This window comes from Methylobacterium cerastii, from assembly GCF_022179125.1.
In the GTDB taxonomy this organism is placed as follows: Bacteria; Pseudomonadota; Alphaproteobacteria; order Rhizobiales; family Beijerinckiaceae; genus Methylobacterium; species Methylobacterium cerastii.
In genome coordinates this window covers 1-99,040 of the sequence record NZ_BPQG01000001.1, presented here as the reverse complement: position 1 = coordinate 99,040, position 99,040 = coordinate 1, and the positions used below count along the sequence as shown (strand labels likewise).

Here is a 99,040-nt window from a genome sequence, read left to right as displayed (position 1 = left end):
TCGATCAACGGGGTTTGGTATAAGTCCAGACTTGCGCCAGCTCGTCTTGTTTGATCGGGCGACAACTGCGCGCGACATGGGCGTTATGATCGTGCTGAACGAGCGAGGCGACATCATCGCCGATCTCGATGCAGTCCCGCCGCGTAAGGGAAACTACGTCGATCGAGACTACTTTCGTGTTCACAGAACCCGCGCCGATCTAGGTCTGTTCATTGGGCAGCCGCTCGTCTCACGCCTGACAGGCGTGCGAATGCTGCCCTTCAGCCGCCGCATCAACAAGCCAGACGGCAGCTTCGGGGGCGTGGTGCTCGGCAGCGTGAAGTTGTCCTACTTTACCCACCTCTTCGACCAGATCAGCTTGGGTCGGGACGGCGCGATCAACCTGTATCTCCGTGATGGCACGCGGATCATGCGGCAGCCTTACGCCGAGGCCGATATCGGAAAAAGCATTGCAGGTGCTTCAACCTTTGAGCGAATGGCGCGCGGAATTAGTGGCGCCTTCGTGGATACCTCGGTGCGAGATGGTATTAAGCGGCATTATACGTTTGCGCGGGTGGGTGACTTGCCGCTGATTTTGAACGTAGCCCTCTCTGTGAATGAGATCGAGTCCGAGTGGCGTCTGAAGGCGCTCGTCATCGGCGGTATGGTGATGCTGCTGTGCAGCCTGACCATCTTGCTGTCGCTCTTGTTTGGTCGGGAATTGCGCCGCCGTGCAGCGATGCAGGTCGAACTGGCCAAGCAGTCTCAAACGGACAGCCTGACCGGTCTGCCGAACCGACGTGCTTTCGAGGAGAGCTTCGCTCAGGCATCATCCAGCATCGGCCTCGGCCGGTCACTCTCTCTGCTAATCGTCGATGCTGATCATTTCAAGCGTTACAACGACCGCTACGGCCATCCGATCGGTGACGAAGTACTGCGTGGCTTGGCGCGCTCCCTGTCCGCCAGTGTGCACCGGCCGCAAGACCTCGTTTGCCGCGTCGGTGGTGAGGAATTTACGTTCCTTCTGCCAGACACCGATGAGGTCGGCGCCCATCGTGTCGCAGAGAAGGTCCATGCTGAGGTATCAAACCTTGCGGTCGTCTCAGCGGGAATCTGCGCAGGCACGGTGACGGTGAGCATCGGGCTAGCGAGTACCGTGCAGAGAACTCATGCAGATGATACCCTCACGGACCTCTACAGACTTGCGGACGCAGCACTCTATCGAGCCAAGGCAGCAGGTCGTAATCGGACCTGCTGCGCCGAGCCGGAGAACACACCAGCAGGTCTTCAGACGCGCTTGCTCCAGTTGGTCAGTGTTACGACATAAGGTGTTGCGAGCCATGGATTTTGAGAACAGAACATCGGGCAGAATAATTTTCAATATTCGCTCCATATAAATAGCCATCTTGCTTGAAGAGCATACTTCAATTTCGGGCGATATATCGATTATCGTTTTTGCAGCTATCGGTCACCGAAACGGAAGGCGACCTCTCGCCTGAGACAGGTGTACGGAGCTAGCTCATTTAACGTCCGCTTCCGAGCATCCTAACGAGTAATCTAAACGACTGGGTTGGGTCGGGACCCGTCCGTCCGCTCTACGACCGGGTAGGGTGGTTTAGAGAAGGGCCGCTTTTGGGAATTTGAACTGCGGAAGCAGACGCTCGACATTCGACCGATGTCGGCGATACAGCAACCCATGCGTGTTCATGCACGATCAGCATTCCGATGGGCGCTGGAGTGCGCCGAATTTCGACATCCTGATACGGACGGATGAGCATCGGCATGTGGCTAAAATATCTCTTTCCACAAATCTGCGTCGAGATTCTATGTGTTTCGACTGATTTAGAATAAATATCGATTATCTGAAATCGTGTTGTATTTTAACAATTTAGATAAACTTCGAAAATTATAAGAATCCGATTATATCTAAAATTTAGACTAGTTCTAAATCACTGTAGTTGCAGATGGAAATGCTCTTGCCTTAGCCAAATGTTTAAGCTGCTGACGCGGCAAATCGGAACGGGGCGGCGGTCGTGGTTAGATTTGAAGCTGACATCAACGCATTCCGATGCATTCGTCGGTCCCTGCTGGTCGGGGTCGCGTCGGCTGCTCTGATCGCCGGCATCGGTGCTGCCCAGGCCCAGGCGTCGAAGCCACCAGGTACCTCGAATACGCCCAGCGCTGGCAGCGGCAATACCAACGTCACCCTGGACGAACTTACTGTCGAGAGCCAAAACCCGACGTTCGGGACCGCCGGCTTCGTGGCAACGCGTTCAACGGCCGGCATGAAGGGCAACGACTCGATCCTCGAGACGCCGGCTACGGTCAGCGTCATTACTCGCGAGGAACTCGACGTCCGCGGCGTGCAGGACATCAACACCGCGGTGGCCTACACACCGAACGTCCAGGCGGTAGATTATCCCGGCGGCCAGGGCGGCCCGACCTTTACACTACGCGGCTTCAACGCCAACAACTTCGACAGCGTCTACCAGGACGGCCTGCGCTACGGCTTCAACTCGTTCGACCAGAATATCGAGCCTTACGCCTACGAGCGCATCGACGTGATCAAGGGCCCCATCTCGGTGCTCTACGGCGCCGGCCAGCCCGGCGGCATCATCAACCTTGTCTCAAAGCGGCCGAGCTTCACCCCGTTCAACGAGGTCTTCCTCCAGGGCGGCAACCGTAATCGCATCCAGGCCGGCTTCGACCTCACTGGCCCGGTCGAGGGCGCACCGCAATTCGCCTACCGCATCACCGGCCTCGTGCGAAATTCCGACAGCCAGGTGAAGTACACGCCCGACGACCGCACCTTCATCGCGCCGTCGGTGACGTGGCGGCCCGACTCCGACACCTCGCTCACCGTGCTCGCCAAGTATGCCGAGTATCGCGGTGGCGGCTCCGAGCAGAGCCTGCCGATCGTCGGCTCGATCATCCCGAGCACCAAGGGATTTTATCAGCGCGACATCTTCGTCGGGCAGCCAAATTTCAACACCGGCCTCCTCGAGAACAAGGAGATCGGCTACATCCTCGACCACACCTTCGCGCCGGGCTGGCTGCTGCACTCGGCCTTCCGAGCCTACGAGACCACATCGAAGTATGATGCGGTCGGCGCGTCGCCTGCCGCTACCCCAACGAGCTTCCTCGCCGTCTCGGTGTTTCCCTATCTCCGCGACCAGTCGAGCCAGGGACTGCTTGCCGACAACCACGTCGAGGGCCAGTTCGCGACGCTGGACGTGCAGCACAACGTCGTCTTCGGCGTCGACTTCCAGAACTATTATCGCCGCGACTCGCGGACCTACCCGAACGGCTATCCGCTGGCTGCGGCCAACCGATCGATCAACCTCTACGATCCGGTCTACAACCTCGCCATCGCCTTCCCGCAACGCACGAATTTTTCCGCACGCGCCGCGCAGCAGCAGACCGGTCTCTACTTTCAGGACCAGATGAAGTGGAACGGCTTTATCCTGACGGGCAGCGTGCGTAACGACTGGGTCGACCAGCGGATCACTAGCACCTTCAACTTCCCCAACCTGCCGGTGGCCACGCTCAACCGGACGACGGTAGATCAGCAGAGCTTCTCCGCGCTGAGCTACCGCGCTGCACTCGGCTACGAGTTGCCCTACGGCATCGTGCCCTACGCCTCGTATTCGACCTCGTTCAACCCGCAGATCGCGGGGCAGCGGGCGGACGGCTCGGCGCTGAGCCCGCGCGACGCGACCCAGGTGGAAGGCGGCGTGAAGTGGCAACCTCCAGGCAGCAACGCGCTATACACCGCCTCGTATTTCGAGATCACCCAGACCAACATCCCGCTGGCCGACGTCGCAAATCCCGGCTTCTTCGTCGAGACCGGCGAAGCGCAGTCGAAGGGCTTCGAACTGGAGGGCAAAGCGAACCTGTTCGAGGGCTTCAATTTCATCTTCGGCTTCGCCCATCTCGAGACGCGAGTGACGAAGAACGCCGCTAACCCTGCGCTGGTCGGCAACCGGCTGCCCAACGCGCCGAACAACACGGTCTCGCTATTTGCGGATTACGCGTTCCCGTTGGGCTCGCCATTCGGCGGCTTCCGGGCCGGCGCTGGCGTGCGCTACGTCGGCCAGCGGACGGATGCCAACAACGTCGACAACATCCCGTCCTACGCGTTGGTCGACGCCTCGATCAGCTACGACCTCGCCCGACTCGACCCGGCCTGGAAGGGCGCCGTGCTCTCGGTGAACGCCACCAACCTGTTCGATCAGCGCTACTTCAATGCGGGCTTCTACACGGGCTACGTTTTCGAAGGCTTCCGCCGGAGCGTTTTCGGCACTCTGACGTATCGCTGGTAGGCGAGATCACTGTAGCCCTTCCACCAGGGATCGCGCCGATGACGACCGAAACCCTGACAGCGCGCGGACGCGTTCATGCTTCCCGCTTTGCTGTCTCGCGGACCTTTCGCGTCGGCCTGTGGTTGCATCGCTGGTGCGGGCTCGTCGCAACGCCGTTCTTTCTTGTTCTATGCCTCACCGGCACCATCCTCATCTTCCACGAGGAGATCGACGAGTGGACCGGTGTCGACCTGCCGGTCGAGGCATCGGAAAGGCCGGTCAGACCCCTCGCCGATCTCGTCGCGGCCGCCCACTCCGCCGAACCCGGCAAGCGCGTGATCGCGATCAATCTCGATGGCGACCACCCTGAGCGCGTGACCGTGAACCTCGGCTCGCCCGGTGCTCGCACGTTCGCGGGCGCAATCCCGGTCACCCTGGATGCACGGTACGGCACGCGCCTGTCGCGGCCGGACCCACGCTCCACCGTGACCGGATTCATGCTCACCCTGCATGCGAACTGGTTTCTCGGCCTTCCGGGACAGCTCGCCGGCGGGATCGTCGCCTTATTGGTGGTCGTCTGCCTCCTGTCGGGCGTCGTGATCTACGGCCCCTACGTCAGAGGTCTGGCCTTCGGCGCGATCCGACGAATGCGCGGGGAGCCTCTGCGTCAGCGCGATTTGCACACGCTGATTGGCGTCGCCACCCTCGGCTGGACGCTTCTCGTCTCGGTAACGGGTATCGCCCTGGCTCTCGGCGGCCTTGCCCTCATGACGTGGCAGACGACGGAATTGCGCAGGCTCGCGACCACCTACGAGTCAGCCGTGCCGGGCAGCACGTCGACGTCGGCCTCTATAGATACCGTCAGGGCATCGGCCGAGGCGGCACGCGCGGGGTGGCGGGCCACGCTGCTGATATATCCGGGCACAGCATTCTCGACAGATACGCATTTCACCGTGCTTCTCGCCGGCCCTACGGGGTTGCAGAAGCGCCTGTTCGAGATCGCGCTGGTCGATGCCCGTGATGCGCACGTATCCGAAGTTGCCACGCTGCCCTGGTACCTCACAGCCGTTCGGATCTCACAGCCCCTGCACTTCGGTGATTACGGGTCCTGGCCACTCAAACTCCTATGGAGCCTTCTCGCTTGGTCCACCCTGTTCATCACCGGAAACGGGGCATGGCTCTGGTGGACCCGAAAGCGGCCAAGACGCGTCCGCGCGACGCCCAAGAGTGTCGTATGATGCCGCCCTTCAAGATGTGGCAGCAGCACCCGATCCTGTTCGCGACAGGTTTGTGGGTGCTGACCACGTTCGGGCTGGTCCTGATGCTCGGGGACGAGGGCATCTGGAAAGGCGTCGGCTTCCTCTGCACGACGGCGCCTTTCGTGCAGGCAGTTGTCGGTTACATTAACGGCCGTAAGACATACCGATAACTCCTGGCCAAACATTTTGCACGGCGATTTTCAAACATGACGTAAATCATCTACTAGGTCGAATTTTAGTGGAAAATCTTACGTTTGCTTTATAAATAGATTAATATTCTTTCCGGTAGTCCGCTCTGGGGCAACGGGCCGAGCTACGTCGCCAGCGACCTGGCTGACTGGCTCGGCATTCGGGGCATGACCCACATCCGCGGCGCGCCATGCCATCCTCAAACGCAGGGTAAGATCGAGCGTTGGCATCAGACGCTCAAAAACCGCATCCTGCTCGAACACGCCTACTTGCCCGGCGAGCTGGAGGCGCAGGTTGCCGACTTCGTCGAACACTACAACCATGCCCGAGCCCATGAGAGCCTGAGCAACCTCACGCCCGCTGACGTCTACTTCGGACGCGGCGAAGGGATCCTGGCCGAGCGGGAACGCATCAAGCGCCAGACCCTGATGGATCGCCGCTTGCGCCACCACGCGCAGGCCGCCTAACCTCCTACCCCAGATGGACCAGAGCCTCTGTCCCTGAACACCGCTGAATGTCCCAAATCATCTGACGACGGACAGGCAGGTCTCCTGGCTCGCGGGTCACCGCCCTCTCATCGTCTTCCCAGGCCCGAGGCCCCAGTGACGTGTTGATGATGGGCTCGCCGCTTACAGTTGCGGGGGCAGCCACGGCCTCGGGCGAGAGCCCTCACCGCGTTCCCTTTTGATCCCCAGGGGGAACCGTCGCTGTCACCATCGGATGCTATGACAAGCCTCGTCAACGCCATGAACAAGATCGGCGGCCTTGTGTGGCCTCGCTGTAACAGATGGGATCCGTGGCCTTGCTGTCATCGAATGGCCACTTCCGGGAATTGAGCCAACTGCCGCCACTTACCCTTCGAAGCTTTTCTGACAGTCGATTTTCGGTCTAAGGTTCTCTATCTTACCAACGATAGATAAGGCTGCCAATAACGGTCGCTGGCTGGTTGAAGTTGCAGAAGCCGAACGAGCAGGTCGTGTAGCTCCGGTTGAAGATGTTGTAGCCGTTGATCTGCGCGCGAAAGCCCTTGTACTTCGGATCGAGCGCAGCGAAGTCGTAGGCAACGAGGGCGTCGTAGAGCGTCACGGCGGTATTGCGTACGGTGTTCTGATCATCCGCGTAACTGGATCCGATGTAGCGAATGCCGCCTCCGATCTGCAGCCCGCGCAGGGCTGAAGATAGCGGGAAGGCATAAGTCAGGAACGACGCGTAGGTATCGCTGGGGATGCCGGAGACGCGGTTCCCGTTGAGGGAGTCGCCGGTAAACGTGGTTGATTTCACGAACCGGATGTCGACGTGCGTGTAGGCGATGGTCAGGTTCGTACCGGGCGCGAGATTAGCGGTCGCCTCGGCCTCGAAGCCCTTCGAGCGCACGGCGCCCCCAGCGGTCTGGAACGCGATGTTGCTCGCGTCGGGGATCAGGATGCTCGACTGGTTGATGTCGAACCCAGCGAACGCCGTCTGGATGTTGGTGCCGGGGATCAGGTACTTCACGCCCGCCTCGATCTGGTCGCCGGTGGCCGGCTTAAACGCCTGGCCGTTTCGATCGAGACCAACCTGCGGCGTGAAAGTGGTGGCGTAGCTGGCATACGGCACCAAGCCCGGCGCCAGGACGTACCCGAGGCCGACGCGGCCGGTGAAGGCGCTGTTGTCCTGGCGCGAGACCGCGCTGTCGGGCGTGGCGTAGTTGTCCTGGAAGACCCAGTCGTGGCGCCCGTTCACGGTCAGGATGAAGTCGCCGAACTTGGCTTGGTCCTGCAGGTAGACGCCGACCTGATCCTGGGTCTGGCGTGAGGCGGACCCGAGGGGCGGCGTCGCGATGAACTGCTGGCCGTAGTTGCGCGTGACGAGGTTGAGATCCGGGGCCAGGCCGAAGCCGAGGCGCTCGCTCAGGCTGTACCGGGCATAGTCAACGCCCCCGACCACGGTGTGGGCGACCGGGCCGGTGGCGAAACGCGCCTCCAACTGGTTGTCCAGCGTCTGCTGCACCAAGCCTTCGCGGATGTAGCCGGTGTCGCGCGTGCCGATCGTTCGTGCGTCGTTGATGTTGTTGATGTCGACGTACTTCCCGCTCAGGAACAGTCCGTAGTGGCGAAAATTCTGGCGGAAGACGAGGTCGGGCGTGAAGAAGTGCTCGAAGGCGTAACCGACACGGTACTGAGTCTGGTCGAGGCCGATGAAGCGCGGGTCACCCTGGTAGAACTTGGATACCCGAAAACCAGGGTCATTGTAGAAGAACGTCGCCGCAGGCGTGTTGGTGACTTGCAACTCACTAAGGAACGTGAACGTGGTGTCGGCCGACGGCTTCCAGGTGAAGGCGGGCGCGATATTGAGCTGGTCGTCGTTCGTACCGAGGCCGATGAAGGTCCCTGCTTCGCGGCGCACGCCGGTGAGGCGGTAGGCCATCGTGCCGCCCGAACCCTCGATTGGACCGCCGACGTCGAAGTTGCCCTGGACGCGGCCGAAGCTGCCGGCCTGGAACTGCACCTCGCCGAACGGCACGAAGACGGGCCGCTTGCTCGTGATATCGAGGATGCCGCCTGGCGAGCCGAGGCCATAGAGGCCGGAGGCAGGGCCCCGCAGGATGGTGAGCGCCTCCGCGCCGTAAGGCTCGCTCTTCGGGTAGGCGAAGCCGCTGCCGATCACGCGCAGGCCGTCGCGGTAGATGCCCTGGTTGGTGAGCACGTCGAAGCCGCGGATGAAAACCTGGTCGAACCGTGGATCGAAGCCTGATCGAGAAGATATGGCGCCCGGGACGTAGTTGACCGCGTCGGTGAAGCTCTGAACGTTGCGGTCGTTGAGCTGCTCTCGGGTTACCACCGAGACCGACTGCGGGGCCTCGATCAGCGGGGTGTTGGTCTTGGTGGCGGCTGTGGAGACACGGGCCGTGTAGCCGGTGATCCCAGAAGGGCCGCCACCGCCGCCACTGGTGGCGGCCGTGCCAGCGTCACCAGCGCTGACGTTGAGGCCGCCGGAGCCGGCCGGGCCCGGGGCGGAAGCGCTCGGCCCCACTGCATCGACCGAGATCTCGTTGAGTTGAACCGTGCCATCTTGTGCCACCACGGGACCGACAAGGACGGTGGTGGTGAGAAGGACGGGAAGGAGCGAGAAGCGGTGGGACATGGATCACGCTGGCGCGCGCTCGGACTAGCGCAATACCAGTGTCATCGGCGGTCACGGATCTTAGAGCAAGCCGGAAATGCGTTATAGATCACACACTTACAACGGTTCAAATCTGAAGAAATTCTAAGCTACGGTTTATTGAGCGCTCCATTTGCCATAGCAAAACGCATTTGTGCTCGGGCGATCAGCATTACCTGGTCGTCGGACCGGGCCTGTCTGCCGAAACGGCCGGCAGCGGCCACGAGAGGGCATGGCTGCCGTTTCGTTGCTCCCGCTGGTGCCGGCAACGAAGAAGGCCAGCCTCGCGGCTGGCCCTGATCGTTAGGTGAAGAAGCCCGACCTTACTCGGCCGCGGTCATCTCGGCTGTGAAATGGCCGCACCAGTCGTTGGCGCCAACCACCGGCCACAGGCCTTTGGACTCCGGCGCTGGCTGGCTGACCGGCGGGTTGAACCGGCACAGGCCGGCATCCGCAGCCGCCGGGGCGTTGTTGCCCTTGTGCTCATCGAAGAACTTGCAGCTGTCGCAGTGGGCGTTCGCCATGGTCGTCATCCTCACGGAGCCGGCAGCCAACGGCCGCCCTCAGTTGCGAATTAGAACAGATATAATCTGGGGGTCAACTGGCCGAGCTGGGCATGGTTCCCGGAAGCCTGTTGCAGACTGTGTGCGGCTTTTAAATAGGTTGAAAGCAACCTGAACGATGTATCTGAATTCCGACCGTTTTCACGGCGATCGATTAAACCGCGGTTCCGCCTACGAAAAATGGCTGCAGCTCTGTCGGTAAACCGTGTCGGCTATTTAAACGTCGGGCAAACGTGCGCCTCTGACGGTTTAGCGGCGATGCTTGCGTGTCCGGTTTGGCACATCGCGCTACCGAAACCAGTTATACGACTTTCGGCCAACTCCAGCCATACGGAGCTGGCCCGCTCAATGTCCGCTTCCGGGCATCGCCTTAGGGACCCGGAATGACTGGGTTGGGTCGAATGCGGAACGTCCGCTTCCTGGCGGGCGCCCAACTTCCGCTATTGGCGCAAAGGAGGCATCCCGAATCGACCACGAGGCCCGTCTCCAGCGTTTGCCCTGCCTCTAAACCCCTCCGTAGCCCCCTGCCAACCAGGCCCGCGGCTCGATGCCGGGGGCCTTTTTCGTGGCCGGATCGCCGCGCAAGGAAACGATACCATCGAGCGATTGGCTTCCTCCGCCTAGGGGACAGGCTGAATTTTCAGCCGACCTTGAAGCCGGTGTCGGCCTCGTCCTCGGGGGCCGGCGCGTCGATGGGGCGGCCCTTCCCGCGGCGTCCGGAGAGGATCGCGGAGCGGGCCTCGGGCTCCGGGCTGGGCGACCCGAGTAGGTACACCTTGCCGCTCTCGACGATCGCGTAGCCCGGGCCCTGCTGGACGATGACGCTCGTCTTCAGGATCGTATCGCCGTGTAGAGGATGACCCCAACAGTAGGCATCGATGCACGGCCTGTCGGTCCCTGGGTAGTTCCGAACGCTCCAGTCATCGAGGAAGGGCGCCTCATCGATCGCGGCGGCGTCCGGGCGCCACGCGGGGTCCACCCCGGCGAGGGCGGCGCGCACCTCGGCCCGGCGCTCCTCGACGGCGCGGCGTTCGGCGGGTGTCAGGTCTCGCAGGCGCATCAGTCCCTCCCTCTACGGACACTGTCGATCGCCTGGATGCCATCCACAACGGCATCGCGGAGGAATTCTGCCCTCTGCGTGCAGCCCGGGATGTTGCTCCCCCACGTGCCGATCCTGCCCCTGAGCGTCATCGTGAAGGTGCGGTCGGGGAGTTGCAGCACGTCCTCGCTGCCCTCGACGATGCCGGTGACGACGTCGCCGGCGATCGAGGCCGTGCCCCATGCGGATGTGCGCGAATCCGTGCGCGCGGCCGGTCCGGAGACGACGCAGTCCAGCGTGAAGCGGACGCGGTCGTCCATCCGCCTGACGGTGAGCACGCTCTGCACGGACATCCTGTCGAGGATGTCGTCCTGCACGGTGACGGACCACGTCTCCGCCGTCGGGAACGTGCCGGCGAGGCAGGGGGCCGACCCGAGCAGGGCGGCGGCGAGGATGAGGGGGCGCATCAGCGGGGTTCCGTGTTGTGGGTGTGGCACAGGGTTTCGATCCAGGGCCTGAAGCGCGTCCGGCCGGGGGCTCCGCAGGCCTCGCAGATCCCGTCGGAGATCGTCTCGATCGCCTCGACGACGTCGGCGACGTCGTCGGACCAGTCGTCTGCGTGGTGGTGCCACCGCAGGGTGCCGAACTTGGCCTTGGCGTCGTCGGTCGCGAACCCGGGCGGGACCCCGACCTCCTCGATCCACTCGGCGCCGGCGGCCCAGAGCGAGGCCCATCCCGGGCAGGTGTAGGGACCGCCCGACGTGAACACGGCCGGATGCCGGGCGGCGAGGACCTCGCTCCAGTTCGTTGGCACCGTCGGCGTCCGCTCCCGCCACCGGACGGCCAGGTAGCGTGAGATCCCTTCGAGCAGGACCTGGGGACCGACGCCGCCGCGCCACCGCGTGCCGTCCTCCGTCGCGACGACGCGGGGCCCGTACGGTCCCCCTGTCCACCGGACGCGGGGACCGGCTGGCGTGGGCTCGACGGCTTCGACGCGGATCGACGGGACCCGGCGCTGGTCCTTCAGGACGGTGCCGGCGATCGAGTAGAATTCCTGGACGATGCTCATCGGGCCGGCTCCGCCGGGAGGGGCGCGAAGCACATGGCCGCGCCCTCGGCCTCCATGGCGAGGCGCAGGGCCCGATCTGCATCGATCCGCCCGGCGTCGAGCAGTCGAGCGATCCGGACGATCCGCGCCCTGCACCCCCGGCCGACGAGGGAGCAGATCCGCCCATTCTCCCAGGCGTCCTGGATCCGGTCCGCGAGGGCGGACAGCTGAGCTTGCGACATCGGTCCCTCCCTCAATGACGCGGAGCGAGGGCTTCACGCCCGGAGAGCAGCGTCTCGACGATCCGGCGCAGGGGGCGGATGCTGCCGCCCTTGCCCCACGCCTCGGCGACGATCGCGACTTCCTCCGGATCGAGGTCGGGGCACCAGGCCTCGTCCTGCCCACGGTCCGCGCGGATCTCCGGGAGCAGCGTCGCCAGGATCGCCGCCAGGTCCTGAGGCCTGGGATCGGGCACCGCCACGACCCGAAGCCGGTCGAGCAGCGGCGCCGCGACGCCGGCCGTCGTGTTGGCCGTCGCGAGGTACTGGACAGCCGACAGGTCAACCTCGGTCTCGATGTACGGGTCGAAGAAGGCGCTGGATCCCTCCGGCTCCATCAGCGCCGTCAGGGTGTCGATGAGGGATCCGTTGTCCCGCCTCGTGCCGGCCTTCTCCAACTCGTCGACGATGACGCACGGATTGGCCGTGCGCGTCCGCTGGATCAGCTGGACGGGCACGCAGGCGCGGCCCGTCGACCACTGGCGGGACGTGCCGCCGAACGCAGAGTCAGCGACGCCGGCCGCGCTGTAGACCAGCGACGGGATCCGGCACAGCGCGGTGAGCCTGCGCAAAAACCGGGTCTTGCCCGAGCCGGGCTTCCCGACGAGCAGCGTCCGCTGGAACCGCGCGAACCGGCCGCCGACGAGGTCGCCGAGGAGCTTGCCGGTCAGGTCGGAGAGCCAGGGGTACTCCCGATCGAGGACGGCCCGCACGGCGGCGACGTCGATCCCGTGGACGAGAGGCAGCGCCACGCCGGCGAGCGGCTGGAACTCGGCCCGCGGGGTGCTGCCGCGCGAGGCGTTCGACGAGCCCGAGCTCGCGCTGCCGGGCAGGTGGTCGAGGGCATGCTGGTCGATGACGACGAGCGTCGGCGCCGCCGTCGGCTTGGTCTTCCAGATGAGCCGGTCGAGGAACGCGACGTCCTCCGGATCCACGGTCCCGTCGGCGCCGACGCCGCCGTCGAGCACGGCGCGGTCGACCTCGACGAGCTCCTGCGCCTCGGTCCCGATCGAGAGCTCGCTCGACAGGTTCGAGACCCGCGCGTTGAGCATCGCCAGCCGGGGGTAGCGCGGCTCCGGGACGTGCCGCAGCGCCTCGATCTCCTCGCTGGCGTCCTCGGCGAACATCATCGCGCTGCGCAGCGCCAGCCACACGGGCGCGGCGCGGCCTTCCCGCAGCAGCCGGCCTGTGTAGTTGAATGCCATCGCCGCCATGCGGGCGTTGGCCACGGCGGATCCGAACGCCGCTTGGTGGCAGATGAGCAGGTCCGCGACCCGCGACATCTCGATCGCCTGATAATCGGCGAGGTCGTCGCGGTCGAGCTCGCGACGCAGCGCCCGCTCAAGCGCGGCCGCGGTCTTGGCCGACGGGGCATCGGCGGCCTTCCGGGCGGCGAGGCGGACCCGGCTCGGGTACGTCGACCCCACCTCGGTCAGCGACACGATCGTGATGGCCAGGTCGAGCCCCGGCAGCCCCTTGGCCATCTCGCCGCCGAGCAGGCGCTCCTGCAGCGTCAGGGGGACCTGCGGCTCGATCGGGCCGCAATACTGGGAGGGATCCTGGAGGGACAGGCGCGTGGCGGCGACGCGGCGACCGCGCGTGGGATGGGGCTTCGACATGGGGACGGCCTCTTGAAACGATAGACGCAGGCGCGCCGAGCCGGGGGCTCAGGCGGCGGTGGCGGCTATCCGTTTCGAGAGTGCGCGGGTCATCGAGGTCATCCCAGGTCTAGGGGGGCACCGTACCCTGCGGGATTCCGACGATGCAATGGTCGCCCCGGCTTGCCCCTGGGGAAATCGTCTCGACGCGGTACGGGATCGCAGGACTGGTCAACGGAACCTTAGCGCCCGAGCGGCCGGGTCCCGGAGTTGCTGCCGGAGCCGCTCGTTCTCCTCCGACAACTCGTCCAGGTCCGGCACGCCTCCGTGCCACTCCCGGACCCTGAGATCCAAGTCGAGCCCGTTCAGGACCCGGGCCACCTTCGCGATGCTGGGGTCGGCGATCTCGCCCTTCTCCAGCGCGGCGAGCCAGGCCGGGCTCACCCCGGCCACCACGGCGAGCCGTCGCACGGGCATCCGGCGGGCCTTGCGGTTCGTGGCGATCTGCTCGCCGAGGTCTCTGAGCTCTTGCATGCTCGCATCGTAGCCGGCCCGGATGAAAGTCAGCCTACCGACTCAGCGGCTGCGCGAAATCCCGGTCGCAGTCCAGTGCGAATCGACGATCGGTGGCAGACTGCGGATCTGTCCGGATTCGCAGGGGGAAATGGGATGTCGAACGACGTTGAAGGCCGCTTCTATCTGACGAAGTGGAGGTCGGACGGCGATGGCGAGACCTGTCGGCTCATGGAGCGCGAGGGTGCGGACGACGGCGAGGATGCCATCGTCGCCGAGTTCTCCCGGTACCCCTTTCCGCTGGGGGATCATCTCGCCGAGACCGCGTTGACGGCCGCGCTCGCCTACGCCTTCGAGGAGGCGGCATGACCTACCCCCGCGAGGTCATCCCCGAGCACATCCGCGTCGGCATGCACAAGCGGTTCCCCAAGCACCCTCGCTGGTTCCCGCCCGTGCCCGAGACGCCCTGGAGCCTCATCGAGGACGTCCTCGCGCAGGGACGCCGCGACGGGCTCAACAACCGCCAGCTCGCCGGGGGCGTCTACACGCTGCTAGTCGCCCGCGGCCTGCTCTCGGAGGGCCGGGCGTGACGGCTCTCCACCACCACCAGGTCCGCCGGGCCCGTCGGCTGCCCGTCCCGTTGCCGCCCAAGCCGAAGCGGCCGCTCGGGCCGCCGGTCGTCTGCTGGTTCCGAGGCGTCTCGATCCGGGTTCGCGCCGACGTCGAGAAGGCCGGCGTGACGTGGGACGAGTTCCTCGACGAGCTCGCGGGCGAGGAACGCCTGCCACCGCTCCACCTGGTCACCACCCTCGTCCCCGGCCATGAGCGGCATGCGTTGGCGAAGGAGATCGTGCGGCGACGGCGTGCGATCCAGAAGGCCCGCCGCGAAGGTGCGGTGCAGGCGAGCGAGACCCTCCAGGCATTCTGGGATGCCCGGGCTGCGGAGAGGGGCGCTCCCCTTTCGATCCTGGAGCGCCTGTTCGGAAGGCCGGCATCATGAGCGGGCGCAGCTGGGCCTGCCTCACCCTCACCAACGGGGCATCCATCGACATCGACGCCCTCCGCTCAGGCCGTCCCCTCGCCGGCGCGGGCCCGCGCCGCCAGGGCCTCAGCGACGAGCTCGGCGACGCGCTGCCCGACGGCGGCCGCCCTCTTCGCGGGGATCGCCACGATGCGGGTCGGCGGAGACCCAGGGGCCTCCACGAACAGGCGGCCGTCCTCGGCGAGGATGACCTGCGAGACGAGGCGCGCTCCATCCATGCGGGGACGCCCGGCGGCATCACGGCGACGGTCGGAGATAGCCTGAACGGCGGTGGCGTAGGCCGGGTGTGCCATCGGGTCGAACGTGGCCAGCCCCTCCGGATTGGCCTCCCTCTGCATAACGTCCGCCCGATCCTCCGGGGACAGGGCAAGCCATGCCGGGTCCGGGACGTCCTCGACGTGGCCGGTCGGCCTGCGAGGGAGGGGCCCCAGTTCAGCGAGCACGCGGATGGAGGCGGGGTCGTAGGCGTCGTCACTGAGCCCCGGGTCCCGGATCCGGGCCCGGCGCAGCGCGGCGTCGAATGCAGCCTCGCGCCGACGGATCTCGGCGAGCCGCTCCTCGCCGGGGGCAGCCAGGGAGGCGAGGAGCGAGGCGGCGTCGGGATGGGGGCGCTCCACGTCGCAGCTGTCGCACCAGGTCAGGAGCTCGCCGACGCTCTCAGCGCCCGTCAGGGCGTAGGCCCGCTCCAGGGAAATGCGGCCCTCGCTCCAGGCATCCAGGGCGTCGTGCACGGACATCGTCATGCGCGGGAGTCTGAGGCCGGCCCTGCGACGAGGCAAGCCTGGACGGATGCGGAGAAGGCCCCGGCGGGCGGTCTGCCGGCGGTGTGGTCGGCCTGGTGATGGAGACGACGATGCAGATCAAGGACCTGGGCGACGAGGCGATCCGCGAGATCCTGGCGGAGGCGCTCGACGGCATGAACCGCCGGACGGGGAAGGCGTGGATGCTGAGCCTCGACTACGAGCACGGCGACCTTCGCCTCCTGTGCGACCACAAGCACGTCACGACGGCGAACGTCCGGCCGCACATGGTGCCGCTGCGGGACGACGAGCCCCGCGTTCCCGACGCCATCCGCTTCCGCAGCGCCCTGCGCCGGCTGGTGCTGCAGGCGACCCAGGCGGTAACGCCGGTCCCGGGCGCGGCCGACATCCCCGCCGCGCTGGCCCGGACCTTCAGCGCGATCGCGGCGCTCGACGCCCTCAAGGAGAAGGTCGGCCCCAACGAGGTCTTCCCCCTCGGCCACGACCTCTACCGGATCCTCGACCACCTGACGGGGAACGACCACTCCGGCTGTTCGAGCGCGCCGTCGGTCGCGGACTACGGCAGGGTGGCCTGACCATGCGCATCTACACCGAGACGCCCTTCCGCATGACGCCGCCCCGCATGGCCGTGGTGATCCCTGAGGAACAGCGGTCCCTGCCGCATTCCCTATGGGTAGGCCAAGCCCCCGGCCGGATCGCGATGGAGGCTCTCGAAGCCATCGGCCTGCCTTCGGAGGGCGACGAGATCCGGATCGAGGCCCGGGGCGACGTCGTCACCGTCAACGGCGCGAGGGCGACGCGGGGCGACGCCGTGATCGTCTACTGCGCCTGGCACTGCACCCCGAACGATTTTCGCGAGGACCCGTCCGAGGAATTCGTCCGCCAGGTGCGGCATGCGATCGCCGTCCGCCTCGGCATCGAGAGGCAGCTTCAGGGGTTGAGGGCATGAGCGAGAGCATCGACGTCTCCGGTCGCCGGATCCCCTTGAGGCGCATGGCCTTGCCTGAGGTGGTCCAGCGCATGGCGCGGGGCATCGAGCTCACCACGGAGGTCGAGGTGACCTACCGGAGCATGAGCCCACTCGTCTCGATGCTGGCCGGGCTCCAGGAGGCCGTCCCCAACCGCAAGGCGCACCGGGCAGCCGAGGCCAAGGCACGGAGGCGAGCATGATCGAGCAGCGACCGTTGGAGTGGTGGGCCAAGCGGGCCGAGGTCGCTAATGACGGGTTCGTCACCGCTGGCGTGCCAGGGCGAGGCCCGAACCTGTGGGATCGCCTGCAACACGGCGTGTCGACCCTGAAGGAATCGGCACCGGATCCCGCGGCGGTCGACGCCATGTCGCCGGGCGCCGTGTTCGCGGCGATGGTCGACCTGGCCCTAGCGCGGCAGCAGGAGCTTCGATCGGCCGAGCTCCGACGCATGCTCGGGTGCTGGGTCTCGGAGCTGGAGCCGTCGTTCGTCATCCGCCACGACGGCCACCTCGCCGGCCTCACGATCGACGGCGCCCGAAACCCGGACGGGACCACGCCCCTCTACGTGCTGTCCCAGTACGTCGACCCGGCGGACCCGTACGGATCGCGGGAAGCCGGGCATGGTGTCGAGGCGACCTGGTACGTCCCGGGCAACAAGGTCGAACTGGATCTCAGGCCATGAAGCAGGCCACGATCGACGAGCTCGCCCGCGGGGCGACGTGGACCGTCGAGCGCATCATCGCCGCGGATCCCGGGGACGGCCCGGCCGAGCGGGAGTCCAAATTCGGGACGCGCTCGCCCTGTGGATCGAGCACGCCGTGAAGCGCGAGGTCCACAACGACCGGCGCCGCGTGGGGAGGAAGCCATGATCCACGGGTCGCTGCAGGTCCTGGTCATCTGGCTGGCGTTCGGCCTGCCGCTGGGGACCGCCGTCGGCCTGGCGATCGCGTGGGGCGACAGCTGAGGCGGAGGCCGTTTGGGGCTGCAGCAAAGGGCTGAGCTCGGATTTCGCTTTGTTGAGGGCCATAACAAAGCGAAATCGAGCGGAGCCCTTTGTTAGAACCCCGTTTTCGGGCCTAAAACTCCGGAAAACACGTCTTACGATGCTTTGTAGCGGCACTAAGTCGACTTAAGGCACCGAAAACACCGCTTTGCCGCTGTTTTGGCGGTCTAACAAAGCGAAAACCCGGATTTCACTTTGTTTTTGGCCTTAACAAAGCGAAATCCGGCCTGAGCCCTTTGTTCTGAGGGCTGAAACCTTGTGAATGGCCCCTCAAAGCCTTTGTGGAGGCTCCGTCGAGGTCGTTTGCTCGCTTTGTCGGGCCTTCCCGGGCCTTGGACCGCCCAAAGGGGCCTTCCGACAAAGCGAAAGTTACCGAAGCCCCTTCCCGCGGCACGGATCGCCTGGATAACGACCGATAAGGTCGATCCCTCAAATTCGAGCGATCATCTTCAAGATCAGTCAAGGTGAAGCAAATATTGCGAAGATCGATAAAGAAATAAGGTGGGGTCCGCTAAGGTTCTGGAAGGTTTTTCGGTACATCTAAGGTGCCTCTTCAACGAAGGAGGCACATCATTGCATTCCACCCCGACGATATCTCGGAAGACGAGACCGACCCCGACCTGCTCGTGGAGCTCATCGAGCTCGCGGACCAGTCCGGACGGGACCTGCTGCCCATCGCGCAGAGCGGTGGCGATGTCGACGCGTGGGTCGAGCGCTTCGTCAAGGCTCACGACCTGGTCTACTGCGTCTACCAGGATGCAAAGCGCCGGCATGGCCACGAGGCGTGGATCCTGAGCGGCGGACACGAACTGCTCGCGAGAGGCGCGGGCTGGAACCCGAAGATAGGCGCGATCCGCGTGGCCTCGCAGGAGGCCGCCGAGATGATGGCGGCCCATCACGGCGATTTCCGCAACTCCCCGTTCGTCACGGTCCCGCGCCTCACGCACATCGTGCTGATGAACGGAGGCGAAACGCTGAACGTGTTCTCCACGGGCAGTCCGGAGCCGCGACCGCTCCACCGGCGCGTGAAGGACGGCACGCTGGACAAGGCCGCGGTGAACGTCGCGGAGCGCCTGCGCCGCGAGAGGGCCCGGAAGCGCCGCGACCGGAAGCGGAACGGCTGACCCGACCTCGCGTGCGGCAGCGCACGCGATGGTGGCGGGCGTGACCTGGAACAGGACACGCGAGGGGTGGCAGCCTCCCCTCGCGACGTCACAGCCGGACCGGGCAAGCCACCCGCGGGTCATGAAATCCGCCGGGTGCATCAACTGGTAGGCGCTGTCGCCTTCACCCTGCCGGGGGTCTCCCGGGCGGGGTTTTCACACGTTTCGGCCCCAGTTACGGCCCCACAGCAAAAAGCCGCCCGGAGGCGGCTTTGCTAAGTCGTTCTATTTGCCTGGAAAATTTGGAGCGGGCGAAGGGATTCGAACCCTCGACCCCAACCTTGGCAAGGTTGTGCTCTACCCCTGAGCTACACCCGCTCACAATGCTGGTCCGCTGGAAACTCTCGTGCCCGGCGGCCCCGGCGGCGCTCTCTAAACACCATTCCAACCGGCGTTGCAAGCGCCCTCCGCGAGGATTTTTCGCGCCGCCGGTTCTCACCAGAGGTCGGCGGGCGGAAGGCCGTCGCGGATCTCGCGCAGGCGCGCCACCGTCGCGCGGGTGGTCGCGTCGGGGAGCGCGTCGAGGGCGAAGAAGGCGCAGGCCGCGATCTCGCGGTCGGGCCGCTTCTCGCCGAGCACCGTGAAGGCCGGGGCGACGTAGAGGGCGACGTGGTCGCGCGGCGACGCCGCGCGGTTGCGATAGAAGCCGTGCAGGCGCAGCGCCGCCCCCGGGGCGAGGGCGATCTCGGCCTCCTCGCGAAACTCGCGCGCCATCGCCTCCGGCGCGGTCTCGCCGCGCTCGACGCCGCCGCCGGGCAGCTGCCAGCCGGTGACGTAGGTGTGGCGCACGAGGCAGACGCGGCCTTGCGGGTCGAAGGCCGCGCCGCGGACGCCGAGCGTCATCCCGCGGGTCGCCAGCGCGCCGAGGTGGAACAGGCGGCGCGCCAGCGGCCGGTCGAGGAGCTTCGTCATCGGCGGGGCCCGGCCGCTCAGGCCACGTCCAGGACGATCTCGCCGAGGCCCGCGACGGCGCCGACCATGCGCTCGCCCCGGCGCACCGGGCTGACGCCGGCCGGCGTGCCGGTGAAGATCAGGTCGCCGGGCTGAAGCTCGAAATAGGCCGAGAGGTAGGCGATCTGCTCGGGCAACGACCAGATCATGTCGGCGAGGTCGCCGCGCTGTCGCTCTGCGCCGTCGACCGAGAGGGTGATCGGCCCCCGCGCCGGATGCCCGATCGCGGCGGCCGGGTGGATCGGGCCGATCGGCGCGGAAAAATCGGCGGCCTTGCCGAGGTCCCAGGGGCGGGCGAGCGCCTTGGCCTCGTCCTGAAGGTCGCGCCGGGTCATGTCGAGGCCGATGGCGTAGCCGTAGACGTGATCGAGGGCGGTCTCGACCGGGATGTCGCGCCCGCCGGTGGCGAGCGCGGCCACCAGCTCGATCTCGAAATGGTAGTTCTCGGTGCGCGGCGGATAGGGGTGGTGCGTCGGCTCGGATCCGCAGGCCTGGAGCGCGTCGGCGGGTTTCATGAAGAAGAACGGCGGCTCGCGGTCGGGGTCCTTCCCCATCTCGCGGGCATGCGCCGCGTAGTTGCGCCCGACGCAGTAGACCCGGCGTACCGGGAAGAGGTCTTCGCTGCCGGCGACCGGCAGGGCGATGCGGGGCGGGTTCGGGATGACGGACAGCATGGCGTGCCTCGTGAGACAGGGGCGGGTCGTCGTTCGGGCATTCGGTAGACCGCGCGCCCGCTGCGGCTAGAGCCACGCCGCATCGCGTTGCGACGAGCCATGGCTCTAGGCCTTTGTTACAACGTGCTTTCTTTCGCCGAACCGGTGTCCACTTCGGCGGAAAGCACTCTAGTCTTAGGCCAGCGACCGGTCCATGCCAGCCCGCAGCGTTTGCATCGCGGCCGCGTCCGCTCGAGAATCCCTGCCGAAGAATCGCCCATGACCGAACCCGCCCTCGCCCCGGCTCCTTCCGCCGACACCCTCCTCGAAGCCCTGCGCGCGCGCCTCGGAGCGGCCCACGTGCTGACCGCCCCGTCCGACCTCGACCCGTATCTCGTGGAGTCGCGAAAACTCTATCGCGGCTCGGCGCTCGCTGCCGTGCGACCGGGCTCGACAGAGGAGGTCGCCTTCGTGGTCGAGGCCTGCGCGGCCGCCGGCGTCGCGGTGGTGGCGCAGGGGGGCAACACCGGGCTCGTCGGCGGCGGCGTGCCGCATGGCGGCGTGGTGCTGTCGCTGGCGCGGATGAACCGCATCGTGTCGCTCGATCCCGTGAACGCGAGCATCGTGGTCGAGGCCGGCGCGATCCTCGCCGACGTGCAGGACGCGGCCGACGCCGCCGGGCTGCTGTTCCCGCTCTCCTATGCCTCGCGCGGGTCCGCGCGCATCGGCGGGGCGCTGGCCTGCAATTCCGGCGGCATCGCCGTGCTGGCCTACGGCAACGCCCGCGACCTCGTCCTCGGGCTCGAGGTGGTGCTCGCCGACGGCCGGGTGTGGAACGGCCTGAAGGCCTTGCGCAAGAACAACGCCGGCTACGACCTCAAGCACTTGTTCGTCGGCTCCGAGGGCACGCTCGGCATCATCACGATGGCGGTGCTCAAGCTGTTCCCGAAGCCAGCCTCGCGCACGGTCGGCTTCGTCGGGCTGCCCTCGGTGCGGGTCGCGCTCGACCTGTTCGCGCGCCTGCGCAAGCGCGCCGACCGGGATCTCACCGCCTTCGAGTTCATCCCGCCGGTCGGGCTCGACATGGTGCTGCGGCACATGCCCGGCACGGTGCGGCCGCTGGCCGGCGCGCACGGCGCCTACGCGCTGATCGAGCTCGCCTCCGCCCGGCCCGACGCCGACACCCGGGCCGAGCTCGAGGCGGCGCTCTCGGACGCAATCGAGGACGGGCTCGTCGAGGACGCGACCCTCGGGGCGAGCGAGGCGCAGAACCTCGGGCTCTGGGCGTTGCGCGAGCACCTCTCGGATGCGCAGGGCTACGAGGGCGGCTCGATCAAGCACGACGTGTCGGTGCCGCTGTCGCGGCTCGCCGACTTCGTCGAGCAGGCGAGCGCGGCCTGCGAGGCGGCGATGCCGGGCCTTCGCGTCTGCGCCTTCGGCCATGTCGGCGACGGCAACATGCACTTCAACCTCAGCCAGCCGGTCGGCATGGACAAGGCCGCGTTCCTCGGCGCCTGGGCCGACTTCAACCGCATCGTCCACGACATCGTGACCGCGATGGACGGCTCGATCGCCGCCGAGCACGGCGTCGGCCTGATCAAGCGCGACGAGCTGCAGCATTACGGCGACCCGGTCGCCCTCGACCTGATGCGGGCGATCAAGGCCGGCCTCGACCCGCAGGATCGCCTCAATCCCGGCAAGGTCGTCGCCCTGTCGTCCGACCCGCAGCCCGCCCTGCCCTGACGTTCCGCGTCGCGGACTGCCGAGGCGGGTGGAATTCCATTGTGCGACGCACCATCTGTTGCCATGATGCATGACGCATCGCGCCATAAATCGGCTCATCGGCCGGTCCAAGGTGCGACTCGCGACCGGCCGGAGTCAGGCCGGGAGCGTGCGGGTTTCCCTGCGTTAGCCGGGCGTTAACGGCTGAGGTTGCGTTTGGAACGTGGACCTCGGTCGCGCGGCCGGCAGCAGGGTCCGGCACTTGCTTGGGCCAGCGGCGGGTCTTCGCAGACGCGAAGACGGCGGCCGGCCCGCGATGTGACGTTTCAAGGAGACGATCGAGATGCCCACCTCTCAGGCCCGCGTGCAGACCGCCGAGGCGAGCCGCTACCTGCAGCAGCTCTGCCGCCACTGGAGCCACAAGTTCCCGGTGTCCGCGACCCCCGAGCACGGCACCGTGCCGTTCGGCGAGGACCGGGTCTGCACCTTCGACGCCGAGCCCGACGCCCTGTTGATGCGGATCGCCACCTCCGATCCCGCCGGGCTGACCCGCCTGGAGAACGTCGTCTCCGATCACCTGATGCGCTTCGCCTTCCGCGAGAGCCTCGGCGAGATCACGTGGTCGCGCGCCGCCTGAACCGGTCGCGCGCCGCCTGATCTGGTCGCGCACCGCCTGATCCGTTAGACCCCGCACCGATCTTGCAGGGCTCGATCCTGCACGACAGGATCGGACGTCACGGGAGAGGGTCGCGATGAACGCGCATGCTGAGCCGCCGGTCGTGGGATCGACGCAAGGGGAGCGGCTCGACCGGCTCGCCACCGTGGCCGTCCGGGTCGGCCTCAACCTACAGCCCGGGCAGGAACTGGTCCTGACCGCGCCGCTCGAGGCGCTGCCGCTGGCCCGCGCCATCACGGCGGAGGCCTACCGGGCCGGCGCCTCCCTGGTGACCACGCTCCTCGGCGACGACGTCGCGACGCTCGCGCGCTTCGCGCATGCCCCCGACGCCGCCTTCGACAAAGCCGCCGGCTGGCTCTATTCGGGCATGGCGGAGGCCTACCGCAACGGGGCCGCCCGCCTCGCGATCAGCGGCGACGACCCGTCGCTGCTCTCGGCCCAGGACCCGGAGAAGGTCGCCCGCGCCAACAGGTCGCGCTCCAAGGCCTACGTGCCGGCGCTGGAACTGATCGCCAACTTCGCCACCAACTGGACCATCGTCTCGGCGGCGACCCCGGCCTGGGCGCGCACCGTGTTCCCCGACCTCCCCGAGGCGGAGGCCGTCGCCCGGCTCTGGGACGCGGTGTTTTCCGCCTCCCGCGTCGACGGCCCGGACCCGGTCGCCGCCTGGAGCGCGCACAACGCCCACCTCCACGCGCGCAAGGACCTGCTGAACGGCCACCGCTTCTCGGCGATCCGCTTCCGCGGGCCGGGCACCGACCTCACCGTCGGCCTTGCCGACGACCACGAATGGTGCGGCGGCGCGGCGACCTCGCGCAGCGGCATCACCTGCAACGCCAACATCCCGACGGAAGAGGTCTTCACCACGCCGCACCGGGCGCGGGTCGAGGGCCACGTCACCAGCACCAAGCCGCTCTCGTACCAGGGCACGCTGATCGAGGGCATCCAGGTGCGGTTCGCCGAAGGCCGCATCGTCGAGTCGGCGGCGAGCCGCGGCGGCGACGTGCTTGCCCGGGTGCTGGACACTGACGAGGGCGCCCGCCGCCTCGGCGAGGTCGCGCTGGTGCCGGCCTCCTCGGCGATCTCGGCCTCCGGGCTCTTGTTCTACAACACGCTCTACGACGAGAACGCCGCGAGCCACATCGCGCTCGGCCAGGCCTACTCGAAGTGCTTCGTGGGCGGCGGCGCGGACTTCTCCGAGGACGACCTTGCGGCCCGCGGCGCCAACCGCAGCCTGATCCACATCGACTGGATGATCGGCTCGGGCGAGGTCGACGTGGACGGCGTCGGCGCCGACGGGCAGTCGGTGCCGGTGATGCGCCGGGGCGAGTGGGCCTGACGGCCAAGTCCGATCCGTCACGGCGCGGGATGCACGGCCGAAAAAAACCGATTAAGACGGCGCCATGGCAGCACATTCCCCGGCCGGACACCCCCATCGCGACGCAAGCGGCCGCCCGCTCGTCGCCGTCACCGGGCTCGGCATCGTCTCCTCCCTCGGGCACGGCCAGGACGCGACCTGGACCGCCCTGACGCAGGGGCGATCCGGCATCCACGCGATCGCGCGCTTCCCCACCGACGGCCTGCGCACCCGCATCGCCGGCACGGTCGACTTCCTCGACACCGACCCGCTGGTCGCCCCCGCCCTGTCCGAGCGCTTCGCCCGCGTGGCGGCCGAGGAGGCGGTGGCGCAGGCGGGCCTCGGCTCGGCCGGCGACTTCCCCGGCGCGCTGTTCATCGCGGTGCCGCCGGTCGAGATGGAGTGGCCGCAGCGCAAGGCCCTGGCGGAGGCCTGCGGCGGCGACGGGCCGGTGACCTATGCCGGCCTGCAGCAGGCGGCGGCGTCCCGCAGCTTCGACGCGTGGCACGACCTCTTCATCTTCGGCACGGTGGCCGACCGCATCGCCGAGCGCTTCGGCACCAAGGGCTCGCCGATCTCGCTCTCCACCGCCTGCTCGTCGGGCGCCACCGCGATCCAACTCGGCGTCGAGGCGATCCGCCGCGGCGAGATGCAGGCGGCGCTCTGCATCGGCACCGACGGGTCGGTGAACCCGGAATCGCTGATCCGCTTCTCGCTGCTCTCGGCGCTCTCGACCCAGAACGATCCGCCGGAGACGGCCTCGAAGCCGTTCTCGAAGAACCGCGACGGCTTCGTCATGGGCGAAGGCGCGGCGGCCCTGGTCCTGGAGGATGCGGCCTCGGCCGTGGCGCGCGGCGCGAAGATCCTCGGCTACGTGCTCGGCTGCGGCGAGAAGGGCGACGGCTTCCATCGCACCCGCTCCAGCCCCGACGGCGCGCCGATCATCGCGGCGATCCGTGCCAGCCTCGACGACGCCGGGATCGGGCCGGAGGCGATCGACACCGTCAACGCCCACGGCACCTCGACCCCCGAGAACGACCGCATGGAGGCGATGGGCCTGATGGCGGTGTTCGGGGAGGGCGCGGCGCGCATCCCCGTCACCTCGAACAAGTCGATGCTCGGCCACACCCTGACCGCCGCGGGCGCGATCGAGGCCGTGATCTCGCTGCTGACGATCCGGCACGGGCGCATCCCGCCGACGATCAACTACACCGTGCCGGACCCGGCGATCCCGCTCAACATCGTCACCGCGGCGCGCGACGTGCCGGTCTCCCGCGTGCTCTCGAATTCGTTCGGCTTCGGCGGGCAGAACACCTGCCTCGTGCTCGGCTCCGAGCCCGCATGAGCGCGGAAGCCAACGCGGATCGTCGCGTCCTCGTCACCGGCGGCGCCTCGGGGCTCGGCGCGGCGATCGTGCGGGCGGCCGCCGCCGCCGGCCACGGGGTCGACTTCACCTACCGCGCCTCCCAGGCCCCGGCCGAGGCGCTGCTCGCCGAGTTGCGCGAGCGCCATCCGGATGCGCGCTTCAAGGCGGTTTCGCTCGATCTCGCCGACCGCGGCGCCCTCGACGCCTTCTGCGAGGCGGCCGAGGCGGAGAGCTATTACGGCTTCGTGCACAATGCCGGCCAATCCTACGACGCGCTCGCCGCGATGCTCGACCAGGACCGGGCCGAGGCGCTGATGCAGGTCAACTTCTTCTCGCTGACGCGGATCGCCAAAAGCCTCGTGCGCGGCATGACCCGCGCGCGCGCCGGGCGCATCGTGGCGATCGGCTCGGTGGCGGCACTCCGCGCCAACACCGGCAACGCGGCTTACGCCGCGACCAAGGGCGCGCTGATCGCCTATTGCCGGACGCTCGCGATCGAGTCGGCCAAGCGCGGCGTCACCGTCAACGTCATCGCGCCGGGCTTCATCGACACGCCGATGATGGCCGGTTACGCCGCCCACCGCGCCGGCATGGAGCGCCAGATCCCCGCCGGCCGCTTCGCCGACCCGGCCGAGGTGGCGGCGCTCGCGGCGTTCCTCTTGGCCGGCCCCGCCGCCTACGTCACCGGTGCGGTCCTGCCGGTCGACGGCGGCCTGACGGCGATGATGGGCGTCCACCGCTGACCATGCGCGCGTCCCGCCACGTCCCGGCCGCCCTCGCCGGCCTGCTGCTCAGCTTCAGCACGGGTGCCGTGCGGGCCGATCCGGTCCCCTACCGCGTCGACGGCCTGCCGCGGGGCGAGACGCTGAGCATCCGCGCCGAGCCAGACCCCTCCGCCGAGGTGGTCGGCGAGATCCGTGCCCGCGCGCTGGTCGCAGGCTGCACCAACGACACGCCGAGCCGCACCACGTGGTGCCGGGTCAAGGTCGGCCGGACCGTGGGCTGGGCGCGGCGACGCTATCTCGCGCCGGAATAAACCCGGCTTGATGCTCCGGCGCGAAACGCCGTGCTAAACCCCACCCCGCGCCCTCATCCTGAGGTGCCGGAGCGAAGCGGAGGCCTCGAAGGAGGCAACCGGGGATCGCTTCGCTCTCCGGAGGGCTCCTTCGAGGCCCGCCGACGCGGGCGCCTCAGGATGAGGGCGTGAATGGGATCGGCCGAGATCCGGATGGGGTCGGCCCAGCGTTTGAAAGTCATCCGATGCAAGCCCTGCAACTCTTCGGCGACCGCGACCTGCGCTTGACCGAGGTCGAGGCGCCCCCTCCCCCCGGCCCCGGCGAGGTCCGGGTCCGCGTCCGCGCGGTCGGCCTGAACTTCATCGACGTCTGGGGCTTTCGCGGCATGGCCTTCGCCAAGCGGCGCCTGCCGCTGACCGTCGGCGCGGAGGCCGCGGGCGAGATCGCCGAGATCGGCGAGGGCGTCGAAGGGCTCAAAGTCGGCGACAAGGTCGCGCTCTACGGCGCCATGACCTGCGGCCGATGCCGCGCCTGCCGCGAGGGTCGCGACAACCTCTGCGAGGATGTCGGCGGTGTGATGGGCTTCCACATCGACGGCTTCGCCCGCGAGTTCGTCATCATGCCGGCCCGGCTCGTGGTGAAGGTGCCCGACGCCGTCAGCCTCACCGACGCGGCCTGCGCCGGCATCGCCTTCGGCACGGTTCAGCACATGCTGTTCGACAACGCCAAGCTGGAGCCGGGCGAGAGCATCCTGGTCCATGCCGGCGGCTCGGGGATCGGCACCGCGGCGATCCGCATGGCCAAGGCGATCGGCTGCACCGTCTACACGACGGTGGGCGACGACGAGAAGGGCGCCAAGGCCGCCGAGCTCGGCGCCGACCACGTCGTCAACTACCGCACCGAACGCTTCGAGGGCGAGGTCCGCCGCCTGACCAAGCGCAAGGGCGTGGACGTGGTGTTCGAGCATGTCGGGCCCGACACCTGGAACGGCTCGCTGCTCTGCCTCAAGCGCGGCGGCCGGCTCGTCACCTGCGGCTCGACCTCCGGCGTCTCGACCACCATGAATTTGATGCAGCTGTTCCAGCAGCAATACCGCATCACCGGCTCGTTCGGCTGCCGGCTCGCCAACATTGCGCAATCGCTGGACAAGATGGCGGCCGGCATCCGGCCCGTCGTCGACACGGTCTATCCTCTGGCGGATTTCGCTCAGGGGCTCGAACGGCTGGAATCGCGCAAGGTCTTCGGCAAGATCCTGGTGAGCTTCTGACGCCCTCCCCTCTCGCGACGAAATGATCTAAGCCCGCGGAATCTCCCGTGGGCGTTTCGTTCCGCGGCGCCTCCCGCCCTCCCCGCCTCGACGGGACGGCCCGCACCCGAGAGTGACCCGTTGCTGCGCCTCGCCCTGACCCTGAAGCGCAACCTGCCGCGGCTCGCGGGCTTCGCGATGCTGCCGTTGATCCGCACGGTGTTCTGGCTGTCGCGCATCCTCGGTCCCGAGCGGGCGGGCGACGCCGGCGGCGCGCTTCTGCGCGCGATCGGGCCGTGGCTGCCCTCGCACAGGACCGCGCTCGCGAACCTGCGCGCCGCCTTCCCCGACGCGTCCGAGGCCGAGATCCGAGGCATCGCGCGCTCCGCCTGGGACAACCTCGGCCGCACCGGCGCCGAATACGCCCACCTCGACACGCTGTTCGACTTCGACCCCGCCGACCCGGCGACCCAGCGCATGCAGGTCGAGGGCCTGGAGCACTTCCTGGCGTTGCGCGACGACGGCCAGCCGGGCCTGGTGTTCTCGGCGCATCTGGCGAACTGGGAGCTGCCGGCGATCTGCGCGGCGAAGTTCGATCTCGAGACCACGGCGGTGTTCCGCGCGCCGAACAATCCGGCCGCCGCCCGGCTGGTGCAGGAGGTGCGGCGCAAGACCATGGGGGGCTTGGCCGCCTCCGGCCCCGGCGGCGCCTTCGCGATGCAGGGCGTGGTCGAGCGCGGCGGCCATCTCGGGCAGCTGATCGACCAGCACTTCACCCGCGGCGTCGTGGTGTCGTTCTTCGGGCGCCCCTGCCTCGCGAACCCGCTGCTCGCCAAGCTCGCCCGCCATTACGATTGCCCGGTCCACGGCTCGCGGGTGGTGCGGCTCCCGAACGGCCGTTTCCGGCTCGAGCTGACCCCGCCCCTCGACCTGCCCCGCGACGCGGACGGGGCGATCGAGATCGCCGGCGCGATGCAGGCGATGACAACAATCGTCGAGGGCTGGGTGCGCGAGAATCCCGGCCAGTGGCTGTGGATGCATCGGCGCTGGCGCCCGAACATGCTGCCGAAGCCGCGCGTTCGGTTGGGCGGTGGGACTCAAGCCAACGTGATTTCCCAGCCGGCGTCCGGTGCGCTCTCCTGAGGCGATGACGGAGACCCGCGTCCGTTCCCATGCGCCCGCCCGGCTCCGCGCCCTCCTCGCGGCGCTGACCCTCGGCATGTCGTGCCGTCCGGCGGCGGCCGAGCCCTTGCGGGCGGTCGTCGAGCTGTTCACCAGCCAGGGATGCGCCGCATGCCGCTCGGCGGACCCGGTGATCGGCGACCTCGCGCGCCAGCCCGGCATCCTCGCGCTCACCCTGCCGGTGACCTACTGGGACTACCTCGGCTGGAAGGACACCCTGGCCCAGCGCCCGTTCGGCGAGCGCCAGCACGGCTATTCCGGGGTCCACGGGGCGCGACAGATGTTCACGCCGCAGGCCGTCATCAACGGCTCGGCCTCGACCGTCGGCTCCGATCGGCCGGCGCTGGAAAAGCTGCTGCGCGAGTCGAGCGCCCGCGGCGGCCTCTCCGTCCCGGTCCGCGGCGAGGAGCGGGACGAGCGCATCGTGATCGAGATCGGGGCCGAGCCGGCGCCGAAGGCCGAGCTCAAGGGGGACGTCTGGCTGGTGCCGGTCCTGCGCAGCCGCCCGGTCGCGATCGGCGGCGGCGAGAACCGCGGCCGCACCGCGACCTACGTCAACGTCGTGCGCGGGATGCAGCGCCTCGGCCCCTGGACGGGCCAGGCGGTGCGGTTCGAGGTGCCCCGCGCAGCCGCCCGTGTCGGCGAGGCCGACGCCTGGGTCGTGGTGGTCCAGGGCTCGAAGGGCGGGCGCCCCGGCCGGATCTACGGCGCCGCCAAGGGGCCTGGCCTCTGAGGAGGCGACCTGCTCCGCAAGGCGGCGCCTGCCTCGTGGTCCGACAGGCGTTCGCGCGGCCCTAGGGGTCGAGCCCTTCGGCGATGCGGCGGCGGGCGCGCAGCTTTTCCATGCGCGACACCGAGAACACCGAGGCCTCGTAGAGCAGCAGCATCGGCAGGGCGAGGGAGAGCTGCGAGATCACGTCCGGCGGCGTCAGCACGGCGGCGGCGACGAAGACCAGGACGATCGCGTAGCGCCGCTTCTCGCGCAGGAACTTGGCGTCGATGATGCCGACCTGCCCGAGCAGGGTCAGGATCACCGGCAGCTGGAAGGCGATGCCGAAGGCGAAGATCAACGTCATGATCAGCGAGAGGTACTCGTCGACCTTCGGCAGCAGCGCGATCGTCGGCTCGCCCGCGACGCCGACCTGCTGCAGCGACACCGAGAACTTGATCAGCAGCGGCATCGCCAGGAAGAACACCACCAGCGCGCCCAGGATGAAGAACACCGGCGTGGCGACGAGGTAGGGCATGAAGGCCTTGCGCTCGTTCCGGTACAGGCCCGGCGCAACGAAGGCGTAGATCTGCGTCGCGATCACCGGGAAGGCGAGGAACGCCGCGCCGAAGACGCTGAGCTTGATGTTGGTGAACACCTGCTCGAGGAAGTGGGTCGCGATGAGCTTTGCGTTCTCGACCCCGACGATCGAGACGTAGGGGTGGACGAGGATGTTGTAGATCTCGCGCGAGAAGAAGAAGCATCCGAAGAACATCACCACGAAGGCGATCAGCGACTTGATCAGCCGCGCGCGCAATTCGATCAGGTGGTCGAGGAGCGGCGCCCGCGACGCCTCGATCTCGGCCTCGTCCGTCTGGTCGATCATCGCTTAATGGCCTGCGGCCGGTGCGGAGGGGGCCGGCCCGTGCGGCGCCGGCGCCGGATCGGGGGCTGGGCCGTAGGGGTCGTCGACGGACCCGGGAACCGGGGGCGCCGCGGGAGCGGCCGCGATCTCGGTCGCGTGCTGGGCGGTCGTCTGCGCGACAGGTTGATCGAGCGCCTTCGGCACGTCGTAGGCGCCGCCCCCGGAGGCCGGCGTCTCACTTTCGGCCGCCTTCAACTGCGCCGTCGCGTCGGCCAAGGTCGCGGCGCTCGGCTTCGGCGCACGTGCCTCGACGGCGCCCTTCAGCTCGTCGCGGATGGTCTGGACCGGGTTGAAGCCGCCACTCGCGTTGCGCACCGTGTCGCGGATGCCGTCGACCTCCTTGCGGACGTCGTCGAGCTCCGCCTCGCGGATCGCCTCGTTGAACTGCATCTGGAACTCGCCCGCCATGCGGCGGACCTTCCGCGTCACCTGGCCCACGGTGCGCAGGGCCTTCGGCAGGTCCTTCGGCCCGATGACGATGAGGGCGACGCCGCCGATCAGCATCACCTCCCCCCAGCTCATGTCCAGCATGTCGTCGACGGTCCTGCAGCCTCGGACCCGTCGCCACGGCGCCGACGGGACTCGGGAAATGAGCCGTGCACCCTCTCGGGTGCGGGCCTCCTCAGACGGGCTTGCGCTCGCCTTGCGGCAGGTGGCTCGCGGGGATCGCGGTGCCGGGGCTGGTCTCGGCCGCATGCGGGATGGTGCGGACGGGCTCGGACGGGGCCACCGGCGGCGTCGCGGCCTGCGTCGGCGTCTCGTCCTCGGCCATGCCCTTCTTGAAGGCCTTGATGCCCTTGGCGACGTCGCCCATCAGGTCCGACACCTTGCCGCGTCCGAACAGCAGCATGACGATGACGGCGACGACGACCCAGTGCCAGATACTCATGCTGCCCATGGCAACCTCCTGCGCCACGAGCCACGCATCGTTACGAGACGTGTCCGCGACGGCCCATGTCCGCGGTGGAATTTCAGCCGGAACCTAGGGACCGCGCCGGGTTAACACAAGCGGTCAATCCCGCGCGGGAGGGGCGAACCCATGCGCCGCCGGCAACGGTCAGGCGGCCTGCGCCAGGGCCGCGGCGAATTGCGCGCGGGCGAGCTGGAGGTCGAAGCCGTCGCGACCGTGGTCGAGCCGGGCGAGCGCGGCCTCGGCGCGGCGCAGGGCGTCGCCTTCCAGCGCCGGCGTCCCCTCGGCGACGGCGCGCATCTCGTCCGCGTCGCCGTTGCAATGGAGCGCCACGTCGATGCCGGCTGCGAAGGCCGCCTCCGCCCGCGCCCGGAACGGACCGGTCAGCGCGTGCATCGAGAGGTCGTCGGTCATCAGCAGGCCGTCGAAGCCGATCGCGCCGCGGATCACGTCGGCGATCACGGTCCGCGACTGGGTGGCGGGCCGGTCGGGGTCGATCTGCGTGAACACCACGTGGGCGCTCATCGCCATCGGCAGGTCGGCGAGCGTGCGGAAGGGCCCGAAGTCCTGGGCGGCCAGGGATTCCAGGCTGGCCTCGACGACCGGAAGGCCGTGATGGCTGTCGCAGGCGGCGCGGCCGTGCCCGGGGATGTGCTTCATCACCGGGAGCACCCCGCCGGCCATCAGGCCCTCGGCCACCGCCCGGCCGATCTCGGCCACTTGGCTCGGCGTCGTGGCGTAGGCGCGGTCGCCGATGATGTCGTGGGCGCCGGGCTCCGGCACGTCGAGGACGGGCGCGCAGTCGACGTTGATGCCGACCTCGGAAAGGTCGTGCGCCATCAGGCGCGCGCCGAGCCGCGCCATCGCGGTCGCCGCCCCGTCGAGCCGGCGGAAGCGTCCGCCCGCCGGATAGGCCGGCCAGTGCGGCGGCCCCATGCGCTGCACCCGGCCGCCCTCCTGGTCGATCAGGATCGGCGCGTCGTCCCGGCCGATCGTCGCCCGCAGCGACGCGGTCAGCGCGCGGACCTCGTCCGGCGTGCCGATGTTGCGCTTGAACAGGATGAAGCCCCAGGGGCGCACGTCCCGGAAGAAGGCGGTCTCCTCCGCCGACAGGGTCTTGCCGGCGCAGCCGAGGATGAGGGCACGGGAGGTCATCGGCGACGGTCTTCCCGGAAGGGGGGGTGAAGTTGTCAGGACCCGTGAGCGGGCGAATCCGCCGGGAAGCGTCCGACGGGACCGCCCCGCGCCGCAAGCCCGAACCGTGGCCTCGGCCGGCGGCGGGGCCGGACGGCGGAGAAGTGTTGCGGCGGCGACTCAGGCGGGCCGCCGACGGGTCGGCGGCCCAAGTTGCGGTTCAGATCACATCAGTTCTTGGCGACGAAGCACTGGCCGCCGGCGCCCTGGAGCTCGGTGCAGAGGCTGGTGGCCTCGGCCTTGGCGAGCGGCCCGACGCGGACGCGGAAGATCGTCTTGCCGTTGACCTCGGCCTGGCGGATCAGCTCCGGCTTGCCGGCGAGCTGGCCGTACTTGCCCTGCATCTCGCGGAACGCGGCCTGCGCATCCTTGGCGCTGGTGCGCACGCCGAGCTGGACCGAGAACCCGCCGACGGCGGCGGTGCTGACGGTCGCGGTCGTCGCCGGAGCCTCGACGGGGGCGGAGGCCTCCGGTGCGACGGCGGCGACGCGCTGGGGCGCCTTCGGTTTGGCCGGCTGCGGCACGACCGCAGCGGGCGTGCGCTCGGCGGCCGGCGCCTGCACGGCGGCGGGCGGCGGCTGCTGGGTCACGGTCTGGGTCGGCATCTGCGGCGTCGCCCCCGCCGCCATCCGGCCGGGCTTGGCGCGGGCGGCCGGCGCGTCGTCGCCCGGCAGCGTCATGGTCGGGACCGGCGAAATCGGGGCCGCCTCGGCCTGTGCCTCGCGCTGGGCCGCCGGGGGCGGCGTATCCGGCCGCACCACGACGGTGCGGACCTTGCGGGGCTGGCCGAACGCGTCGAACGAGGCCGAGCCCGGGGTGACGTTGGCGGTCTCGCCGCGATCCTGCGCCGAGCGCTCCTGGCCCTGCGCCGCGCGGGCGGCCTGGGCCACGTCGAGGGGCTGCTCCTCGCGGTTGACGATGCGGATCTGGCTGTCCTTGGCCTTGGGCTCGTAGATCTGGCGGTTCTGGTCCGGGATCTCGACGCCGTCGGCGACCTTCGGCGCGACCTTCACCGGCGAGGTGTCGGCCTGGACCACCGGGACGCCGCCGCCGCCGCCGCCGCCGTGCCGCAGGGTCTTGTAGGTCACCGCGCCGGTGACGGCGACGAGGACGACGGCGACGCCCGCGCCGACCTTGACCAGGCGGTTGCGCGGCTTCACCCGCTTGAGGCTGCGCTGGTCGTAGGCCTCGGCGTCGCCCGCCTCGTTCTGGTAGGCCTCGGCTTCGGCGTAGCGCGCCTGCTGCTCGGACCCGTGATCGACGGAGGCGAGGTACTGGTCGAAGGCGTCGGCCGGGGCGTTGCGCTGCGGCTCGGCGTAGGCGGCGGCCGCGGGCGCGAAGCTCGGCTCCTGGCGGCCGCGGTGGGCGGCGCCCTGCGTCTGCGCCGCCGGCTCGCGCCGGTCGTCGCGGGCGGCGAGCAGCGCGCGGAAGGGGTCGTCCTGCCCGACGATGCGGGCGAGTTCCGCCAGCGGGTCGGGCTTCTGCGCGGCCGGCTCGGCCCCACGCGGGGCCGGCGAGGGCTGCTGTAGATCGCGCGCGAAGGCGTCGAAGTCGACAGGCGCGCGCGAAGCGTTCGTCATGGCAGCATCCTCATCCTACGCCGACTTTTACGGGGGCGCACTCACCGCATCGCGTCCGGAGCGCTCACGCCGAGGACGGCGAGACCGGATGCCAAGACGCCTCGCAGCGCCTCGATCAGCGCTAGCCTCGCCCGAGTTGACTTTCGGTCGGTTGGATTAACAAACCGTAATTGCGGCAAGTCTTTGCCCTTGTTCCAGAAACTATGAAGGCTACTCGCCGTCTCGTAGAGATGGAAGGCGATCCGGTGCGGTTCGTGCGCTGCGGCGGCCGCCTCCAGCACCCGCGGGTACTGCGCGATCAGCCGCAGCATCTCGGCCTCGCCCGCATCCGACAGGAGCGCGAAATCCGCGTCCGCGAGCCCGGCAGCGTCCGCGGGGTCGAAGTCGGGAAACGCCTCGCGCGCCTGCCGCTGCACCGAGCGGATGCGGGCGTGGGCGTACTGGACGTAGAAGACCGGGTTGTCCTTGGACTGCTCGACCACCTTGGCGAGGTCGAAGTCGAGGGTCGCGTCGTTCTTGCGGTAGAGCATCATGAAGCGGATCGCGTCGCGGCCGACCTCGTCGATGACCTCGCGGAGCGTCACGAACTCGCCCGAGCGTTTGCTCATCTTCACCGGCTCGCCCGCGCGCAACAGCCGCACCAGCTGGCACAGCTTCACGTCGAGGCTCGCCTTGCCGTCGGTGACGGCCTTCACCGCCGCCTGCATGCGCTTGACGTAGCCGCCGTGGTCGGCGCCGAGCACGTCGATCAGCTCGGTGGCGCCGGCGAGGTACTTGGCCTGGTGGTAGGCGATGTCGGAGGCGAAGTAGGTGTAGGAGCCGTCCGACTTCAGCAGCGGCCGGTCGGTGTCGTCGCCGAAGTCCCTCGTGCGGAACAGGGTCTGCTCGCGGTCCTCCCAATCCTCCGGCACCTGGCCCTTGGGCGGCGGCAGGCGGCCCTCGTAGACGAGCCCCTTCTCGCGCAGCTCCGCGAGCAGCGTTGCGACGGCGCCGCCGCCCTCCCCCTGCAGGGTGCGCTCGGAGAAGAACACGTCGTGGTGGATGCCGATCGCGGCGAGGTCCCCGCGGATCATCTCCATCATCTCGGCGATGGCGGTCTCGCGCACCACCGGCAGCCATTCGGAGTCCGGCTTTTCGAGCAGCGCGCGGCCGTGGGTCTCGGCCAGCGCCTGCCCGACCGGCACGAGGTAGTCGCCGGGATAGAGACCCTCGGGGATCGCGCCGACCGTTTCGCCCAGCGCCTCGCGGTAGCGCAGGTAGGCGGAGCGGGCAAGCACGTCGACCTGCGCGCCCGCGTCGTTGATGTAGTACTCGCGCGTCACCTGCCGGCCGGCGGCGACCAGGAGGTTCGCCAGCGCGTCGCCGAACACCGCCCCGCGCCCGTGCCCGACATGCATCGGGCCGGTGGGGTTGGCCGAGACGTACTCGATGTTGACCGGCCCGCCGGCCATGTGCCCGCGCCCGTAGCCGGCGGGATCGGCCAGCACGCCGCGCAGCACGTCGTGGAAGACGGCCGGCGCCAGCCGCAGGTTAATGAAGCCGGGGCCGGCGACCGCGGCCTCGACCACGCGCGGGTCCTGGCGCAGCTCGGCGGCCAGCGCCTCGCCGAGCGCCTTCGGGTTGGTCTTGGCCTCCTTGGCGAGCACCAGGGCGGCGTTCGTCGCGAGGTCGCCGTGGCTCGCGTCGCGCGGCGGCTCGACCACGACCCGGGCAAGGTCGAGGCCCTCGGGAAGCGTCCCGCCGCGGACCAGCGCCTCGACGGCCTCACGCACGCGCGCCTCGAACAGGGCGAAGATGTTCATGATCGTGGTCAACCCGCTCGCGCCGACGGCCGGACGGGCCGGCGGCGCCTCATCCCCGCGCCATAGCAAGGGGGGGCGGAGGTGTCACGGCGGAGGTGTCACGGCGAAGCGGGCCGCGTCCAGCCTTCGAGGACGCTGCGCAACGGCTCCGGCAGCGGCACCGGGCGGCGGGTGGCGCGGTCGACGTAGACGTGGACGAAGAAGCCTTCCGCCGACGCCGCATCCGCGTCGCCGCGGAACAGGCCGATCTCGTAGCGCACGCTCGACCTTCCGATCCGCGCCACGCGCACCCCTGCGGTCACGCGATCGGGGAAGGCGAGCGGCGCGTGGTAGCGGCAGCCGGTCTCGACCACGAGGCCGATCACCGGGGATCGTGCGATGTCGAGGGCGCCGGCCTCGACCAGCAGGCCGTTCACCGCCGTGTCGAAGAAGGCGTAGTAGACCACGTTGTTGACGTGCCCGTAGACGTCGTTGTCGGCCCAGCGCGTGGTGATCGGCACGTGGCGCGGGTAGGCGGCGCGGGAGCCGGCGGCCTCGCGCGGCGGGCTGGCGTTCGGGGCAAGCGTCTCGCGCATCGCGTCGTCCCTCGCGGAAGAGATCCGGAGCCCGGTCTACCAGATCGAAGACCGCGTTTCGCCGGCCCGATCCGCTGCGATTTCGCTTCCCGGCTGGGCGGATCGCGCGCATCGCCTGGGCAACCCGCGGAGATTTTGTGCAGAGGCCCGTCGGCGGTTTGACGGGCCGATTCGAGCCGCTACCGTTCCCGTCTTCCGGCCCGCCGCGGGCGGCGCGGCTCGCGTTCGGAGAGGTGGCCGATGAACGAACCCGCCGCGGCGATGAACGTCGGGGTCTTCATCCCGATCGGCAACAACGGCTGGCTGATCTCGGAGAACGCGCCGCAATACAAGCCGAGCTTCGCCCTCAACAAGGCGGTCACGCTGAAGGCCGAGGGCTACGGGCTCGACTTCGCCCTGTCGATGATCAAGCTGCGCGGCTTCGGCGGCAAGACCGAGTTCTGGGACCACAACCTCGAATCGTTCACGCTGATGGCCGGGCTCGCCGCCGTCACCTCCAAGATCAAGCTGTACGCCACGGCGCCGACCCTGTGCTTCCCGCCCGCGATCACCGCGCGGATGGCCGCCACCATCGACTCGATCTCCGGCGGGCGCTTCGGCCTCAACCTGATCACCGGCTGGCAGAAGCCGGAATATTCGCAGATGGGCCTCTGGCCCGGCGACGCGTTCTTCGCCGACCGGTACCGGTACCTCTCCGAATACGCGCAAATCCTGCGCGAGCTCTGGGAGACAGGGCGCAGCGACCTCAAGGGCACGTACTTCCAGATGGACGATTGCCGCCTGAGCCCGCGACCGCAGGCGCCGATGAAGCTGATCTGCGCCGGCCAGAGCGAGGCCGGCATGGCCTTCACCGCCACCTACGCCGACTACAACTTCTGCTTCGGCAAGGGTGTGAACACCCCCACCGCCTTCGCGCCGACCGTCGCGCGCCTTGAGGCCGCCAAGGCGAAGACCGGTCGCGACGTGTCCTCCTACGTGCTGTTCATGGTGATCTCGGACGAGACCGACGCCGCCGCCCACGCCAAGTGGGAGCACTACAAGGCGGGGGCCGACCAGGAGGCCATCGCCTGGCTCGGCGTGCAGGGCGCGGCCGACACCAAGTCGGGCGCCGACACCAACGTGCGCCAGATGGCCGACCCGACCTCGGCGGTGAACATCAACATGGGCACCCTCGTCGGCTCGTTCGAGAGCGTGGCGCGGATGCTCGACGACGTGATGACCGTGCCCGGCACCGGCGGGGTGCTGCTGGTGTTCGACGACTTCCTGAAAGGGCTCGACGATTTCGGGCAGAAGATCCAGCCGCTGATGCGGACCCGCCGGCACGTCGCTTCGGCGGCGCCCCTGTCCGAGGTCGCGTGATGGAGGCGCCCGCCGGATATCGCGACCCGGCCGGCCGCTTCGGCGGCGTGACGCTGCCGGCGCGCCCCGAGCCGATCGCCTTCGCGCCCGAGGCGACCGCGCTCATCGTCGTGGACATGCAGAACGCCTACGCGACCAAGGGCGGCTACCTGGATCTGGCCGGCTTCGACGTCTCGCAGACCGGTCCGGTGATCGGCCGCATCGCCGCCGCGGTCGCCGCCGCGCGGGCGGCCGGCATCGTCGTGCTGTGGTTCCAGAACGGATGGGACGCGGACTACGTCGAGGCCGGGGGGCCGGGCTCGCCGAACTGGCACAAGTCGAACGCGCTGAAGACGATGCGGCGGCAGCCGGGGCTGAACAGCCGGCTGCTCACCCGCGGCACCTGGGATTACGATCTGGTCGACGCGCTCGAGCCGCAGCCCGGCGACATCGTCATGGGCAAGCCCCGTTACAGCGGCTTCTACAACACCGCGCTCGACAGCACCCTGCGGGCGCGGGGCATCCGCACGCTGGTCTTCACCGGCATCGCCACCAACGTCTGCGTGGAATCGACCCTGCGCGACGGGTTCTTCCTCGAATATTTCGGCATCGTGCTCGCCGACGCCACCCACCAGGCCGGCCCGCCGAGCCTGCAGGAGGGCGCGCTCCTCAACATCGAGACCTTCTTCGGCTGGGTCTCGGACGTGGCCGCCTTCGAGACCGCCCTGTCGGCCAGGGACGCCATTGCCGCCGAATAGACCCGAACACAGAGTCCCAAAGAAATGCCCAAGACCGTCGTGATCCCGCCCGGCACCGGCAAGCCGCTGGCGCCCTACGTCCCCGGTACGCTCGCGGACGGCGTGCTCTACGTCTCCGGCACCCTGCCGCTCGACGCCGACGCCAACGTCGTCCACGTCGGCGACGCCGCCGCCCAGACGCGTCACGTGCTGGAGACGATCAAGGGCGTCGTGACGGCCGCCGGCGGCACCATGGACGACGTGACCTTCAACCACGTCTTCCTCAAAGACTGGGCCGACTACGCCGCGATCAACGCGGTCTACGCCGAGTACTTCCCCGGCGAGAAGCCGGCGCGCTACTGCATCCAGTGCGGGCTGGTGAAGCCGGACGCCCTGGTGGAGATCGCCTCGGTGGCGCATGTCGGCCACCCGGTCGGCGCGCTCGCCGTCGACACCTCGGTCTGATGCCGGTCCACCACGACGTCGCGGGCGACGGCGCGCGCACCGTCCTGCTCTCCCCGGGGCTCGGCGGGATGGCGGGCTACTTCGCGCCGCAGATGCCCGCTTTGGTCCCGCACTTCCGGGTCCTGACCTACGACCACCGCGGCACCGGCCGCTCGAAGGGCGCGCTCGAGCCCGGCCACGACATCGCGGCGATGGCCGAGGACGCGCTGGCCGTCCTCGACGCCACCGGAACCGAGACCGCGGACGTGGTCGGGCACGCGCTCGGCGGGCTGATCGCCCTGCAACTGGCGCTGGCCCACCCCACCCGCGTCGGGCGCGTCGTCGTCGTCAACGGCTGGGACGCGATCGATTCCGCGACGCTGCGGTGCTTTTCCGCCCGCAAGGCGCTCCTGAACCAGGCCGGCCCGGAGGCCTTCGTCCGGGCGCAGGCGATCTTCCTCTATCCGGCCCCGTGGCTCTCCGAGAACGCCACGCGGGTCGCGTCGGACGAGGCGCATGCGCTGGCGCATTTCCCCGGCCCCGAGACGGTGCTCGCGCGGATCGCCGCGCTGGAGCGCTTCACGCTCGAAGGCCGGCTCGGCGCGATCCCGCACGAGACCCTGGTGATGGCGGCCCGCGACGACGTGCTGGTGCCCTACACCGCCTCCGAACGCCTCGCCGCCGGCCTCGCCAACGCCCGCCTCGACCTCGTGCCGGAGGGCGGCCACGCCCACAGCGTCACGCGCGCCGAAGCGTTCAACCGGACGCTGCTCGATTTCCTGGGTCGAGTGCGGGTCACCGCGATGTCCGATCTTCGATGACGGCCGCACCCGTTTTCCCGGACGGGTGAAGCGTCAGCGGAACCCGATCCGGGACCCAGCGGACAAGGGTCGCGAAGCGTCGGAAACCCTTGCGCCGTTCGTCAGCCTTGCGCCGTTCGTATCGAGCCGCTGGCGCGGCCCTTCCTTCTGCTGGTTCCCGGATCGCCTTCCGCTGACGCTCCAGGCGTCCGGGAAAACGGCGTGCCGGCGAAGGGCGTGGGCTCGACGCCCACTCAGGCCGGCTCGAACAGCGGCACCTGACGCATCTCCGGCACCAGCACCAAGCCCTTGTCGGTGATGCGGATCTGAGGGATCACCGAGAGCGGAATCAGGTTGAAGCCCATATAGGGGATGGTGCAGCCGGCCCGCTCCCAGGCGACCTTGAGGGCGCGGACCCCCTCGGCGACGGCGCCGACGCGCTTGTCCGAGAGAAGGCCGGCCACCGGCAGCGGCACCATCGCGACGACCGCGCCGTCCTCGACGACGCAGACCCCGCCCTGATGCGCCGCGACGGCCTCGACCGCGACGCGCATGTCGGCCTCGTTCAGCCCGGCGACGATCAGGTTGTGCGAATCGTGGCCGACGCTGCTCGCCACCGCGCCCCGCTTCAGCCCGAAGGCCCGCAGCAGCCCGTGCGCCGCGTGGCCGCCGAGTCCGTGCCGCTCCACCACGGCGACGTGGCACAGGTCGTGTCCCGCGAGCGTCGCCGCCCAGTCCCCAGCGGGGTTCAGGGCCACGCGCTCGTGCATGAGCTCGATGCCCGGCAGGGTCGTGCGGATCGCGTTGACGGTGCAGGGCGCCGAAGGCAGTGCCGGGACCAGGTCCGGCAGGACGGTGGGCAGATGGACGGTGGCGTAGGCCCGGGCCGGGTAGCGGTAGGGACGCGACAGGGCCGCGTCGAGGCGGGGTGTGACCGTGCGGTTCTCGACCACCAGCTCGCCGCCGTACCAGGTCGATTGCGGCACGAGGTCGTCGTCCAGCAGAACGAGGTCGGCCCGGCGGCCGCCGCCGAGGCCTCCGATCTCGCCGTCGAGGCCGTAGCGGGTCGCGGGGTGCAGCGAGCCCATCGACCAGGCCGCGGGCTTCGGGATGCCCATCCGCACCGCCTCCCGCACCACCCAGTCGAGCCCGTAGGCGAGGAGGTCTTCCGCGTCGCGGTCGTCGGTGCAGCAGCAGACCCGCTTGCCTGCGGCACCGTAGTCGATGACCGTACCGATCGCCTTCGGCAGCGAGTGCCACGGGGTGGTGGGCGGCCCGCCGCGCAGGAAAATCCAGACGCCGGCGTCGAGCAGGTCGTCGGCGATGTCGCGGTCGATCGCCTCGTGGGTGTCGGTGACGCCGGACGCGGCGTAGGCCGCGACGAAGTCCCGGCCGTAGATGTGGCCCGAGACCGGGCGCCCGCGCGACAGCGAGGCCGCGATGATCGCGTGCGCGCGCGGGTCGCCCTCCGCCACCGCGACGAAGTCCATCTTCTCGCCCAAGCCCACGGCCTCGGGCCAAGCGTCGAACAGGGCGGCGATCTTCTCGGCGGTGAGGTCGCCGCCCGCGGTCTCCAGCTCCGGCCGCGTCGCCGGCACCGTGCTCGGCACCGTGAGGTAGATGTTGAGCGGGGCCTCGCGGGCATCCTCCAGCATCCAGGCGACGCCGTCGGCATCAAGCACGTTGCCGATCTCGTGGCTGTCGCAGACGATCGTCGTCGTGCCGTTGAGCAACGCGGCCTCCGCGTAGGCGCAGGCGGTGACCATGCTGCTCTCGATGTGCAGGTGCGGGTCGACGAGGCCCGACGCGATCAGGCCGCCGCCCGCATCGAACCGCGCTGCGCCGCCGCGATGGCTGCCGGCGGGCTTCACCGCCGCGATGCGGCCGCCCGCGACCCAGATCTCGCGCTCGGGCAGGATGCGGTCGGAATAGGTCGAGAGTACCCGCGCGCCTGCGATCACCAGATCGGGCTCGGCCCGGCCCGACGCCACGTCGGCCAGGCGGCGCGTCATCGTCGCCAGCGGCGCGACGGAGAAGCGGTTCAGCGGGCTTTGGGACATCGGGGCTCCCGGATCGGTCTTCGGCGGATGCGGGCTACCGGGGCACGCATCGTGCCAGGGCCTTGCGGACCGGCCCGCCTCATCAGGGTCCACGGACGAGGCTACGAAGGACAATGCCTGAATTCGACCTCGCGATCCGCGGCGGCACCGTCGTCACCGCCGCCGACACGCTCCGCGCCGAGATCGGCATCCGCGACGGCCGCATCGTCACTGTCGCCGAGCGGGTGGCGGACGCCGCCCGCACCGTCGATGCGTCCGGCCTCTTGGTGCTGCCGGGCGGCATCGACAGCCACGTCCACATCGCGCAGCCCTCCGGCCCCGGCATCGTCATGGCCGACGACTTCGCGTCGGCGACCCGCGCCGCGGCGGCCGGCGGCAACACCTGCGTGATGCCGTTCGCGCTGCAGCCGCGGGGCGCGTCCCTGCGCGAGGCGGCCGAGGCCTATCGCGCGCTGGCCGAGGGGCAGTGCCACGTCGACGTGGCGATCCACCTGATCGTCTCGGACCCGACCGAGGCGGTGCTCGGCCAGGAGCTGCCGGCGCTGATCGCCGCCGGATACACCTCGTTCAAGGTGTTCATGACTTACGACGACCTCGTCCTGAACGACCGCCAGATCCTCGACGTGTTCGACGTGGCCCGGCGCGAGGGCGCCCGCGTGATGGTCCACGCCGAGGGCTACGACGCGATCCGCTACCTCAGCGAACGCCTGGAGAAGGCGGGCGAGACCCGGCCGTTCGGTCATGCGCTGTCGCGGCCGCAACTGGTCGAGCGCGAGGCGGCGCACCGGGCGATCAGCCACGCCGAGCTCGTCGACCTCGACATCGTCATCGTCCACGTCTCGGGCGAGCAGGCGATGGAGCAGATCGCGTGGGCGCAGGGGCGCGGCCTCAAGATTCACGCCGAGACCTGCCCGCAATACCTGACGCTCACGGCCGACGACATGAAGGGGATCGGCGACGACCCGATGTCGGGCGCGAAGTACGTCTGCTCGCCGCCCCCGCGGGACGCCGCGAGCCAGGCGGCGATCTGGTCCGGCCTGCAGCGTGGGGTGTTCGAAGTGGTCTCCTCCGACCATTGCCCGTTCCGCTACGACGACCCCGCCGGCAAGTTGAACCCGCGCGGAAAAACCTCCTTTCGCTGGATCCCGAACGGCATCCCCGGCATCGAGACCCGGTTGCCGGTTCTGTTCTCGGAGGGCGTGTCGACGGGGCGGATCACGCTGAACCAGTTCGCCGCGCTCACCGCCACGAACCACGCCAAGCTCTACGGCCTATATCTGCGCAAAGGCTCGATCGGCCCCGGCTTCGACGCCGACCTGACCCTGTGGGACCCGAACCACCGCGAGACGATCCGCCAGGCCGCCCTCCATCACGGCGCCGACTACACGCCCTGGGAAGGATTCCAGGTGACCGGCTGGCCGGTGATGACCATCGCGCGCGGTCGGGTGATCGCCGAGGATGGGCGGGTGCTGTCCGAGCCGGGCCAAGGCCGCGTCCTCGACCGGAGCCTCGCACCGGGCTGAGGCTCAACGTGTGCCGACGCTCCGAAAGATCCGGTCCGGTGCGAACGGGGTCGCGGTCAGCCGCGCGCCGGTGGCGTCGCGGATCGCGTTGGCGAGCGCCGGGGCGACCGGGTTGAACGGGCTCTCGCTCATCGACTTCGCGCCGAGCGGGCCGACGCTGTCGTGGGTGTCGGCGAACAGCACCTCCGTCGCCGGCACGTCGGCGCAGGCGGGGATGTGGTAGTTGCGGAACGTCTGCGTGGTCACGCGGCCTTCCGCGTCGAGGCGCAAGTCCTCGTAAAGCGCCGCGCCGAGCGCCTGCGCGACGCCGCCCTCGACCTGCCCGCGGCACTGCATCGGGTTGATCACCCGCCCCGCGTCGGCCGCGTGGACGCTGCGCAGGATGCGGACCTCGCCGGTGCCCGGATGCACCGCGACCCGGAACGCCTGGACGTTGAAGGCAACCGAGCGCGGCGAGCCGTCGGCCCGCCCCTCCGCTTCGAGCGGACCTTCCGCGATCAGGTCGGCCAACGCGACGCGACCGCCCGGAACGGCCACGTCGTCGGCCTCCAAACGGCAGTCGGCGGGCGCGACGCCCGCCTTCGCCGCGGCCCGGGTCAGGATCGCGCGGGCCAGCGCCTCCGCGGCGTTCAGCGTCGCGCGCCCCGCCACGACGATGCCGGTGCTGCCGTAGGCGCCCGTATCGTGGCCGACCGCGTCGGTGTCGGAGGCGCGGATGCGGATGCGGTCCGGCGTGGTGCCGAGCGCCGCGGCTGCGATCTGCGCATGCACGGTGGTGGTGCCGTTGCCGAACTCGGCGGTGCCGACGGACAGTTCGTAGACGGTGCCGCCGGAAGGGGCGCCATCACCGCGACGGGCCCCCCCTCCCGTGCGGGAGAGGGTTGGGGTGAGGGATGAGACCATGCCGGAGAGGTCACGCCCCTCACCCCGTCCCTCTCCCCGTGGGAGAGGGGACCGGCGATCGCTTGCGTCCCCGCGCAGCCCAATCCGCGCATCCGAAAAATGCCCGCGCGGCGGGATCGTGTCGATCATCGCCATCGCCATGCCCTCGCCGACGCGCCAGCCCTCCGGGGCCGGGTCGCCGGAAGGCGTTGCCATCGCCCGCTCGGCGAGGTCGAGGCACTGGTCGAGGCCGTAGCTGCCGTATTCGACGTCGTGCGGTTCGAGGCTCGTCGAAACCATGGGGTCGCCGGGCCGCACCGCGTTGCGGCGGCGCATCGCGTAGGGGTCGAGGCCGAGGTCGCGGGCGAGCTCGTCCAGCGCCGATTCGACGGCGAAGATCGTCTGGCTGAGGCCGTAGCCGCGGAAGGCCCCGGCCGGCAGGGTGTGGGTGTAGACGGCGTAGCCGTCGACGCGCTTGTTCGGGCAGCGGTAGGCACCGATCACCTCGTTGGTGCCGTGGTGGAGCACGCCGCCGGCATGGTTGCCGTAGGCGCCGGTGTTCGAGACCACGTCGAGCTGGATCGCGGTCAGCGTGCCGTCGGCCTTCGCGCCGAGCTTCACCCGGACGCGCATCGGGTGGCGGGTGGTGGTGGCGACGAACTGCTCCTGGCGGGTGAACTCCCACTTCACCGGGCGCCCGGTGCGGAGCACCGCCAGCGCGACCAGGTCCTCGGTGAGCATCTCCTGCTTGCCGCCGAATCCGCCGCCGACCCGGCCCGCCACCACCCGCACCTGCGACCGGTCGAGGCCGAACAGGGTGCAGAGCGCGTCGCGGGTCAGGAACGGCACCTGCGTCGAGGAGCGGATCACGAGGCGGCCGTCGGGATCGCGCCAGCCGATCGCGCCGTGGGTCTCGAGGTGGGCGTGCTGCACGCGTTGCGAGCGGTAGGTGCCCTCGTAGACGCGATCCGCTTCGGCGAACCCCGCCTCGACGTCGCCGACCAAGCCGTGCGCCTCGGCCGCGAGGTTCGCGCGGGCTTCTAGCGGCGGCGCGTCCGCGCCCGCCGGGACGGCGGCGTGGACGCGCGGCGCGTCGGGCCGCATCGCCTCATCCGGGTCGAACACCGCCGGCAATGGCGCATAGTCGACCTTGAGCGCCCGCACGCCGGCCTCGGCCGCGGCTTCGGTCTCGGCGACCACCGCGGCGACGCGCTGGCCGACGAAGCGCACCACGTCGTCGAGCACGCGGGTGTCGGCCGCGTCGTCGGCCGGGTTCTCGTGGCGGCCGGTGGAGAAGCGCGCCTCCGGCACGTCCGCATGGGTGAAGATCGCGACGATCCCGGGCAGCGCCAGGGCGGCCGCGCGGTCGATCGCGACGATCCGCGCATGCGGATGCTCGGAGCGCAGCACCTTCATGTGCAGCAGGCCCGGCATCGCCAGGTCGAAGGTGTAGGCGGCGCGCCCCGAGACCACGTCAGGCGCTGCGGGCGCGGGCACGCTGCGGCCGATCGGGTCGCGCAAGCTCGCCGCCTCGGCGGAGGCGATGCCGGCGATGGCGTCGCGGATGGCGCGGTAGCCGGTGCAGCGGCAGAGGTTGCCCTTCAGCGCCGTGCCAAGGTCGCGCTTCTGGCCCTGGTCGAGGGCCGCCGCCGTCATGATCATGCCCGGCGTGCAGAACCCGCACTGGAAGCCCTGCGCCGCGACGAAGGCCGCCTGCATCGGGTGCAGGGCGTCGGGCGCCCGATCCAATGCCCCCTGCCCCGGCTGGCACGGGCCGGACAGGCCCTCGATGGTGGTGACCTCGCGCCCTCCGGCCCGGAACGCCGGCAGGAGACAGCTGTGGATCGGCTCGCCGTCGAGGTGGACCGTGCAGGCGCCGCAATCGCCGGCGTCGCACCCCTTCTTGACGCCGAACCAGCCGCGCTCGCGCAGCAGGGTGCGCAGGCACTGGCCGGGGCGCGGGGCGACCTCCTCGGCGTGGCCGTTGACGACGATCCTCATGCGGCGTCCCCGAGTTCGGCTCGGATCTCCTCGGCGAGCAGGCCGGTGACGTGGCGCCGCCAGTCCGGCGCGCCGTGCACGTCGTCGTACCAGAGCGCGTCGTCGATTCCCGCGGCGATGGCGTCGGCGAGGTCGTCCGCGCCCGGCGATCTCGGGAAGGCGAGGCGCACCGGGCGGCGGGTGGCGGCCGTGACGGTGAGGGCGAACGTGCCGTCGGCGTCCCGCGTCCCGATCAGCAGGGCGCCGGAGCGGCCGTTCGGGCTGAGCGAGATCCGGCGGAAGGCCGTGCGCCGCCGCAAGGCCGCCGCCGGCATGTCGAGGCGCAGCAGGACTTCGTCCGGGGCGAGCGCGGTCGTCTGCGGCCCGAGCACGAAGTCGGCCACCGCCTTGCGACGCTCGCCGCCCGCGCCGGTGCGGATGGTGCAGACGCCGTCCAGCGCCACGCCGAGTGCGATGATCGGCCCGGCAGGCAAGGCGAGGCAGAGGTTGCCGCCGACCGTGGCCCGGTTCCAGATCTTGAACGAGCCGAGCAGCGCCCGGCAGCATTGCCCGACCAGCGGCGCGGCGATCCAGGCCCGCGGCAACTCGATGCGGTCGAGGGCGGCGATGGTGCAGGTGGCCGACAGGCTCAAAGCGGCCTCGGTCGCCGCGCTCGGCGGCAGCGCCAGGCCGGTGAGGTCGATCAGCCGGGCCAGATGCGGCTGCGGCTCAGAGAACAGCCAGGTGCCGCCGGCGAGCCATGCGTCGCCCGGGCGCCAGCCCGGCAGCGCACCGGGCTCCCGCGGCGTCAGGACGGAGGTGATCGTGTCGAGATCCATGTCGCCGTGCCCAAGCAAGTCTTCGTCCAACCGCTTGCGCGGCTGGCGTCGCACCATCACCCCTTCGCGTCGATCACGCCGCCCACGAGGTTGAGGCCGAGCAGCAGCTCGGACGGGAACGCGGTACGGATCACCGGCTCCGTTTGGATGTCGGGGACGAGGCAGGCGGCCTCCGCCCGGCGGGCGGCGACGGCCTCGGCGACCGAGACGGCGGAGAAGCGCAGCCGCGCGCCGGCCTGGGCCTGCGCCAGCCGCCCGAGGTCGGGGCCGATCACGGTCGCGATCTTCGGGTAGCCGCCGGTCGACTGGCGGTCGGCCATCAGCACGATCGGCAGGCCCTCGCCCGGCACCTGGATCGCGCCCATGGCGATGCCGTCCGAAACGATGTCGTGGCCGCGCGCATGGGTCAGGCGCGGGCCGTCGAGGAAGTAGGCCATGCGGTCGCCTCGCCCGCCGACCGTCCACGGGCCGGCGAGGAAGGCTGCGATCTGGTCCGGCGCGAAGGCGTCATCCTGCGGTCCGAGCACGACGCGGATCACCTCCGCCGGCCGGTCGAGCCAGGGCGCGACCAGGGCCTGCGCATCGCCGGCGCCGGCGCGGGCCTCCTCGACGGCGAGCCTGTCGCCGGCCGCGAGCGCACGCCCGTCGAGCCCGCCGAGGCCGGACCGGGTGTGGGTCGCGGTCGAGCCGAGCGTCGGCGCGACGGCGACCCGGCCGCATACGGCGATGTAGCACCAGGCGCCGCCCGCGCCCGCCCGCACGGCGAGCGTCCGGCCCGGCTCCAAGGTCAGCGCGACGGACGCCGGAAGCGCCTGACCGTCGAGGGCGACGCGAAAGCCCGTGCTCGCCAGGACGAGGCCGAGTGGACCGCCCTCCGCCGCGACGGTGATGCCGCCGGTCGAGACCTCGATCGCGGTCGCGCCTTCCGGGTTGCCGGCGGCGAGGTTGGCGGTGGCGAAGGCGAGCGGGTCCATCGGCCCGGCGGCGGTGATGCCGTAGCGCAGGTATCCGTGGCGGCCGGCATCCTGGAGCGTGACGCTCGGGCCGGCGGCGAGGATCGCGAGGTGCGGGCTCACGGCGTGGCCTCCTCGGCGAAGGACTCGCGCCGGGCCACGACCTCGCCCGCGGCGGCGCGTCGTTCCAGGGCGGCATAGGTCGCGGCGTCGACCGGCTCGAAGCGGATGCGGTCGCCGGCCGCGACCGGGAAGGTCTCGTCGCGCTCCGGCGCGTAGAGGCGGGCGGGCGTCCGCGCGATCACGTACCAGCCGGTCGGCATCGGCACGGTCCCGACCGCGGCCAGGCCGCCGCCGACCAGCAGGGCGTTGGCCGGATGCGGCGGCCGGGGCTTGGCTCGGCGCGGCACCGCGAGCGCTTTCGGCAGGCCGCCGAGATAGGCGAAGCCCGGCGCGAACCCGTACATGTAGACCCGGTAGGTGGCGCCCGCATGCAACGCGGCCACCCGCTCCGGCGAGAGGCCGGTGAGCGCGGCGATGGCGGCGACGTCCTCGCCGCAGGGCTCGCCGTCGCTGGTCTCGGCGTAGCAGCAGGGCAGCGTCCACAGGGTCGGCGCTGCCCGGCTCGCGTTCGCGCCGTCGGCGAGCGCCATGACGCGCCCAGCCAGTGCCTCGCGGCTCAGCACCAGCGGATCGTAGTGGATCATCAGCGAGCGGTAGGTCGGCACGGTCTCGCGGACGCCTTCGGGCGGGTCGGCGCGCAACGCCGCGTCGAGCGCCAGGACCCGGTCGTTGATCGCCGGGTCGACGGTGCTTCCGAACTCGGCGACGAGGGCCGCCTCCCCGGCATCGAGCAGGCGTAGGGTCTGCTCCACCGCCTCAGGCCCGGAACGAGGCGAGCCGGATGCCGGCGCCTTCGAGCTTTTCCCGCACGGCGCGGGCGGTGGCGACCGCATCGGCGGAATCGCCGTGGACGCAGACCGAGCGGATCGGCGTCGGCAGGCGGGTGCCCTGCGCCGTCACGATCGCGCCGGATTTCACCATCGCGAGGACGCGGCTCGCCGCCTCCTCCGCGCTCTCGATCATTGCGCCGGGTTGGCCGCGGGCGATGAGCTGCCCGTCCTCTGTGTAGCCGCGGTCGGCGAAGATCTCCTGGTGGATCTCGAGGCCCGCCGCCTCGCCGGCCGGCACCTGCGCGGTGAGGGCGATGGCGAGCAGCGCGAGGTCGCGGTCGACGGCCCGCACCGCCCGGGCGATGGCGTCGGCGACCGCGCGCTCGGCGGCGGCGAGGTTGGCGAGCGCCCCGTGCGCCTTCACGTAGGTGACGCGGTGGCCGGCGTAAGTCGCGAGCGCCTGCGCGGCCCCGACCTGGTAGGCGACGAGGCGCTCGATCTCGGGCGGGGTGAACGGCATCCGCCGCCGCCCGAAGCCCCAGAGGTCGGGGAAGCCCGGATGGGCTCCCACCGCGACGCCGTTCGCCTTCGCCCGCGCGAAAATCTCGGCCATGATCTCAGGGTCGCCCGCATGCATCCCGCAGGCGACGTTGGCCGAGGTGACGATGCCGAGCATCGCCGCGTCGTCGCCGCAGGCGTAGGCGCCGAAGCCCTCGCCGAGGTCGGAGTTCAGGTCGACGCTCGCCATGTCCGCTGCTCCCGTCCCGTCGCTGGTCACGCCGCCGCCGGCATTGTCACGGCCGGGGTCGCCCCGTCTGCGTCGAGCTCGCGGCCGGCGGTCTCGGGGAGCAGGAGGGCCGCCAGGATCACGAGGCAATAGGCGCTGGCCGCCACGACCCCGATGGCGATTCCCAGCGTCAGCGATCCGGACAGATGCGCGACCAGCGCCGGGCAAGCCGCGCCGGTGGCCCGGCCGAAATTGTAGCAGAACCCCTGGGCCGACCCCCTGACGCGGCTCGGGAACAGCTCGCTGAGGTAGGCGCCCATGCCGGAGAAGACGCCGGACAGGAAGAAGCCGAGCGGGAAGCCGAGGAACAGCATCGCCGTGTCGGTGATCGGCGCCAGGGTGTAGCCGAGCACGAGCAGGCCGGCGCAGAACCCGAACAGGATGAAGCCCTTGCGGCGGCCGATCCGGTCGGAGAGGTAGGCGCTCGTCAGGTAGCCGAGGAAGGAGCCGAAGATCAGCATCAGCAGGTAGCCACTGGTGTTGAGCACCGAGAGGTTGCGCTCGGTCTTGAGATAGGTCGGCAGCCAGGTCGTGACGGCATAGTAGCCGCCTTGCATCCCGGTGGCGAGGAGGCTCGCGAGCGCCGTCCGGCCGATGAGGTCGCGAGAGAAGATCTCCAGGAAGTTGCCCCGGTCGCCGACCGCGTGCATGGCCGAGCGGGTCTGCCGGTAGACCTCCGGATCCTCGATGTTGCGGCGGATCCAGAAGATCAGCACCGAGGGCACCGCCCCGATCCAGAACAGGATGCGCCAGCCGGACGCCGGCTCGACCAGGGCGAAGACCGCCCAGAAGGCGATGGCCGCTACCGCCCAGCCCACCGCCCAGCTCGACTGGACGAGGCCGACCGCCTTGCCGCGGTAGCGCGCCTGGATCGTCTCGGCGATCAGCACGGAGCCGACCGACCATTCGCCGCCGAAGCCGAAGCCCTGCATGGCGCGGGTGAACAGCAATTGCTCGTAGGAATGCGTGAACCCGGACAGCACCGTGAACACGGTGAACCACAGCACGGTCCCCTGCAGCACGACGACCCGCCCGTACCGATCGGCGAGGATGCCCGCGGCCCAGCCGCCCACCGCCGAGGTGACGAGCGCGGCGGTGGCGATGTTGCCGGCCTGGACCGTCGTCAGCCCCCACACGATCACCAGCGTCGGTATGAGGAAGGTGTAGATCATGTAGTCGAAGGCATCGATGCCGTATCCGGCGAAGGCGGCGGCCAGGACGCGTCTTTCCGGCGGGCTCGTGTCTTTCAACCACATGGCATTGCTCACGTTCTCGGGTGGGATCGGGTCATGTCTTCATGGTGCGTGTCGGCGCGCCGGCTCGCCGAAGCATGCGGCGGCTTCCGCGAAGCCGGGTTTGGCCTCAGCGGTACGGCAGGTCCCGGTTCAAAAGGTCGGTGATCAGCATCAGGCCGGGGGCGTGGGTGATGCAAAGCGGCAGGCGCGCGGCCATCGCCACCGCCTGGGGCGTCACCCCGCAGGCCCAGAAGACCGGGATCTCGTCGGGCGCGATGTCGATCGCGTCGCCGAAATCCGGCTTGGCGATGTCGGCGATGCCGATCAGGCTCGGATCGCCGAGGTGGACGGGGGCGCCGTGCACGGCGGGCACCCGCGCCGTCACCTGCACCGCCTTGATCGCGTCGGCCGCCCGCATCGGCCGCATCGAGACCACGAGCGGTCCGTGGAACGGGCCGGCGGGCTGGGTCGGGATCGACGTCTTGTACATCGCGACGTTGCGCCCTTGCGCGACGTGGCGAAGGGGGATGCCGGCTTCGATCAGCGCCGACTCGAACGAGAACGAGCACCCGAGGACGAAGGTCACGAAGTCGTCGCGCCACAGGGGCGTCAGGTCGCCCACCTCGGCGACCTTCTCGCCGTGCTCGTAGACGACGTAGCCCGGCACGTCGGTAGCGAGGTCCAGGTCGGCGCCGAGCGCGGGGAGGTCGCGGGCGCCGGGCCGGGAGACGCCGAGCACCGGGCAGGGCTTCGGGTTCTGCTGGCAGAAGGTCTGGAAGTCCTGCGCCAGCGCCTGCGGCAGGATCATCAGGTTGCCCTGGACGTGGGCCGGAGCGAGGCCGGACGTGTGCCCGCGCCATTCCCCGTTTCGGATGGCGCGCCGGGCCGCGCGCGCATCCGCATAGGCGGCGGGGGAAGGGTGGAAATGCAGGGTCACCGCACGCCTCCTGGTCTCGACGCCCCGGGGGCGCGGGCCTCGACCCGATCGGGCCTGTGCCGTCTCGATAGGCAGGTTCGCACCGCGCTTCTTTCCGCGCCAATCGTCATTGCGAATGAGGCGCGATAACCTCGCCTTATCGGCCCGCGGCCCGATCCGCTTGTCGGCCCGCGGCCCAATCCGCGGCGACCTCCTGCGCGATGCGCGCGGCGTCGGCGACGAAGTGCGCGTCGGGGCGCTTGGCGAAGGTGGCGGTGAAGTTCAGGTCCGAAAGGGATTGCTCGGCGGGCAGGATCCGCAGCGCCCCGGCCGCCAGCTCGTCCCGGACGACGGCCGGCGGAATCACACAGATCCCCAGCCGCTCGATCCCCATCTTCACGATCGTCGCCAGCGACGCGCTGGTGTGGATCTGGCTGGGCAGCAGGTTCGCCCGAAGCACGAGGTCGCGCAGCTCGACGTAGGGGCCGGTGTTCCGGGGGTAGGTGATCAGGGGATGGCGGATCAGCGCCCCGAGGCTCAGGGCCCCATCCTCCGGCACCAGCCCCGGTGCGGCGATCCAGGCGACCGGGATGCTGAAGAGCGGCCGGTTGGCGAGGCTCGGCAGGGTGATCGGCCCGACGAGGAAGGCGAGGTCGATCTCGTTGGCGGCGAGCGCCGCCTGCATGTTCGGCGAGATGTCGACGGCGATGTCGACGCTGATCCCCGGCAGGGCCGCCCGCATCCGCTCGATGAACCGCGACAGCCAGAGGTGGACGATCGTTTCGGAGACGCCGAGCCGCAGCGTCCCCATCGTGCGGCCGGTTTCCGCCAGGGCCGCCCCCATCTCCACCTGGAGCGACAGGAACCGCTCGGCGAACCCGAACAGCACCCGCCCGCGCTCCGTCAGCGCGACGTCGCGGCTGCGGCGCTCGAACAGCGTGCCGTATTCGTGCTCCAGCGCGGCGATGCGCTGCGACACGGCGGGCTGGGTCGTGTTCACCTGCTCGCTCGCCCGGCGGAAGCTGGACAGCGTCGCGACCCAGTAGAAGACCTCGAGGCTCCGGAAATCGGCCATCTCGCGACAATCCGGTGCTGGTCCCAGCGCTCGTGCGCAGGCGAGGAACCAAGCATATCGCGCGCCGCCGGGGCGGGCGAGCCGAGATGTCTCTCGTGACGACGTGGAAACGGCGACGACGCAGGCACCGGCGGTGTGCCGATGCCTGCGTCGTCCTGTCGTCAGGACCTACCGAGGGCTGATCAGCCGTCGTTCTTGGTGAGCGAGATCGCCACGAAGCGGGTCACGCCCTTGCTGCTCTTCACCCGCATCAGCACCGCCTTGCGTCCGCTCGCCTCGGCCGTGCGGATCTGCTCGGCGACGTCGGAGGGGCGCGTCACGCTCTTGCCCGCGACGTCGAGGATGACGTCGCCCTGCTCGATGCCCTTGGCGGCCGCCGGCCCGTCCGGGTCGACCTGCACCACCGCGACGCCGCTGTCGGACAGGCCGACCTCGGAGGCCGGCGCCAAGCCGAGGCCGAGCCGCGGCTGGCCGCCGGACATCCCGGTGTCCAACGAGGCCACCTTCGACCCGTCGGTCGGGAGCGCGCCGAGCGTGATCGTCGCGTTGTCCGAATTGCCGCCGCGCAGGTAGGCGATCTCGACCTTCGCGCCGGGCTTCAGGCCGGCGATCTTGCGGGACAGCTCCTTCGCGTCGTTGATCGGGTTGCCGTTGACCGACTCGATCACGTCGCCGGACTTGAGGCCGGCCTTGGCCGCAGGGGTCCCGTCCTCGGCGTGGTCGATCAGGGCGCCCTTCGGCTTGGCCATGCCGAGACCCTCGGCGATGTCCTGCGTCACCGGCTGGACCTGCACGCCGAGATAGCCGCGGGCGACCTTGCCGTCGGTCTTGAGCTGGTCGACCACCGCCTGCACGGTCTCGGACGGGATGGCGAAGGCGAGGCCGACGCTGCCGCCCGACGGCGAGGCGATGGCGGTGTTCACGCCCACGACCTCGCCGTTGACGTTGAAGGTCGGGCCGCCGGAATTGCCCTTGTTGATCGGCGCGTCGATCTGCAGGAAGTCGTCGTAGGGGCCGGCGCCGATGTCACGGCCGCGGGCCGAGACGATGCCCGCGGTCACCGTGCCGCCGAGGCCGAACGGGTTGCCGATCGCCACCACCCAATCGCCGACCCGCGGGGCCGCCTTGCCGAACTGGACGTAGGGGTAGCTGCCGGAATCCTTGATCTTCAGGAGCGCGATGTCGGTCTTGGAATCCTTGCCGATCACCTTGGCGTCGAGCGTCCGGCCGTCGTCGAGGGTCACCTGCACGGTCTTGGCGTGGTCGACGACGTGATTGTTGGTGACGACGTACCCGTCGGCCGAGATGATGAAGCCGGAGCCGACCGCCCCGCGCGGGCCCTGGCGCTGCGGCTGCATGCCGGGCGGGCCGCCGTTCTGGCCGTTCTGGCCGAAGCGCTTGAAGAACTCGCGCAGCTGCGGCGGGACGTTCTGCAGGTTCTGGCCCTGCTGGTTGCCCGGGCCTTCCTCGTCGTCGCTGGAGACGGCGTCGTCGAGCTTCACCTTCACCGAGACGACGCCCGGCTTCACCTTGTCGACGATGTTGGCGAACGAGCCCGGCGGGTGCTCCGGCGCGGCGATCGGCGTCTGCGGCAGCGCCTGGGCGAAGGCCGGGGTGGCGGCGGGCAGGTAGCCGCTGCCGACGGCGCCGCCGGCGATGAGGGCGGCGGTCGCGACCGAGGCCAGGGCCCGGCGGCTGTACCGGGCGGAGGTGCGGGTCTGGGGAACGGACATGCGATAGGTCTCCAGGAGAAATCGTCTGCGCCGCCGGCGTCAGCGGGCGATGCGTTCGTTCTAGAGACCGGCGCCTCACCCGCCCGTGACCGGCGCATTACCGTTTCGACAGGTTCGCCGGTCCACCCTCGGCGGCCGCCGGCATCACGGAACCGCCGTCGCCCCGGAGCGCCATTCGAGGTCGAGGATGAGCCCGCCCGGCAGCGTCGCGATCACCGGCGCCACCGGCAGCCCGGCGGCGTTGACGAGCCCGGCGGTCCAGTGGTTGCAGACGTTCGTCCAGGAGAAGCGGCCCGCGCCCCTGTAGAACAGGCTCGGCCCGTAGAGGCCGGGGCCGACGTCGACCGGATGGCCGTCGACGCGGGCGAAGCTCGCCTCGAGCCGCGCGACGAGCCGCTCCAGGCCGGCGGCCGAGACCGGCACCGCCAGGATGTCGGCGCGGGGAAAGCTGATGCGCGGGTCCGCATCGAGGCCGACCACCTGGATCACCCCGTCGCTGCCGCCGGGCGTGAAAAGCGCATCGAGCGCCAGCCGCCAATCGAACTGCGCGAGCGTCGGCGTCGCGGCGTAGAACCGGGCCTCGCCCCAGCCGAATTCGAGGGTGGGATAGGCGCGGAACCGCACGGCGATGTCGCGCAAGGCCGGGCCGGCGCCGGGCCCGGTCAGCGCCGCGGTCGGCAGCGCGACGCCGCTGTGCCAACCGTGGCTGACCACGTAAATCACCTGCGCCGCCGCCTTTGGCGGATACAGCGCTCGGTCGCCCGGCCGCGCCGTGAGGATCACGGCGAGGACGAGCAGGGCGACGAGCGATCCGACGGCGCCGGCGAGCCCCTTCGCCAGCCGGCGCAGGATCAAGCGGCTTGGTCGCTCAACCGCGCCAGCGCCTCCTGGAGCTTGGCCAGCCGCTCGGCCTCGGCCTCGCGCCGCTCGCGGCTCTCCTCGATCACCTCCTCGGGGGCGCGCGCCACGAAGTCGGCGTTGCCGAGCTTGCCGTCGAGCTTCTTGATCTCGCCCTCGGCCTTGGCGGCCTCCTTCTTCAGGCGCGCCACCTCGGCGCCGAGGTCGACGATCCCTTCCAGCGGCAGCGCGGCGACGCTGCCGCGCACGAGGAGCTGCACCGCGTTCCGCGGGGCGGCGTCGGCGAAGCCGATCTCGGACAGGCGGGCGAGCCGCACCAGCGTGTCGTGCCAGGCGCCGACGCGCGCCCGCACGCCTGCGTCGGCGCCGACGATCACCAGCGGGACCTGGGCGCCCGCGGGCACCCCGGTCTCGGAGCGGGCCGAGCGCACCTCGGAGACGAGGTCGACGACGAAGCCGATCTCGGCCTCAGCCTCGGCATCCGCCAGCCCCGACAGGTCGGGCCAGGCCTGGAGCGTGAGCAGGCCGCGGTTGGCGATCGCCTCGCCCTTGATCGCCCACAGCTCCTCGGTGAGGAACGGCATGAACGGATGCAGGAGCTTGGCGATCTGGTCGATGATGAAGGCGATGGTGGCTTGCGTCTCCGCCTTCAGCCCGGCCTCGACGCCCTCGCCCTGCAGCACGGGCTTGGCGAGTTCGATCGTCCAGTCGCAGAAAATGTTCCAGACGAAGCGGTAGGCCCCGGCCGCCGCGTCGTTGAAGCGGTAGGCCTCCAGGGCTGCCGTGACCTCGGCGACCGCGCGCGCCGCCTCGCCGAGCGCCCAGCGGTTCAGCGGCTCCCGCACCGCCTTCGGGTCGAAGGCGGGATCGAGGGCGCAGCCGTTCATCTCGGCGAAGCGCGCGGCGTTCCAGAGCTTGGTCGCGAAGTTGCGGTAGCCCTCGACGCGGGCCGGGCTGAGCTTGATGTCCCGCCCCTGCGCGGCGAGCGCCGTCAGGGTGAAGCGCAAGGCGTCGGCGCCGTACTGCTCGATCAGCCCGAGCGGATCGACGACGTTGCCCTTCGACTTCGACATCTTGGCACCGGAGGCGTCGCGCACCAGCGTGTGCAGGTAGACCGTGTCGAACGGCACGTCGTCGGTGACGTGCAGGCCGAGCATCATCATCCGCGCGACCCAGAAGAACAGGATGTCCTTGCCGGTGACGAGCGTGTTGGTCGGGTAGTAGCGCGCGAGTTCCGCGGTCTTCTCCGGCCAGCCGAGCGTCGAGAACGGCCACAGGGCGGAGGAGAACCAGGTGTCGAGGACGTCCTCGTCGCGGACGAGATCGACCGCGCGGCCCTGCTTCTCCGCGGCCTGTGCCTGCGCCTCGGCCTCGGTGCCGGCGACGTAGACGCCGCCATCCGCATCGTACCAGACCGGGATCTGGTGCCCCCACCAGAGTTGGCGCGAGATGCACCACGGCTCGATGTTCTCGAGCCACTGGAAGAACGTCTTCTCCGAATTCTCTGGCACGAAGCGGGTGCGCCCGTCGCGCACCGCCTGCAGCGCGCGCTCGGCCAGCGGCTTCACGTTTACGTACCACTGGTCGGTGAGGTAGGGCTCGATCACCACGCCCGAGCGGTCGCCGTGCGGGACGGCATGGGTGTTGGCCTCGATCTCCCGAAGGCGCCCTGCCGCTTCCATCAGCGCGACCACGGCCTTGCGGGCCGCGAACCGGTCGAGGCCGTGGAGGGCCAGCGCCTCCGCATCCGGGTTCGCGTCGGCCAGGAAGTCGGCGTTGCCGTCGAGCGCGATCCGCGCCTCGCTGTCCAGGATGTTGATCGGGCGGCAGCCGTGGCGGCGGCCGACCTCGAAGTCGTTGAAGTCGTGCGCCGGGGTGATCTTGACCGCGCCGGTGCCCTTCTCCGGGTCCGAGTAGTCGTCGGCGACGATCGGGATCAGGCGGCCGACCAGCGGCAGGCGCACGTAGCTGCCGACGAGCGCGGTGTAGCGCTCGTCCTCCGGGTGGACCGCCACCGCCGTGTCGCCGAGCATCGTCTCGGGGCGCGTCGTCGCGACGGTGATGATCGCCCCGGTCTCGGCGCCGGCCTCGTCCACCACCGGATAGTCGAAGTGCCAGAGGTGGCCCTTCACCTCGACCTGCTGGACCTCGAGGTCTGAGATCGCGGTCTGGAACTTCGGGTCCCAGTTCACGAGGCGCTTGTCGCGGTAGATCAGCCCCTGGGCATGCAGGTCGACGAAGACCTTCGTGACCGCGCGGACCATCTGCTCGTCCGGCGCCCCGCGCTCGCCCATGGTGAAGCGCTCGCGCGACCAGTCGCAGGAGGCGCCGAGCCGCTTGAGCTGCGAGACGATGGCGCCGCCCGATTCCGCCTTCCAGGCCCAGACCTTGTCGAGGAAGGCCGCGCGGCCGATCTCGCGGCGGCCGGGCTCCTGCGCCTCCGCCATCCGGCGCTCGACCACCATCTGCGTGGCGATGCCGGCATGGTCCATGCCCGGCTGCCACAGCACGTCGCGGCCGCGCATCCGCTCGAAGCGGGCGAGGATGTCCTGCAGGGTGTTGTTCAGCGCGTGGCCGATATGCAGCGAGCCCGTGACGTTCGGCGGCGGGATGACGATGCAGTAGGGCTCGGCGCCGGCCCGGTCCGGGCGCCCGGCGCGGAAGGCGTCGGCGTGCGTCCACGCGGCGCTCGCGCGCGCCTCGGCGCCGGCCGGGTCGAAGGTCTTGTCCATCATGGGCGGGTGATCGCGGGTCCGTCTCGGAATTTCGAGCCCGCTTTCAACCCGTCACGGGCCTCCCGTCAACACGGCCCGTAACGGAGGTGCCGTCAGCGGCCGCGGGCGACCCGCTCGATCTCGACGCGCACCAGCCGCTCGACCATCACCGGCAGGTTGTCGTCGAGCCACGTCTTGAGCATCGGCTTCAGCATGTCCTGGACGAGGTCTTCCAGGCTGCGCGCGTTCTGGCTCGACACGGTGTTGGCGAGCAGGTTGAAGGCCTGGTTCACGCTGGCGCCGGCCGCCGAGGAGATCAGCGGCGCGGGCTCCGCCTCAGGTTCGGATTCATATGCCGGCTCCGGGCGGCGGGCGGTCTCGGGCGCGGCTGCACGCGGCGCGGGGGCCGGCTCGGGCTCGGGTTCCACCTCCAGCGCGTCGAAGTCGACCGCGTCGAAGTCCAAGGCCTCGAGTTCGAGCGGAGCGGGCTTCGCGGCCGGGCGCGGCGGTGGTGCCGGCTCGTCCATGTCGGCGAGGTCGAGCACGTCGTCGTTCTCGTGCGTGGGCGGCCGGACGGCGGCCGGCTCCGGCGGCTTCACGGCCTGGTCGTCGGCGATGATCCGGCGGATCGAGGCCAGGATCTCCTCCATGGAAGGCTCGTGCGCCTTCTCCGTCGCCTTGTCCTGGATCTTGGGGCTCGCTGCACTCATCCGGACGGCGCTCGAAAACGTGAGAGGAACGGAAAACACCTATCCGATGGAGTATTCCACGCCGCGCTCGCGCGACAAGCGCAGCGGAAGCACAGTCCTCGGGAAATCACGTCTCGGTCGCCGCATTCCGGTCGGCCGGGCCTGCCGGGCTCCCCGCAGGGGAACCCGCGCGATTCGCGTCGCCTCAGCGGCCGTCCGGCGAGCGCACGCCGTACCACAGGTCCTTGACCTGGTCGTAATGGACCTTGGCGCTGTAAGCGGCCACCGGCACCGCGGTGTAGCGTACCGTCAGGCGGCCGATCGCCTGGACTACGCCGTACGAGTAGATCACCCGGTCGCGTTGGGCGGTGATGAGGTTCACCCGGGCGTTGAGCAGTTCCTGCTGCGCGTTCAACACGTCGAGGGTCGTGCGCTGCCCGACGCGTGCCTCCTCGCGCACGCCGTTGAGGGCGACCTCGTTGGCCTGAACCTGGGCCTGGGCCGCGATCACCTGAGCCTTGGCCGCCTCCAGGCGGCCCCAGAAGTCCACAACCTGGGCGCGGACCTGGTCGCGGACGAGGTCGGCCTGGATGCGGGTCTGGCCGACGACCTCCTTCTGCTGGCGGATCTGCGCGTATTCCTGTCCGCCCTGGTAGAGCGGGATCGAGACGCGGCCGACGATCGACGCCGTGACGGCGTTGTAGCCGGGCAGTTGCTGGTCGAAGGCTTGTCGCACCGCGCCCTGCAAGCTCACCGTCGGATACAGGATGCCTTCCAGCACCTTCACCTGCGCCTCGGCCGCATCGACCGCGTGGAGGGCCGAGAGGATCTGCGGGTGCTCCTGCAGGCCGATGGCGATCGCCGAGTCAAGGTTCTTAGGAACGTAGCGGTCGAGGGGGCGACCGGGGGCGAGCTGGCGCGGCTCGACGCCGATGTTCTGGCGATACGTGCCGATGCTGGTGCGCAGGTTCGATTCCGCGACGCTGACCTGCGAGCGGGCGCCTGCGAGGCGCGCCTCGGCCTGGGCGACGTCGGTTCGTGTGACCTCGCCGACGTTGAAGCGGTCGCGGGTCTGGCGGAGCTGCTCTTCCAGCACCTCGACGTTGTTGCGGTTCAGCTCCAGGGTCGCGGTGTTGCTGAGCACGTTCATGTAGGAGGTGACGCCGCTGTACAGCACCGTCATCTCGGTGGAGCGGAGGCTCTCGCGCTGGCTGTAGACGTTCGACTCGGCGCGGCGGGTGTTGTTGTCGGTCTGGAACCCGTTGAACAGCGTCTGGTTGACAGTGACGCCGGCACCACTCGGTAGCGTCGTGAAGCGGGTCACCCCTGCACCGCCCGTGGCCACCGCTCCGGCGACCGCACCGGCGCCGGCGGCGGAGGCCGCGCCACTGCCCGACGTCCCGAACTTGCCCTCGAAATACTGTGCGCCGATATCTGCCTCGACGCTGACCGTCGGCCGGTATCCCGATTTGGCGATCGCGACGCCCTCGTCGGTGGCGCGGACGTTCGCGCGGCTGGAATTGAGCTGCGGGTTGCCGCCATAGGCCTTCGCGAGCGCCGATTCGAGCGTCTCGGACGCCGCCGGACCAGCCGCCAGCCCGGCTGCGACGGCGAAGCCGGCCAGCCGAAGCGCGGGGCGCGTCGCAGGTTTGCGTTGTGTCACGTCGATCAGCCCTTGCGGTTTCTCGAAGACCATCTCGTCCGTCTTGCGACGGATGCGGCGCTTGCACGCCGGCCCGGTCACGCCCGCCCTGGGGCGAACCTTAGCCTATTCGTTAAGACCTGGCCCAGGCCAACGGGCGGCCCGCCCCCAAATCGTTCCGACGTGGCGCATAAAAGCGACACCCCCGGCGCGCGACCGGGGTGCACCGACGCGCCGCTCAGAACGCGAAGCCGGCCTCTTCGCGGAACGCCGCGAGGCCCGGCAGGGCGGCGTCGAACAGCGGGCGGGCGCCGAACGCATCGCCGGCGCGGACGAACAGGGTCGCCTTCGCCGACTTGTCGCGTCCGAGCACGCAGACGAGGCGGCCCTCGTCCTTGAGCTGGTCGAGGAGCGCCTGCGGGCGGACCTCGACGCGGCCGTTGATCAGGATCGCGTCGTAGGGGCCGGCCTTGGGCTGGCCCTCGGTGAGCGGTCCTTCCGCCACCTCGACCTGCGTCCCGGCGAGCCGTGCCCGCGCCGCCTCGGCCAGGGCGGGATCGGCTTCGAGGGCCGTGACCCGGCCGCCGAGGCGCGCCATCAGGGCGGCGGCGTAGCCGTATCCGGTGCCGACATCGAGCACCCGCGTGCCGTTGCCGACGCGCAGCGCCTGGATCATCCGGGCGAGCAGCATCGAGGCCGGCATGTAGCGGACGTCGCCCTCGCTGCCGCCGAGCTTCAGATTCTGGTCGATGTAGGCGAAGGGCTCCGCCCCCGGCGGCACGAAATCCTCGCGCGGCACCGCGTCGAACGCGTCGAGCACCGTGATGTCGTTCACGTCGAAGGTCCGGAGCTGGCAATCGACCATCAGGCGTCGGGCCTGCGCGTAATCGAGCATGGAGACGGGTTCCTCGACGCGGTTCGATCGTTCCGGTTTCGCCGAGCGCCGGCTCGATGCCGCGCTCACGCTTCCGGATCAGCCGGTTTCTCGGGGATCGGATGCGAAAAGGCAAGATTGCGCCGGGCCGGCCTGCCGCGCGTGGGTGCGTTCGTCAGGGCATCCGCGCCGGCGGGTGACGGGGCGGGGCTGCTGTTTCCCGGTCGCGGCACCGGCCCTCGCTTTGGCGTGGCATGTTGTGAATAACGTATGCGATCACGAGCGGGAGCCGGCGCGGCGCGCCTTCATCCCGCCGAACCTGCATCCTGCCCAGCCTGGGAGACGCCGCGTGACACCCGTCCTGAGCCGAAGCCTCGCCGCCCTGGCGATGACCTGCCTCGCCCTGCAGGGCGCCGCGGCGCAGCAGCCGGCGAGCCCCGCCCCCGCCGCGCCCCCCGTCGACAAGGGCTCGGCGCTCTTCGGCCGGCCCGAGGGCGGGGACGCCGCCAAACTTGCACCGATCGCCGCGCCGCCGCTCGCCACCGCCCTGGCCAAGCTTCCCCTCGACAAGCTGATCGTGCCCGAGGGCTTCAAGGTCGAGGTCTACGCCAGCGGTCTCGCCAACGCCCGCTCGATGCGCCAGAGCCCGGACGGGACGCTGTTCGTCGGCACCCGCGCGGTCGGCAAGGTCTACGCGATCCCGGCGAAGGTCGGGCTGGACGGGAAGCGCCAGGTCAAGACCATCGCCACCGGCCTGCACCGGCCGAACGGCCTTGCGTTCCACGAAGGGTCGCTGTTCGTGGCCGAGCTCTCGAAGATCTGGCGCTACGACGGCATCGAGGCCCGCCTCGACGACGTGCCGAAGCCGGTGCTGGTCTACGACGACCTGCCCAAGGACGAAGCGCACGGCTGGAAGTTCATCGCCATCGGCCCCGACGACAAGCTCTACGTGCCGGTGGGATCGCCCGGCAACATCACGATGCCGCCCGACACCCATGCCCAGATCCGGCGGATGGACCTCGACGGCAAGAACGTCGAGGTGGTCGCCCGCGGCGTGCGCAACACCGTCGGCTTCGACTGGAACCCCACGACGAAGCAGCTCTGGTTCACCGACAACGGCCGCGACTGGGTCTCGGAGGACATCCCGAACGACGAGCTGAACGTGCTGACCGAGCCCGGCAAGCAGCATTTCGGCTTCCCGTACTGCCACCAGGGCACCTTCACCGACCCGGAATACGGCTGGGGCCATTCCTGCGCCGAGTTCACGGCGCCGGCGGCCCTGCTCGGCCCGCACACCGCCTCGCTCGGCCTGCGCTTCTACACCGGCGCGATGTTCCCGGCGGACTACAAGAACGCGATGTTCATCGCCCGGCACGGCTCGTGGAACCGTACGCGCAAGCTCGGCGGCGACGTGGTGGTGGCGCGGCTCGGACCCGACGGCAAGGTCGCCTCCGTCGAGCCGTTCCTTACCGGCTTCCTGCAGGACAACACGTATGTCGGCCGCCCGGTCGACGTGCTGGTCGCCCAGGACGGCGCGCTCCTGGTCTCGGACGACTACAACGGCGCGATCTACCGGGTCAGCGCCGCGAAATGATCCGATCGCTCACCCCCGCGCTCGCCCTCGCGACGCTCCTCCTCGGGGCGGCCTCGTCCGCTCCGTTGGGCGAACGCCTCGCACCCTGCCTCGCCTGCCACGGGGCGCAGGGCACCTCCGAGACCGAGGGCGTGCCCTCCCTCGGGGGCCAGCAGGCCGACTACGTCGTCACGCAGTTGTTCCAGTTCCGGGAGCGGCAGCGCGAGGCGGCGCCGATGAACGAGATGGCCGCCGGTCTCTCCGACGACGACCTGCGCGCCTTCGCCGATGCCCTGGCCGCTTTGCCCGCACCGGTCGCCGCGGGCGGGCCGCCCGATCCGGCGCTCGCCGCGCGGGCGCAGGCGCTCGTGTCCAAGCACCAGTGCAACTCCTGCCACGGGGCCGACCTCGCCGGACGCGACGCGCTCCCGCGCATCCGCGGCCAGCGCGAGGACTATCTCAAGGCGGCGCTCGCGGCGTATCGCTCGAACGCACGACCCGGCTACGATCCGGCGATGAACGAGGTCGCGCAGACGCTGAAGGACGACGAGATCGCCGACCTCGCCGCCTACATCGCGCGGCTCTGAGCCGACCTTCGGCGCGCTCGGCCCGTCAGCTCTTCCCGCCTGTCAGCTCCTACGGTCCGCCGCGACCGGCCCCTGCGCGGTGGCGAGGAAATCGGGCTTCAGTTCCAGGGCGAGGAAGCGGGCCGGGTCGACCGGGCCCGGGAGGACCAGCTGCCCGGCCGGCACGGGGCGGAAGCCGAAGCGGGCGTAGAACGGCGCGTCGCCGACGAGGATCACGAGGCTCTCGCCGGCCTCCGCCGCCGCAGTCAGGCTCGCCCGCATCAGCGACGTGCCGACGCCGCGGCCCGAGAAGCTCGGGTCGACGGCCAGCGGCCCGAGCGCCAGGAAGCCGCCGCCGCCGGCCGTCACCGGCGCCATCCGCACCGAGCCGACGAGGAAGCTGCCGACGGACGCCGTGACGCTGAGGTCGGCCCGATGCGTCGCGCCCTCGCGGAGCCGGAAGGCGGTGCGCGCGTAGCGCCCCGGCCCGAACGCGCGGGCGTGCAGCCGCTCGATCGCGTGGTGATCGTCGGGCGTCTCGGGGCGGATGACGAGGGAGAGGGCTTGCACGGTCTCCGCCGTAACAGGTTTCGCGCCGCGCCGCAGCCGCTACTCGGCGGCGGCGAGGACCGGCCGCGCGTCGCCCCGCACCAGCCGGTAGAAGCCGAAGGCGGCGACCCAGATCAGCGCGCCGAAGGCCGCCGCCATCCCGAGCACGAGGGGGAAGCCGCCGCGATCGTGCAGGAGGGCGATGGCCGGGACCACGAAGCCGCTCGCGGTGAAGCCCACGAAGTAGCGCAGGCTGTAGGCCTTCGCGCGCTGGTGCGCCGGGACGTAGCGGGCGATCATCGCGTCGTTGATGACGACCTGCCCGTAGATCGCGGCGATCGCCAGCACCAGTCCGAGCAGCAGCAGCGGACCCGTGGTCGCCGCAGCGATCCCGAGGCCGACCGGCTGCAGCACCGAGAGGCCGAGGAACAGGCTCGGCAGGCCGAAGCGGTCGACGAGGCGGCCCATCAGCAGCTGGGTCATCGCGCCGAACACGAACACGGCGGTGGCGATCGAGCCGATCGAGGTGAGCGACAGGGCCTGCCCGACGCCCTCGTCGATCACCTTCGGCAGCGAGATCGTGGTGACGTTGAACGTGATGCCGCCGGCGAAGATCGCCACGCCGAACATCGCCAGCAGGGCCATCGGGCGCGTCACCGGGATGACGCCCGCCGCGCCGGCCTTGCGCGCCTCGCCGTCGCCGTCGCCCGGCACCATCGCGACGAAGGCCGCGCCGCAGGCGAGGCACACGAGGCCCGGCACCACGAAGGCGGCCTGCCAGCCCAGCGTCGTCGCGAGCAGCGCGGTCGCCCCTGAGGCCGACGCCGCGCCGAAATTGCCCCAGACCCCGTTGATGCCGAGGTCGCGCCCGAGCCGCCTTGCATGGGTCACGAGCATGCTGGAGCCGACCGGGTGGTAGATCGCCGAGGCGAGGCCGAGCACGCAGAGCCAGACCGCGAAGGCGGTGGTGCTCGTTGCGCTCGCGACCCCGAGGCATGACAGGCCGTAGGCGAAGAAGAACACGGCGAGCATGTTGCGCCGGCCGAAGCGGTCGGCGAGCGAGCCCATCGGCAGCGAGCACAGGCCGAAGGCGACGAAGGCGCCGGTGGCGAGCCCGATCAGCTCGCCGTAGCCGAGGCCCGTCTGGCTCGCGATGGCGATCACCGCGGTCGGGTAGATCAGCAGCACGAAGTGGTCGAGGGCGTGCGCGACGTTGACGAAGCGCAGGGTGCGGCTGGAGAGGTCTTCCGGGCTCATCGCGGCATGTCCTTCGGGATCGTCGCTCGATATCCTGACCCGATGGACGGCGTCGGGCCGCAGATGTACGCTACCGGGCCATTTTGCGAGGGTGCGCGGTGCCGTTGCGATCGACCGACGCCGCCGACTACCAGACCGTGCCTCGCGCGGTCGCGGTGATGCCGAAAACCTTCGCCGCGGCGAGTCGGACCGACCGGCACTTCCACCCGCGTGCGCAGCTGCTCTACGCCACCGCCGGGCTGATGATGGCGTCGGCCGACGACGGCACCTGGGTCGTGCCGGAGGGGCACGCGCTGCTGATCCCGCCGCGCCTGCCGCATGCGGTGGCGATGCACGGGGCGGTGGCGATGTGCTCGGCCTACCTCGATCCGCGCGCCTTCGCCGCCGTCCCGGAACGCTGCCGGGTGATCGCGGTCTCGCCGCTGCTGGCCGCGGCTTTGGCGGCGCTGGCCGAGGAGCCGGTGCTGTACGACGAGGCGGGCCGCGGCGGGCATCTCGCCGCCCTGGTGCTCGACGAGGTCGGCCACGCGCCCGAGACGCCGCTGGCCCTGCCGCTCCCGCGCGACCCGCGCCTGCGCCGGGTCTGCCTCGGGCTGATCGCCGACCCGGCCTGCGCCGAAGACCTCGACGCCTGGGCGGAGCGGGCCGGGGCGAGCCGGCGCACGCTGACCCGCGGCTTCCGCCGCGAGACCGGCCTCAGTTTCGGCGACTGGCGGGCGCGGGCGCGGGTGATCCGCGCGCTGGCGCTCACCGCCGACGGCCGCCCGGCCGGGCACGTGGCGGCGGCGGTGGGGTATCGCAGCCGCCACGCCCTGCGCGCGACGGTGTGCCGGGTGCTGGGCGCGGACGGCCCGCGGCCCCATAATCCCGGCTGACCGACCGGAGGCTTGAAGATGCTCTACGAACTCGCCGCGCTCTCGTGCCCCCTGAACGCGCTCGATCGAGCCTCCGAGGGGGCGGCCGCCTGGGTCGGCGCGCCCGAGGCCGGCGGCACGCTGCTCGGGAGCTGGCGCACGGAGATCGGGATGCTCGGCCGGATCCTGATCCTGCGCGGCTTCGAGGCGCCCGAGGACGTGAGCGCCGAGCGCCGCCGCGCCCTGACCAGCGCGAACCCGTTCCATGCCGGTGCCGTCGTCAGCGCCTTGGAGATGGATAGCTATGCGGCCTTCCCGTTCCTGCCGCCGGTGCGGACCGGAGCGCGCGGCGCCGTCTACGAGTTCCGCACCTACCGTCTGAAGCCCGGCGGCCTGCTGCCCACGCTGGACGCCTGGGAGGCCGCGGTCCCGCCGGCCAAGCCCTACACGGACCACCTCGTGATCAACATGTACGCCCTCGACGGCGCACCGCGGATCACCCACGTCTGGGGCTTCCCCAGCCTGGAGGAGCGGGCGTCCCTTCGCCGGGCGGCGCAGGGCTCCGGGCACTGGCCGCCGAAGGGCGGCCCCGACCACATCGCCGAGGCCGTCTCCAGCATCGGGCTGCCCGAGGCTTGGTCGCCGCTGACGTGAGGACAGCTCAGGTGGCGCGGGCGGAAAAGTCGATGCGCGGGTCGATCCAGACGTAGATCAGGTCGGAGAGCAGGTTCACCGCGAGCCCGAGCAGCGAGAAGATGTACAGGGTCGCGAACACCACCGGGTAGTCGCGCCCGACGATCGCCCGGAACGAGAGCTCGCCGAGGCCGTCGAGCGAAAAGATCGTCTCGATCAGCAGCGAGCCGGTGAAGAAGGCCGAGATGAAGGCGCCGGGAAAGCCCGCGATCACGATCAGCATCGCGTTGCGGAAGACGTGGCCGTAGAGCACGCGTCGCTCGGAATTGCCCTTCATCCGCGCGGTGAGCACGTATTGCTTGCGGATCTCGTCGAGGAACGAGTTCTTGGTGAGCAGGGTCGAGGTCGCGAAGGCGCCGATCACCAGCGCGGTCAGCGGCAGCACCATGTGCCAGGCGTAGTCGGTGACCTTGTGCCAAGTCGTGAACGTCTCCCAGCCTTCGCTGGTCAGGCCGCGCAAGGGGAACCACTGGAAGAACGACCCGCCGGAGAACAGGATGATCAGCATCAGCCCGAACATGAACCCGGGCACCGAGTAGCCGACGATCACGACGAACGAGGTCCAGCGGTCGAAGCGCGCCCCGTCCGAGACCGCCTTGCGGATGCCGAGCGGGATCGAGATCGCGTAGGACAGCAGCGTCATCCACAGCCCCAGCGAGATCGAGACCGGCAACCGCTCCCTGATCAGCTCGACGACGGTGACGTCGCGAAAGTAGCTGCGCCCGAAATCGAAGCGGACGTAGTCCCAGAGCATCTTGGCGAAGCGCTCGGGCGCCGGCTTGTCGAAGCCGAACTGCTTCTCGAGCTTGGCGATGAAATCGGGGCTCAGCCCCTGCGCGCCGCGGTAGCGCGAGCTCGCCTCGCCGCCGGAGGCCGGCCGGCTCGCGCTGCCCAGGTCGCCGGTGCCGCCGGTGACCCGCGAGAGCGTGCCGTCGCCCTGCCCCTGCATCTGCGCGAGCACCCGCTCCACCGGCCCGCCGGGGGCGAACTGCACGATGGTGAAGGTGATCAGCATGATCCCGAACAGGGTCGGGATCATCAGGCCGATGCGGCGCAGGACATAGCCGAGCAAGGAAGGGTTCTCCTGTGTCGCCGAAGGCCGGGCCTCGACGGTCTTGGCGCCTCGGTTCAGTCCCGGCCGATGCGCCGGGCCTTGTCGGCGTCGAACCACCACACCGCCGGCGCGCCGAGATCGTATTTCGGCCCCTCCGCGGGGTGGCCGTAGACGTCCCAGAGCGCGAGCCGGTGCGTGCCGGCATACCACATCGGCACCCAGTAGCGCCCGGCGCGTAGGACTCGGTCGAGCGCCCGGCAGGCGGCGTCCAGCGCCTCGCGCGATGTTGCGTCGGCGATCGCGGTGAGCAGCACGTCGATCGCCGGGTCGGCGATGCCCGACAGGTTGTTGGAGCCGGGCGTCGCGGCCGAGCGCGACCCGTAGGTCTCGCGCAGCTCCGCGCCCGGGGTCATGCCGCTGGCATAGCGCCGCGAGGTGATGTCGAAGTCGAAGTCCTTGAGGCGCGACTGGTACTGCGAGGCGTCGACGGTGCGGATCGTCGCCCGGATGCCGAGCAGGCCGAGGTTGCGGATGAAGGGGTGGGTGTGTGGCTCCAGCGCCGGGCTCGAATCGAGGAATTCGATCGTGAACGGCTTGCCGCCGGGCAGCGTGAGCAGGCCGCCGTCGCGGGTGCAGCCGGCCTCGCGCAGCAGCGCGTCGGCGCGCTTGAGCAGCGCACGGTCCTGCCCCGACCCGTCCGAGGTCGGCGGCGTCCACGGCTCGCCGAACACCTCCGCCGCCAGGTCGTTCCGCAGGGACCCGAGCAGTGCCAACTCCGCGGGCGAGGGCGTGCCGATCGCCTTCAGGATCGAGTTCTCGAAGAACGAGGCCGTGCGCACGTAGGCGCCGAACATGATGTTCTTGTTCGTCCATTCGAAGTCGAAGCACAGGCCGATCGCCTCGCGCACCCGCGGGTCGCGGAAGGCTGGCCGCCGCGTGTTCATCCACCAGCCCTGCGTGCCCGAGGGCCGGGCATCCGGCACGGTAGTGCGCACGACCCGGCCTTCGTTCGCCGCCGGGAAGTCGTAGCCGGTGGCCCAGACCCGCGCGGTAAACTCCTCGCGGAAGGTGAAGGCGCCGCCCTTGAACGCTTCGAAGGCGACGTTGCGGTCGCGGAAATACTCGTAGCGGATCGCGTCGAAGTTGTTCTGCCCGACCATCGTCGGCAGCTCCGCGGCCCAATAGTCGCGGACCCGCTCGAACTCGATCGATCGCCCGACGTCGACGCGCCCCACCTGATACGGGCCGGAGCCGAGCGGCGGCTCCAGGGTGGAGGCCGAGAAGTCGCGTTTTCCGTAGTAGGCCGCGGAGAAGATCGGCAGTTGCGCGATCGTGAGCGGGAGGTCGCGGGCGCGGCCGGGTGCGAAGGTGATCACCACCGTCGCGTCGTCGGGCGCCGTCGCATCGCGCATGGCGCGGATCACCTCGGAAATCTCGGGGTGGCCCTTCTCGCGCAGCAGCTTGAGGCTGAACGCCACGTCCTTCGCCGTCAGCTTCGAGCCGTCGTGGAAGCGCGCCTGCGGCCGCAGGGTGAAGGTGTAGGTCAGCCCGTCGTCGGACACCGCCACCGACCGCGCGACGAGACCGTAGAGCGCGTCCGGCTCGTCCAGCGCCCGCACCATCAGGCTGTCGAAGGTGAGGTTCATGCCGGCGGCCCCCTCCCCCTGCAGCACGTAGGCGTTCAGGGTGTTGAAGGTGTCGGCCGCCTGGTTGCCGAAGGTCTGGCTCAGCTGCGACGAGAACCGCCCGCCCCGCGGCGCCATCGGGTTCACGTAGTCGAAGCGCTGGAAGTCCTTCGGGTACTTCAGCTCGCCGAAGCTCGACATCCCGTGCGATGCCGCGGTTTGGGCGACCGCGCCGCGCGGCAGAGCCGCGGCGACGCCGAGCGCGCCCGCCCCGAGGACGAGCGAACGGCGGGAGACCCGGCTCAACGCGGCGCCCCGGTCTTGGCGGCCGCCGCCTCGTCGTACCACCACGTCGTCGGGAAGCCGGACGAGCCGTAGAGCGGCAGGACGGCCGGATGCGCGAACCGGTTCCAGCGCAGGGTCCGCGAGACGTTCGAGGCCCATTGCGGCACGACGAAGTCGTGGGACAGCAGCACCCGGTCCAGTGCATGGGTCGCCGCCAGCACGCCGGGCCTGTCTTTGGCAAAGATCACCTTCTCGATCAGCGCGTCGATCGCGGGATCCTTGATACCGATGAGGTTGCGCGAGCCGGGCTTGTCGGCAGATGCCGAGCCCCAGTACTCGCGCTGCTCGTTGCCCGGCGAGAGCGATTCCGGCCAGGAGCCGGTGGTGACGTCGAAGTCGAAGTTGCGCAGCCGGTTCTGGTACTGCGCCTGGTCGATCACCCGCAGCGAGGTGCCGACGCCGATGAGCTTGAGCTGCGCCGAGAACGGCAGGATCACCCGCTCGAAGGTGTTCTGGAACTCCAGGAATTCGACGGTGAGCGGCTCGCCCGTCGCCTTGTTCACCATGCGCCCGTCGCGCTGCTCGTAGCCGGCCTCGCGCAGCAGGCGCACGGCCTCGCGCAGGTTCGTGCGCACGGCCTCCGGCGTCTCGCTCACGGGGTTCTTGTAGGGCGTGGTGAAGACGGACGGCGGCACCTTGTCCTTCACCGTGTCGAGCAGCGCCTTCTCCTCGCCCTCGGGCAGGCCGGAGGCGGCGAGCTCGGAGCCGTAGAAGTACGAGTCGATGCGCTTATACAAGCCGTAGAACAGCGCCCGGTTCATCTCCTCGAAGTTCATCGCAAGGTTGAAGGCGCGCCGCACGCGCGGGTTCTTGAACTTGTCCTTGCGGGTGTTGAAGATGAACGCCTGCATGTTGCCGTTGCCGCGGTCGGGGAAGGCCTCCTTGATCAGGCGGCCGTCCTTCACCGCGGGGAAGTCGTCGTAGGCGGTGGCCCAGTTGCGGGCGATGTTCTCGGCGCGGAAGTCGTAGAGGTCGCCCTTCAGCGCCTCGACCAGCACCGTCCCGTCGCGAAAATACTCGTAGCGCTGGGTGCCGAAGTTGTTGCGCCCGGCATTCACCGCCAGGTCCTTGCCCCAGTAGTCGGCGACGCGGACATAGGTCGCCGAGCGGCCGGGATCGAATTTATCCAGCTTGTACGGGCCCGATCCCAGCGGCGGCTCCAGCGTCGTCTCGGCGACGTTGCGCTGGCGGCCTTGTGCGTCCTTGCCCGTCCACCAGTGCTTGGGCAGCACGGGGAGCTGCCCGATCACCTGCGGCAGCTCGCGGTTGCCGGTCTCGGTGAAGGTGAAGGTCACCTCGCGCGGGCCGGCGGCTTCCGCCTTCGCCACGGTCTGGTAGTAGGCGGCGTAGCGCGGGCTGTTCGCCTTGAAGGTCTCGAACGACCAGACCACGTCCTCGGGGGTGATCGCGACGCCGTCGTGCCACTTCGCGTTCTCGCGCAGGCGGTAGGTCACCGAGCCGAGGTCGGGCGCGACCCGAAGCGCCTCGGCCAGCAGGCCGTAGGAGGTGAAGGGCTCGTCGAGCGATTCGGTGGTGAGCGTGTCGTAGAGCAGCGCGATCCCGCCTTCGAGGTCGCCCTTCAGGCCCGAGACCACGAGGTTGAAGTTGTCGAACCCGCCCTGCGCCCCGAGGCGCACGAGGCCGCCCTTGGGGGCGCCTGGGTCGGCGTAGTCGAAATGCTTGAAGTCCGGGCCGTATTTCGGCTGCCCCATCAGCGTCACCGCGTGGACCCAGCCGGCGCCGGCCGCCGGGGGCGCCGGCTCGGATTGCGCGCCCGCGGGGCCTGCGATGCACGAGAGCGTCAGGGCGGCGGCCAAGGTGGCGGCGAAGAAACGTCCGATCACGGGATGCGCTGTCACGAGGGGGCGGTCTCCGGTCCGTCGGCCCGTCGCCGGGCCATCCCCGCCTGCTTAGGACGGACCGCGCTGCCACGCCAACCCGGCGCGTCCGCGCAGACCCCGCCGCGCCGGCGACAACCCTGCGGCCCGCCGCGCGTTGGGGCCGACAGCACAGGAAGACCGATGCCGACGATCCGCCACGACACCCTCCCATTGAACGGCCTCGACCTGCACGTCGCGCAGGTGGGCAGCGGGCCGCCGCTGCTGCTGCTTCACGGTTGGCCGGAATTCTGGCTGACCTGGGAGCCGGTGATGACGCGGCTTTCCGAGCGCTTCACCTGCATCGCGCCGGACCTCCGCGGCTTCGGCCGGACCGGCAAGCCCGATGCCGGCCCCAACGACAAGGTCGGCCCCAAGGCCCACGTGCAGGACATGCTCGCGCTCCTCGACGCCCTCGGACTCGATCGCGTCGGCGTGGTCTCGCACGACGTCGGCGCCTACGTCGCGCAGGGGCTGGCGCACGCCGCGCCCGAGCGGCTGGAGGGCCTGTTCTTCTTCGACTGCCCGTATGGCGGCATCGGTCCGCGCCTGGGCGCGCCCGAGAACCTGCGCGAGATCTGGTACCAGTCCTTCCACCTGATGCCCTACGCGGCCGAGCTCGTCGGCTCGTCGCGGGAGGCGTGCAAGACCTACGTCGGCGGCATCCTGCGGCACTGGTCGGGTCCGAACCCGCACGCCTTCGACGACGTGATCGAGGATTTCGTCGACAACTTCCTCCAGCCCGGCAACCTGCAGGGCGGGTTCGACTGGTATCTCAGCCAGAACGCGGGCCGGATCGCGATGATCCGCGGCGAGGCGCCTGTGCCGAAACCCATCGCGGTGCCGACCTGCATCCGCTGGGGCGATTCCTCGCCGCTCTTTCCCTACGCCTGGACCGACCGCCTGCCGGAATACTTTTCCAACCTCGACCTTGCGCCGTTTCCAGGCGCCGCGCACTTCCCGCACCGCGAGAAGCCGGATGCGGCGGCGGCCGAGATCGCGCGGTTCTTCTCTCGCTGACCGAAACCCACGCACCGATTTCCCGGGCGGGTGGAGCGTCAGCGGAACCCGATCCGGGGCCCAGCACAAGGATACGCGAAGCGGCCGAATCGTCGGCGCCGACGACCACGAGCCGCCGACGCGGCCGGTTCTTCCGCTGGATCCCGGATCACCCTCCGCTCGCGCTCCGGGCGTCCGGGAAATCGGCCTGAGCGTCACGCCGCCCGCCCGCGGCGTCCCTCCACCAGCCACATCGCCAGCACGGCCGCGGCCAGCAGCGCCAGGGCCGCGAGCCCGAGCGCCAGGGGATAGACCTCGACGCCGCGGATGACGGCGCTGTCGCTCGGGCGGAAGCCGATCCAGTCGGCGCCCGAGAGGCGGCCGCCGCGCACGCTCTGGAGGCGCGGCACCTGGACGGCGCCCGACGCGTCCGCGACGCGGCGGATCGAGCCGCCGGAGGCGTCGGCGACCGGCTTCAGGCGATCGGTGTCGCTGAACACGTCGGCGAGCTCGCGCGGGTTCGGCGGGCCGACGCTGACGAAGGCGGCGAGCGTGCCCGAGCGCAAGGTGTGCAGGCCGAGCTCGGTCGCCTCGAAGGTCGCGCCGAACAGCCCGGGCTCCGACGGCTTCAGGGCGAGCGTGCTGGTCTTGCCGGTCGGGCTCGTGACGACGACCGGATCGGTCGCCTCCGCCATGGTCTGGCGCTCGACGCGGACCTCGCGACCGCGGCCGGTCATCTGCGCGCGCAAAGCCTCCTCTTCCAGCGCCGGCTCCTTCATCAGCCAATGCGCGAGGCGGCGCAGCAGGTCGAGATAGGGGCCGCCGTCCTGGTAGCCACGCGCCCACAGCCAGGTGTGGTCGGACAGCATGAGTGCCACGCGGCCCTTCTCCTCGCGGGAGAGGGCGAGCAGCGGCAGGTTCTCGGCGCCCGACAGCAGCGGCTGGTTCCCGGCCCGCGTCTGCGCCGCGACGATGCGGAGCCAGTCGCCCCAGGCCGGCGGCGTCGCGTCTCCGCCGGGCAGCGCCCGCGTCACCGGATGGCGGTTGCCGGTCGCCGTCGCCGTCGGCTTGTAGGGCTGCTCGACCACGCGCCCGTTCGGGTCGCCCGGCAGGATGCCGGAAAGACGCGTGCGCGCGAGGCTCGCCGGGCCGGCGAATTCCGGGCCGGCAGCGATCAGGAGCGCGCCGCCCTCGCGGACGTAGCGGGTGATGTTGTCGAAATAGGCCGAGGGCAGCACGCTCTGGTTGGCGTAGCGGTCGAAGATGATCAGGTCGAAGTCCTTGATCTTCTGGACGAACAGCTCGCGCGTCGGGAAGGCGATCAGCGACAGCTCGGAGATCGGCGTGGCGTCCTGCTTCTCCGGCGGCCGCAGGATGGTGAAGTGCACGAGGTCGACGTTGGCGTCCGATTTCAGCAGGTTGCGCCAGGTGCGCTCGCCCTGGTGCGGCTCGCCGGAGACCAGCAGCACCCGCAGCTTCTCGCGGATGCCCTCGATGGGGAGCACGGCGCGGTTGTTGACCGTGGTCAGCTCGCCCGGCAACGGCTCGACCTCGATCTCGACGACGTTCGGGCCGCCATGCTCGATCTTCAGCGCGAGGTCGAACGGCTTGTCCGTCGGCACGGTGCGGCGCCCGATCTCCTCGCCGTCGCGGCGCAGGGCGACGACGGCCGAGCCGGTGCCGCCGCGCTCCATCACCTCGGCGCGGATCGTGAGGTCCTTGCCGACGATGCCGAAGCGGGGCGCCTCCAGGAGCTTGATCTGCCGGTCGCGCTCGTCCGGGTGCCCGGTGACGAGCACGTGCAGCGGCGCCTTGATCCCGAGGGCCGCGAGCGAGGCCGGGATGTCGTGCACGACGCCGTCGGTGAGCATCACCACGCCGGCCAACCGCTCAGGCGGCACGTCGGCGAGCGCCTGGCCCAGGGCGGCGAAAAGCTTGGTGCCGTCGTCGCCGGCGGCGTCCGGCACGTCGATGAAGCGCGGCTCGATGTTCGTCAGCGCACCGAAGCGACGCTGCAATTCGGCCCTGACCTGGTCGGTCGCCGCCGGCCGGTCGCCGAGCGCCTGCGACCCGGATCGGTCGACGATCACCGCGGCGATGTCCTTCACCGGCTCGCGATCCTCGCGCACCAGGGCGGGGTTCGCGAGCGCCGCAAGCACCAGCCCGAGCGCCAGCGCCCGCAGGACGGCGGTGCGTCCCCGCGCCAGGAAGGCGAGCACGGAAAACAGCGCCACGATCACGGCGAAGACCGCCAGCACCGGCCAGGGCAGCAGCGGCGTAAAGCTGAGGCTCAGCATGACGGGAGAGCCTTCGTGATCCGGTTGCGCGCGGGAAGCGCCGCGTGGCCCCCTCTCCCATGGGGAGAGGGCTGGGGTGAGGGGCGTGACCTGACCGGAGAGGTCACGCCCCTCATCCTGTCCTTCTCCCCCTGGGAGAAGAGACCCGCGACCACGTCCAATGCGTCGGTATGTGTCGGGATCGTCACTGCCCCAGCCGCTCCAGCAGGGCCGGCACGTGGACCTGGTCCGCCTTGTAGTTGCCGGTCAGCGTGTAGATCACGATGTTGACGCCGCCGCGGAAGGCCATCTCGCGCTGGCGCTGGTCGCCGCCGACCACCGGGTAGAGTGGGTCGCCGCGGCGGTCGATCGCCCAGGCCGCGGCGAGGTCGTTGCCGGTGATGACGATCGGGCTGACGCCGTCGCCGGCACGTGCCGGGCGACGCTCGGTGCCCTCGGCGGCCGGCGGCAGCGCCTCCACCCAGGTCTGGCCGGTGGCGTAGCGCCCGGGAAAGGTGTCGACGAGGTAGAACGCCTTGGTCAGCACGTGGTCTGAGGGCACCGGCTCCAGCTCCGGGATCTCGAGGGTCGCCAGCATCTTGCGCAGGTACGCCGCCTCCGGGGTCGGCGGGCCTCCGGCCCGGGCCGTGAGCGCGTCGCGGGTGTCGAACAGGACGGTGCCGCCGTTGCGCATGAACGCGTCGACCCGGCGGATCGTGGCCTCCGAGGGCTGCGGCCGGCCCGGCGCGATCGGCCAGTAGATCAGCGGATAGAACGCCAGCTCGTCCTTGGCCGGGTCGAGGCCGGCGGGCTCTCCCGGCTCCAGGGCGGTGCGGGCGGCGAGCATCTGGGTCAGACCAGTCAGGCCGGCCCGGCTCGCCTCGTCGATCGCCGCGTCGCCGGTGACGACGTAGGCGAGGCGCGTGACCAGCGCCGACTCGATGCCGTTCGGGCGGTTGGCCGGCGGCTCCTCGGCCCGCGCCGGCGGCCCGCCAAAAGCTCCGAGAAGGAGCACGCCCGACATCGCGAGAATCGCCGGGCGGCCACGGAGGCGGCCGACGAGGCTCCCTGAGCCGCGGTTGAGGAAGCCGCCGAGCCAGAGGCCCGCCAGCGTGTCGAGGACCAGCAGCAGAAGCGCCAGGGTGAACAGGCTCGGGCGCAGGTCGAGGGTCTCGGCCCCGGCGAGCGTGCCGGTGCGGGCGCCCGAGAGCGCGGCGAGGTCGAGCGCCTTGAGGCGGTCGTCGGGCCGGAGGGCGTTCACGGCGGTGCCGCCGTCGGCGGGGCCGTAGAAGCCCGGCGGATGCTCCACCGAGGCGCGGTCGGCGTAGTCGGCCGGCACGGCGGTGGCGGAGGCCGGCGGGTTGCCGAGCGCCCCGAAGCCGTCGAGCGCCAGTCGCGGGGCGAGGATCGCGGCGGCCGGCCGCGGGCCGCCCTCCGTGGGGGCGGCGGAGGAACCGGCCAGCGCCACCACCCGGCGCAGCATGTCGATGAACAGGCCCGACAACGGCAGGTTCGACCAGGTCGTGTCGGCGGTGACGTGGAACAGCACCACGAGCCCCTGCCCGCGATGCTCGGCAGTGACGATCGGCGTGCCGTCCTGCAACGAGGCCCAGGTGCGGCCGGGCAGGTCGCCGTCGGGCTCGGCCAGGATCTGGCGGCGCACGCCGATGTCGGCGGGCGGCGTCAGGCCGGCGAACGGGCTCTCGGGGGCGAAGGGCGCCAGCGTCTTCGGGCTGTCCCAGGAGAGCGTGCCGCCGAGCGTCCGGCCGCCGCGGCGCAGGCGCACCGGCACCAGCGGATCGCTGCCGGCCGCGAGTCGTGGGCCGGCGAAGCGCAGCAGCAGGCCGCCGCCCTCGACGAAGGCCTGGACGCGGGCGGCGGTGCGGTCGTCCATCGCGCCGACGTCGGCGAGCACCAGCACCGTCACCTGGTTGTCGAGGAGCTGCGCCACCTGGTCGGCGATGCCCTTGGCGCCGCGGGCCTCCTGCACGTCGGCGAAGGGCTGGAGCGCGCGGGAGAGATAGTAGGTCGGCGCCAGCAGCGGCTGCGCCTGGTCGCTGGTGCCGCCGAAGACGAGGCCGACGCGGCGGCGCTTGCCGCGCTCGTCCACCAGGGTCACGGCGCCGGCCGAGCGCTCGCCGGCGATCTCGATGCGGCTGACGCCGTTGCGCAGCTCGATCGGCATGTCGAAGGCGATCTCGGCCTCCGTGGCGTCGGGCGCGAGGGCGAAGTCGTGCTCGGCCAGCGGCAGGCCCTTCTGGTCGAGCGCGCGCACGAGGCCGCCGTCGCGGCCGTTGCGGGCGGCGCGCAGCACCCGGGCCGTGAGCTTGCCCCCGGCCTCGGACGCGGTCAGCGCCAGGGCCGGCGGCGCGTCGGCGCGCAGCACCGTCAGCGCGGCGCCCGACGACGCCACGGCCTCGGCGAGGCGTGCGGGGAAGTCTCCTGGCTCGATGCCGGCGACGCCGTCGCTGATCCAGACGAGGCCCGCGCCGGCGTTGCGGTCGAGGAAGTTGGTGAGCACTGCCAGGTGCGCGCCCCGGTCGGCGATGTGCGGGCGCGGCGCCAAGGCGCGCAGCCGTTCGAGGCTGGCTGCCGGCGTGCGCGCCTCGACCGCGGCGGGGGCGTCCGCCAACCCGACCACCGCGACGGGCCGTCCGTCGCGGGCGGCGCCCTCGACGGCGTCGGTGGCGACCCGCATCCGGTCGCGCCAGTCGTGGGCGGCGGAGACGCCGTTGTCGATCATCACCAGCAGCGCCTTGCGGCCTCCGCCGGCGCCGACGCCGCTCGGGTTCCAGACCGGCCCGGAGACGGCGAGGATGAGGGCGGCGGCGGCGAGCAGCCGCAGGATCAGCAGCCAGGGCGGGGTCCGCGCCGGCGTCTGGCGCCGCGCCACCAGGTCCGCCACCAGCTTGAGCGGCGGGAAGTCGATCCGGCGCGGGCGCGGCGGCGTCACCCGCAGCAGCAGCCACAGGGCGGGCAGGCCAATCAGGGCGGCGAGCGCGAAGGGCGCGGCGAAGGTCAATCCGAGCACGACGCCCTCCTAGCCCGTTCCGCGCGCGGCGGCGACCAGGGTCGCGAGGCGAAGCGCCGCCTCGCTCGCGGGGCGGTCGGTGCGGTGCAGGGTCAGCGTCCAGCCGACGCCGCGGGCGATCTCGGAGAGGCCGGCCCGGTGCGCCTGGATGCGGGTGCGGTAGGCGTCGCCCCAGGCGCCGGCGTCGCCGACGTCGAGCGAGAGGCCGGATTCTAGGTCGTGCAGCACGGCCTGGCCCGAGAACGGGAACGTCTCCTCGATCGGGTCGGCGACGGCCACGAGGTGCCCACGGCTGCCGCGCCCGGCGATCTCCTGGACGGCCGACGCGACGCGTTCGAGGGGGGTGAGGAAGTCGCTGATCAGGATCACCTCGTCGAAGCGGGCCGGGGCCGCGCGGCGCGGCAGGTCCTGGGTCAGGCCGGCGGCGTCGGCGACGAGCGCCTGCGCCATGGCCTCGACGATCTTGCGCGACGCGGTCGCGCGGGTCAGCCCGAGTAGGCCGACTCGCTCGCCGCCGTCGACGAAGGCGTCGGCGAGCGCCAGCCCGAGGACGAGGGCACGCTCGACCTTCGCGGCCTGCGCGAGGTCGGAGGCGAAGCCCATGGAGGCGGAGCGGTCGATCCAGATCCAGATGTTGTGGGCGGCCTCCCACTCGCGCTCGCGGACGTAGAGCCGGTCGTCGCGGGCGGAGCGGCGCCAGTCGATCCGCGCGGCCGCCTCGCCGTTCACGAACGGCCGGAACTGCCAGAAGCTCTCGCCGGGGCCGGCGCGGCGGCGGCCGTGCAGGCCGTGCGCCAGCATCGACGAGACGCGGCGTGCCTCCAGCACGAGCCGGGGCATGCGGGACGCGAGCGCCACCGCGCCCTCGCTCTCCCGCCGGCCGGGCGCGCGCGGGATCGCGTCGTGGGCGCGCACGGCCGCCACGCGCTAAAGCTTCTCGGCGAGCTTGGCGATCAGCCCCTCGATGGTGTCGCCGTCGGCCCGCGCCGCGTAGCTCAGCGCCATGCGGTGCTTCAGCACCGGCTCGGCGAGCGCCTTCACGTCGGCGACCGAGGGCGCGACGCGGCCTTCGATCAGCGCGCGGGCGCGGGCCGCCAGGCTCAGCGCCTGGCTGGCGCGGGGGCCGGGGCCCCACATCAGCTTGCCCTTCACCAGCGGGTCGCCGCCGTCGGGGCGGGCCGAGCGGACGAGGTCGAGGATCGCGTCGACCACGGTCTCGCCCACCGGCAGGCGGCGCACGAGGCGCTGCGCGGTCAGCAGCGCGTCGGTCGACATCACGGCCTTCACGCCCTGGTCGGCGACGCCGGTGGTCTCGATCAGGATGCGGCGCTCGGCGGCGCGGTCGGGATAGCCGACGTCGATCTCCAGCAGGAAGCGGTCGAGCTGCGCCTCGGGCAGCGGATAGGTGCCCTCCTGCTCGATCGGGTTCTGGGTGGCGAGAACGTGGAACGGGCGTGGCAGGTCGTGGCGCTCGCCGGCGACCGAGACGAAGTTCTCCTGCATCGCCTGCAGCAGCGCGGACTGTGTGCGCGGGCTCGCGCGGTTGATCTCGTCGGCCATCAGGAGCTGGGTGAAGACCGGGCCCTTGACGAAGCGGAACGAGCGGCGGCGGTCGGCATCCTCGTCCAGGATCTCGGTGCCGAGGATGTCGGAAGGCATCAGGTCGGGCGTGAACTGCACCCGCCGGGCGTCGAGCCCGAGCACGGTGCCCAGCGTCTCGACGAGCTTGGTCTTGGCCAAACCCGGCAATCCGACGAGGAGGCCGTGACCGCCGGCCAGGATCGTGACGAGGGCGAGGTCGACGACCTTCTCCTGTCCGAAGATCACACCGTGGATCGCTTCGCGCGCCTGGCCGACGGAGGCGAGGCAGGCTTCGGCGGTGGCGACGATGCCGTCGTCGAGGGTAGTGGCGGACGAGCCCTGACTCATGCCGATGGGGTTTCCGTCTTGATCGTCGGGCCTGCCGGCCGGGGGCGACGCTGGCGTCGTTCTGGGCGCGGAGTGTGCGGCGGTTCGTGACCGGCTGGCAAGGCCGGCATCGCCGCAGGTTCGTCGGGCGCGACCTGTGGCGCTTCAGCTACGCTCCGACGCCGTCACCTGGGTCTGGCCGTCCGAGGGCGCGACCGCGTCGCAGGAAAACGGGTTCGGCGGCGCATTGACCCCCCGCCAGCGCGCGTAGCGCCACGGCAGGAACCAGCGCGCCCGCGGCGGCAGGGCGTCGGGCACGAGGTCGATGCCGTGGGTGCCGAAGGGACCGCAGCGGCAGATCCGCGAAAACCCCATCCAGGCGCCGGGCCAGAGCCCGTGCCGGGCGATCGCCGCGTCCGCGTAGTCGGAGCAGCTCGGCCAGTGCCGGCACTGTCGGCCGACGAGGCCGGACAGCGTGAGTTGATAGCCGCGGATCGCGATCCGCGCGGCACGCCGCAGCATCGCGTCAGGCGGCGGCGCGCCTGGCGGCCTCGATGCGGTCGAGCGCCTCCACCACCGCGTCGAAGGTGAGCAGGGTCGAGGCGTGGCGCGCCTTGAAGTCGCGCACCGGCGCGAGCACGGAGAGGTCGGCCCAGCGGCCCTCGGGCGCCGGGCCGTTCGTCTTCAGCATCGCACGCATGGTCTCGCGCACGCTCCGAAGCTCCTCGGGGCTGGAGCCGACCACGTGCCGCCCCATCAGCGAGGACGAGGCCTGGCCGAGCGCACAGGCCTTCACGTCGTGGGCGAAGTCGGCGACCGTCTCGTCGGCCCCGAGCACGAGGTCGACGGTCACCGTCGAGCCGCAGAGCTTCGAATGCGCCGTCGCGCTGGCGTCCGGCGCCGAGAGCCGGCCGAGCCGGGGGATGTCGGCGGCGAGTTCGAGGATGCGCCGGTTGTAGATGTCGTCGAGCATGGGCGCCTTCCGCTCCTTGTCGCTGCGTGGTCGGTCGCTGCGTGGTCGGCCCCGTGCGGGCCGCCCTTGCGCCCCGCGCGCCGTGCATTGCGCGATCGTGCAAGAACGACGATATAGGCCGCTTCAGGCCGTTTCGCGAGGAGGCGGCTCGTCGACCAGGGTCGCGCCCACGGCCACGGACACCGCAACCACCGGGGCGCCGGCCCGGAGCCATCCGGGCTCCGAGACGGTTCGACCGACATGTACGCCAAGCCGGACAGTACGACGATGAAGGCCCGTGTGGCGCGGGCCGGAGATGCCATGGATGCCGCGCTCAAATCCCTGTCCTACGGCGCCGCCCGTCCCCTTCCCGAGGCCGAGCCGAGCTTGAGCGTCATGCGCAACGACAACGACCGCGTGGTGGCGAGCCTCGCCGAGCGCCGTGCCGAGACGGCCGCGCCGGACGGCGCCAAGGACATCGCGAAGAAGCCCGAATCCGCGACGCGGGTGCCCGACGGCATCGCCCTCGCCCGCCCGAGCCGCGAGGAGGCCGAGGCCGCCGTGCGCACCCTGCTGCGCTGGGCCGGCGACGACCCGAACCGCGAAGGCCTGCTCGACACCCCGGCCCGCGTGGTCAAGGCCTACGGCCAGCTCTTCGGCGGCTACGAGGTCGACGCGGACGCCCTGCTCGAGCGGGTGTTCGAGGAGGTCGAGGGCTATTCCGACATCGTGCTGGTGCGCGACATCCCGTTCTACTCCCACTGCGAGCACCACATGGTGCCGTTCATGGGCCTGGCCCACATCGCCTACTACCCGACCAAGGGCGTGGTCGGCCTGTCGAAGCTCGCCCGCGTGGTCGACACCTTCGCCCGCCGGCTGCAGACGCAGGAGACGATGACCGCCCAGATCGCCGACGTGATCGAGAGCATCCTCAAGCCCCGCGGCGTCGCCGTCCTCGTCGAGGCGGAGCATCTCTGCATGGCGATGCGCGGCGTCCAGAAGGCCGGCGTTTCCACCATCACCACCCAGTTCCGCGGCGCCTTCCGCGAGGACGCCAGCGAGCAGGTGCGGTTCCTGACGCTGGTCCGCGGCGGCAAGGCGTAGCCGCATTCATGTGGCGTCGCCGCCCCTTCCCTCCCCCGCAGAGGGGGGAGGGATGCTCGCGGACCGAGTGCTCTGCGCAGGAACCGTCATTCGATGACCGTCCCCCCATTCGATCCGCCCGGTAGCCGTACCGAGGTCGAGGAAGGCGTGGCCTTCACGCCCCGCTTCGACCGCGACGGGCTCGTGGCCTGCATCGCCGTCGACGCGCAGGACGGCCGCGTGCTGATGCTCGCGCACATGAACGCCGAATCGCTGCGACGGACGCTGGAGACCGGCGAGGCCTGGTACTGGTCGCGCTCGCGCCGGGAACTCTGGCACAAGGGTGCGACCTCGGGCCAGGTCCAGCGCGTCGTCGAGATGCGCACCGATTGCGACCAGGACGCGCTGCTGATCACCGTCGCGGTCGGCGGCGACGGCGGCTGTTGCCACACCGGGCGGCGCGCCTGCTTCTACCGCAGCGTCGCCCTCGACCCGGACGGCCGCGCGGTGCTGAACCCCGCCGGCCCATGAGCGGCGCGCACGCCCTGCTGCGGCACGCCGCGCCGTCGATCGCTCCCGGAACCGTCGAGCCGACGCGCGAGACGGCGCCGTGGCAGCCGCGGATCGGCCTGGCCCTCGGCGGCGGCGCCGCGCGCGGGTGGGCGCATATCGGCGTGATCCGCGCCCTCGACGAGGCCGGCATCCACCCCTCGGTCGTCGCCGGCTGCTCGATCGGCGCCGTGGTCGGCGGCTGCTTCGCCGCGGGCAAGCTCGACGCCCTGGCCGAGTTCGCGCTTTCGCTCACACGCCGCCGGGTGCTGGGCCTCCTCGACCCGCGCCTGTCGGGCTCGGGGCTGATCGGCGGCGACCACCTACGCCGGCGGCTGGTGCGCGACCTCGGCGACCGCCTGGTCGACGACCTGCCGGTCGGCTTCGGCTCGGTCGCCACCGAGCTCGGAACCGGGCACGAGGTCTGGCTCACGCGTGGATCGCTGATCGAGGCTCTGCGCGCCTCCTACGCCCTGCCCGGCCTGTTCGCGCCGGTCGAGCGCGACGGGCGTCTCCTGATGGACGGCACGCTGGTCAACCCGGTGCCGGTGACGCTGGCCCGCGCGATGGGCGCCGACCTTGTCGTGGGCGTGAACCTCGCCTGCGACCCGCGGATGCGGGGCGGCGTGATCGAGCCCGGCGCGGCCGATCCCGTCGAGCAGGTCGTCACCGCGGTCGGCGCCCGGCGCTGGAGCCTGCTCGCGGGCCTCCGCAATCGCAGGGTCGCGCCGTCTGGACCCGGGATCGGCCGGGTGATGTTCGACGCCTTCAACATCACGCAGGACCGAATCTCGCGCGCGCGCCTCGAGCGGGACCCGCCCGATTGCGCGATCGGGCCGGACCTCGCCACGATGGGACAGTTCGAGTTCCACCGGGCGGCCGAGGCGATCGCCGCCGGCCACGCGGCGACGCGCGCCGCCGTCCCCCGCATCCGGGCGATGGTGCAGGCCGCGGCCGCGCGCGCCTGACGCGCCGCGTCACGCGACTGTCGCATCGGCCTGCGATGCGGCCCTCGTGCGGGATCGGGACCGGCCCGACCGCCGCGAGGAGCCGCCCCGATGGTGTCCAGCCGCCGCCAGATCCTGTTCGCCGGCGGGGCCGGCCTCGTCGGGTTCGCGTCCGGCATCGCCCGGCCGGGCCTCAGCCGCGCCGCCGACCGGCCGATCCTCACGCACGGCCTGCAATCGGGCGACGTCGGCACCGACTCCGCGATCGTCTGGGCGCGCGCCGACCGCCCGTGCCGCGCGATCGTCGAATGGTCCACCACCGACAGCTTCGCCGAGATCCGCGGCGGCACCTTCGCCGACGCCCTGCCGGAGGCGGACGGCACCGTGAAGGCTGCGCTCACCGGCCTGCCGCCGGGGCAGGACATCGTCTACCGGATCCGGCTCGAAGACCTCGCGGCGCCGACGATCCGCGGCCCGGCGCAGGTCGGGCGCTTCCGCACCGCGCCGGCCGACCGGCGCTCGGTCTCGTTCTGCTGGTCGGGCGACACGGCGGGCCAGGGCTGGGGCATCGACGAGGCCCGCGGCGGCATGACCATCTACAAGGCGATGCTGGCCAACCGCCCGGACTTCTTCCTGCATTCCGGCGACACGATCTACGCCGACGGGCCGATCACGGCCGAGGTGCGACTGCCTGACGGCACGCTCTGGCGCAACCGCGTCACCGAGGTGGTGTCGAAGCCCGCCGAGACGCTCGCCGAGTTCCGCGGCCGCTACCAATACAACCTGACGGACGCGAACGTGCTGGCGATGAACGCCGCCGTGCCGATCCTGGCGCAATGGGACGACCACGAGGTCACCAACAACTGGTGGCCCGGCGAGCCGCTGACCCGGGCCGAGCACCTAAGGAAGAGGTACGCCGACCCGAACGTGCGCGCGCTCCAGGTGCGGGCGTCCCGCGCCTTCCACGAATACATGCCGATGCGCTTCGAGCCGGCCGAGCCCGGCCGCGTCTACCGCAAGATCGCCTACGGCCCCCTCGTCGACGTGTTCATGCTCGACATGCGCTCGTATCGCGGGCCGAACGGCGAGAACCGCCAGACCGCCTACGGCCCGGACGCGTACTTCCTCGGGCCGGTGCAGCTCGCCTGGCTCAAGCGGGCGCTGATGGAGTCGCGCGCGACCTGGAAGGTGATCGCCGCCGACATGCCACTCGGCCTCGTCGTCACCTACGACGGCGACCGGAACTTCGGCTCCGAAGCGGTTGCGCAGGGCGACGGCCCGCCCCTGGGGCGCGAGCTGGAGATCGCCGACCTGCTGCGCTTCATCAAGGCTGCGAACATCCGCAACACGGTGTGGTTCACGGCCGACGTGCACTACACCGCCGCGCACTACTACGACCCCAACAAGGCCCGCTTCCAGGAGTTCGAGCCGTTCTGGGAGTTCGTCTCAGGCCCGCTGCACGCCGGCACCTTCGGCCCGAACACGCTCGACGACACGTTCGGGCCGCAGCTGCGTTTCGTGAAGGCGCCGCCGGAAGGCCAGGTGAACCTGTCGCCGGCGGCAGGCTACCAGTTCTTCGGGCATGTCGCCGTCGACGGGCGGACGGAGCAGATGACGGTGACGCTGAAGGACGCGGCTGACGCCGACCTGTGGCACGTCACCCTCGATCCCGTCCTGGCTTGAGCGGAGGCGTCAGGCCATCGTGATGTAGTCGCGCATCGCCTTGTGCTCGGCCTCGACCGCCGCGATCCGGCGCTTGACCACGTCGCCGATGGAGATGAGGCCGACGAGCCGGCCGTCCTCGCAGACCGGAACGTGGCGGAAGCGCCCTTCGGTCATCAGCTGCATCACGTCCTCCACCGTCGTGGCGCGCTTGCATGTGACGACCTCGGCGGTCATGTGCGCGGAGACCGGCGCATCGAAGGCGCCGCCGCCGAGCTTGGCCAGCGCTCGCATGATGTCGCGCTCGGACAGGATGCCGGCGACCGACCCGTCGCCGTGGGTGACCACGAGTGCGCCGATGCGCTTCTCCGCGAGGAGATGGATCGCCTCGTCGAGGGTCCGTTCGGGGGTGATGGTGACGATGTCCGCGCCTTTCTCGGCGAGGATGCGTGCGATGGTCATGAAGATCCCTCCCAGGAGGTGACGCCGCCCGCGCCGTCAGCCGCGGCGCGCATAGGGACCGGAGGCGTGCCCGGGTTGATCCCGGATCGCGCCGTGCGATCGATGCGAGTGTGTGGCGGATGCCGCGCCATGGCAAGACCGGGCGCGCGGCGCCTGCCGAGGGCGTCCACATCGTCGAACGGGAATGTCGGCCGCCGTCATGCGGCCGGTCATCCAAGCGGCTCGGGCCGGCTACCGCGGCGGTCGTGCCTGCGGGTCCACGAACGGGAACATCAGGAAGCTGACGACGAAGCCGCCGAGGTGGGCGTCCCACGCGACCGCCGCGTTCTCGGCGCCGAGCGGCAGGGTGATCAGGCCGAACAGCAGGTTCGTCGCCAGCCAGATGACCAGGAACGTCACCGCGGTGCGGTTGCGCAAAAGCTCCGGCACGGTCTCGGCCGGACGGTGCGGCGGCAGCTGCCAGGCCTGCGTCCCGTAGCCCGCCGCCGGCGGCTGGAACACGAAGCGCGCGGCGGCCGCCATCAGCGCCGACACGCCGGCAGACGCGCCGATCAGCGGCGAAGAACTCAGCGGGTCGATCGCGACATGCAGCGCTCCGCCCGCGACCGTCCCGGCCAGCGCGATCAGCCCGAAGCGCCAGGCGCCGCAGCGCCGCGCCACCGGCGAGCCGAAGGCCGCGAGCCAGACGCTGTTGAAGATCACGTGCATCCATGAGCCGTGCAGCAGGCCGTAGGTGGCGAAGCTCCACGGGTAGGCGCCGGGCTCGCTGAGCACGTAGCGGGCGAAGCCCTCGCGCGCGGCGGCGAACTGCGCGTCGCCGGCCTCGCTCGCCGCGCGCAGCACCGCGTCGGCCTGGGCCGGGTCGAACCATGTCGTCCAGCGGGACGGCACCAGCGCGAGGTCGAGCACCAGGCGGATGTCCCAGGCGTCCGGCAGCAGGATCTCGCGGACCGCATGGATCGCGAGCAGCAGGCCGATCGAGACGGTGACCACGCCCGGCATGTTGAAGACGGGCACGCGGCCCTGGCGCGGCAGATCGGGGGAAGCATCCATGGCGCCACATGTCGGGGCGACGGCTCCCGCTGCAAGGGCCTGCGGCCGCGGCGACGGCCGGAACGGCGGCCGGCGAACAAAAAAAGGGAGGCGCACCGCGAACGGGCGACCTCCCTGAAGCAGAGGATCCGAGACCCCTTGCGGGGCCGGGCGCCGTCCGGACCAGGAGACGGCGGGGCGCGGGCGCCCGATCCCTCCGCGCACCTCGCAAAGGCGACCCGGAGACGTGACGGCGTCGGGGCGACCCGAACCGTCACGCTTTCGTGAACACTGTCTCGCAGGGCCGCCCGGCGTGCAACGTCAACCTCCGCTTAACCTTAACGAAGGGTTGCGCGAGCTTGGCCGTGACCCCGGGCGTAGGTTGTGCACCGTGACGGTCGAACAGCCGCTGGATGCACCACGAGAGATCGAAGGTGTTCCGAAGCGGCACCGATCGCCACGCCGCCGCGCATCAGTCCGGGACACCGATGAAGCATCCGACCAGCCGCATGCTTTACAGCTACTGGGACCGGCTTCGCGGGCAGCGCTGCGCCCCGGAGCGCTCCGAGATCGAACCCGGCGCGATCCGCCATTTGCTGGCCGACAGCCTGATCCTCGAACTCGACATGCCGCACCGGACCGCGACCCTGCGGCTCGCCGGCACCCGCGTCTGCGCCCTGTTCGGGCGGGAGTTGCGGGCCGCGCACCTGTCCGCCCTCTGGGGCGAGGCCTCGGCGGACCCCTGGCGGATGGTCGAGACGGTGGCGGCGGACGCGATCGGCGTCGTCGCGGGCCTGCGCGGCACCAACACGGACGGCGAGACCGTCGACCTCGAATTCCTCCTGCTGCCGCTCCGCCACCGCGGGCGCACCCAGGCGCGGGCGCTCGGCGCGCTGAGCCCCGTCGCCCCGCCGACCTGGCTCGGCCTGCGTCCGCTCGTGCGCCTCGACACGCTCTCCCTGCGGATGCTGGCTCGGCCCATGCCCGACGCCCTCCACGATGGGCCGCAGGGCGACGACTCGGTCCTCGATCTCGCGGGCCTCGAAGCCGGGGCGTTCGGCGCCTTCCCCCCGCCGGCCAACGACAGCACCCCGTTCCGTCGCGGGCACCTCATGGTCCACCGCGGCGGACGGGTCTGAAAGCAGCGGAGACGCCGGCCGCAGAACTGACGCGAGAAAATTGAACAGGCACCTTGAGCAAGAAACCTCAGATTGTGTGCCTGGAACAAGGTTTTCGTAACCAGATAATTGCTAGGTTTTGCGAGCGAGCGAGCAACGACGGACCGACTATTCCCGCGATGATGATGGCGCAGAACTCAGCGGGAACGACGACACTGCGCCTCGCGCAGGCCTCCGACCTGCGACGCCATCAGCGCGTGCCGGTCTCCCTGCTCGGCCGCTACATGCTGTCCGACCGCCGCGAATATCCGTGTCAGACCGTCGACATGTCGCCCGGCGGCGTCCGTCTGACCTGCGCGGTGGTGGGTGAGCTCGGCGAGCGCGTGGTGCTGTACCTCGAGCATATCGGCCGGATCGAGGGCGTCATCGCGCGCCATCCCAAGGGCGGCTTCGCGATCCAGCTGTCGGCGACGCCGCGCAAGCGCGACAAGATCGCCTCGCAGCTCACCTGGCTCGCCAACCGCGAGATGCTCGGCCTGCCCGAGGGCCGGACCCACGAGCGCATCGTGCCCAAGCAGCCGGCGGTGGTCGTGCGGCTGGAGAGCGGGCGCGAGATCAAGGCGCGGGTCATCGATATCTCGATGTCGGGCGTCGCCCTGGCCAGCCTCAGCGCGCCGCCGCTGGGCACGACGTTGACGATCGGCACCACGCCCGGCAAGCTCGTGCGCTACTTCGAAGGCGGGTTCGGCGTGCAGTTCATGCTGCCGCTCTCCCCCGACCGCTTCCACGAAGGCATGACGCTCTAAGCACGCGGCGGCCGGGGCCGAACGCTTCGGCGACTTGGTTGTGGCCGCCGCCGCCGGGGCGGACGCGTCGCGGTCACCACGTCATTGCCGATTGATTCTGCGAATCGAGCAGACGATGCGGTTTTGCCGGATCGCACGCACGCCGCCGTCCGAAAACCCTTCTCATTCATCAAGCCCGACCTGAACGGTGATCGCCTTTGCCGAGTCGGCCGCTCGCTCGGTCGGATCGCGTCCGATCGCTGCGTTTGACGTCCCGCATCGGAATTTCGGATCGATCGGACGGCGACCGCGGCGGCCGCACAGGGTTTCCCGATCCTCTACGCGATGCCGACAATCCGCCGGGTCGCCAAAGCGTCCGGTTCGGGCTGTTGCGAGGCGCGCCGACGGCGGCGGCGAATCGATAAAATTGCTCGTATCGGCTTCAGCGCCGTGGAGGGCGCGCGGGCCCATCGTGCCTCCATCGACGGAGGGTTTGGGCGATGGGCCGGGTGTTCAGCAGCAAGGGAACGGGGATCCGGGCGCTCGGCCTCGGGCTGTTCGCCCTCCTCGCCGCCGGCGTGGCGCCGGTCGCCGCGCAGACCCTGGCCTCGCTGCCCGCCCCCACCATCGCGGCCGCGCCGGTCGGCGTCGCCAAGCCGATCCTGGCCTGGGTGACGTTCTGCCAGACCTACCCGGCCGAGTGTGCGGTCAACGCCGCCGAGCCCGCCCGCATCGCGATGACCCCCGCGATCTGGAACACGATCCAGACGGTCAACCGCCGCGTCAACGCCACGGTGACGCCGGTGACCGACATGGACCACCTCGGGGTGCCGGACCGTTGGGACCTCGCCGAGGACGGCTCGGGCGATTGCGAGGACTTCCAGCTGCTCAAGCGCAGCCTGCTCGCCCGCGCCGGCCTGCCGCGCCGCGCCATGCGGATGACCGTGGTCATCGACGAGAAGGGCGAGGGCCACGCCGTCCTCACCCTGATCACCGATCGCGGCGACCTCGTGCTCGACAACAAGACCAGCCAGATCCTACCCTGGCACCGCACCGGCTACACCTTCATCAAGCGCGAAAGCCAGGACGCCGTCGCCTGGGTGTCGCTCGGCGGCGTCACCTCGCCTATCACCACCGCCAACCGCTGAGGATCAGGCGGCTGGGGAGGATCGGGCGGCTCAGAAGGCTCAGGCGGCCTGGAGCGCCGGCTCGGCCTCGGCCTCGGACGCCGCGACCTCTTCGGTCATCTCGGCATCCGCCGGCACGGGGCGTTGCGCCGGGCGCTTGAGGGCGTCCCGACGAATGCGGCCGAGCTGCATCTCGATCCGGCCGATGAAGGCGGTGATGTGGGGGGCGACGCCGCGCAGGCTGGCGAGGTCGCGCAGCAGGATGTCGACCGCGAGCGCGCGGTCCGCATCGGTCGGGGAGGCGGCGAGGAACATCTCCACTGCGTGCTGGGCGATGTCGATCGCCCCCGGGGCGCCGTTCTCCGCGAGAGCCCGGATCATGAGATGGATGGGGGGTTGCGACACGGTTGCGATGATCCCTGGCGGCCGCTTGGCCGGCGTCTTGCTCGGACCTGCGAAGCCGATCCCGTGGCGCCGGCGTGCCGTCACGCCGGTGTCACAGTCTCAATCTGCGAATCACGCCGGAATCAAGGGGCGATCGACCGCGCAGGTCTCGCATTCCCGAAGCGCATGAACTTTTATCGCGCATCGCCCGCGGCCTCGGTGGAACCATCCGGGAGCCGATTGGTTAATTCGCCTTCATTTTTCGATTGAGCCGCCGGCACGCCCGTGCCAGCTTGGTCGCTTCGGCAGGGCGGAGCATCGAGCATGCGGTACGCGGTTGTCCAGGCTGCGGGTGCCCTCGGCGGCATCCGATGGCGCTTTGCCCTGCGAAGCACCGGGCGCGCGGCCGCCCTGGGCTTTGCCGGAACGATCCTGATGATCGGCGGGGCCTCGACCCAGCCCCGGACGCTCGCCAGCCTGCCCGATGCGGCCACGCCCGTGGAGACCGGGGCGGCGGCGCGCCCGGTGGCGGCCTGGACCGCGTTCTGCCAGCGCATGCCCGCCGAGTGCGACGTGGACGCGCGCGAGCCGGCCACGATCCGGTTCGACGCCGACCTGTGGCGGACGCTGACCGGCGTCAACCGCCGGGTCAACGCCCGGATCAGGCCGGTCACCGACCAGGCCCATTGGGGCGTCGTCGATCGCTGGGACTTCCCCGACGACGGTTTCGGCGATTGCGAGGACTACCAGCTGCTCAAGCGCCGGATGCTGATCGAGCGCGGGTTGCCCCGGCGTGCGCTGCGGATGACCGTCGTCATCGACGACATCGGCGAGGGCCACGCGGTGCTGATGGTGCGCACCGATCGCGGCGACTTCATCCTCGACAACAAGACCAACACGATCCTGTCGTGGCGCGACACCGGATACGCCTACATCAAGCGCGAGGGGCAGGACGGGCGCGCCTGGGTCACGCTCAACGGCGGCGCCTCGCCGGCGGCGACGGCCAACCGCTGACGGGCCGGGTCAGGCGCCGACGACGAAGGCCGCAAGGCCCAGCGCGACGCGGCCCGAGAGCAGGCCCCAACCGCAGGCGATGACGGTCGCCAGCATCACGAAGGGCATCGGGCGCCCCTCGATCCGACGCCCGCGCAGGGTGTTCCGCAGGATGATGAAGGGCGCCCCGAAGGCCAGCATCGGCAGCGCGGCGACGGCGGTGACGCCGCCGTGCCCGAGCAGGCTGAAGCTGGCGCGACGCGTGGTGCACATCTCGAACGCGCTGGCGAGGAGCCCCGAGAGGGCCAAGCCCACGCAGAGCGTCCGGATCGCGTCGAGGGAAGCGAGGGTGATGACCATGACGCACGCTACGACCGAGGATGCGCGCAGTCTAACCCTGATGTTTACGAAACGTTAAGCACCTGTGCGGGTTAGCGTTAACCCGTGCACAGGCCGAACGCGCCTCAGGCGTCGTCCTCGAGATCGATGTCGAGGATCGCCATCCGGAACATGAAGGAATCGTCGCCGTCCTCCTTGTCGTCGGAGATCACGCCGATCGACTCGTCGCCGATGAAGACCTCGGCGGAATCGCCGTTCTTCATCGCCACGATGCGGATGCTGGCGTTGGCGAATTTGCGGCGCAGGTAGTCCTGCAGCTTCGCGACTTCGGGCTTGGTCACGCTGTCGAGCCTTTCGGGTTCTTCATGCAGGGCGTTCCGGGTGCGTGCCCTGGTCGGGAGCCCGCCCGGCGGCCGGGCCACCGCTTGCCACGCCCTCGGCGGAGGAGCAAGCGCGGCCGGACCCGCGCGTCAGATGCCCTCGGCCATGTGGATGAACTGGTCCATGCTGACGAGCTGGTCCATGGCCCGGGCCGGCTCGGCGCAGCCGGCGGTGCCGACGACGCGGGCCGGCACCCCGACCACCGTGGTGTTGGCCGGCACCGGGCGCAGGACCACCGAGCCGGCGGCGACCCGGGCGCATTCCCCGACCTCGATGTTGCCGAGGATCTTGGCGCCGGCGCCGATCATCACGCCGCGGCGGATCTTCGGATGGCGGTCGGCCCCCTGCTTTCCGGTGCCGCCGAGCGTCACCGCGTGCAGGATGGAGACGTCGTCCTCGATCACGGCGGTGGAGCCGACCACGAGGCCGGTGGCGTGGTCGAGGAACACCCCCCGTCCGATCCGCGCCGCCGGGTGGATGTCGCACTGGAACACCTCCGACGACCGGCTCTGCAGGTAGAGCGCGAGGTCGCGCCGGCCCTGGTTCCAAACGTGGTGCGCCAGGCGGTGCGCCTGGATGGCGTGGAAGCCCTTGAAGTACAGCACAGGCTCGATCGCACGGCTGGTCGCAGGGTCGCGGTCCATCACGGCGACGATGTCGGCGCGGAACGCCTCGCCGATGCGCGGATCCGCCTGGATCGCCTCGTGGAAGGCATGCGCGACCAGCTCCGAGGGAAGCGCCGCGTGTCCGAGCCGGGCGGCGACCCGGTGCGAGACGGCGCCCTCCAGGCTGGTGTGGTTCAGGATCGTGGCGACGATGAAGGAGGCGAGCTGCGGCTCGTCGCGGATCACCGCCTCGGACTCGGCGCGCAGGCGCGACCAGACCGGGTCGACGGTGCCGGCGAGCCCGTCGGCGACGGGGCGCCCGAGGGCGTGGCTGCCAGTCATGGTTCTGCTCCTCGGGTGGCGCGGCGACGGAGGGCGGCTTGCCCCGTGCCGGGGCGCCCGGACCGGGTCGCGCCGGGTCCACGGATGATCACGGGTCGGTTCGCGAACCGGCGAAGGCGGGTTCCCGTTCGACGTGAGCGGAAAGCTTGGGGTGGCCGCCGGCCTCGATCAAGGGCCGCGTCAGGACGGCGGGCGCGACGTCGCACCCCTCAGGCGGTCACCGCCTGCCCTTGGAAGCGCGCCTCGATCGTCCGGGTCAGGCGGTCGACCATCACGTCCACGGGCACGTCGGAGGTGTCGACGGTCGCCGAGGCGCGGGCGTAGAGCGGCTCGCGGCTGGCGAGCACCGCCCGCAGCTCGAGCATCGCCGAGGCGTGGTCGCCGGTCATGGCGAGATGTCCCTGGTCGCGGACTCGCTGCATGTGTTCCTCGGGCCGCGCCTTGAGCCAGACCGTGAAGAAGGCCTGCAGCAGGAGGTCGTAGGTCAGCGGTTCGGCGACGATGCCGCCGCTGGTCGCGAGGACCAACGGCCCGGGATGCTCGGTCAGGCGCCGCAATGCCGCCTGCTCCAGGCGGCGGTAGCCTTCCTGGCCGTAGATCGCGAAGATCTCCTGGACCGAGAGCGCGTTCTCGCGCTCGATCTCGGCGTTGAGCTCGATGAAGGGCCAGCCGAGGCGTTCGGCGGTCATCCGCCCGAGGGTGGACTTGCCCGCGCCGCGCAGGCCCACCACCGCCACGCGCGGGCGCGGCATGCTTCCGTCGCGCGGGCCGCCCGAAAGCGCGTCCTTCGCGGCCGCGATCTGGGCCGGCGAGGCGTGGCCGAGGAGGTCGCGCAAAACCGGCCAGTCGGGGATCGCGTCGTTGCCGGTGATCAGGTCGTCGAGGCGCACGCCCATCGCGTCGGCGACGCGCCGCAGCAGGATGATCGAGACGTTGCCCTGCCCGCCCTCCAGCTGAGCGATGTATCGCTCCGACAGGCCCGAGGTCTGCGACAACAGCTTGCGCGACAGGCCGCGGACCGTGCGCGCATGCCGGACCCGGCGACCGAGGTCGGACAGGAAGAGTGATTCTTGTTCCACCGCGCCGGTCATGGCGTCGTCCGCTTTCCGATTGATCCCAAGCGCGTCGGTCTCAAGCGCGAGATCGGCCTCTCGGCCATCCCGACGCAAGTGATGCGCCGCGAACCTCACACAAGGACGACCATGACGCGGTCACGCCCGATCTCTCGCGAGACGTCCGGCGCACCCCTGCCCTCGGTGCATGATGATTCGTCAAAGGAACTCGAGCGGTTGCGATGCTGCGGCGCACACGGCGCCGACCGCATCGGTCCCCTCGTCCGACGCCCCGTATGTGTTGCGCTGCGGTCCCGCGGTCAACCCAGCCAGCAAATCGTTGGCTGGACAACCTCTGCGGTTTTCCCGCGCTGGTACAAACCTACTGGTCGGTGGCGAGGGCGGTGGCTTCGAGGACGGGCTCCTCGGCGGGCGCCCTGCGAGGCGCTGCGGGCCGGGCGAACGCAGCGAGTCGCTGGGCCGAGGGCCGACGCGGCGGCAACGGCACGGCGACGCTGTCGGCGGAGGCCGCATCCGCGGTGGCGGCGGCCGGCTGCGCTGCGGGCGAGGCGGCCAGGGTGAGCCCCGAGAGGTCGGCGCTCGCCACCTGGACGGCGCCGGAAAGCGAATCGGGCCGGCGCGGCGGAAGCGGCACCGCGATCGTCTGGGCCGTCGCGGCGGCGTCCGCTTGCGACTGGTCGGCGGCGGGGTCCTGCGTCGTGCGCAGGCTCGCCATCTCCACCATCTCGGCCCCGGAGAGGGCTGCCGGACGACGGGGCGGCAAGGGGACCGCGACCGCCTCGGCCGGCGCCGCCGCCACGGTCGGCGCATAGGCCAGCGCCACGTTTGCGGCGGAGAGGTTCGGATCGGTGGCGGCGACCGGGGCGCCGGTGAACAGGCTGGCGACGGCGCTGGCGGAGGCGGCGACGGGGGCTACCACCGCGGCGACCGCCGTGGCGACGCCCTGGCGCTTGGCGGCGTAGTAGTAGCCGCGATTGTAGTAGCCGTAGGCCTGGCTGAGGTTGCCCTGCGCGGTGCGGTAGGCGCCGGCGAGGTAGGCGACGCCGTATTTCAGGTTCGTCCCGGGGTCGAGCAGGCCGGCGGCGTCGCCCTGATAGCCGAGGCCGCGGGCGGTGGCGGGCTTGATCTGCATCAGCCCGAGGGCGCTGCCGCCCTTGGCCTTCGGGTTGTAGTTGCTCTCGCGCTTGACCACCGCATGGACGAAGCTCGCCGGAACGCCGTTCGCCTTGGCGTGCTGCTCGATCAGCGCATCGATGTTGTCGCGGGCCCCCTGCGCGATGGCCGGGACGGTCACGACCGCCAGAGCTGCGGCGAGGAGAAGGCGTCGATGCATCCTGGAGACCCGTTCCCGCTTGTTCTGGTCAAGCTAGGTCGGGGGCAAATGAGGCCGGAAAGCGGCTTGGATGCGGTCGCCTGGGGGCGGCGAACCCGGGGGGCGCAGCCTGTGCCCAGCATGCCACAGGGGCGGACGTCTTCTTAGGCCAGGATCAGCCGATCGACCGCCTTGGCGACGCCGTCGGCGTCGTTGCCGTCGGTGACGGCGGTGGCCGCCGCCTTCACCCTCTCCTCGGCGTTGCCCATCGCCACCGACAGGCCGGCGCGCGCGAACATCGCGGCATCGTTGCCCGCGTCTCCGAAGGTGGCGATGCGGCTGCGCGCGAGGCCGAGCCGGTCCGCCATCCAGTCCACGAAGCCGCCCTTGTCGACGCCGGGTGGGGTCACGTCGAGGTAGTAGGCCTGCGAGCGGTGGACGACGGCGCGGCCCTCCAGGGTGCGGCCGATCTCGGCCTCGCAGGCGGCGAGGTGCGCGTGGTCCCGGCTGACGCCGACGAGCTTGGAAGCCCGTCCCAGAAGGGAGGCGAGGTCGGGCACCACGTTCGGCTCGGCGTCGAGGGTGCGGCGCTCGAGGTCGGTGTAGGGTCCGGCCGGGTCGCGCAGGCTCCACAGGCCGTCGGCGAAGACCCAGACATCGAGCTTCGCGGCGAGCATCCGGTCGACCGCCTCCCGTGCGGTCGCCTCCGGGATCAGCCGCTCCTCGATCACGGAGAGGTCGGGGCCGACCACCGTCGCGCCGTTGAAGGCGCCCATCGGCAGGCGCAGCGCCAGCGTCGCGACGAGACCGCGCAAGCCAACGGGCGGGCGGGCCGACGCGACGGTGAAACCGATTCCGGCGGCGTGCAGCCGCGCCACCGCGGCGATCGTGCCCGGGCTGAGGCTCTTGTCGGTGCCGACGAGGGTGCCGTCGACGTCCGAGATCACGAGGTCGATGTCGCGGTCGCTCATGATACGGCTCCTCCGGTCGCCTGGACCCGGACGACCACGCGCTCGGCGATCCGCTCGGGATCGTCGGCGATGCCGACGACGACCGGATGCTCGTTCTCCCCCGGCGGCTCCAGGGTCGCGAACTGGCTGTCGAGGAGGGCCGGCGCCATGAAGTGCCCGTGCCGCTGCGCGAGCCGGCCGGCGATCAGGTCGCGGCTGCCTTCGAGGTAGACGATCCGGACCTGCCGCGAGCCTCCGGTGAGAACGTCGCGATAGGCCCGGCGCAGGGCCGAGCAGACGATGACGCCGGATTCCCCCCGCTCCAGGCGATGCCGGATCCAGACCGCGATCGAGGCGAGCCAAGGCGCGCGGTCCTCGTCGTCCAGGGCGAGGCCGGCATGCATCTTGGCGACGTGCTCGGGCGTGTGGAAGCTGTCGCCGTCGACGAAGATCCAGCCCAGCCGCTCGGCCACCAGGGCGGCCACGGTGCTCTTTCCCGAGCCCGAGACCCCCATCACCACGAGCACCTGTGCGGCGGGGGACCCCGCAGGGTCGTTCGGCGTGGACTGGCTCGCGGGCATCGCGGCTCCCGGTTCGATCGCGTGGTCGCGGCGTCGCAGATAGCACGCCGCCCGGCCCGGGCGAGGCCTTCGCGCGGAGCCACCCTCCCCTCAGCCGCCGGCCTGCGGCGCCGCGGGCGCCAGCTCCGCCACGATCGGACGGATCGCCCGGTCGCGCAGGAATTGCGGTCCGAGGACCATGCGGAAGTAGTCGTAGGGGCCGGGCCGCTCGTTCGCGAGCAGGAACTGGAAGTGCATGCGGAACGGCTTGAGCCTGACCTTCGCATAGGTCTCCGGCGTCAGGATGTCCCGCACCTGTGCCGACCGCACCAGCGGGTTCGCGATCGGGCCGCCGGCGAGCGGCAGCCCGAGGTCGAGCACAGGATTGAAGCCGGGGAAGTTCATCCAATCCTGCGGCGCCTGCACGTCGAGCCAGACGATCCGGCGCGAGGCGACGAGGGCGGCCACGTCGCCGCGGACATGCCGGGCGAAGGGCTGCGCGGCGACGATCGGAAGGGCAGAGCCCAGGGTCGCGAGGCAGAACGCCGTGTCGCCCGTTCCGAGGTCCGGAGCTCGGGCGAGGAGCCGCGCGGCGACCTCGGCGGCCGTGAGCCCGCCGGTGGAGTGGCCGACGATCATCACCTCGTCCGGCCGCTCGCCGCGGGCTTCGGCTTCGGCGAGCCGCGCGAGGATGCGGTCGGCGAAAACGTCGAGGCGGGCGGCATAGTCGCGTCGCCAGCCGTTGCCGTGCTGCCAGTTGAACACCCAATCGTTCAGCAACTGCCAGAAGAAGAAACGGTTGAGCAAAGCCTCGATCGCCACGATCCAGGCGATCCCGGCGACGACGGCAAGCGGCAGGGTCACCCAGGGCGGCCAGCCGAGGCTGTGGCCGAACCAGTCGCCGAGGTGGGCGTGCACCAGGGTCCCGATCGCCAGCGACAGGGCCGAGAGCAGCACGACCATCACGAACGGGTAGATCACGACGTTCCCGTAGAGCCAGTTGAGCCGGTAGAACCGCCAGATCAGCCCGCGGACCAGGGCATGGAGCGTGCCGACGACGAGGAGCAGGACGCTGAGCACCCGCGGCCGACGGAAGTCCCGCGCGACGAGGTCGTCCCAGAGCAGCACGTCGTAGGCGGTCGCCACCCGGCCCTCGTCCGGTCCGACCGTCCAGCTCTGTAGGATGCCGTCCGCACTCAAGGTCGCCGGCGAGATGTCGGGCCGCGGATCGCCGAAGCGCTTGGCGTGCCGCAACAGCTCGCGCACGAACAGCAGACGATAGCGGGTCCGTGCCTCGGGATCGTAGCCCGGAATGAAGAACACCTGTCGGCGGCGTACCGTGCCGGTCCGCTCGGCCTGCAAGTCCGGCGGGGTGTAGGAGAGAGGCAGCCTCATGGATGAGGGCGTTCTTCCGAAGTCGTTCGCTGCGTCGTGGGGCGGAAATATTTTCCAGGCATAAGGCTTCGTCGGCGCGAGAGCCAGATCGCCCGTGTCGCTGTCAGCGTCCAGCCCGCAGAAAGTCGGAGTCGCGACTTGACGATGTGCACAACGGGGATCGCCGCGGCCGATCGAGCTCGCGCGCTGCGAGTGTGTCCGCCCCGCTACGGACAGCAGCTTGCGATTGGTCTAGGCGTCGAGGCCTTGAAAACGATCAGGCAATCCTGGATGCGCGTCCTCCCCCTGCTCCTGCTCACCGCACTTGCGGTGTCGGGCTGTTCGGTTCTTCCGGCTTCGGGTCCGACGGCGCGGGCCGTCGAGGCGGGGGCGGAGGTCTCGACGCCGGAGGGGCTGCTGGCGCGCTACGAGCTCGTGGACGTGACGCCGGCCGTGATCGAGGCCCTGCGCGGACGCCCCCTCGACAGCCTGCTCGCCTCCTTCGGCGACAAGCGCCCCTCGATCGAGCCGGTGATCGGCGTCGGCGACTACGTCGCCGTCTCGGTCTGGGAAGCCGGCTCCGGCGGCCTGTTCTCAGGACCCCTCGTCGCCGACCGCTTCTCCGCCGGCTCGAAGTCCGCCCTCATCCCCGAGCAGGCGGTCGGCCGCGATGGCGCGATCTCGGTGCCCTACGCCGGACGCATCCACGTCGCCGGACGC

Annotated in this window: 97 protein-coding genes, 1 tRNA gene, 1 pseudogene and 1 riboswitch; of the genes and pseudogenes, 42 read left to right on the top strand and 57 right to left on the bottom strand. The window is 70.6% G+C overall.

Going from position 1 to position 99,040, the window contains the following annotated elements:
• From MFF13_RS00495 to MFF13_RS00475, 5 genes and pseudogenes are all read left to right on the top strand, one after another.
• On the top strand, nucleotides 1-1,306 hold a 1,306-nt coding region (locus MFF13_RS00495), incomplete at its 5' end, for a sensor domain-containing diguanylate cyclase (RefSeq protein WP_238270098.1).
• A 934-nt stretch (nucleotides 1,307-2,240) separates the two neighbouring features.
• A complete protein-coding gene (locus MFF13_RS00490) occupies nucleotides 2,241-4,301 on the top strand; it encodes a TonB-dependent siderophore receptor (protein ID WP_238270096.1) in 2,061 nt (686 codons plus the stop codon).
• A gap of 38 nt (nucleotides 4,302-4,339) precedes the next feature.
• Nucleotides 4,340-5,518, top strand: coding sequence for a PepSY-associated TM helix domain-containing protein (locus MFF13_RS00485; RefSeq protein ID WP_238270094.1), 1,179 nt, complete (start codon nucleotides 4,340-4,342; stop codon nucleotides 5,516-5,518).
• Nucleotides 5,515-5,709 (top strand): hypothetical protein, encoded by a 195-nt coding sequence (locus MFF13_RS00480; protein ID WP_238270092.1) that lies wholly within the window; start codon nucleotides 5,515-5,517, stop codon nucleotides 5,707-5,709. Before MFF13_RS00485 ends, MFF13_RS00480 begins: the two co-directional genes overlap by 4 nt.
• Nucleotides 5,710-5,841: 132 nt before the next feature.
• Nucleotides 5,842-6,195, top strand: a pseudogene (locus MFF13_RS00475) (integrase core domain-containing protein); the annotation flags it as partial.
• 55 nt (nucleotides 6,196-6,250) lie between these two features.
• Nucleotides 6,251-6,449, bottom strand: a riboswitch (cobalamin riboswitch).
• Nucleotides 6,450-6,631: 182 nt separating this feature from the next.
• Here MFF13_RS00475 and MFF13_RS00470 read toward each other — a convergent pair.
• From MFF13_RS00470 to MFF13_RS00435, 8 genes are all read right to left on the bottom strand, one after another.
• A complete protein-coding gene (locus tag MFF13_RS00470; RefSeq protein WP_238270090.1) occupies nucleotides 6,632-8,851 on the bottom strand; it encodes a TonB-dependent siderophore receptor in 2,220 nt (739 codons plus the stop codon).
• Nucleotides 8,852-9,192: 341 nt separating this feature from the next.
• A complete protein-coding gene (locus tag MFF13_RS00465) occupies nucleotides 9,193-9,402 on the bottom strand; it encodes a hypothetical protein (RefSeq protein ID WP_147812792.1) in 210 nt (69 codons plus the stop codon).
• Nucleotides 9,403-10,072: 670 nt separating this feature from the next.
• On the bottom strand, nucleotides 10,073-10,492 hold the full coding sequence (locus MFF13_RS00460) for a hypothetical protein (protein WP_238270087.1): 420 nt from the start codon (nucleotides 10,490-10,492) through the stop codon (nucleotides 10,073-10,075).
• The gene (locus MFF13_RS00455; protein WP_147752857.1) at nucleotides 10,492-10,938 is read right to left on the bottom strand and encodes a hypothetical protein; all 447 of its coding nucleotides are present in this window, start codon (nucleotides 10,936-10,938) and stop codon (nucleotides 10,492-10,494) included. The genes MFF13_RS00460 and MFF13_RS00455 overlap by 1 nt, the downstream gene beginning before the upstream one ends.
• Nucleotides 10,938-11,540, bottom strand: coding sequence for a hypothetical protein (locus MFF13_RS00450; RefSeq protein ID WP_147752858.1), 603 nt, complete (start codon nucleotides 11,538-11,540; stop codon nucleotides 10,938-10,940). Before MFF13_RS00450 ends, MFF13_RS00455 begins: the two co-directional genes overlap by 1 nt.
• Entirely contained in the window at nucleotides 11,537-11,761 is a 225-nt protein-coding gene (locus MFF13_RS00445) for a hypothetical protein (RefSeq protein ID WP_147752859.1), read from the bottom strand. Before MFF13_RS00445 ends, MFF13_RS00450 begins: the two co-directional genes overlap by 4 nt.
• An 11-nt stretch (nucleotides 11,762-11,772) precedes the next feature.
• Nucleotides 11,773-13,416 (bottom strand): AAA family ATPase, encoded by a 1,644-nt coding sequence (locus MFF13_RS00440; RefSeq protein WP_238270085.1) that lies wholly within the window; start codon nucleotides 13,414-13,416, stop codon nucleotides 11,773-11,775.
• Nucleotides 13,417-13,626: 210 nt separating this feature from the next.
• Nucleotides 13,627-13,929, bottom strand: coding sequence for a helix-turn-helix domain-containing protein (locus tag MFF13_RS00435; RefSeq protein ID WP_147752861.1), 303 nt, complete (start codon nucleotides 13,927-13,929; stop codon nucleotides 13,627-13,629).
• Between the two features lie 135 nt (nucleotides 13,930-14,064).
• Between MFF13_RS00435 and MFF13_RS00430 the strand changes: the two genes are divergently transcribed.
• Genes MFF13_RS00430 through MFF13_RS00420 form a run of 3 tightly spaced genes read left to right on the top strand, consistent with a single transcriptional unit; the run spans nucleotide 14,065 to nucleotide 14,908 of the window.
• Complete coding sequence (locus MFF13_RS00430; protein WP_238270083.1) at nucleotides 14,065-14,277, top strand: hypothetical protein; 213 nt, start codon at nucleotides 14,065-14,067, stop codon at nucleotides 14,275-14,277.
• Nucleotides 14,274-14,498: a hypothetical protein gene (locus tag MFF13_RS00425; RefSeq protein ID WP_238270081.1), complete on the top strand. Its 225-nt coding sequence runs from the start codon at nucleotides 14,274-14,276 to the stop codon at nucleotides 14,496-14,498. Before MFF13_RS00430 ends, MFF13_RS00425 begins: the two co-directional genes overlap by 4 nt.
• On the top strand, nucleotides 14,495-14,908 hold the full coding sequence (locus MFF13_RS00420; RefSeq protein ID WP_238270079.1) for a hypothetical protein: 414 nt from the start codon (nucleotides 14,495-14,497) through the stop codon (nucleotides 14,906-14,908). Before MFF13_RS00425 ends, MFF13_RS00420 begins: the two co-directional genes overlap by 4 nt.
• 65 nt (nucleotides 14,909-14,973) lie before the next feature.
• Here MFF13_RS00420 and MFF13_RS00415 read toward each other — a convergent pair whose 3' ends face one another.
• Complete coding sequence (locus MFF13_RS00415; protein ID WP_238270077.1) at nucleotides 14,974-15,693, bottom strand: hypothetical protein; 720 nt, start codon at nucleotides 15,691-15,693, stop codon at nucleotides 14,974-14,976.
• Nucleotides 15,694-15,803: 110 nt separating this feature from the next.
• Between MFF13_RS00415 and MFF13_RS00410 the strand changes: the two genes are divergently transcribed.
• The 6 genes from MFF13_RS00410 to MFF13_RS00385 all read left to right on the top strand — a co-directional run bounded on the left by MFF13_RS00410 (nucleotide 15,804) and on the right by MFF13_RS00385 (nucleotide 18,808).
• The gene (locus MFF13_RS00410) at nucleotides 15,804-16,286 is read left to right on the top strand and encodes a hypothetical protein (protein ID WP_238270075.1); all 483 of its coding nucleotides are present in this window, start codon (nucleotides 15,804-15,806) and stop codon (nucleotides 16,284-16,286) included.
• A 2-nt stretch (nucleotides 16,287-16,288) separates the two neighbouring features.
• A complete protein-coding gene (locus tag MFF13_RS00405) occupies nucleotides 16,289-16,660 on the top strand; it encodes a fasciclin domain-containing protein (protein WP_238270073.1) in 372 nt (123 codons plus the stop codon).
• Nucleotides 16,657-16,881: a hypothetical protein gene (locus MFF13_RS00400; protein WP_238270071.1), complete on the top strand. Its 225-nt coding sequence runs from the start codon at nucleotides 16,657-16,659 to the stop codon at nucleotides 16,879-16,881. Before MFF13_RS00405 ends, MFF13_RS00400 begins: the two co-directional genes overlap by 4 nt.
• Nucleotides 16,878-17,363, top strand: a complete 486-nt coding sequence (locus MFF13_RS00395; RefSeq protein WP_238270069.1) for a hypothetical protein — start codon at nucleotides 16,878-16,880, stop codon at nucleotides 17,361-17,363. Before MFF13_RS00400 ends, MFF13_RS00395 begins: the two co-directional genes overlap by 4 nt.
• The gene (locus MFF13_RS00390; protein WP_238270067.1) at nucleotides 17,360-17,503 is read left to right on the top strand and encodes a hypothetical protein; all 144 of its coding nucleotides are present in this window, start codon (nucleotides 17,360-17,362) and stop codon (nucleotides 17,501-17,503) included. The genes MFF13_RS00395 and MFF13_RS00390 overlap by 4 nt, the downstream gene beginning before the upstream one ends.
• Nucleotides 17,504-18,229: 726 nt before the next feature.
• Entirely contained in the window at nucleotides 18,230-18,808 is a 579-nt protein-coding gene (locus tag MFF13_RS00385; RefSeq protein WP_238270065.1) for a hypothetical protein, read from the top strand.
• 282 nt (nucleotides 18,809-19,090) lie between these two features.
• On the opposite strand, the gene MFF13_RS00380 is transcribed toward MFF13_RS00385, so the two are convergent.
• From MFF13_RS00380 to MFF13_RS00370, 3 genes are all read right to left on the bottom strand, one after another.
• A tRNA-Gly gene (locus tag MFF13_RS00380) sits at nucleotides 19,091-19,165 on the bottom strand.
• Nucleotides 19,166-19,282: 117 nt separating this feature from the next.
• Nucleotides 19,283-19,759, bottom strand: coding sequence for an NUDIX domain-containing protein (locus MFF13_RS00375; RefSeq protein ID WP_147752871.1), 477 nt, complete (start codon nucleotides 19,757-19,759; stop codon nucleotides 19,283-19,285).
• Nucleotides 19,760-19,776: 17 nt separating this feature from the next.
• Nucleotides 19,777-20,472, bottom strand: coding sequence for a fumarylacetoacetate hydrolase family protein (locus tag MFF13_RS00370; protein ID WP_238270064.1), 696 nt, complete (start codon nucleotides 20,470-20,472; stop codon nucleotides 19,777-19,779).
• Nucleotides 20,473-20,730: 258 nt separating this feature from the next.
• Between MFF13_RS00370 and MFF13_RS00365 the strand changes: the two genes are divergently transcribed.
• The 9 genes from MFF13_RS00365 to MFF13_RS00325 all read left to right on the top strand — a co-directional run bounded on the left by MFF13_RS00365 (nucleotide 20,731) and on the right by MFF13_RS00325 (nucleotide 29,749).
• Nucleotides 20,731-22,194 carry an FAD-binding oxidoreductase gene (locus MFF13_RS00365; protein WP_238270062.1) on the top strand — a complete coding sequence of 488 codons (1,464 nt, stop codon included), beginning with the start codon at nucleotides 20,731-20,733 and terminating at the stop codon, nucleotides 22,192-22,194.
• Between the two features lie 322 nt (nucleotides 22,195-22,516).
• A complete protein-coding gene (locus MFF13_RS00360) occupies nucleotides 22,517-22,810 on the top strand; it encodes a DUF2218 domain-containing protein (protein WP_147752874.1) in 294 nt (97 codons plus the stop codon).
• A gap of 115 nt (nucleotides 22,811-22,925) precedes the next feature.
• A complete protein-coding gene (locus tag MFF13_RS00355) occupies nucleotides 22,926-24,188 on the top strand; it encodes an aminopeptidase (protein WP_238270060.1) in 1,263 nt (420 codons plus the stop codon).
• 64 nt (nucleotides 24,189-24,252) lie between these two features.
• A complete protein-coding gene (locus tag MFF13_RS00350; RefSeq protein WP_238270058.1) occupies nucleotides 24,253-25,551 on the top strand; it encodes a beta-ketoacyl-ACP synthase in 1,299 nt (432 codons plus the stop codon).
• Nucleotides 25,548-26,315 (top strand): SDR family NAD(P)-dependent oxidoreductase, encoded by a 768-nt coding sequence (locus tag MFF13_RS00345; RefSeq protein WP_147828732.1) that lies wholly within the window; start codon nucleotides 25,548-25,550, stop codon nucleotides 26,313-26,315. Before MFF13_RS00350 ends, MFF13_RS00345 begins: the two co-directional genes overlap by 4 nt.
• Before the next feature lie 2 nt (nucleotides 26,316-26,317).
• Complete coding sequence (locus MFF13_RS00340) at nucleotides 26,318-26,608, top strand: SH3 domain-containing protein (RefSeq protein WP_147828731.1); 291 nt, start codon at nucleotides 26,318-26,320, stop codon at nucleotides 26,606-26,608.
• Between the two features lie 224 nt (nucleotides 26,609-26,832).
• The gene (locus tag MFF13_RS00335; RefSeq protein WP_147828730.1) at nucleotides 26,833-27,855 is read left to right on the top strand and encodes a zinc-binding dehydrogenase; all 1,023 of its coding nucleotides are present in this window, start codon (nucleotides 26,833-26,835) and stop codon (nucleotides 27,853-27,855) included.
• 120 nt (nucleotides 27,856-27,975) lie between these two features.
• Complete coding sequence (locus tag MFF13_RS00330) at nucleotides 27,976-28,977, top strand: lipid A biosynthesis lauroyl acyltransferase (protein ID WP_238270056.1); 1,002 nt, start codon at nucleotides 27,976-27,978, stop codon at nucleotides 28,975-28,977.
• A gap of 4 nt (nucleotides 28,978-28,981) precedes the next feature.
• A complete protein-coding gene (locus tag MFF13_RS00325) occupies nucleotides 28,982-29,749 on the top strand; it encodes a DUF1223 domain-containing protein (protein WP_238270054.1) in 768 nt (255 codons plus the stop codon).
• A 61-nt stretch (nucleotides 29,750-29,810) separates the two neighbouring features.
• Here the strand turns inward: MFF13_RS00325 and tatC are convergent, their stop codons facing one another.
• The 7 genes from tatC to MFF13_RS00290 all read right to left on the bottom strand — a co-directional run bounded on the left by tatC (nucleotide 29,811) and on the right by MFF13_RS00290 (nucleotide 36,711).
• Entirely contained in the window at nucleotides 29,811-30,611 is an 801-nt protein-coding gene (gene tatC, locus MFF13_RS00320) for a twin-arginine translocase subunit TatC (RefSeq protein WP_147752882.1), read from the bottom strand.
• 3 nt (nucleotides 30,612-30,614) lie between these two features.
• Nucleotides 30,615-31,181 (bottom strand): Sec-independent protein translocase protein TatB, encoded by a 567-nt coding sequence (gene tatB, locus MFF13_RS00315; RefSeq protein ID WP_238270053.1) that lies wholly within the window; start codon nucleotides 31,179-31,181, stop codon nucleotides 30,615-30,617.
• A 91-nt stretch (nucleotides 31,182-31,272) separates the two neighbouring features.
• Entirely contained in the window at nucleotides 31,273-31,548 is a 276-nt protein-coding gene (locus tag MFF13_RS00310; protein WP_147752884.1) for a twin-arginine translocase TatA/TatE family subunit, read from the bottom strand.
• 159 nt (nucleotides 31,549-31,707) lie between these two features.
• The gene (gene nagZ, locus MFF13_RS00305) at nucleotides 31,708-32,715 is read right to left on the bottom strand and encodes a beta-N-acetylhexosaminidase (protein ID WP_238270051.1); all 1,008 of its coding nucleotides are present in this window, start codon (nucleotides 32,713-32,715) and stop codon (nucleotides 31,708-31,710) included.
• A gap of 209 nt (nucleotides 32,716-32,924) precedes the next feature.
• Nucleotides 32,925-34,334 carry an SPOR domain-containing protein gene (locus MFF13_RS00300; RefSeq protein ID WP_238270049.1) on the bottom strand — a complete coding sequence of 470 codons (1,410 nt, stop codon included), beginning with the start codon at nucleotides 34,332-34,334 and terminating at the stop codon, nucleotides 32,925-32,927.
• Between the two features lie 41 nt (nucleotides 34,335-34,375).
• Nucleotides 34,376-36,136, bottom strand: coding sequence for an arginine--tRNA ligase (gene argS / locus MFF13_RS00295; RefSeq protein ID WP_238270047.1), 1,761 nt, complete (start codon nucleotides 36,134-36,136; stop codon nucleotides 34,376-34,378).
• Between the two features lie 98 nt (nucleotides 36,137-36,234).
• On the bottom strand, nucleotides 36,235-36,711 hold the full coding sequence (locus tag MFF13_RS00290) for an acyl-CoA thioesterase (protein WP_147815822.1): 477 nt from the start codon (nucleotides 36,709-36,711) through the stop codon (nucleotides 36,235-36,237).
• A 261-nt stretch (nucleotides 36,712-36,972) separates the two neighbouring features.
• Here MFF13_RS00290 and rutA point away from each other — a divergent pair, with 261 nt between their 5' ends.
• Genes rutA through rutD form a run of 4 tightly spaced genes read left to right on the top strand, consistent with a single transcriptional unit; the run spans nucleotide 36,973 to nucleotide 40,051 of the window.
• Nucleotides 36,973-38,070, top strand: coding sequence for a pyrimidine utilization protein A (rutA, locus tag MFF13_RS00285; protein WP_147815824.1), 1,098 nt, complete (start codon nucleotides 36,973-36,975; stop codon nucleotides 38,068-38,070).
• Nucleotides 38,070-38,807: a pyrimidine utilization protein B gene (rutB, locus tag MFF13_RS00280; RefSeq protein ID WP_238270045.1), complete on the top strand. Its 738-nt coding sequence runs from the start codon at nucleotides 38,070-38,072 to the stop codon at nucleotides 38,805-38,807. The genes rutA and rutB overlap by 1 nt, the downstream gene beginning before the upstream one ends.
• A gap of 24 nt (nucleotides 38,808-38,831) precedes the next feature.
• On the top strand, nucleotides 38,832-39,251 hold the full coding sequence (gene rutC / locus MFF13_RS00275; RefSeq protein ID WP_238270042.1) for a pyrimidine utilization protein C: 420 nt from the start codon (nucleotides 38,832-38,834) through the stop codon (nucleotides 39,249-39,251).
• Nucleotides 39,251-40,051 carry a pyrimidine utilization protein D gene (rutD, locus tag MFF13_RS00270; RefSeq protein ID WP_238270040.1) on the top strand — a complete coding sequence of 267 codons (801 nt, stop codon included), beginning with the start codon at nucleotides 39,251-39,253 and terminating at the stop codon, nucleotides 40,049-40,051. The genes rutC and rutD overlap by 1 nt, the downstream gene beginning before the upstream one ends.
• Before the next feature lie 233 nt (nucleotides 40,052-40,284).
• Here rutD and MFF13_RS00265 read toward each other — a convergent pair whose 3' ends face one another.
• A complete protein-coding gene (locus MFF13_RS00265; RefSeq protein ID WP_238270038.1) occupies nucleotides 40,285-42,090 on the bottom strand; it encodes an adenine deaminase C-terminal domain-containing protein in 1,806 nt (601 codons plus the stop codon).
• Between the two features lie 113 nt (nucleotides 42,091-42,203).
• Between MFF13_RS00265 and hydA the strand changes: the two genes are divergently transcribed.
• Nucleotides 42,204-43,613, top strand: coding sequence for a dihydropyrimidinase (hydA, locus tag MFF13_RS00260; protein ID WP_238270036.1), 1,410 nt, complete (start codon nucleotides 42,204-42,206; stop codon nucleotides 43,611-43,613).
• 3 nt (nucleotides 43,614-43,616) lie between these two features.
• Here the strand turns inward: hydA and MFF13_RS00255 are convergent, their stop codons facing one another.
• From MFF13_RS00255 to MFF13_RS00190, 14 genes are all read right to left on the bottom strand, one after another.
• Nucleotides 43,617-46,496: a molybdopterin-dependent oxidoreductase gene (locus MFF13_RS00255; RefSeq protein ID WP_238270034.1), complete on the bottom strand. Its 2,880-nt coding sequence runs from the start codon at nucleotides 46,494-46,496 to the stop codon at nucleotides 43,617-43,619.
• Nucleotides 46,493-47,314, bottom strand: coding sequence for an FAD binding domain-containing protein (locus tag MFF13_RS00250; protein ID WP_238270104.1), 822 nt, complete (start codon nucleotides 47,312-47,314; stop codon nucleotides 46,493-46,495). Before MFF13_RS00250 ends, MFF13_RS00255 begins: the two co-directional genes overlap by 4 nt.
• 56 nt (nucleotides 47,315-47,370) lie before the next feature.
• Nucleotides 47,371-48,390: a 5-oxoprolinase subunit C family protein gene (locus MFF13_RS00245; protein ID WP_238270032.1), complete on the bottom strand. Its 1,020-nt coding sequence runs from the start codon at nucleotides 48,388-48,390 to the stop codon at nucleotides 47,371-47,373.
• Nucleotides 48,387-49,142, bottom strand: a complete 756-nt coding sequence (locus tag MFF13_RS00240; RefSeq protein ID WP_238270030.1) for a 5-oxoprolinase subunit B family protein — start codon at nucleotides 49,140-49,142, stop codon at nucleotides 48,387-48,389. The genes MFF13_RS00245 and MFF13_RS00240 overlap by 4 nt, the downstream gene beginning before the upstream one ends.
• A gap of 4 nt (nucleotides 49,143-49,146) precedes the next feature.
• Nucleotides 49,147-49,908 (bottom strand): 5-oxoprolinase subunit PxpA, encoded by a 762-nt coding sequence (locus tag MFF13_RS00235; RefSeq protein WP_238270028.1) that lies wholly within the window; start codon nucleotides 49,906-49,908, stop codon nucleotides 49,147-49,149.
• Between the two features lie 26 nt (nucleotides 49,909-49,934).
• Nucleotides 49,935-51,203, bottom strand: a complete 1,269-nt coding sequence (locus tag MFF13_RS00230; protein ID WP_238270026.1) for an MFS transporter — start codon at nucleotides 51,201-51,203, stop codon at nucleotides 49,935-49,937.
• Between the two features lie 106 nt (nucleotides 51,204-51,309).
• Entirely contained in the window at nucleotides 51,310-52,119 is an 810-nt protein-coding gene (locus MFF13_RS00225) for a putative hydro-lyase (protein ID WP_238270024.1), read from the bottom strand.
• A 136-nt stretch (nucleotides 52,120-52,255) separates the two neighbouring features.
• Nucleotides 52,256-53,173 carry a LysR family transcriptional regulator gene (locus tag MFF13_RS00220; RefSeq protein ID WP_238270021.1) on the bottom strand — a complete coding sequence of 306 codons (918 nt, stop codon included), beginning with the start codon at nucleotides 53,171-53,173 and terminating at the stop codon, nucleotides 52,256-52,258.
• A gap of 182 nt (nucleotides 53,174-53,355) precedes the next feature.
• Entirely contained in the window at nucleotides 53,356-54,906 is a 1,551-nt protein-coding gene (locus MFF13_RS00215) for a trypsin-like peptidase domain-containing protein (RefSeq protein WP_238270019.1), read from the bottom strand.
• Nucleotides 54,907-55,050: 144 nt separating this feature from the next.
• Complete coding sequence (locus tag MFF13_RS00210; RefSeq protein ID WP_147828709.1) at nucleotides 55,051-55,761, bottom strand: DUF2459 domain-containing protein; 711 nt, start codon at nucleotides 55,759-55,761, stop codon at nucleotides 55,051-55,053.
• Entirely contained in the window at nucleotides 55,758-58,499 is a 2,742-nt protein-coding gene (locus MFF13_RS00205) for a valine--tRNA ligase (RefSeq protein WP_238270017.1), read from the bottom strand. Before MFF13_RS00205 ends, MFF13_RS00210 begins: the two co-directional genes overlap by 4 nt.
• Before the next feature lie 92 nt (nucleotides 58,500-58,591).
• Entirely contained in the window at nucleotides 58,592-59,188 is a 597-nt protein-coding gene (locus MFF13_RS00200; RefSeq protein WP_238270015.1) for a PopZ family protein, read from the bottom strand.
• A gap of 184 nt (nucleotides 59,189-59,372) precedes the next feature.
• Nucleotides 59,373-60,863 carry a TolC family outer membrane protein gene (locus tag MFF13_RS00195; RefSeq protein WP_238270013.1) on the bottom strand — a complete coding sequence of 497 codons (1,491 nt, stop codon included), beginning with the start codon at nucleotides 60,861-60,863 and terminating at the stop codon, nucleotides 59,373-59,375.
• Between the two features lie 184 nt (nucleotides 60,864-61,047).
• Entirely contained in the window at nucleotides 61,048-61,704 is a 657-nt protein-coding gene (locus MFF13_RS00190; RefSeq protein ID WP_147752306.1) for a protein-L-isoaspartate O-methyltransferase family protein, read from the bottom strand.
• Between the two features lie 367 nt (nucleotides 61,705-62,071).
• Here MFF13_RS00190 and MFF13_RS00185 point away from each other — a divergent pair, with 367 nt between their 5' ends.
• Together MFF13_RS00185 and MFF13_RS00180 are read left to right on the top strand one after the other, a co-directional pair.
• Complete coding sequence (locus MFF13_RS00185) at nucleotides 62,072-63,277, top strand: PQQ-dependent sugar dehydrogenase (RefSeq protein WP_238270102.1); 1,206 nt, start codon at nucleotides 62,072-62,074, stop codon at nucleotides 63,275-63,277.
• Nucleotides 63,274-63,843: a c-type cytochrome gene (locus tag MFF13_RS00180; protein WP_238270011.1), complete on the top strand. Its 570-nt coding sequence runs from the start codon at nucleotides 63,274-63,276 to the stop codon at nucleotides 63,841-63,843. The genes MFF13_RS00185 and MFF13_RS00180 overlap by 4 nt, the downstream gene beginning before the upstream one ends.
• Nucleotides 63,844-63,885: 42 nt before the next feature.
• Here the strand turns inward: MFF13_RS00180 and MFF13_RS00175 are convergent, their stop codons facing one another.
• Both MFF13_RS00175 and MFF13_RS00170 read right to left on the bottom strand, forming a co-directional pair.
• Nucleotides 63,886-64,392 carry a GNAT family N-acetyltransferase gene (locus MFF13_RS00175; RefSeq protein WP_238270009.1) on the bottom strand — a complete coding sequence of 169 codons (507 nt, stop codon included), beginning with the start codon at nucleotides 64,390-64,392 and terminating at the stop codon, nucleotides 63,886-63,888.
• Between the two features lie 39 nt (nucleotides 64,393-64,431).
• Entirely contained in the window at nucleotides 64,432-65,628 is a 1,197-nt protein-coding gene (locus MFF13_RS00170; protein WP_238270007.1) for an MFS transporter, read from the bottom strand.
• Between the two features lie 104 nt (nucleotides 65,629-65,732).
• Between MFF13_RS00170 and MFF13_RS00165 the strand changes: the two genes are divergently transcribed.
• Both MFF13_RS00165 and MFF13_RS00160 read left to right on the top strand, forming a co-directional pair.
• Nucleotides 65,733-66,503 carry an AraC family transcriptional regulator gene (locus MFF13_RS00165; protein ID WP_238270005.1) on the top strand — a complete coding sequence of 257 codons (771 nt, stop codon included), beginning with the start codon at nucleotides 65,733-65,735 and terminating at the stop codon, nucleotides 66,501-66,503.
• 18 nt (nucleotides 66,504-66,521) lie between these two features.
• Nucleotides 66,522-67,136, top strand: coding sequence for an NIPSNAP family protein (locus MFF13_RS00160; protein ID WP_238270003.1), 615 nt, complete (start codon nucleotides 66,522-66,524; stop codon nucleotides 67,134-67,136).
• A gap of 7 nt (nucleotides 67,137-67,143) precedes the next feature.
• Here MFF13_RS00160 and MFF13_RS00155 read toward each other — a convergent pair whose 3' ends face one another.
• Genes MFF13_RS00155 through MFF13_RS00145 form a run of 3 tightly spaced genes read right to left on the bottom strand, consistent with a single transcriptional unit; the run spans nucleotide 67,144 to nucleotide 72,058 of the window.
• Entirely contained in the window at nucleotides 67,144-68,247 is a 1,104-nt protein-coding gene (locus MFF13_RS00155; protein ID WP_238270001.1) for a microcin C ABC transporter permease YejB, read from the bottom strand.
• A 56-nt stretch (nucleotides 68,248-68,303) separates the two neighbouring features.
• Complete coding sequence (locus tag MFF13_RS00150) at nucleotides 68,304-70,160, bottom strand: extracellular solute-binding protein (RefSeq protein ID WP_238269999.1); 1,857 nt, start codon at nucleotides 70,158-70,160, stop codon at nucleotides 68,304-68,306.
• Nucleotides 70,157-72,058 (bottom strand): extracellular solute-binding protein, encoded by a 1,902-nt coding sequence (locus tag MFF13_RS00145; RefSeq protein WP_238269997.1) that lies wholly within the window; start codon nucleotides 72,056-72,058, stop codon nucleotides 70,157-70,159. The genes MFF13_RS00150 and MFF13_RS00145 overlap by 4 nt, the downstream gene beginning before the upstream one ends.
• A gap of 162 nt (nucleotides 72,059-72,220) precedes the next feature.
• Here MFF13_RS00145 and MFF13_RS00140 point away from each other — a divergent pair, with 162 nt between their 5' ends.
• Complete coding sequence (locus MFF13_RS00140; protein WP_238269995.1) at nucleotides 72,221-73,096, top strand: alpha/beta fold hydrolase; 876 nt, start codon at nucleotides 72,221-72,223, stop codon at nucleotides 73,094-73,096.
• A gap of 194 nt (nucleotides 73,097-73,290) precedes the next feature.
• Here MFF13_RS00140 and MFF13_RS00135 read toward each other — a convergent pair whose 3' ends face one another.
• The 6 genes from MFF13_RS00135 to MFF13_RS00110 all read right to left on the bottom strand — a co-directional run bounded on the left by MFF13_RS00135 (nucleotide 73,291) and on the right by MFF13_RS00110 (nucleotide 81,263).
• A complete protein-coding gene (locus MFF13_RS00135) occupies nucleotides 73,291-75,372 on the bottom strand; it encodes a hypothetical protein (RefSeq protein ID WP_238269993.1) in 2,082 nt (693 codons plus the stop codon).
• 184 nt (nucleotides 75,373-75,556) lie between these two features.
• Entirely contained in the window at nucleotides 75,557-78,382 is a 2,826-nt protein-coding gene (locus MFF13_RS00130) for a DUF4159 domain-containing protein (protein ID WP_238269991.1), read from the bottom strand.
• Between the two features lie 9 nt (nucleotides 78,383-78,391).
• On the bottom strand, nucleotides 78,392-79,306 hold the full coding sequence (locus MFF13_RS00125) for a DUF58 domain-containing protein (protein WP_238269989.1): 915 nt from the start codon (nucleotides 79,304-79,306) through the stop codon (nucleotides 78,392-78,394).
• A 3-nt stretch (nucleotides 79,307-79,309) separates the two neighbouring features.
• Nucleotides 79,310-80,311: an AAA family ATPase gene (locus MFF13_RS00120; RefSeq protein WP_147828697.1), complete on the bottom strand. Its 1,002-nt coding sequence runs from the start codon at nucleotides 80,309-80,311 to the stop codon at nucleotides 79,310-79,312.
• Nucleotides 80,312-80,455: 144 nt separating this feature from the next.
• On the bottom strand, nucleotides 80,456-80,812 hold the full coding sequence (gene yidD / locus MFF13_RS00115; RefSeq protein WP_238269987.1) for a membrane protein insertion efficiency factor YidD: 357 nt from the start codon (nucleotides 80,810-80,812) through the stop codon (nucleotides 80,456-80,458).
• 4 nt (nucleotides 80,813-80,816) lie between these two features.
• A complete protein-coding gene (locus tag MFF13_RS00110) occupies nucleotides 80,817-81,263 on the bottom strand; it encodes an iron-sulfur cluster assembly scaffold protein (RefSeq protein ID WP_147754510.1) in 447 nt (148 codons plus the stop codon).
• 300 nt (nucleotides 81,264-81,563) lie between these two features.
• Between MFF13_RS00110 and folE the strand changes: the two genes are divergently transcribed.
• From folE to MFF13_RS00090, 4 genes are all read left to right on the top strand, one after another.
• A complete protein-coding gene (gene folE, locus MFF13_RS00105; protein ID WP_505744292.1) occupies nucleotides 81,564-82,346 on the top strand; it encodes a GTP cyclohydrolase I FolE in 783 nt (260 codons plus the stop codon).
• A gap of 93 nt (nucleotides 82,347-82,439) precedes the next feature.
• The gene (hisI, locus tag MFF13_RS00100) at nucleotides 82,440-82,856 is read left to right on the top strand and encodes a phosphoribosyl-AMP cyclohydrolase (RefSeq protein ID WP_147762367.1); all 417 of its coding nucleotides are present in this window, start codon (nucleotides 82,440-82,442) and stop codon (nucleotides 82,854-82,856) included.
• Nucleotides 82,853-83,842: a patatin-like phospholipase family protein gene (locus MFF13_RS00095; RefSeq protein WP_238269985.1), complete on the top strand. Its 990-nt coding sequence runs from the start codon at nucleotides 82,853-82,855 to the stop codon at nucleotides 83,840-83,842. The genes hisI and MFF13_RS00095 overlap by 4 nt, the downstream gene beginning before the upstream one ends.
• A gap of 90 nt (nucleotides 83,843-83,932) precedes the next feature.
• Nucleotides 83,933-85,504, top strand: a complete 1,572-nt coding sequence (locus tag MFF13_RS00090; protein WP_238269983.1) for an alkaline phosphatase D family protein — start codon at nucleotides 83,933-83,935, stop codon at nucleotides 85,502-85,504.
• Nucleotides 85,505-85,513: 9 nt separating this feature from the next.
• Here the strand turns inward: MFF13_RS00090 and MFF13_RS00085 are convergent, their stop codons facing one another.
• On the bottom strand, nucleotides 85,514-85,945 hold the full coding sequence (locus MFF13_RS00085) for a CBS domain-containing protein (RefSeq protein WP_147762364.1): 432 nt from the start codon (nucleotides 85,943-85,945) through the stop codon (nucleotides 85,514-85,516).
• Between the two features lie 231 nt (nucleotides 85,946-86,176).
• Nucleotides 86,177-86,998: a rhomboid family intramembrane serine protease gene (locus MFF13_RS00080; protein WP_238269981.1), complete on the bottom strand. Its 822-nt coding sequence runs from the start codon at nucleotides 86,996-86,998 to the stop codon at nucleotides 86,177-86,179.
• Nucleotides 86,999-87,465: 467 nt separating this feature from the next.
• Here MFF13_RS00080 and MFF13_RS00075 point away from each other — a divergent pair, with 467 nt between their 5' ends.
• Nucleotides 87,466-88,116 (top strand): PAS domain-containing protein, encoded by a 651-nt coding sequence (locus MFF13_RS00075; RefSeq protein WP_238269979.1) that lies wholly within the window; start codon nucleotides 87,466-87,468, stop codon nucleotides 88,114-88,116.
• A gap of 158 nt (nucleotides 88,117-88,274) precedes the next feature.
• Complete coding sequence (locus tag MFF13_RS00070) at nucleotides 88,275-88,901, top strand: PilZ domain-containing protein (RefSeq protein WP_373322456.1); 627 nt, start codon at nucleotides 88,275-88,277, stop codon at nucleotides 88,899-88,901.
• Nucleotides 88,902-89,063: 162 nt separating this feature from the next.
• Here the strand turns inward: MFF13_RS00070 and MFF13_RS00065 are convergent, their stop codons facing one another.
• A complete protein-coding gene (locus MFF13_RS00065) occupies nucleotides 89,064-89,351 on the bottom strand; it encodes a hypothetical protein (RefSeq protein ID WP_147831996.1) in 288 nt (95 codons plus the stop codon).
• A gap of 29 nt (nucleotides 89,352-89,380) precedes the next feature.
• Here MFF13_RS00065 and MFF13_RS00060 point away from each other — a divergent pair, with 29 nt between their 5' ends.
• Entirely contained in the window at nucleotides 89,381-90,028 is a 648-nt protein-coding gene (locus MFF13_RS00060) for a transglutaminase-like cysteine peptidase (protein ID WP_147831993.1), read from the top strand.
• Nucleotides 90,029-90,067: 39 nt separating this feature from the next.
• Here MFF13_RS00060 and MFF13_RS00055 read toward each other — a convergent pair whose 3' ends face one another.
• Nucleotides 90,068-90,412 (bottom strand): hypothetical protein, encoded by a 345-nt coding sequence (locus MFF13_RS00055; RefSeq protein WP_238269977.1) that lies wholly within the window; start codon nucleotides 90,410-90,412, stop codon nucleotides 90,068-90,070.
• 303 nt (nucleotides 90,413-90,715) lie between these two features.
• Between MFF13_RS00055 and MFF13_RS00050 the strand changes: the two genes are divergently transcribed.
• Entirely contained in the window at nucleotides 90,716-91,405 is a 690-nt protein-coding gene (locus tag MFF13_RS00050; RefSeq protein WP_147831991.1) for a transglutaminase-like cysteine peptidase, read from the top strand.
• Nucleotides 91,406-91,414: 9 nt separating this feature from the next.
• Here MFF13_RS00050 and MFF13_RS00045 read toward each other — a convergent pair whose 3' ends face one another.
• The 8 genes from MFF13_RS00045 to MFF13_RS00010 all read right to left on the bottom strand — a co-directional run bounded on the left by MFF13_RS00045 (nucleotide 91,415) and on the right by MFF13_RS00010 (nucleotide 98,341).
• Nucleotides 91,415-91,744 carry a DUF6949 family protein gene (locus MFF13_RS00045; RefSeq protein WP_147754132.1) on the bottom strand — a complete coding sequence of 110 codons (330 nt, stop codon included), beginning with the start codon at nucleotides 91,742-91,744 and terminating at the stop codon, nucleotides 91,415-91,417.
• Nucleotides 91,745-91,848: 104 nt separating this feature from the next.
• Entirely contained in the window at nucleotides 91,849-92,064 is a 216-nt protein-coding gene (locus tag MFF13_RS00040; RefSeq protein ID WP_147754133.1) for a DUF3126 family protein, read from the bottom strand.
• A 129-nt stretch (nucleotides 92,065-92,193) separates the two neighbouring features.
• Nucleotides 92,194-93,051, bottom strand: a complete 858-nt coding sequence (gene cysE, locus MFF13_RS00035; RefSeq protein ID WP_147754134.1) for a serine O-acetyltransferase — start codon at nucleotides 93,049-93,051, stop codon at nucleotides 92,194-92,196.
• Nucleotides 93,052-93,260: 209 nt separating this feature from the next.
• A complete protein-coding gene (locus tag MFF13_RS00030; RefSeq protein WP_281406027.1) occupies nucleotides 93,261-94,166 on the bottom strand; it encodes a helix-turn-helix transcriptional regulator in 906 nt (301 codons plus the stop codon).
• 319 nt (nucleotides 94,167-94,485) lie between these two features.
• Nucleotides 94,486-95,457, bottom strand: a complete 972-nt coding sequence (locus MFF13_RS00025) for a lytic transglycosylase domain-containing protein (RefSeq protein ID WP_147831989.1) — start codon at nucleotides 95,455-95,457, stop codon at nucleotides 94,486-94,488.
• Nucleotides 95,458-95,600: 143 nt separating this feature from the next.
• A complete protein-coding gene (locus MFF13_RS00020; protein ID WP_238269975.1) occupies nucleotides 95,601-96,407 on the bottom strand; it encodes a Cof-type HAD-IIB family hydrolase in 807 nt (268 codons plus the stop codon).
• Entirely contained in the window at nucleotides 96,404-96,967 is a 564-nt protein-coding gene (locus MFF13_RS00015) for a gluconokinase (protein WP_147831984.1), read from the bottom strand. Before MFF13_RS00015 ends, MFF13_RS00020 begins: the two co-directional genes overlap by 4 nt.
• A gap of 90 nt (nucleotides 96,968-97,057) precedes the next feature.
• On the bottom strand, nucleotides 97,058-98,341 hold the full coding sequence (locus MFF13_RS00010; RefSeq protein ID WP_238269973.1) for a lipase family protein: 1,284 nt from the start codon (nucleotides 98,339-98,341) through the stop codon (nucleotides 97,058-97,060).
• 270 nt (nucleotides 98,342-98,611) lie between these two features.
• On the opposite strand from MFF13_RS00010, the gene MFF13_RS00005 reads away from it, so the two are divergent.
• On the top strand, nucleotides 98,612-99,040 hold a 429-nt coding region (locus MFF13_RS00005; protein ID WP_238269971.1), incomplete at its 3' end, for a polysaccharide biosynthesis/export family protein.

Bases quoted from the DNA above. Each gene is read 5' to 3' on its own strand.
- MFF13_RS00485 (WP_238270094.1), top strand. From the start codon at position 4,340: ATGACGACCGAAACCCTGACAGCGCGCGGACGCGTTCATGCTTCCCGC.
- MFF13_RS00480 (WP_238270092.1), top strand. From the start codon at position 5,515: ATGATGCCGCCCTTCAAGATGTGGCAGCAGCACCCGATCCTGTTCGCG.
- MFF13_RS00470 (WP_238270090.1), bottom strand. From the start codon at position 8,851: ATGTCCCACCGCTTCTCGCTCCTTCCCGTCCTTCTCACCACCACCGTC.
- MFF13_RS00465 (WP_147812792.1), bottom strand. From the start codon at position 9,402: ATGACGACCATGGCGAACGCCCACTGCGACAGCTGCAAGTTCTTCGAT.
- MFF13_RS00460 (WP_238270087.1), bottom strand. From the start codon at position 10,492: ATGCGCCTGCGAGACCTGACACCCGCCGAACGCCGCGCCGTCGAGGAG.
- MFF13_RS00455 (WP_147752857.1), bottom strand. From the start codon at position 10,938: ATGCGCCCCCTCATCCTCGCCGCCGCCCTGCTCGGGTCGGCCCCCTGC.
- MFF13_RS00450 (WP_147752858.1), bottom strand. From the start codon at position 11,540: ATGAGCATCGTCCAGGAATTCTACTCGATCGCCGGCACCGTCCTGAAG.
- MFF13_RS00445 (WP_147752859.1), bottom strand. From the start codon at position 11,761: ATGTCGCAAGCTCAGCTGTCCGCCCTCGCGGACCGGATCCAGGACGCC.
- MFF13_RS00440 (WP_238270085.1), bottom strand. From the start codon at position 13,416: ATGTCGAAGCCCCATCCCACGCGCGGTCGCCGCGTCGCCGCCACGCGC.
- MFF13_RS00435 (WP_147752861.1), bottom strand. From the start codon at position 13,929: ATGCAAGAGCTCAGAGACCTCGGCGAGCAGATCGCCACGAACCGCAAG.
- MFF13_RS00430 (WP_238270083.1), top strand. From the start codon at position 14,065: ATGTCGAACGACGTTGAAGGCCGCTTCTATCTGACGAAGTGGAGGTCG.
- MFF13_RS00425 (WP_238270081.1), top strand. From the start codon at position 14,274: ATGACCTACCCCCGCGAGGTCATCCCCGAGCACATCCGCGTCGGCATG.
- MFF13_RS00415 (WP_238270077.1), bottom strand. From the start codon at position 15,693: ATGACGATGTCCGTGCACGACGCCCTGGATGCCTGGAGCGAGGGCCGC.
- MFF13_RS00410 (WP_238270075.1), top strand. From the start codon at position 15,804: ATGCAGATCAAGGACCTGGGCGACGAGGCGATCCGCGAGATCCTGGCG.
- MFF13_RS00405 (WP_238270073.1), top strand. From the start codon at position 16,289: ATGCGCATCTACACCGAGACGCCCTTCCGCATGACGCCGCCCCGCATG.
- MFF13_RS00400 (WP_238270071.1), top strand. From the start codon at position 16,657: ATGAGCGAGAGCATCGACGTCTCCGGTCGCCGGATCCCCTTGAGGCGC.
- MFF13_RS00395 (WP_238270069.1), top strand. From the start codon at position 16,878: ATGATCGAGCAGCGACCGTTGGAGTGGTGGGCCAAGCGGGCCGAGGTC.
- MFF13_RS00390 (WP_238270067.1), top strand. From the start codon at position 17,360: ATGAAGCAGGCCACGATCGACGAGCTCGCCCGCGGGGCGACGTGGACC.
- MFF13_RS00375 (WP_147752871.1), bottom strand. From the start codon at position 19,759: ATGACGAAGCTCCTCGACCGGCCGCTGGCGCGCCGCCTGTTCCACCTC.
- MFF13_RS00370 (WP_238270064.1), bottom strand. From the start codon at position 20,472: ATGCTGTCCGTCATCCCGAACCCGCCCCGCATCGCCCTGCCGGTCGCC.
- MFF13_RS00365 (WP_238270062.1), top strand. From the start codon at position 20,731: ATGACCGAACCCGCCCTCGCCCCGGCTCCTTCCGCCGACACCCTCCTC.
- MFF13_RS00360 (WP_147752874.1), top strand. From the start codon at position 22,517: ATGCCCACCTCTCAGGCCCGCGTGCAGACCGCCGAGGCGAGCCGCTAC.
- MFF13_RS00355 (WP_238270060.1), top strand. From the start codon at position 22,926: ATGAACGCGCATGCTGAGCCGCCGGTCGTGGGATCGACGCAAGGGGAG.
- MFF13_RS00350 (WP_238270058.1), top strand. From the start codon at position 24,253: ATGGCAGCACATTCCCCGGCCGGACACCCCCATCGCGACGCAAGCGGC.
- MFF13_RS00345 (WP_147828732.1), top strand. From the start codon at position 25,548: ATGAGCGCGGAAGCCAACGCGGATCGTCGCGTCCTCGTCACCGGCGGC.
- MFF13_RS00340 (WP_147828731.1), top strand. From the start codon at position 26,318: ATGCGCGCGTCCCGCCACGTCCCGGCCGCCCTCGCCGGCCTGCTGCTC.
- MFF13_RS00335 (WP_147828730.1), top strand. From the start codon at position 26,833: ATGCAAGCCCTGCAACTCTTCGGCGACCGCGACCTGCGCTTGACCGAG.
- MFF13_RS00325 (WP_238270054.1), top strand. From the start codon at position 28,982: ATGACGGAGACCCGCGTCCGTTCCCATGCGCCCGCCCGGCTCCGCGCC.
- tatC (WP_147752882.1), bottom strand. From the start codon at position 30,611: ATGATCGACCAGACGGACGAGGCCGAGATCGAGGCGTCGCGGGCGCCG.
- tatB (WP_238270053.1), bottom strand. From the start codon at position 31,181: ATGCTGGACATGAGCTGGGGGGAGGTGATGCTGATCGGCGGCGTCGCC.
- MFF13_RS00310 (WP_147752884.1), bottom strand. From the start codon at position 31,548: ATGGGCAGCATGAGTATCTGGCACTGGGTCGTCGTCGCCGTCATCGTC.
- nagZ (WP_238270051.1), bottom strand. From the start codon at position 32,715: ATGACCTCCCGTGCCCTCATCCTCGGCTGCGCCGGCAAGACCCTGTCG.
- MFF13_RS00300 (WP_238270049.1), bottom strand. From the start codon at position 34,334: ATGACGAACGCTTCGCGCGCGCCTGTCGACTTCGACGCCTTCGCGCGC.
- argS (WP_238270047.1), bottom strand. From the start codon at position 36,136: ATGAACATCTTCGCCCTGTTCGAGGCGCGCGTGCGTGAGGCCGTCGAG.
- MFF13_RS00290 (WP_147815822.1), bottom strand. From the start codon at position 36,711: ATGCGCGAGACGCTTGCCCCGAACGCCAGCCCGCCGCGCGAGGCCGCC.
- rutA (WP_147815824.1), top strand. From the start codon at position 36,973: ATGAACGTCGGGGTCTTCATCCCGATCGGCAACAACGGCTGGCTGATC.
- rutB (WP_238270045.1), top strand. From the start codon at position 38,070: ATGGAGGCGCCCGCCGGATATCGCGACCCGGCCGGCCGCTTCGGCGGC.
- rutC (WP_238270042.1), top strand. From the start codon at position 38,832: ATGCCCAAGACCGTCGTGATCCCGCCCGGCACCGGCAAGCCGCTGGCG.
- rutD (WP_238270040.1), top strand. From the start codon at position 39,251: ATGCCGGTCCACCACGACGTCGCGGGCGACGGCGCGCGCACCGTCCTG.
- MFF13_RS00265 (WP_238270038.1), bottom strand. From the start codon at position 42,090: ATGTCCCAAAGCCCGCTGAACCGCTTCTCCGTCGCGCCGCTGGCGACG.
- hydA (WP_238270036.1), top strand. From the start codon at position 42,204: ATGCCTGAATTCGACCTCGCGATCCGCGGCGGCACCGTCGTCACCGCC.
- MFF13_RS00255 (WP_238270034.1), bottom strand. From the start codon at position 46,496: ATGAGGATCGTCGTCAACGGCCACGCCGAGGAGGTCGCCCCGCGCCCC.
- MFF13_RS00250 (WP_238270104.1), bottom strand. From the start codon at position 47,314: ATGGATCTCGACACGATCACCTCCGTCCTGACGCCGCGGGAGCCCGGT.
- MFF13_RS00235 (WP_238270028.1), bottom strand. From the start codon at position 49,908: ATGGCGAGCGTCGACCTGAACTCCGACCTCGGCGAGGGCTTCGGCGCC.
- MFF13_RS00230 (WP_238270026.1), bottom strand. From the start codon at position 51,203: ATGTGGTTGAAAGACACGAGCCCGCCGGAAAGACGCGTCCTGGCCGCC.
- MFF13_RS00220 (WP_238270021.1), bottom strand. From the start codon at position 53,173: ATGGCCGATTTCCGGAGCCTCGAGGTCTTCTACTGGGTCGCGACGCTG.
- MFF13_RS00215 (WP_238270019.1), bottom strand. From the start codon at position 54,906: ATGTCCGTTCCCCAGACCCGCACCTCCGCCCGGTACAGCCGCCGGGCC.
- MFF13_RS00205 (WP_238270017.1), bottom strand. From the start codon at position 58,499: ATGATGGACAAGACCTTCGACCCGGCCGGCGCCGAGGCGCGCGCGAGC.
- MFF13_RS00200 (WP_238270015.1), bottom strand. From the start codon at position 59,188: ATGAGTGCAGCGAGCCCCAAGATCCAGGACAAGGCGACGGAGAAGGCG.
- MFF13_RS00195 (WP_238270013.1), bottom strand. From the start codon at position 60,863: ATGGTCTTCGAGAAACCGCAAGGGCTGATCGACGTGACACAACGCAAA.
- MFF13_RS00190 (WP_147752306.1), bottom strand. From the start codon at position 61,704: ATGCTCGATTACGCGCAGGCCCGACGCCTGATGGTCGATTGCCAGCTC.
- MFF13_RS00185 (WP_238270102.1), top strand. From the start codon at position 62,072: ATGACCTGCCTCGCCCTGCAGGGCGCCGCGGCGCAGCAGCCGGCGAGC.
- MFF13_RS00180 (WP_238270011.1), top strand. From the start codon at position 63,274: ATGATCCGATCGCTCACCCCCGCGCTCGCCCTCGCGACGCTCCTCCTC.
- MFF13_RS00170 (WP_238270007.1), bottom strand. From the start codon at position 65,628: ATGAGCCCGGAAGACCTCTCCAGCCGCACCCTGCGCTTCGTCAACGTC.
- MFF13_RS00160 (WP_238270003.1), top strand. From the start codon at position 66,522: ATGCTCTACGAACTCGCCGCGCTCTCGTGCCCCCTGAACGCGCTCGAT.
- MFF13_RS00140 (WP_238269995.1), top strand. From the start codon at position 72,221: ATGCCGACGATCCGCCACGACACCCTCCCATTGAACGGCCTCGACCTG.
- MFF13_RS00135 (WP_238269993.1), bottom strand. From the start codon at position 75,372: ATGCTGAGCCTCAGCTTTACGCCGCTGCTGCCCTGGCCGGTGCTGGCG.
- MFF13_RS00120 (WP_147828697.1), bottom strand. From the start codon at position 80,311: ATGAGTCAGGGCTCGTCCGCCACTACCCTCGACGACGGCATCGTCGCC.
- yidD (WP_238269987.1), bottom strand. From the start codon at position 80,812: ATGCTGCGGCGTGCCGCGCGGATCGCGATCCGCGGCTATCAACTCACG.
- MFF13_RS00110 (WP_147754510.1), bottom strand. From the start codon at position 81,263: ATGCTCGACGACATCTACAACCGGCGCATCCTCGAACTCGCCGCCGAC.
- folE (WP_505744292.1), top strand. From the start codon at position 81,564: ATGGATGCCGCGCTCAAATCCCTGTCCTACGGCGCCGCCCGTCCCCTT.
- hisI (WP_147762367.1), top strand. From the start codon at position 82,440: ATGACCGTCCCCCCATTCGATCCGCCCGGTAGCCGTACCGAGGTCGAG.
- MFF13_RS00095 (WP_238269985.1), top strand. From the start codon at position 82,853: ATGAGCGGCGCGCACGCCCTGCTGCGGCACGCCGCGCCGTCGATCGCT.
- MFF13_RS00090 (WP_238269983.1), top strand. From the start codon at position 83,933: ATGGTGTCCAGCCGCCGCCAGATCCTGTTCGCCGGCGGGGCCGGCCTC.
- MFF13_RS00085 (WP_147762364.1), bottom strand. From the start codon at position 85,945: ATGACCATCGCACGCATCCTCGCCGAGAAAGGCGCGGACATCGTCACC.
- MFF13_RS00080 (WP_238269981.1), bottom strand. From the start codon at position 86,998: ATGGATGCTTCCCCCGATCTGCCGCGCCAGGGCCGCGTGCCCGTCTTC.
- MFF13_RS00075 (WP_238269979.1), top strand. From the start codon at position 87,466: ATGAAGCATCCGACCAGCCGCATGCTTTACAGCTACTGGGACCGGCTT.
- MFF13_RS00070 (WP_373322456.1), top strand. From the start codon at position 88,275: ATGATGATGGCGCAGAACTCAGCGGGAACGACGACACTGCGCCTCGCG.
- MFF13_RS00065 (WP_147831996.1), bottom strand. From the start codon at position 89,351: ATGGGCCCGCGCGCCCTCCACGGCGCTGAAGCCGATACGAGCAATTTT.
- MFF13_RS00060 (WP_147831993.1), top strand. From the start codon at position 89,381: ATGGGCCGGGTGTTCAGCAGCAAGGGAACGGGGATCCGGGCGCTCGGC.
- MFF13_RS00050 (WP_147831991.1), top strand. From the start codon at position 90,716: ATGCGGTACGCGGTTGTCCAGGCTGCGGGTGCCCTCGGCGGCATCCGA.
- MFF13_RS00045 (WP_147754132.1), bottom strand. From the start codon at position 91,744: ATGGTCATCACCCTCGCTTCCCTCGACGCGATCCGGACGCTCTGCGTG.
- cysE (WP_147754134.1), bottom strand. From the start codon at position 93,051: ATGACTGGCAGCCACGCCCTCGGGCGCCCCGTCGCCGACGGGCTCGCC.
- MFF13_RS00025 (WP_147831989.1), bottom strand. From the start codon at position 95,457: ATGCATCGACGCCTTCTCCTCGCCGCAGCTCTGGCGGTCGTGACCGTC.
- MFF13_RS00020 (WP_238269975.1), bottom strand. From the start codon at position 96,407: ATGAGCGACCGCGACATCGACCTCGTGATCTCGGACGTCGACGGCACC.
- MFF13_RS00015 (WP_147831984.1), bottom strand. From the start codon at position 96,967: ATGCCCGCGAGCCAGTCCACGCCGAACGACCCTGCGGGGTCCCCCGCC.
- MFF13_RS00010 (WP_238269973.1), bottom strand. From the start codon at position 98,341: ATGAGGCTGCCTCTCTCCTACACCCCGCCGGACTTGCAGGCCGAGCGG.